General features: G+C 65.9%; 97 protein-coding genes (1 of these 97 running past the window's edge). 44 read left to right on the top strand and 53 right to left on the bottom strand.

The features are described 5' to 3' along the window. Positions 1-586, bottom strand: partial view of a leucine--tRNA ligase gene (leuS, locus tag AB5S17_RS07005; RefSeq protein WP_369237610.1) — the 5' end (the start) only. The gene continues 2,033 nt to the left of window position 1, outside the view; only the first 586 of its 2,619 coding nucleotides appear in the window; its start codon is at positions 584-586; the stop codon falls past the left edge of the window. Positions 587-991: 405 nt separating this feature from the next. On the opposite strand from leuS, the gene AB5S17_RS07000 reads away from it, so the two are divergent. The 3 genes from AB5S17_RS07000 to acs all read left to right on the top strand — a co-directional run bounded on the left by AB5S17_RS07000 (position 992) and on the right by acs (position 4,691). Further along, positions 992-1,675 carry a YggS family pyridoxal phosphate-dependent enzyme gene (locus tag AB5S17_RS07000; protein ID WP_369237608.1) on the top strand — a complete coding sequence of 228 codons (684 nt, stop codon included), beginning with the start codon at positions 992-994 and terminating at the stop codon, positions 1,673-1,675. Positions 1,676-2,107: 432 nt separating this feature from the next. Continuing rightward, positions 2,108-2,242 (top strand): hypothetical protein, encoded by a 135-nt coding sequence (locus AB5S17_RS06995; RefSeq protein ID WP_369237606.1) that lies wholly within the window; start codon positions 2,108-2,110, stop codon positions 2,240-2,242. 499 nt (positions 2,243-2,741) lie between these two features. Beyond that, the gene (gene acs, locus AB5S17_RS06990; protein WP_369237604.1) at positions 2,742-4,691 is read left to right on the top strand and encodes an acetate--CoA ligase; all 1,950 of its coding nucleotides are present in this window, start codon (positions 2,742-2,744) and stop codon (positions 4,689-4,691) included. A gap of 501 nt (positions 4,692-5,192) precedes the next feature. Here the strand turns inward: acs and AB5S17_RS06985 are convergent. The 3 genes from AB5S17_RS06985 to AB5S17_RS06975 all read right to left on the bottom strand — a co-directional run bounded on the left by AB5S17_RS06985 (position 5,193) and on the right by AB5S17_RS06975 (position 7,741). Then, a complete protein-coding gene (locus AB5S17_RS06985) occupies positions 5,193-6,014 on the bottom strand; it encodes an MBL fold metallo-hydrolase (protein ID WP_369237602.1) in 822 nt (273 codons plus the stop codon). Between the two features lie 14 nt (positions 6,015-6,028). Continuing rightward, positions 6,029-6,391 carry a hypothetical protein gene (locus AB5S17_RS06980; protein WP_369237600.1) on the bottom strand — a complete coding sequence of 121 codons (363 nt, stop codon included), beginning with the start codon at positions 6,389-6,391 and terminating at the stop codon, positions 6,029-6,031. A gap of 78 nt (positions 6,392-6,469) precedes the next feature. Continuing rightward, the gene (locus tag AB5S17_RS06975) at positions 6,470-7,741 is read right to left on the bottom strand and encodes a class I SAM-dependent methyltransferase (RefSeq protein ID WP_369237598.1); all 1,272 of its coding nucleotides are present in this window, start codon (positions 7,739-7,741) and stop codon (positions 6,470-6,472) included. Positions 7,742-7,938: 197 nt separating this feature from the next. On the opposite strand from AB5S17_RS06975, the gene AB5S17_RS06970 reads away from it, so the two are divergent. Beyond that, entirely contained in the window at positions 7,939-8,505 is a 567-nt protein-coding gene (locus AB5S17_RS06970; protein ID WP_369237596.1) for a carboxymuconolactone decarboxylase family protein, read from the top strand. A gap of 11 nt (positions 8,506-8,516) precedes the next feature. On the opposite strand, the gene AB5S17_RS06965 is transcribed toward AB5S17_RS06970, so the two are convergent. Then, positions 8,517-9,038, bottom strand: coding sequence for a thermonuclease family protein (locus tag AB5S17_RS06965; RefSeq protein ID WP_369237594.1), 522 nt, complete (start codon positions 9,036-9,038; stop codon positions 8,517-8,519). Positions 9,039-9,400: 362 nt separating this feature from the next. After that, on the bottom strand, positions 9,401-9,637 hold the full coding sequence (locus AB5S17_RS06960; protein WP_369238312.1) for a DUF1674 domain-containing protein: 237 nt from the start codon (positions 9,635-9,637) through the stop codon (positions 9,401-9,403). A 271-nt stretch (positions 9,638-9,908) separates the two neighbouring features. Between AB5S17_RS06960 and AB5S17_RS06955 the strand changes: the two genes are divergently transcribed. After that, on the top strand, positions 9,909-10,103 hold the full coding sequence (locus AB5S17_RS06955) for a hypothetical protein (protein WP_369237592.1): 195 nt from the start codon (positions 9,909-9,911) through the stop codon (positions 10,101-10,103). Positions 10,104-10,112: 9 nt separating this feature from the next. Here AB5S17_RS06955 and AB5S17_RS06950 read toward each other — a convergent pair whose 3' ends face one another. Further along, entirely contained in the window at positions 10,113-10,277 is a 165-nt protein-coding gene (locus AB5S17_RS06950; protein WP_369237590.1) for a hypothetical protein, read from the bottom strand. Positions 10,278-10,484: 207 nt separating this feature from the next. On the opposite strand from AB5S17_RS06950, the gene AB5S17_RS06945 reads away from it, so the two are divergent. Beyond that, positions 10,485-11,216, top strand: a complete 732-nt coding sequence (locus tag AB5S17_RS06945) for a Crp/Fnr family transcriptional regulator (protein ID WP_369237588.1) — start codon at positions 10,485-10,487, stop codon at positions 11,214-11,216. A gap of 38 nt (positions 11,217-11,254) precedes the next feature. On the opposite strand, the gene AB5S17_RS06940 is transcribed toward AB5S17_RS06945, so the two are convergent. After that, positions 11,255-11,530 carry a hypothetical protein gene (locus tag AB5S17_RS06940; RefSeq protein WP_369237586.1) on the bottom strand — a complete coding sequence of 92 codons (276 nt, stop codon included), beginning with the start codon at positions 11,528-11,530 and terminating at the stop codon, positions 11,255-11,257. A gap of 235 nt (positions 11,531-11,765) precedes the next feature. Between AB5S17_RS06940 and htpX the strand changes: the two genes are divergently transcribed. From htpX to AB5S17_RS06910, 6 genes are all read left to right on the top strand, one after another. Further along, the gene (gene htpX, locus AB5S17_RS06935; protein WP_369237584.1) at positions 11,766-12,851 is read left to right on the top strand and encodes a zinc metalloprotease HtpX; all 1,086 of its coding nucleotides are present in this window, start codon (positions 11,766-11,768) and stop codon (positions 12,849-12,851) included. Between the two features lie 134 nt (positions 12,852-12,985). Next, entirely contained in the window at positions 12,986-14,311 is a 1,326-nt protein-coding gene (locus AB5S17_RS06930; protein WP_369237582.1) for an RsmB/NOP family class I SAM-dependent RNA methyltransferase, read from the top strand. 197 nt (positions 14,312-14,508) lie between these two features. Further along, a complete protein-coding gene (locus tag AB5S17_RS06925; protein WP_369237580.1) occupies positions 14,509-16,224 on the top strand; it encodes a heparinase II/III family protein in 1,716 nt (571 codons plus the stop codon). A gap of 44 nt (positions 16,225-16,268) precedes the next feature. Next, positions 16,269-16,445, top strand: coding sequence for a hypothetical protein (locus AB5S17_RS06920; RefSeq protein ID WP_369237578.1), 177 nt, complete (start codon positions 16,269-16,271; stop codon positions 16,443-16,445). A 112-nt stretch (positions 16,446-16,557) separates the two neighbouring features. Next, on the top strand, positions 16,558-18,174 hold the full coding sequence (gene purH, locus AB5S17_RS06915; RefSeq protein ID WP_369237576.1) for a bifunctional phosphoribosylaminoimidazolecarboxamide formyltransferase/IMP cyclohydrolase: 1,617 nt from the start codon (positions 16,558-16,560) through the stop codon (positions 18,172-18,174). A gap of 394 nt (positions 18,175-18,568) precedes the next feature. After that, the gene (locus AB5S17_RS06910) at positions 18,569-20,815 is read left to right on the top strand and encodes a hypothetical protein (protein WP_369237574.1); all 2,247 of its coding nucleotides are present in this window, start codon (positions 18,569-18,571) and stop codon (positions 20,813-20,815) included. A 64-nt stretch (positions 20,816-20,879) separates the two neighbouring features. On the opposite strand, the gene AB5S17_RS06905 is transcribed toward AB5S17_RS06910, so the two are convergent. Continuing rightward, positions 20,880-22,838: an AAA family ATPase gene (locus AB5S17_RS06905; protein ID WP_369237572.1), complete on the bottom strand. Its 1,959-nt coding sequence runs from the start codon at positions 22,836-22,838 to the stop codon at positions 20,880-20,882. Next, positions 22,835-23,470 carry a hypothetical protein gene (locus AB5S17_RS06900; RefSeq protein WP_369237570.1) on the bottom strand — a complete coding sequence of 212 codons (636 nt, stop codon included), beginning with the start codon at positions 23,468-23,470 and terminating at the stop codon, positions 22,835-22,837. Before AB5S17_RS06900 ends, AB5S17_RS06905 begins: the two co-directional genes overlap by 4 nt. An 80-nt stretch (positions 23,471-23,550) precedes the next feature. Between AB5S17_RS06900 and AB5S17_RS06895 the strand changes: the two genes are divergently transcribed. Then, complete coding sequence (locus AB5S17_RS06895) at positions 23,551-23,871, top strand: hypothetical protein (protein ID WP_369237568.1); 321 nt, start codon at positions 23,551-23,553, stop codon at positions 23,869-23,871. A 110-nt stretch (positions 23,872-23,981) separates the two neighbouring features. Here AB5S17_RS06895 and AB5S17_RS06890 read toward each other — a convergent pair whose 3' ends face one another. Both AB5S17_RS06890 and AB5S17_RS06885 read right to left on the bottom strand, forming a co-directional pair. Further along, the gene (locus tag AB5S17_RS06890; RefSeq protein WP_369237566.1) at positions 23,982-24,596 is read right to left on the bottom strand and encodes a hypothetical protein; all 615 of its coding nucleotides are present in this window, start codon (positions 24,594-24,596) and stop codon (positions 23,982-23,984) included. Next, positions 24,583-24,960 (bottom strand): type II toxin-antitoxin system Phd/YefM family antitoxin, encoded by a 378-nt coding sequence (locus AB5S17_RS06885; protein ID WP_369237564.1) that lies wholly within the window; start codon positions 24,958-24,960, stop codon positions 24,583-24,585. The genes AB5S17_RS06890 and AB5S17_RS06885 overlap by 14 nt, the downstream gene beginning before the upstream one ends. Positions 24,961-25,375: 415 nt before the next feature. On the opposite strand from AB5S17_RS06885, the gene AB5S17_RS06880 reads away from it, so the two are divergent. Then, positions 25,376-26,152, top strand: a complete 777-nt coding sequence (locus AB5S17_RS06880; RefSeq protein WP_369237562.1) for a glutaredoxin family protein — start codon at positions 25,376-25,378, stop codon at positions 26,150-26,152. Positions 26,153-26,155: 3 nt separating this feature from the next. After that, positions 26,156-26,890 (top strand): DUF4396 domain-containing protein, encoded by a 735-nt coding sequence (locus AB5S17_RS06875; RefSeq protein WP_369237560.1) that lies wholly within the window; start codon positions 26,156-26,158, stop codon positions 26,888-26,890. 82 nt (positions 26,891-26,972) lie between these two features. Here the strand turns inward: AB5S17_RS06875 and AB5S17_RS06870 are convergent, their stop codons facing one another. The 3 genes from AB5S17_RS06870 to AB5S17_RS06860 all read right to left on the bottom strand — a co-directional run bounded on the left by AB5S17_RS06870 (position 26,973) and on the right by AB5S17_RS06860 (position 31,336). Further along, positions 26,973-28,514 carry a multicopper oxidase family protein gene (locus AB5S17_RS06870; RefSeq protein ID WP_369237558.1) on the bottom strand — a complete coding sequence of 514 codons (1,542 nt, stop codon included), beginning with the start codon at positions 28,512-28,514 and terminating at the stop codon, positions 26,973-26,975. 142 nt (positions 28,515-28,656) lie between these two features. Beyond that, complete coding sequence (locus tag AB5S17_RS06865; RefSeq protein WP_369237556.1) at positions 28,657-29,046, bottom strand: hypothetical protein; 390 nt, start codon at positions 29,044-29,046, stop codon at positions 28,657-28,659. Positions 29,047-29,053: 7 nt separating this feature from the next. Beyond that, the gene (locus tag AB5S17_RS06860) at positions 29,054-31,336 is read right to left on the bottom strand and encodes a heavy metal translocating P-type ATPase (RefSeq protein WP_369237554.1); all 2,283 of its coding nucleotides are present in this window, start codon (positions 31,334-31,336) and stop codon (positions 29,054-29,056) included. Between the two features lie 77 nt (positions 31,337-31,413). Between AB5S17_RS06860 and AB5S17_RS06855 the strand changes: the two genes are divergently transcribed. Continuing rightward, positions 31,414-31,836, top strand: coding sequence for a helix-turn-helix domain-containing protein (locus tag AB5S17_RS06855; protein WP_369237552.1), 423 nt, complete (start codon positions 31,414-31,416; stop codon positions 31,834-31,836). A gap of 146 nt (positions 31,837-31,982) precedes the next feature. Here the strand turns inward: AB5S17_RS06855 and AB5S17_RS06850 are convergent, their stop codons facing one another. The 11 genes from AB5S17_RS06850 to AB5S17_RS06800 all read right to left on the bottom strand — a co-directional run bounded on the left by AB5S17_RS06850 (position 31,983) and on the right by AB5S17_RS06800 (position 44,208). Then, on the bottom strand, positions 31,983-32,918 hold the full coding sequence (locus AB5S17_RS06850; protein ID WP_369237550.1) for a cation diffusion facilitator family transporter: 936 nt from the start codon (positions 32,916-32,918) through the stop codon (positions 31,983-31,985). Between the two features lie 213 nt (positions 32,919-33,131). Continuing rightward, the gene (locus AB5S17_RS06845; protein ID WP_369237548.1) at positions 33,132-33,338 is read right to left on the bottom strand and encodes a heavy-metal-associated domain-containing protein; all 207 of its coding nucleotides are present in this window, start codon (positions 33,336-33,338) and stop codon (positions 33,132-33,134) included. 576 nt (positions 33,339-33,914) lie between these two features. Then, entirely contained in the window at positions 33,915-35,594 is a 1,680-nt protein-coding gene (locus AB5S17_RS06840) for a hypothetical protein (RefSeq protein ID WP_369237546.1), read from the bottom strand. Next, positions 35,594-36,721, bottom strand: coding sequence for a chemotaxis response regulator protein-glutamate methylesterase (locus AB5S17_RS06835; protein WP_369237544.1), 1,128 nt, complete (start codon positions 36,719-36,721; stop codon positions 35,594-35,596). Before AB5S17_RS06835 ends, AB5S17_RS06840 begins: the two co-directional genes overlap by 1 nt. A 1-nt stretch (position 36,722) precedes the next feature. Then, entirely contained in the window at positions 36,723-37,595 is an 873-nt protein-coding gene (locus tag AB5S17_RS06830; protein WP_369237542.1) for a protein-glutamate O-methyltransferase CheR, read from the bottom strand. Between the two features lie 40 nt (positions 37,596-37,635). Next, positions 37,636-38,106, bottom strand: coding sequence for a chemotaxis protein CheW (locus tag AB5S17_RS06825; RefSeq protein WP_369237540.1), 471 nt, complete (start codon positions 38,104-38,106; stop codon positions 37,636-37,638). 9 nt (positions 38,107-38,115) lie between these two features. Beyond that, positions 38,116-39,807, bottom strand: coding sequence for a methyl-accepting chemotaxis protein (locus tag AB5S17_RS06820; RefSeq protein ID WP_369237538.1), 1,692 nt, complete (start codon positions 39,805-39,807; stop codon positions 38,116-38,118). A 1-nt stretch (position 39,808) separates the two neighbouring features. Then, entirely contained in the window at positions 39,809-40,303 is a 495-nt protein-coding gene (locus AB5S17_RS06815) for a chemotaxis protein CheW (protein ID WP_369237536.1), read from the bottom strand. Continuing rightward, the gene (locus AB5S17_RS06810; protein WP_369237534.1) at positions 40,300-42,264 is read right to left on the bottom strand and encodes a chemotaxis protein CheA; all 1,965 of its coding nucleotides are present in this window, start codon (positions 42,262-42,264) and stop codon (positions 40,300-40,302) included. The genes AB5S17_RS06815 and AB5S17_RS06810 overlap by 4 nt, the downstream gene beginning before the upstream one ends. Further along, positions 42,261-42,629 carry a response regulator gene (locus tag AB5S17_RS06805; RefSeq protein WP_369237532.1) on the bottom strand — a complete coding sequence of 123 codons (369 nt, stop codon included), beginning with the start codon at positions 42,627-42,629 and terminating at the stop codon, positions 42,261-42,263. Before AB5S17_RS06805 ends, AB5S17_RS06810 begins: the two co-directional genes overlap by 4 nt. 511 nt (positions 42,630-43,140) lie before the next feature. Continuing rightward, the gene (locus AB5S17_RS06800; RefSeq protein WP_369237530.1) at positions 43,141-44,208 is read right to left on the bottom strand and encodes a hypothetical protein; all 1,068 of its coding nucleotides are present in this window, start codon (positions 44,206-44,208) and stop codon (positions 43,141-43,143) included. A 77-nt stretch (positions 44,209-44,285) separates the two neighbouring features. Here AB5S17_RS06800 and AB5S17_RS06795 point away from each other — a divergent pair, with 77 nt between their 5' ends. Next, positions 44,286-44,549, top strand: a complete 264-nt coding sequence (locus AB5S17_RS06795) for a hypothetical protein (RefSeq protein ID WP_369237528.1) — start codon at positions 44,286-44,288, stop codon at positions 44,547-44,549. Between the two features lie 141 nt (positions 44,550-44,690). Here the strand turns inward: AB5S17_RS06795 and AB5S17_RS06790 are convergent, their stop codons facing one another. Together AB5S17_RS06790 and AB5S17_RS06785 are read right to left on the bottom strand one after the other, a co-directional pair. Then, the gene (locus AB5S17_RS06790) at positions 44,691-44,993 is read right to left on the bottom strand and encodes a DUF982 domain-containing protein (RefSeq protein ID WP_369237526.1); all 303 of its coding nucleotides are present in this window, start codon (positions 44,991-44,993) and stop codon (positions 44,691-44,693) included. A gap of 117 nt (positions 44,994-45,110) precedes the next feature. Continuing rightward, complete coding sequence (locus AB5S17_RS06785) at positions 45,111-46,052, bottom strand: hypothetical protein (protein WP_369237524.1); 942 nt, start codon at positions 46,050-46,052, stop codon at positions 45,111-45,113. A 30-nt stretch (positions 46,053-46,082) separates the two neighbouring features. Between AB5S17_RS06785 and AB5S17_RS06780 the strand changes: the two genes are divergently transcribed. Next, positions 46,083-46,349: a hypothetical protein gene (locus tag AB5S17_RS06780; protein ID WP_369237522.1), complete on the top strand. Its 267-nt coding sequence runs from the start codon at positions 46,083-46,085 to the stop codon at positions 46,347-46,349. Between the two features lie 77 nt (positions 46,350-46,426). On the opposite strand, the gene AB5S17_RS06775 is transcribed toward AB5S17_RS06780, so the two are convergent. From AB5S17_RS06775 to AB5S17_RS06745, 7 genes are all read right to left on the bottom strand, one after another. Then, positions 46,427-47,050: a c-type cytochrome gene (locus tag AB5S17_RS06775; RefSeq protein ID WP_369238310.1), complete on the bottom strand. Its 624-nt coding sequence runs from the start codon at positions 47,048-47,050 to the stop codon at positions 46,427-46,429. Next, positions 47,034-48,314, bottom strand: coding sequence for a sulfite dehydrogenase (gene soxC, locus AB5S17_RS06770; protein ID WP_369237520.1), 1,281 nt, complete (start codon positions 48,312-48,314; stop codon positions 47,034-47,036). The genes AB5S17_RS06775 and soxC overlap by 17 nt, the downstream gene beginning before the upstream one ends. Before the next feature lie 100 nt (positions 48,315-48,414). Then, the gene (locus AB5S17_RS06765) at positions 48,415-48,951 is read right to left on the bottom strand and encodes a hypothetical protein (protein ID WP_369237518.1); all 537 of its coding nucleotides are present in this window, start codon (positions 48,949-48,951) and stop codon (positions 48,415-48,417) included. Between the two features lie 35 nt (positions 48,952-48,986). Next, entirely contained in the window at positions 48,987-49,805 is an 819-nt protein-coding gene (locus AB5S17_RS06760) for a metallophosphoesterase (protein WP_369237516.1), read from the bottom strand. Positions 49,806-49,945: 140 nt separating this feature from the next. Further along, positions 49,946-50,770, bottom strand: a complete 825-nt coding sequence (locus AB5S17_RS06755) for a hypothetical protein (RefSeq protein WP_369237514.1) — start codon at positions 50,768-50,770, stop codon at positions 49,946-49,948. 52 nt (positions 50,771-50,822) lie between these two features. After that, positions 50,823-51,344 (bottom strand): hypothetical protein, encoded by a 522-nt coding sequence (locus tag AB5S17_RS06750; protein ID WP_369237512.1) that lies wholly within the window; start codon positions 51,342-51,344, stop codon positions 50,823-50,825. Between the two features lie 57 nt (positions 51,345-51,401). Then, positions 51,402-52,853 carry a DNA phosphorothioation-associated putative methyltransferase gene (locus AB5S17_RS06745; RefSeq protein WP_369237510.1) on the bottom strand — a complete coding sequence of 484 codons (1,452 nt, stop codon included), beginning with the start codon at positions 52,851-52,853 and terminating at the stop codon, positions 51,402-51,404. A 563-nt stretch (positions 52,854-53,416) separates the two neighbouring features. On the opposite strand from AB5S17_RS06745, the gene AB5S17_RS06740 reads away from it, so the two are divergent. Next, positions 53,417-53,773, top strand: coding sequence for a hypothetical protein (locus AB5S17_RS06740; RefSeq protein WP_369237508.1), 357 nt, complete (start codon positions 53,417-53,419; stop codon positions 53,771-53,773). On the opposite strand, the gene AB5S17_RS06735 is transcribed toward AB5S17_RS06740, so the two are convergent. After that, a complete protein-coding gene (locus AB5S17_RS06735) occupies positions 53,732-54,892 on the bottom strand; it encodes a cysteine desulfurase family protein (protein ID WP_369237506.1) in 1,161 nt (386 codons plus the stop codon). The genes AB5S17_RS06740 and AB5S17_RS06735 overlap by 42 nt on opposite strands. 110 nt (positions 54,893-55,002) lie before the next feature. Between AB5S17_RS06735 and AB5S17_RS06730 the strand changes: the two genes are divergently transcribed. From AB5S17_RS06730 to AB5S17_RS06720, 3 genes are read left to right on the top strand one after another with little or no spacing between them, the layout of a single operon-like run. After that, positions 55,003-55,968, top strand: a complete 966-nt coding sequence (locus AB5S17_RS06730; RefSeq protein ID WP_369237503.1) for a DUF4007 family protein — start codon at positions 55,003-55,005, stop codon at positions 55,966-55,968. Further along, the gene (locus AB5S17_RS06725; RefSeq protein ID WP_369237501.1) at positions 55,965-59,408 is read left to right on the top strand and encodes an ATP-binding protein; all 3,444 of its coding nucleotides are present in this window, start codon (positions 55,965-55,967) and stop codon (positions 59,406-59,408) included. Before AB5S17_RS06730 ends, AB5S17_RS06725 begins: the two co-directional genes overlap by 4 nt. Further along, positions 59,405-60,244, top strand: a complete 840-nt coding sequence (locus tag AB5S17_RS06720) for a phosphoadenosine phosphosulfate reductase family protein (RefSeq protein ID WP_369237499.1) — start codon at positions 59,405-59,407, stop codon at positions 60,242-60,244. The genes AB5S17_RS06725 and AB5S17_RS06720 overlap by 4 nt, the downstream gene beginning before the upstream one ends. A gap of 112 nt (positions 60,245-60,356) precedes the next feature. Here the strand turns inward: AB5S17_RS06720 and AB5S17_RS06715 are convergent, their stop codons facing one another. From AB5S17_RS06715 to AB5S17_RS06705, 3 genes are read right to left on the bottom strand one after another with little or no spacing between them, the layout of a single operon-like run. Then, entirely contained in the window at positions 60,357-65,885 is a 5,529-nt protein-coding gene (locus AB5S17_RS06715) for an FtsK/SpoIIIE domain-containing protein (protein WP_369237497.1), read from the bottom strand. Next, positions 65,875-67,431 carry a hypothetical protein gene (locus AB5S17_RS06710; protein WP_369237495.1) on the bottom strand — a complete coding sequence of 519 codons (1,557 nt, stop codon included), beginning with the start codon at positions 67,429-67,431 and terminating at the stop codon, positions 65,875-65,877. Before AB5S17_RS06710 ends, AB5S17_RS06715 begins: the two co-directional genes overlap by 11 nt. After that, on the bottom strand, positions 67,431-69,224 hold the full coding sequence (locus tag AB5S17_RS06705) for a hypothetical protein (protein ID WP_369237493.1): 1,794 nt from the start codon (positions 69,222-69,224) through the stop codon (positions 67,431-67,433). Before AB5S17_RS06705 ends, AB5S17_RS06710 begins: the two co-directional genes overlap by 1 nt. A gap of 638 nt (positions 69,225-69,862) precedes the next feature. Here AB5S17_RS06705 and AB5S17_RS06700 point away from each other — a divergent pair. From AB5S17_RS06700 to AB5S17_RS06675, 6 genes are all read left to right on the top strand, one after another. Further along, complete coding sequence (locus AB5S17_RS06700; RefSeq protein WP_369237491.1) at positions 69,863-70,075, top strand: hypothetical protein; 213 nt, start codon at positions 69,863-69,865, stop codon at positions 70,073-70,075. Positions 70,076-70,149: 74 nt separating this feature from the next. Continuing rightward, positions 70,150-70,740 (top strand): hypothetical protein, encoded by a 591-nt coding sequence (locus AB5S17_RS06695; protein ID WP_369237489.1) that lies wholly within the window; start codon positions 70,150-70,152, stop codon positions 70,738-70,740. Between the two features lie 47 nt (positions 70,741-70,787). Then, positions 70,788-73,061, top strand: coding sequence for a hypothetical protein (locus tag AB5S17_RS06690; protein WP_369237487.1), 2,274 nt, complete (start codon positions 70,788-70,790; stop codon positions 73,059-73,061). Between the two features lie 3 nt (positions 73,062-73,064). Continuing rightward, positions 73,065-74,165 (top strand): ATP-binding protein, encoded by a 1,101-nt coding sequence (locus AB5S17_RS06685; RefSeq protein ID WP_369237485.1) that lies wholly within the window; start codon positions 73,065-73,067, stop codon positions 74,163-74,165. Continuing rightward, positions 74,165-76,291 (top strand): TniQ family protein, encoded by a 2,127-nt coding sequence (locus AB5S17_RS06680; RefSeq protein ID WP_369237483.1) that lies wholly within the window; start codon positions 74,165-74,167, stop codon positions 76,289-76,291. Before AB5S17_RS06685 ends, AB5S17_RS06680 begins: the two co-directional genes overlap by 1 nt. A gap of 229 nt (positions 76,292-76,520) precedes the next feature. After that, the gene (locus tag AB5S17_RS06675; protein ID WP_369237481.1) at positions 76,521-77,204 is read left to right on the top strand and encodes a DUF4145 domain-containing protein; all 684 of its coding nucleotides are present in this window, start codon (positions 76,521-76,523) and stop codon (positions 77,202-77,204) included. Positions 77,205-77,815: 611 nt separating this feature from the next. Here AB5S17_RS06675 and AB5S17_RS06670 read toward each other — a convergent pair. The 3 genes from AB5S17_RS06670 to AB5S17_RS06660 form a co-directional block, all read right to left on the bottom strand. Continuing rightward, the gene (locus tag AB5S17_RS06670; protein WP_369237479.1) at positions 77,816-78,055 is read right to left on the bottom strand and encodes a hypothetical protein; all 240 of its coding nucleotides are present in this window, start codon (positions 78,053-78,055) and stop codon (positions 77,816-77,818) included. Positions 78,056-78,319: 264 nt separating this feature from the next. Then, complete coding sequence (locus tag AB5S17_RS06665) at positions 78,320-84,892, bottom strand: translocation/assembly module TamB domain-containing protein (protein WP_369237477.1); 6,573 nt, start codon at positions 84,890-84,892, stop codon at positions 78,320-78,322. After that, positions 84,892-86,844, bottom strand: coding sequence for an autotransporter assembly complex family protein (locus AB5S17_RS06660; RefSeq protein ID WP_369237475.1), 1,953 nt, complete (start codon positions 86,842-86,844; stop codon positions 84,892-84,894). The genes AB5S17_RS06665 and AB5S17_RS06660 overlap by 1 nt, the downstream gene beginning before the upstream one ends. A 516-nt stretch (positions 86,845-87,360) precedes the next feature. On the opposite strand from AB5S17_RS06660, the gene AB5S17_RS06655 reads away from it, so the two are divergent. From AB5S17_RS06655 to AB5S17_RS06645, 3 genes are all read left to right on the top strand, one after another. After that, on the top strand, positions 87,361-87,849 hold the full coding sequence (locus AB5S17_RS06655) for a (2Fe-2S)-binding protein (protein WP_369237473.1): 489 nt from the start codon (positions 87,361-87,363) through the stop codon (positions 87,847-87,849). 90 nt (positions 87,850-87,939) lie between these two features. After that, a complete protein-coding gene (locus AB5S17_RS06650; RefSeq protein WP_369237471.1) occupies positions 87,940-90,285 on the top strand; it encodes a xanthine dehydrogenase family protein molybdopterin-binding subunit in 2,346 nt (781 codons plus the stop codon). Positions 90,286-90,423: 138 nt separating this feature from the next. Next, positions 90,424-91,230: a xanthine dehydrogenase family protein subunit M gene (locus tag AB5S17_RS06645; protein WP_369237469.1), complete on the top strand. Its 807-nt coding sequence runs from the start codon at positions 90,424-90,426 to the stop codon at positions 91,228-91,230. A 100-nt stretch (positions 91,231-91,330) separates the two neighbouring features. Here the strand turns inward: AB5S17_RS06645 and AB5S17_RS06640 are convergent, their stop codons facing one another. Continuing rightward, the gene (locus tag AB5S17_RS06640; RefSeq protein WP_369237467.1) at positions 91,331-91,813 is read right to left on the bottom strand and encodes a BA14K family protein; all 483 of its coding nucleotides are present in this window, start codon (positions 91,811-91,813) and stop codon (positions 91,331-91,333) included. A 298-nt stretch (positions 91,814-92,111) separates the two neighbouring features. On the opposite strand from AB5S17_RS06640, the gene AB5S17_RS06635 reads away from it, so the two are divergent. The 5 genes from AB5S17_RS06635 to AB5S17_RS06615 all read left to right on the top strand — a co-directional run bounded on the left by AB5S17_RS06635 (position 92,112) and on the right by AB5S17_RS06615 (position 94,690). Next, complete coding sequence (locus AB5S17_RS06635; protein ID WP_369237465.1) at positions 92,112-93,356, top strand: putative DNA modification/repair radical SAM protein; 1,245 nt, start codon at positions 92,112-92,114, stop codon at positions 93,354-93,356. Between the two features lie 144 nt (positions 93,357-93,500). Then, positions 93,501-93,758 carry a type II toxin-antitoxin system VapB family antitoxin gene (locus tag AB5S17_RS06630; RefSeq protein WP_369237463.1) on the top strand — a complete coding sequence of 86 codons (258 nt, stop codon included), beginning with the start codon at positions 93,501-93,503 and terminating at the stop codon, positions 93,756-93,758. After that, complete coding sequence (locus AB5S17_RS06625) at positions 93,758-93,970, top strand: type II toxin-antitoxin system VapC family toxin (RefSeq protein WP_369237461.1); 213 nt, start codon at positions 93,758-93,760, stop codon at positions 93,968-93,970. The genes AB5S17_RS06630 and AB5S17_RS06625 overlap by 1 nt, the downstream gene beginning before the upstream one ends. Next, the gene (locus AB5S17_RS06620; protein ID WP_369237459.1) at positions 93,967-94,146 is read left to right on the top strand and encodes a type II toxin-antitoxin system VapC family toxin; all 180 of its coding nucleotides are present in this window, start codon (positions 93,967-93,969) and stop codon (positions 94,144-94,146) included. Before AB5S17_RS06625 ends, AB5S17_RS06620 begins: the two co-directional genes overlap by 4 nt. A 52-nt stretch (positions 94,147-94,198) precedes the next feature. Beyond that, the gene (locus tag AB5S17_RS06615; protein ID WP_369237457.1) at positions 94,199-94,690 is read left to right on the top strand and encodes a nucleoside deaminase; all 492 of its coding nucleotides are present in this window, start codon (positions 94,199-94,201) and stop codon (positions 94,688-94,690) included. Between the two features lie 18 nt (positions 94,691-94,708). On the opposite strand, the gene AB5S17_RS06610 is transcribed toward AB5S17_RS06615, so the two are convergent. Beyond that, positions 94,709-94,972: a hypothetical protein gene (locus AB5S17_RS06610; RefSeq protein WP_369237455.1), complete on the bottom strand. Its 264-nt coding sequence runs from the start codon at positions 94,970-94,972 to the stop codon at positions 94,709-94,711. Between the two features lie 109 nt (positions 94,973-95,081). Between AB5S17_RS06610 and AB5S17_RS06605 the strand changes: the two genes are divergently transcribed. Next, a complete protein-coding gene (locus tag AB5S17_RS06605; protein ID WP_369237453.1) occupies positions 95,082-96,575 on the top strand; it encodes a UdgX family uracil-DNA binding protein in 1,494 nt (497 codons plus the stop codon). 32 nt (positions 96,576-96,607) lie between these two features. On the opposite strand, the gene AB5S17_RS06600 is transcribed toward AB5S17_RS06605, so the two are convergent. After that, positions 96,608-98,560, bottom strand: a complete 1,953-nt coding sequence (locus tag AB5S17_RS06600; RefSeq protein WP_369237451.1) for a GNVR domain-containing protein — start codon at positions 98,558-98,560, stop codon at positions 96,608-96,610. Between the two features lie 282 nt (positions 98,561-98,842). Between AB5S17_RS06600 and AB5S17_RS06595 the strand changes: the two genes are divergently transcribed. After that, positions 98,843-99,823 carry a threo-3-hydroxy-L-aspartate ammonia-lyase gene (locus tag AB5S17_RS06595; protein WP_369237449.1) on the top strand — a complete coding sequence of 327 codons (981 nt, stop codon included), beginning with the start codon at positions 98,843-98,845 and terminating at the stop codon, positions 99,821-99,823. A 151-nt stretch (positions 99,824-99,974) separates the two neighbouring features. Further along, entirely contained in the window at positions 99,975-100,133 is a 159-nt protein-coding gene (locus tag AB5S17_RS06590) for a DUF3563 family protein (RefSeq protein WP_369237447.1), read from the top strand. A 139-nt stretch (positions 100,134-100,272) separates the two neighbouring features. Here the strand turns inward: AB5S17_RS06590 and AB5S17_RS06585 are convergent, their stop codons facing one another. The 6 genes from AB5S17_RS06585 to AB5S17_RS06560 form a co-directional block, all read right to left on the bottom strand. Further along, a complete protein-coding gene (locus AB5S17_RS06585; protein WP_369237445.1) occupies positions 100,273-100,593 on the bottom strand; it encodes an antibiotic biosynthesis monooxygenase in 321 nt (106 codons plus the stop codon). Positions 100,594-100,638: 45 nt separating this feature from the next. Beyond that, positions 100,639-101,538: a DMT family transporter gene (locus AB5S17_RS06580; RefSeq protein ID WP_369237443.1), complete on the bottom strand. Its 900-nt coding sequence runs from the start codon at positions 101,536-101,538 to the stop codon at positions 100,639-100,641. Between the two features lie 113 nt (positions 101,539-101,651). Continuing rightward, on the bottom strand, positions 101,652-102,854 hold the full coding sequence (gene uxuA, locus AB5S17_RS06575; protein ID WP_369237441.1) for a mannonate dehydratase: 1,203 nt from the start codon (positions 102,852-102,854) through the stop codon (positions 101,652-101,654). Positions 102,855-102,864: 10 nt separating this feature from the next. Next, positions 102,865-104,142: a TRAP transporter large permease gene (locus tag AB5S17_RS06570; protein WP_369237439.1), complete on the bottom strand. Its 1,278-nt coding sequence runs from the start codon at positions 104,140-104,142 to the stop codon at positions 102,865-102,867. Between the two features lie 6 nt (positions 104,143-104,148). Continuing rightward, complete coding sequence (locus AB5S17_RS06565) at positions 104,149-104,655, bottom strand: TRAP transporter small permease (RefSeq protein ID WP_369237438.1); 507 nt, start codon at positions 104,653-104,655, stop codon at positions 104,149-104,151. Positions 104,656-104,752: 97 nt separating this feature from the next. After that, a complete protein-coding gene (locus AB5S17_RS06560) occupies positions 104,753-105,739 on the bottom strand; it encodes a C4-dicarboxylate TRAP transporter substrate-binding protein (RefSeq protein ID WP_369237437.1) in 987 nt (328 codons plus the stop codon). Positions 105,740-105,842: 103 nt separating this feature from the next. On the opposite strand from AB5S17_RS06560, the gene AB5S17_RS06555 reads away from it, so the two are divergent. Continuing rightward, a complete protein-coding gene (locus AB5S17_RS06555; protein WP_369237435.1) occupies positions 105,843-106,592 on the top strand; it encodes a GntR family transcriptional regulator in 750 nt (249 codons plus the stop codon). Positions 106,593-106,805: 213 nt separating this feature from the next. Next, positions 106,806-107,519, top strand: coding sequence for a class I SAM-dependent methyltransferase (locus tag AB5S17_RS06550; RefSeq protein ID WP_369237433.1), 714 nt, complete (start codon positions 106,806-106,808; stop codon positions 107,517-107,519). 138 nt (positions 107,520-107,657) lie between these two features. Here AB5S17_RS06550 and AB5S17_RS06545 read toward each other — a convergent pair whose 3' ends face one another. After that, the gene (locus AB5S17_RS06545) at positions 107,658-107,906 is read right to left on the bottom strand and encodes a DUF3297 family protein (protein ID WP_369237431.1); all 249 of its coding nucleotides are present in this window, start codon (positions 107,904-107,906) and stop codon (positions 107,658-107,660) included. A 250-nt stretch (positions 107,907-108,156) separates the two neighbouring features. Between AB5S17_RS06545 and AB5S17_RS06540 the strand changes: the two genes are divergently transcribed. The 3 genes from AB5S17_RS06540 to AB5S17_RS06530 all read left to right on the top strand — a co-directional run bounded on the left by AB5S17_RS06540 (position 108,157) and on the right by AB5S17_RS06530 (position 112,420). After that, positions 108,157-109,695, top strand: coding sequence for a L,D-transpeptidase family protein (locus tag AB5S17_RS06540; protein ID WP_369237429.1), 1,539 nt, complete (start codon positions 108,157-108,159; stop codon positions 109,693-109,695). A 239-nt stretch (positions 109,696-109,934) separates the two neighbouring features. Next, positions 109,935-111,125, top strand: coding sequence for a L,D-transpeptidase family protein (locus tag AB5S17_RS06535; protein WP_369237427.1), 1,191 nt, complete (start codon positions 109,935-109,937; stop codon positions 111,123-111,125). Continuing rightward, a complete protein-coding gene (locus AB5S17_RS06530; protein WP_369237425.1) occupies positions 111,122-112,420 on the top strand; it encodes an extensin family protein in 1,299 nt (432 codons plus the stop codon). Before AB5S17_RS06535 ends, AB5S17_RS06530 begins: the two co-directional genes overlap by 4 nt. A 74-nt stretch (positions 112,421-112,494) precedes the next feature. Here AB5S17_RS06530 and AB5S17_RS06525 read toward each other — a convergent pair whose 3' ends face one another. Beyond that, entirely contained in the window at positions 112,495-114,399 is a 1,905-nt protein-coding gene (locus AB5S17_RS06525) for a M23 family metallopeptidase (protein ID WP_369238308.1), read from the bottom strand. Positions 114,400-115,343 lie beyond the last annotated feature (944 nt).

Raw genomic sequence — 115,343 nt, 5'->3', positions numbered from 1 at the left:
TCTTGAAGAACCACTGGACCAGCTCGCGCTGCTCGACCAGAGCACCGGAGCGCCAGCCGCGCCCGTCGATCACCTGCTCGTTGGCGAGCACCGTCTGGTCGACCGGGTCCCAGTTGACCTTCGACTTCTTGCGGTAGGCGAGGCCCTTGTCCAGCATGTCGAGGAAGAGCATCTGCTGGCGGTGGTAGTATTCGACGTCGCAGGTCGCGAATTCTCGGCTCCAGTCGAGCGACAGCCCCATCGACTTCAGCTGCTTGCGCATCGTGTCGATGTTCTCGTAGGTCCACTTCGCGGGATGGACCTTGTTCTGCATCGCGGCGTTCTCGGCCGGCATGCCGAAGGCGTCCCAGCCCATCGGATGCAGGACGTTGAAGCCCTTGGCCCGCTTGTAGCGCGCCACCACGTCGCCCATGGCGTAGTTGCGCACATGGCCCATGTGGATGCGGCCCGAGGGGTAGGGGAACATCTCCAGGACGTAGTATTTCTCGCCGGGATCGCTGGTGTTCGTCTCGAACAGCTTCGCTTCGGCCCATCGGGACTGCCAGCGGGGCTCTTCGGCGCGGGGATTGTAGCGTTCGGTGGTCATCCGGGATGTCTCGTCAGCGGTCGGGAAGGGCCTTGCGGCCCAATGCTTCGGCTGACGCAAGGGGTTATCCGCGCGGGCGCGAAAGCGCAATGCCGGCCTTTCCAAGCGGCCGGTGCGTCAGCATAGATAGAGGCGCGAAGGCAGAAGCAGGGGCGCTAAGGCCAGCCGGCGCCGCCGCGGAGGATGAGCCACCGCGGCCGTGGCAACGGCTTTGCCTTCGTTCGGAGTGACAACGATGTGGATGATTCCACTCTGCGTCACGCTTAGAGTGAAACGGACCCGGAGCGGCTGGCTGGTCGAACTCCGGGTCCAGATCATCACCTAAGCGACGGTCGTCGGAGTTTCGGCTCCGGCGGCCACTCCGAAAGATAAATCGGAACTCTCTTTTCGACAAGGAAATGCCGCATGGACGAGACTTCGGCAAAGCGACCCGCGGGATATGAGGATGTCTGCCGGCGGATCGCCGCGGCCGAGGAGGCCGCCGACCGTCCCGCCGGCTCGGTCACGCTCGTCGCCGTCTCCAAGACGCACGAGGCGGACGCCATCCTGCCGGTGATCGAAGCCGGTCAACGCGTCTTCGGCGAGAACAAGGTGCAGGAGAGCCAGGCCAAGTGGCCGGCGCTGAAGGAGCGCTTCCCGGACATCGAGCTTCATCTGATCGGGCCGCTGCAGTCGAACAAGGCCGGCGATGCCGTGGCGCTGTTCGACGTCATCGAGAGCGTCGACCGCGAGAAGATCGCGCGCGAGCTCGCCAAGGAGATGAAGAAGCAGGGCAGGGCGCCGCGGCTCTACGTCCAGGTGAACACCGGAGAGGAGCCGCAGAAGGCGGGGATTGCGCCGCAGGAGGCCGCCGCCTTCGTCGCCCGCTGCAGAGACGAGTACGGCCTGTCGATCGAAGGGCTGATGTGCATCCCGCCGGCCGACGAGAACCCCGGACCCCATTTCGCGCTGCTCGCCAAGATCGCGAAGGAGGCCGGTCTTGAGAAGCTCTCGATGGGCATGTCCGGTGACTTCGAGACGGCGATCGCCTTCGGTGCGACCTCCGTCCGGGTCGGCTCTGCGATCTTCGGCGCGCGCGACTACGGCTGACGTCGCCAAGACCCGGAAGCCCGTCGGTTACCGACGCCGCAGACGGAGGAAGCAGAGCCTGTCGCGCCGATCGAGCTTGGAGGCCACTCCGGGACATGCCGTCCGCCATGAGACCGGGCGCGGCCTTTCCGTGCCCGTCCAGCCTTCTTCATGGCCGGGAGGCGAGCGCTCCGACAAGCGCCGTCCCCGGCGTTTGCGTCACTCGCCGGGGTAGTCCTGCGGACCCTTGGAGAGGAACTTGTCGAGGGCCTTCTGGCCGGCCTCGGTGGTGCCCCATGTTGGGGAACTCTACGTCGGCCGCGCCCTCGGCGTCCGGCATCTCGCATTTCGGCGAAAGCGTCGTGCCCCAGGCGTTGAAGACGACGGAGTGGGGATCGCCGAGGGGTAGGGGAGCTGTTGGGCTTGCAGGTCACCGTCCGGCCGAGGACGGCCTTGACGACGACGGAGTACGGCGTGCCCTGGACCATGCCCGAAACGGGCAGGCCGATGCACCGGGTCTTGCCGATCGGGAAGCTCGACGACCAGGTGGTGCCCTCGCCGACCTTCACGCCCATCCAGGCTGCGTAGCCCGCACCGACGAGCAGGTTGACGCAGACAGCCGTCTGGGCCGAGGCGGTCGTCGCGGCGATTGCAGACAGGCTGGCCAGGGCGGCCGCCGTCATGGCGGTCGGTGCAATGTATCGGAAAGTCATGTGGTTTATCCCTTGGCCAATTAGGCGACTAGAGATTGCATTGAATCGCAGAGGACGACAACTAGTGCTTTATAACATCTCGACGGCACACGCGGGAAACCTGTCGCTCGAGATGTCAGCGAGTTCGGACCGCTTACGCCGTCCGCGCTTCGCCTGCGACTCGGAGAGGCTGCCAGCAATCAAGGCCCCGCCTCCGGTTCCGGATGTCCGGACCATCGGGGTACGATCCGGGCCCTGCGACCGGATCGGGCTCCCCGACCGCCGCTCCCTGCGCGAAAAGTATGAGCCACAAAAACTGGACCCGGACCCGGCAATTCCCCTAAGTTTGCGGCAAGGCCGGCGCTCGAAGCCGGCGGCGGATGGGAGGCGAGTGCATGACCACGATCGCGGTGAAGGATTCCTGGAAAGCCCGTGCGAAGATCGACCAGGCGACCTACGAAGCCTGGTACGCCAGGAGCGTCGAGGATCCCGATGGGTTCTGGGGTGAGCACGGCAGGCGGATCGACTGGATCAGGCCGTTCACCAAGGTCAAGAACACCTCCTACGCCCCCGGCCATGTCGACATCCGCTGGTTCGAGGACGGCACGCTGAACGTGTCGGCCAACTGCATCGACCGGCATCTCACCCAGCGCGGCGATCAGACCGCGATCCTGTGGGAGGGCGACGATCCCTCGGAGTCGCGGGCGACCAGTTACCGCCAGCTCCACGAGGAGGTCTGCCGCATGGCGAACGTCCTCAAGGCGCGCGGCGTCAGACGAGGCGACCGCGTCACGATCTACATGCCGATGATCCCCGAGGCGGCCTTCGCGATGCTCGCCTGCGCCCGCATCGGTGCCGTCCATTCCGTCGTCTTCGGCGGCTTCTCGCCGGATGCGCTGGCGGGGCGCCTGGAGGGGGCGCAGTCGGAAGTGCTGATCACCGCCGACGAGGGCCTGCGGGGCGGCCGGAAGGTGCCGCTGAAGAAGAACGCCGACCGCGCCTGTGAGATCGCCGCGAAGGCGGGACAGGCAGTCACGACGATGCTCGTCGTCCGGCGCACCGGCGGCGATGTCGGCTTCGACGCGTCGCGCGACGTCTGGTGGCACGAGGTGCGCGAGACCGTCTCGGCCGACTGCGCGCCGGAGGAGATGGGCGCCGAGGATCCGCTGTTCATCCTCTACACCTCCGGCTCGACCGGCAAGCCGAAGGGTGTTCTCCACACTTCCGGCGGCTATCTTGTCTACGCGTCGATGACGCACGAATACGTCTTCGACTACCACGAGGGCGACATCTACTGGTGCACGGCGGATGTCGGCTGGGTCACCGGCCACAGCTACATCGTCTACGGCCCGCTCGCCAACGGCGCGACGACGCTGATGTTCGAGGGCGTGCCGACCTATCCGGATGCCGGCCGCATGTGGGAGGTCGTCGACAAGCACAAGGTCAACATCTTCTACACCGCGCCGACGGCGATCCGCGCGCTGATGGGCGCCGGCGACGACAAGGTGACGCGTGCTTCACGTGAAACGCTGAAGGTGCTGGGGTCCGTCGGCGAGCCGATCAACCCGGAAGCCTGGCTCTGGTACTACCGCGTCGTCGGCGAGGAACGCTGCCCGGTCGTCGACACTTGGTGGCAGACCGAGACCGGCGGCATTCTGATTACGCCGCTGCCGGGTGCGACGGCGCTGAAGCCGGGCTCGGCGACGCGGCCGTTCTTCGGCGTGAAGCCGCAGCTGGTCGACAACGAGGGCACGGTGCTGGAGGGCGCCACCGAGGGCAACCTCTGCATCACCGACTCCTGGCCGGGCCAGATGCGCACGGTCTACGGCGACCACGAGCGCTTCGAGCAGACCTATTTTGCGACCTACCAGAACAAGTACTTCACCGGCGACGGCGCCAAGCGCGACGAGGACGGCTACTACTGGATCACCGGCCGGGTCGACGACGTCCTCAACGTCTCCGGCCACCGCATGGGCACGGCAGAAGTCGAATCCGCTTTGGTCTCGCACCCCAAGGTCTCGGAAGCGGCGGTCGTCGGCTATCCCCACGACATGAAGGGGCAGGGGATCTACTGCTACGTCACCCTCATGGAGGGCGAGGAGGAATCGGACGAGCTGCGCAAGGAGCTCGTGGCGCATGTGCGCAACGAGATCGGCCCGATCGCCTCGCCGGACAAGATCCAGTTCGCGCCCGGCCTGCCGAAGACCCGCTCCGGCAAGATCATGCGCCGCATCCTGCGGAAGATCGCCGAGGACGATTTCGGCGCCCTCGGCGACACCTCGACGCTCGCCGATCCGGGCGTCGTCGACGATCTGATCGACAACCGGCAGAACCGGAAGGGGTAGCGGCGGCGGCTGGCGTCGGTGCGCGCTTGAGCCGCCGCCATTCGGGCGCGATGGCCTCGGAGGCTCATCGAAGCTGCGGCAGGCGCCTGCCGCAGCTTTGAGCAGGTCCTGTGCGTACGTCGTCGGGCACAGCTTCCGCCTCTGCCGACTTCTCTCGCGAATCAATGTCTTGCGTGGAGCTGGCGCTTTTTTCGACAAGGGCTTGTCAGACCCGCAGATCCACCCCATACTCCCCCTCGTGTTCAACGAAGCGAAAGGAGGTGATCCAATGTCGAGTGATTATCTGATGCCGGCTGGATCTTTGATTCTCGGTGGTTCGACGGAGCAGCCTCCTCGCTTCGCCTGAGAATGTCGAAGTCCGCTAGACGGTCTTCAAAGACCGCCGGCTGACGGAAATCACGGGGCCGCTTCCGAAAGGGAGCGGCCTTTTGATTTTCGGGGGCGGCCCGCCTGCATCTGGCTCTCGCTCGCCTGTCGTAGAGACGGCGAGCGCGGCGGGCCTCAGATATCATCGTCCTCGCTGAGCCAGCGGATATGCCGCTCCACCGACTGGGCAAGCACCGCGCGCCCGTCCGCCGGCACGACGCGCCCCCAGAACGCACCGTAGACCGCGTCGAAGGTCACCCCGTCCAGCGCCCCCGCGATCCGCCGCACGGCCGTCTCGCCGAGCGGGATGTAGTTGGGGTAGCTGCGCATGAAGCCGAGCCCGTCGCAGCCGGGCGTCACCTGCAGGATGTCGCCGGAGAGCAGCGCGCCCTTGCCGTCATGAGCGTCTGCGACGTGCAGCACGGTGCCGCCGGCAAAATGCCCGCCGCAGCGGATGAGGGTCAGGCCCGGCAGGATCTCCCGCCGCTCTCCGTCCCACAGCGCGACATGGTCGCCCGGCCGCTGGATCCACGCCTTGTCCGCCGCATGGGTGAGGACGGGAATGCCGCCGAAGGCTTCCGACCACTCGGCCATGGTGGTGTAGTAGTGCGGATGCGAGATCGCGATCGCGGCAAGGCCGCCGAGCCCGTCGATGATGTCGACGATCCCCCGGTCGACGAGCGGGATCAGGTCCCAGAGGATGTTGCCGGCCGGTGTGCGCACCAGCAGCGCCCGCTGCCCGATGGCGAAATGCGGCGTCATGCCGAGCCCGAGGAATTTCCCGTCATAGGCGACGACGGCACGGTGCCCGTCCCGCATCGCCCCGAAGGACGTCCAGCCCTGGCCAGGCGGCGGAACGAACTGCCGCTCGTCCTCGCAGATGGGGCAGTGTTTCGGGCGCGCCTCGGCGGGCGGATAGCCGGTGCCGCAGGCGGTGCAGAGGAAGGATGTCGGCAAGGCGGAGGATCCGATCAGAGAATGGGCGTCTGCTGATGCTGCAGGAGGAGGAGCCCGCCGTCGCCCCGGATGTAGGTGGAGGTGCAGAGGGCGCGATAATCCGGCGAGCCAGGCCGCATCCCGCAGGCGCGATAGGCGAGAACGATGGTCGTGTCTCCGACGTTCGCCGTCAAGGTGTCGGTCATCGTCACCGCCCGCCAGCGGGGCGCGCCCTCCAGCGTGGCGATGATCGCGTCGCGGCCCTGCAGAAGACCGACCGGCTCTGCAAACGCCATCACGCAGCCCGGCGCCAGCGTCGCGCGGAAGCAACTGGCGCCCTCCGTCCAAAGCGCCCGTTCGAGCGACCAGATCGCCTCCTCGTCCACCCGTGCCTCCACTCGTCGAATTTTCTCGGATAGCTATGGCTGGAGCTCGCGGCGGAAATGGCGACCGTCAGAAGTGAGTGCGGCGCCGGCTCAGGCGTAGAGGTCCCGCCGCGTCGGCGGCAGCCCGCTCGGGCCCTTCGAGCGCTTCGACGCCAGCGTCTGGTAGATCAAGAGGCCGCCGCGTTCGAAGCCGAGGGAGACGCCGGCGAGGTAGAGCAGCCACAGCCGCGCACGCTCCCGGCCCGCCAGCGCCGAGGCTTCGTCCATGCGCGCCAGCAGCCGGTCGTGCCAGAGCCGGCAGGTGCGGGCGTAGTGCTCGCGCCAGTCCTCGACGTCGTGGACCTCGAACCGGTGCTTCTCGAGGAACTGCGCGGTATGGCCGATGTGGTCGAGTTCGGCGCCGGGGAAGATGTAGCGGATGATCGCCTGGTACTCCCGCGTCCCCTTCCGGAATTTCTTGTCCGTCTGCTTCGCCGGTCGGGTGATCGCATGGTGGAGATAGAGCCCGTTCGGCTTCAGGAGTTTTCGCACCGCCTCGAAATAGGTGTCGTGATTGTCCCAGCCGACATGCTCGAACATGCCGATCGAGGAGACCTTGTCGAAGAGGCCGCTCAGCTCCTGGAACGGCTTCAGCTCGATGGTGATCCTGTCCGACAGGCCCTTCGCCGCGACCCGCTCGCGGGCGAGGTCGAACTGCGCCTGGCTGAGCGTCACGCCGTGGCCGGTGACGCCGTAGTGCTCCGCCGCGTGGATCAGGAGCGCTCCCCAGCCGCAGCCGATGTCGAGCAGCCGCTCGCCGTCCTTCAGGCGCAGCTTGCGGCAGATCATGTCGAGCTTGTCGAACTGCGCCTTGTCGATGTCGTCGTGCCAGCCGTCGAAATAGCCGCAGGAATAGAGCATGCGGCTGTCGAGGAAGAGCCGGTAGAAGTCGTTCGAGACGTCGTAGTGGAACTGGATCGCCGACTTGGAGGAGCCGCTGGCGCCGGCGTCGGACGTCGCCGCGGGACCGGCGCCCCTGGTCTTGCGCGATAAGGCGTAGAGCGCGGGGAGGGCGCGGGCGACCCTCAGCTTGTCGATCCGCTTCAGCGCCGCCTTGGTCTTGACGTCCGAGCGCGCCGCCGCGAGATCGAAGATCGTGCCGTCCGCGATGTCGACCGCGCCGGTCATCCAAAGACCGACCGCCGTGGCGATCGACGGACGGATGGCGAGGCGGGCGATCGCGGCCGGATCGTTCAGGGTGATGGCAGGGCCCGTCGCAGGGCCGATCCGTTCGCCCGTCCACAGGCGCACCGCCACCTTCGGCTCGAAGGCGGCGACGACATGGCGCACCAGCCCCGCGAGTTTGTCTTCGGCGGTGGGCATGGGCGGTCTCCAGTTTCACGTGAAACAGATCGGGTCGTGTGCGCCGAGGCTTAGCGTTTGCGGCGGCATGCGGCAATTGCCGGCCGCGGCGGCTTTCCGCCCGCACATGAATTTTCCGACACGGCCTCGGCATCAACGGTGCGGGCGATATCTTTCGCGGCGCAGCATTCCCGCTGCCCGCAACAACGGAGGCTGTCATGCGCCTGCCCCTGATCCCGCCCGCAGAGCTGTCGGAAGAGCAGAAGCCGCTCTACGACGACATGAAGTCCGGCATCGGCGAGAAGTTCAACGCCTTCGAGGCGATCCGCGCGGACGGCGCCTTGATGGGTCCGTGGAATCCCTGGCTGCACGAGCCGCAGATCGGCGGCGCGATCTGGGACCTCACCAAGGCGATGTCAATGCAGGCGAGCCTCACGGACAATGCGCGGCAGATCGCCATCCTCGTCACCGGCGCGCATTTCAACGCGGCCTACGAGATCTATGCCCATGTGGCCGTCGCCGAAAAGGAGGGGATGAGCGAGGAGCGCCTGTCGACGCTGGTCGCCGGCGTCAAGCCGACCGGCCTCGCCGGCGGGGAGGAGGTCGCCTACGACGTCGCCCATGCGCTCGTGAACGGCGGGGTGCTGCCGCGCCCGACCTATGACATGGCGGTGACGACCTTCGGTCAGCATGGCGCCAACGAGCTGATCTATCTCGTCGGGCTCTATTGCCTCGTCTCGGTGACGCTGAACGGGTTCAACGTGCCGGTGCCCGAGAAGGAATAGGCCGGACCGGCTCAGCCGCGGCCGGGGCCTGCGACGTCGGCCGCGCTGAAGCTGTCCGGCAGCGAGCCGTCGCACCAGTTCCGACGCTTGCCGCCGGAATAGGGCGCGACCAGCCCCTCCTTCAGCAGCGTCTTCGACAGATCCTTGTCGTCCGCCGTGCCGATCCGGGCGAGGACGCGGCCGTAGTACTTGCCGCCCGAGACGTCGAACAGCGAGACCGTGCCGTCGCCGACGAGCGCGGTGAGCCGCGCCGTCGCGACGTCGGCCGCATGCTTCTCCGCCGGGCATTTGCCCCGATGCTCAGGCGCGTCGATGCCCTTGAGGCGCACGGCGACATGCACGGTCTGCATCGGCCACACGAAGGCCTCGACCTCCACCGTATCGCCGTCCCTGACCTTGGTGACGCGAGCCTCGACCGGTCCGGAGATCTGGCGCGAGTAATCCACCTCGGCCTGCGCCGCGGCGCCCATTGGCGCGAGCAGGAGCAGGGCGAAGGAAATACAACCGAAAGAGGAGATGGTGCGGTGCCGCAAGGGTGGATCATTCCGAAAGATGAGGTGGCGATTCGGAGTATATTCCTAGGACGCCGGCAAGGGAAGTCCACACGGCCTTGCCGTGAGGATCCAGCAATCACCGCAGATCCGGATGCTTAACCGAACCCTAACGCCGTCAGGTTCCCTTGGGTGAGGCCGCGCCTCCTCAGGATAGGAGCGACAACCCACAACCATCACGATTGGTCTTGTTTGAGCTATCGCGGTGTAGGCGGTGGCAACTCCGGCGCCGCAGGCAAGCGAGCGGGCGGACCGGCGGTGACGGAAACAAGAGATTCCGGACCGCGACCCGCTCGCCTCCGGCGTTATTTTGCCCGCGGCGCTCGACGCGACGACGATGCGGTTCAGAAATCCGAGATGATGCCGTTCTTCTCCCAGTCGCCGTAGCGGATCGGCTCCGGACCGTCGCGTCCGTTCACCTCCGGCGGCAGATCGGAGGGATGGACGCGTTCGGCCGCGTGGCGGGCGCGCCGCTCTTCGGCTTCGGCGAGTGCGCGCCGGGCTGCGGGCGAGAGGGCACGGGCCTGTCCTGCGGGATCGCGCGGCCCGCTCGCGGCGTCACCGCCATCAGCGGGCAGCAGATCGGCATTCGGCTTGTCGGTCACCGTCGGTCTCCAGGCTTGCTGACGGTGCAGACTAGCATCCGGTCGCAAGGCCGCACCTCTGGCGGACAGATAGGGACTTGTGCCGCCGTGCGAAAGCCGCCCGGCCGCGTGTCGAAGGCGTTTGTGCGCCGGAGCGGCCGAAAGTCACGAAGACGGGCGTCGGCATGATCCGGATCAATGCAGGCACTAGCTTCAGGCGTCATCCTCGCGTGACCATCGAACTGTCAAGTCAGGAGGATAGCGGGCCGTGGAATGGCAACCGATTTCCAGCGCCCCGTTCGACAGGGATCTCGAGCTGGCGGTGCTCGATCACGAAGGGCCGCACGCGCTCGTGTTTCCCTGCCGTCGGACCCTGCACGGCTGGCTTCGGTCCGAGGGTGGATCGAGCGTCGACGTGCGTCCGACGCACTGGCGCGAATGGCGGGAAGCAGACAAGCCGTGAGCCGGCCCGTCACGGCTTCGGGCGCAGGCGCTGCTTGTTCGCGCGGGAGGCCGCGAGCCTTTCCTCCTCCTCGGCGAGAAGGTGGCGAATCGTGGCGCGCTTGGCCGGGTCGGTCTCGCTCTCCAGCAGTTTGCGGAAATGCTGAATGTTGAGCAATGCGATGCTCTCGTCCATCGCCGATCCTCCGCGGGTCTGCGAATATCCATCCGGTCCGTCTCGACACGGACACCCTGAGAGGCGGCCAACGCCCTCGCGCATCGGCTCCGGTACTTTAACAAATTCTATAACTGCTGTGGAGACGGTCCGCACTGACAAAAGTCAGGACGCAAGTCCGACTTTCGCCCGAGAGGGCGGTCGAGCGGCGGGCCGCGGGGAGCCGGCATGAAGGCCAAGGCGATCAAAAGCCAGCACGATCTGAAGATCCGCGCGGTCGGGAGCCTTCCGCCGGCGCCGGGCCAGCGGCGCGCAGTGTTGCCGCTGTCGGGGGCGGAGCGAGCCGAACTTTCCCGGCTGGCCGAGATCGTCGAATACCGCACGCCGGGATCGCAGATCCTGGGAGAGGGGGAGCCGGGGCGATTCCTGTTCCTTCTGGCGGACGGGCTCGTGCGCACGCATGTCACGCTGAACGACGGCGAGCGGCAGATCCTCGCCTTCTACTGGCCCGGCGACCTCTTCGGCCTGGCGGAGGAGGGGACCTATGTCGCGACCGCCGAGGCGGTGACGCCGGCGACCGTCTACCGGTTCCCGTATCACGACCTGCAGCAGTTCCTGACCACCAACCCTTCCCTCCAGTACGGCTTCCTGGTGAAGGCCATGCACGAGTGGCGCAGTGCCCAGCGCCAGCTGATCGTGATGGGGCGCTTCGATGTCGCCAAACGGTTGGCGATCTTCCTCCTCGACTGCTCGGCGCACGAGCAGTTCTTCTCGGGCGAGGATGGTCTTCTGACGCTGCCGATGACCCGCTACGACATCGCCGACTATCTCGGCACCTCGGCCGAATCGGTCACGCGGGCCCTGGCGCGCCTCGAGGACGAGGGGCTGCTCAAGCGGCTTTCGGCGCGGCAGCTTCGGCTCGACCGGGAAAAGCTGCGGGCCTACGCCGATTTCACGTGAAACAGCCGAAGGCCAGGCAGGAAGATCCGGCGCGGCGTCTATTCCGCGAACTCCCCCCAGGCCGGGTTCCAGTCGACGTCGACTTCCTTCTCGACGAGCACTTCGGCGTCGCCGATCGCCTGCCGCTTGTTCTCGACCACGCGGAACGCCTCTTCCGGGTCCATTTCCTCGCTCGGATAGACCGTCGGCTCGGCCGGGTCGCCGGTGTCGTCGAGGCCGATGATGAAGGCCTTCACGCGGTCGCCCTCCTTCACGAGGCGGACGACGAGCTGGCCTTCGCGGCGCTCGCCTTCGAGGCGACGATAGCGTGCCATGGAAGTCTCCTTGGATTGGCAATGTCGGCAGTGGCGGGTGTCGGGGGCGCAGATAAGCCGGACGGGCAGGGGTGGAAGCCGCGCGATCGTCAGCCGGCCACGGATCCCGCGCGGCCGAGCCGCCGCACGCGGCCGCCCTCCAGCCAGACACATTGAACGCAACCGCCCCGATCCCCAGATTTGCGGGCGATCCGGCGGCCTTTCGCCGCCACTGACGGAGGTGCAAGACCATCTCATGAACATGATCAAGACGGCGATGCTGATCGCCTTTTTGACCGCCCTCTTCATGGGCATCGGCTATCTGATCGGCGGCACCGGCGGCATGACGATCGCCTTCGTCCTTGCCGCGGGCATGAACCTCTTTTCCTACTGGAATGCCGACAAGCTCGTCCTGTCCATGCATCACGCGCGGGAGGTGGACGCGGCGAGCGCGCCGGAATACTACCGCATCGTCGAGGGTCTGGCGGCGCGCGCCGGCCTGCCGATGCCGAAAGTCTACGTGATCGACAATCCGCAACCCAACGCCTTCGCGACCGGCCGCAATCCCGAGAACGCCGCCGTGGCAGCTTCGACCGGCCTTCTGGAGCGCCTCACGCCCGAGGAGATCGCGGGCGTCATGGCGCACGAGCTGTCGCATGTAGAGCATCGCGACACGCTGATCATGACGATCACCGCGACGCTGGCCGGCGCCATCTCGATGCTCGCCAATTTCGGCTTCTTCTTCGGCGGCAACCGCGACAACAACAACCCGTTCGGCTTCGTCGGCGTGCTGCTCGCGATCATCGTCGCGCCGCTGGCGGCGATGCTGGTGCAGATGGCGATCAGCCGCACGCGGGAATATTCGGCCGACCGGCGCGGCGCAGAGATCTGCGGCAATCCGCTCTGGCTCGCCTTGGCGCTCGGCAAGATCGCCCGCACGGCGCGCCAGATCCCGAACATCGACGCCGAACGCCATCCGGCGACGGCGCACATGTTCATCGTCAATCCCTTGAGCGGACAGCGCATGGACAATCTCTTCTCCACCCATCCGGACACGGAGAACCGCATCGCGGCGCTGCAGGCGATGGCGAACGACATCGGCGCCGGCACGCTCGGCGGCCTCGGGGCTGCCCGAGCGGACCGCCTGCGCCACGACACGCCCCGTGCGGACGGCTATGATCGCAACGCTGCCGGTCCCTGGGGTGACGGTGGCTATCCGGTGCGGCGGGGTCCGAAGCCCGGCGCGTGGAGCGAGCGCGGTCGGCCGGTTCGGAGCGAGGACACCGATCGACGCTCCAATCCCTGGGGTCGTGGCCCTTGGGGCAGGGGCCGCCAGCGTTGACCGGGCCCGCAGGCAAGAATCGTCCCGCCGCCAAGGGTGAGGGAAGGTCGCGCTCGGCCCGGAGCGGCAAGCCGCGCCGTGCCGCTGCCGGCGTCGGCTCCGGCGCTCCGGCAGGCGAAGCCGGAACGGACCCGGTGGACGCCGCGGATCGCCCGGGCCTTGCCGCGCGGCAGGTGGCGGCGCGGCTGCTCGGCGCCGTCGTCGACGCCCGAACGTCGCTCGACGGGCTGACCGATCCGGCTCACGGTCATCCGCATTTCCGCAAGCTCGAGCCGCGCGACCAGGCGCTGGTGCGGGCGATCCTGCAGACGGCGCTGCGCTTCCGCGGCACGCTGGAGCAGGCGATCGCCTCGCGCATCGAGCGGCCGCTGCCCCCGAACGCCACGTCGCTGCGGCACATCCTCCACGTCGGCGCGGCGCAGATCCTGTTTCTCGACGTGCCGGATTCCGCCGCGGTCGATCTCGCGGTCGCCTCGGCTGCCGCCGATCCGCGCAGCGCCCGTTTCAAGAGTCTCGTTAACGCGGTCCTGCGCCGAATCGGGCGGGAGATGACCGGCGGCGCCCCGGGCGGCGACCCCCGGCTCGACTGCCCGCCCTGGCTGCTGCAGCGGATCGAGGCGCAGTACGGGGACGAACGGGCGAGCGCGATCGCGGCCGCGCATCGCAAGCCGGCGCCGGTCGACATCACGGTGAAATCCGATCCCGCGCTCTGGGCCGAGCGCCTGGAGGGCCGGGTCGTTGCCGGCGGCACAGTGCGGCTGGAGCGGCTCGGTGGCCCGGTCTCCGGGCTTCCCGGTTTTGCCGCGGGGGCTTGGTGGGTCCAGGACCTCGCGGCCTCGATCCCCGCCCGGCTATTCGGCGATGTCGCGGGTCTGCGCGTTGCCGACCTCTGCGCTGCGCCCGGCGGCAAGACCGCGCAGCTCGCCAGTGCCGGCGCGGCGGTGACGGCCCTCGACATCTCGGCGTCGCGGATGAAGCGGCTGCAGGAGAATCTCGCCCGCCTCGAACTCGATGCCGAGACCGTCGTCGGGAGCCTCTCGGAGTTCTCGCCGGCCGCGCCGTTCGACGCCGTGTTGCTCGACGCGCCCTGTTCCTCGACCGGGACGATCCGCCGCCATCCCGATGTCGCCTATACCAAGGACGCGGCCGAAATCGACAAGCTCGCCGACGTGCAGGCGCGGCTTCTGGCCGATGCGGCGCGTCTGGTGAAGCCCGGCGGCATCCTCGTCTTCTCCAACTGTTCGCTCGACCGTGCCGAGGGGGAAGAGGTCGTGGCAAAGTATCTGGCGGCGCATCAAGACTTCAGCCGCGTGCCGGTGACGCCGGACGAGCTGCCGGACTTCGCTTTCGCAATCACCGCCGACGGCGATGTCCGCACGGCGCCGGACATGCTGCCGGCGCAGGACGGTCAACTCGGCGGACTCGACGGGTTTTTCGCGGCGCGGCTGCGGCGAAACTGACACAGACGCCGCGAACGTTTCGGAACGTGTCGCAGCGTCATATTTTTCGACTCCTCGGCTCGGTAGGAAAGCGTTTACCTTATCGGCGGAAACTTGGCGCTGGAAACCTGCCGCTGATCTTCGGCCAATCGGCCCTGACCATGCCTGCGGCAGAGTGAGAGGACCCGAAGGTCCGCTGGCCGCTGGTGGGATCGGACGTGTCGCAGATCGTGATGGACAAGCCGCTTCTGGCGGCCCTGACCTTGCAGGAAGCCTGGCGCCGGGTGCGCCGGCGCCTGCGCACGGGGCCGATCCATCGCTGGCGCTTTGCCGGCGCCGTTCCGGCGCAGCTGTTGGTGATCCCGCCGAGCCTGAGGCACGGCGATCCGCTGATCGCCGAGGCGATCTACGGCGGCCGCTTCTACTTCGCGGGCCGGCTCGTCGAGCTCAGCGAGGGCTCGATCTTCCAGGTGCCGACCCCCTCGGAGGGGTTTGCCGCCAAGCTCCACGGCTTCTCCTGGCTGCGGCACCACGCGGCGGCCGGCGACGCGCTCGCGGCGCACAATGCCCGCGCGCTCCTTGGCGACTGGATGCGGCTCAGCGGCGCCAAGCTGTCCGGCCCGGCCTTCGAGCCGGAGGTCACGGCGCGCCGGCTGATCGCCTGGATGAGCTATGCCGATCTCCTGCTCGGCGATGCCGACCATCGCTTCTACCGGCGCTTCATGAAGAGCCTTTCGGCGCAGGCGCGCTTCCTGCGCCTCGTGGCCGCCGAGGCTCCGGACGGCACGCCGCGGCTGATGGTGCGCATGGCCTTGGCCCTCGCCTCGCTCTGCCTGCCGACGTCGAGTGGCCGCATCAGGGCCGCCGCGCAGAACCTTGCCGACGAACTCGACCGGCAGATCTTTCCCGATGGCGGCCATGTCTCGCGCGATCCGTCGGCGCTCGTCGCCATCCTCGCCGAGCTTCTGCCGCTGCGCGAGACCTATCTCGGCCAGGGCCAGCCGATCCCGAAGGGCATCTATTCGGCGATCGACCGGATGCTTCCGGCCCTGCGCTTCTTCCGCCATGGCGATGGCTCGCTGGCGCTGTTCAATGGCGCCGGCGTCTCCGACCTGCAGCTGATGACGGCGCTCCTGCGCTTCGACGAGACGCTGGGCGAGCCGCTCTCCAACGCGCGGCAGTCCGGCTATCACCGGCTCGCGGCCGGCGGGACCGTGGTGATCGCTGACACCGGCCGGCCGCCGCCGGCGCCGGTCTCCCACAATGCCTGCGCCGGAACGCTGGCCTTCGAACTGTCGAGCGGATCCTGCCGAATCGTCGTCAATTGCGGCCGCCCCGTCGCCGACCGGACCGAATGGCGGCGGCTGTCGCGGGCGACGGCGGCGCATTCGACGGTCGTCCTCGACGACCATTCCTCCTCGCGCTTCGCCCCGTCGAAGAGCCTCGACCGCTTCCTCGGCAATCCGCTGGTCCCCGGACCGACCCGAATCGACATCACCGAGCCGCAGGCGACGGACGGCTCGGCGGGGGAGGGCGAGGGGCCGCAGATCGGCTTTACCGCCACCCATGACGGCTATGAGCGCGAATTCGGCCTGACGCACAGCCGCACGATCGCGCTCTCGCCCGACGGGACATGCGTCAGCGGCGAGGACCGCTTGATCCGCACCAGGCGTGGGCGCCTGCACGGCCATCCGCTGCATGCCGCGGCGCGGTTCCATCTGCATCCCGGCGTCTCCGTCGAGCAGTTCGGGCGCGAGGCGCGGCTGACGATGCGCGGCCAGGTCTGGCGGTTCACCGCCGACCTGCCGTTCAGCGTGGAGGATTCGATCCTGTTTGCCGATTCCGCCGGCGCAAGGCGCACGCTGCAGATCGTCATCCCCTTCGAAGCGTCGGAAGGTGAGGAGATCGCCTGGCGGTTTTCGCGCGAGCGCTGACGAGACCGGCGCTGGACCGGTCGCTCAAGGCGGATAGATGAGCCATGATGCGCCGACTCCTCATCCTCTCCGTCCTCCCGCTCGCCCTCTCCGGCTGCGCCGGCATGAATCGCGCGGTCGGCGTCCTGCCGAACACGGCGGACGACATCGCCGCCACGACGCAAGGCCGGCCCGCGGTGGTCGATGGACAGGATCGGCGCCGGCCGGACCCGCAGGAGTGACGGCCGCCTGCGGGATCGGCGGTCTCGCCGAACGGCCTTCGCCATTGTTCCGGCCGGGATGGGGCTCTATCAGGGCGATGCAACGCGCCATCCCCGCAAGGAGTCCCCGTTCATGTCCGTCAAGGCCAATGCCACGCCCGTTCCCGACCGCGTCAAGGTGCGCCGCGCGCTCCTCTCCGTGTTCGACAAGACCGGCCTGACGGAGTTCGCCGCAGGCCTCGCGAAGCTCGGCGTCGAACTCGTATCGACGGGCGGCACGCTGAAGGCGCTGCAGGCGGCGGACCTGACGGTTCGCGACGTCGCCGAACTGACCGGCTTTCCCGAGATCATGGACGGGCGGGTGAAGACGCTGCATCCCGGCGTCCACGGCGGCCTCCTCGGCATTCGCGACGACGCCGGCCATGCCGCCGCGATGCGCGAGCACGGGATCGCGGGCATCGACCTTCTTGTGTCAAATCTCTACCCGTTCGAGGAGACGCTCGCCTCCGGCGCGGACGAGGCCACCATCGTCGAGAACATCGACATCGGCGGCCCGGCGATGATCCGGGCGGGCGCCAAGAACCACGGCTATGTCACGGTCGTCACCGACCCCGCCGACTACGGGGATGTCCTCGCAGCGCTGCAGGAGGGCGGCGGCGAGACCGCGCTCTCGCTCCGCCGGCGGCTGGCGGCCCGCGCCTTCGCCCGCACCGCCTCCTATGACGCGGCGGTCTCCGGCTGGTTCGCCGGAGCCGTGGGAGACGACATGCCGCGCCGCATCGCGATCGCCGGCGAACTCGCCGAATCCCTGCGCTACGGCGAGAACCCGCACCAGTCGGCGGGCTTCTACCGCACCGGCGAGGCGCGGCCGGGCGTCGCCACCGCGCGCCAGCTGCAGGGCAAGGCGCTCTCCTACAACAACATCAACGACACCGACGCCGCCTTCGAACTGGTCGCAGAATTTGATCCGGGCCGCACGGCTGCCGTCGCGATCATCAAGCACGCCAATCCCTGCGGCGTCGCGGAAGGGACCGACCTCGTCGACGCCTACAAGAAGGCGCTCGCCTGCGACCCGGTCTCGGCCTTCGGCGGCATCGTCGCGCTCAACCGCCGACTCGACGCCGCCGCGGCCGAGGCGATCGTGAAGGTCTTCACCGAGGTGATCATCGCGCCGGAGGCGGACGAGGAGGCCGTTGCGATCGTCGGGGCGAAGAAGAACCTGCGCCTGCTCCTGACCGGCGGCCTGCCCGATCCGCGCGCTGCCGGCCGGTTCGTGAAGTCGGTCGCAGGCGGTCTGCTCGTCCAGTCGCGCGACGCGGGCGTGGTCGACGATCTCGATCTCAAGGTGGTGACGAAGCGGGCTCCGAGCGACGCCGAACTCGCCGACCTTAAGTTCGCCTTCCGGGTCGCCAAGCATGTGAAGTCGAATGCCATCGTCTACGCCAGGGATCTTGCGACCGTCGGTGTCGGCGCCGGCCAGATGAGCCGGGTGGACTCGGCCGTCATCGCCGCGCGCAAGGCTGCCGATGCGGCAAAGGCGGCCGGGCTCTCGGAGCCGTTGACGCGGGGCTCGGTCGTCGCCTCCGACGCCTTCTTCCCCTTCGCCGACGGCCTCCTCTCGGCGATCGAGGCCGGGGCGACGGCGGTGATCCAGCCGGGCGGGTCGGTGCGGGACGACGAGGTGATCGCGGCGGCCGATGCGGCCGGCATCGCCATGGTCTTCACCGGCATGCGGCATTTCCGGCACTGACGCCGACAGGAGGGCGGCCGCAGGGGAGTTCGCGGCTGTTGTCAAGACCACCAAAGTTTTGCAAAAGTACACCAATGTCTTGAATTGGCACAGCGATAGACGGCTTTTCGCTCAATTCCTGCCGAAGGCGTTCAGAGGTGTTACTGAAGTCTTAAGCGCAAAACAGGCCGAGCGCAAATCCTTGCGGTCGGCCTGTTTTTCCTTGCGGTGAGGGTCGAAGGCCCGGCGAGAAATCCTTCTGGTGGACTTCTCCCGACCCCGTTGCATCGGCCGGGCGATCGTCTCGCCGACCGGGTCGCAGTTCGCGACTGATCGTCAACCGTTCGGTGGCTGGCAGTCGCCCGGCGGCTTCGGGATGAGGGTCCACGTTCAACATTCTTGGACGTGGACCCTCATGAAACCCAGACTGAACCCGACCACGATTGCAGCCTACTGCCAGCGCCGCCTGGCGCCGTACTTCTCGCGCAGCGAGATGATGGCGATCGAACGCTACCTCCTCGACCTCCTCGCGACACGGAGCTTCCCGCCATACCGAAGGCAATGGATCGATCACTCGCTCCTGGCTAATGCGACTGGCGTGAAGGCGCAGGCGATCCGGACGAACCGCAATCACCTGCAGCCGATATTCGACGCGTTGTGCCGGGCACTCGCCGCGGAAGATCGAGCGCCTGCCGTCCCCCTGCGATCGCCATCGTCGCCACCGTCGCCGTCGACTCCGCCGGCCGGCCGAGCATCCGGAGAGAAGCCGAAACAAAAGCGGGGTCGGAAGCCTCGTCCGATCCTCGATCGTCCGCCGGCGCTGTGGGAAGCCGCGGTTCCGGACGGAACGTTCGCCGAGGCGCTTCGCCGGGAGATCGAGAGGCATGGCGAGACGATGTACCATCTATCCCGGGCGATCGAGGCTTCCGGCCTTCCGTGCAATCCGAAGACGCTCTCCGACTGGTGCAGCGCGAGCGCCAGTCCGCGGACGATCAGAAGTCTCCGGACCGTCGCCTTCATCGAGAAGCGCTACGGCCTACCGGACGGGGCACTGAAGGCCCTCTTGCCGAAGCAGAACGCGGCGCCGAGGGGGCACCTCCTCGCGGACATCACGCCGTCGGAACGGCGGCGGCTCGTCTGGCATCTGCCGGACGATTTCGCCTCCCGGCCGGCCGCCGAACAGGCCGAGATCCTGGAATGGGTCCGCACGGTGGTGATCAGCGGCTCGACCGACTATCGCCGCTATCAGGCCGCGGCGACGCAGCAGCGCTATGCCCTCCGCTTCCGGCACATCGACGGATCCCGTCGCCGGCCCGGTTCCCGCGCCCTCCCGTCGGGCGACGGAGGCGTCGTGGACGCGCCGCCCCGGCTGCAGAAGGAGATGGACGATCTCCTCCGCTTCAAGACCTCGACGCTGACGGCATACGGCTTCCAGCGGAACGGTGTCTGGAACGCCGAGACGGCCGACCAGAAGATCGAGCATCTGGGGCTGATGTTCGGCGCGCTCGTCTCCTCGCCGGACAGCGAGGTCCAGGGCTTCGGGGCCGATCTCGCCGCTCTCTCCTTCGGCCACCTCGTCTTCCCCGCCGTCTGGGACTGGTACCTTCAGTGGCGCGAGCGCCGGCGCGGCTTCTATACGCAGTGGGAAGTCGACATGCTGGCCATCGTGCTCGCGATGGTCAGGGCGGACACCGGGTGGCTCCGGCAGAACCCGCGGCTCGCTCTGCATCTCGCGCCGATACCCGGCATGGTCTCGGAAGATGACGTGGAGAGGGCTCGAGGAGACTGGGCGGCGGCGTGCGACGCGATGTATCGGCACGGCCGGAACCGGATCAAGGAGATCGACCGGGTGGCCCGCATCCATCGGGATCCCTTCGAGCCGATCCTGCCCATCCTGGAGGCCGACAGCTCGGTCGGGGAGTACCGCAAGATCACCGAGGAGATCCTGCGGCTCATGCCGGACGAGAGGCTCTATCCGAAGTCGGCGGCCGAGGCCGTCCGGTCCTTTCTCCTGCTGCGGTTCGGCCTTCATCTCGGCCTTCGCCAGAAGAACCTGCGCGAACTCCTGCTCTGTCCGCGGGACCGTGTTCCGACCTCCGAGCGGGCTCTCGAGGACGCCCGGCGCGGCGAGATCCGGTGGAGCATCCGCGAAGCCGGGTGGGAGGTCCTGATCCCCGCCATCGCGTTCAAGAACGCCACCTCGACGTTCTTCGCCGACAAGCCCTTCAGGTTGGTGCTGCCCGACATCGGCGGGCTCTACCCGATGATCGACGCCTATGTGAGCCGGCACAGGGCTCGGCTGCTCGGTCCGGCGCGGGATCCCGGCACCTTCTTCGTCAAGACCGCCAAGAGGCCGTCTGCCGACGCCGCCTACAATCAGACGACCTTCTACGAGGCGTGGCGGCTGACCGTGCAGCGGTACGGCATCCACAATCCCTATACGGGACGGGGCGCCATACCCGGGCTCCTGCCTCACGGACCGCACAACGTCCGGGACGTGCTCGCGACGCACATCCTGAAGCAGACCGGATCCTACGAGCAGGCAAGCTACGCGATCCAGGACACCCCGGAGATGGTCGCCCAGCACTACGGCCGGTTTCTCCCGCAGGACAAGGCGACGATCGCGGCGCGGATCCTGAACAAGGTATGGGAAGCGGCCTGACAAAGACGAGGGGCCTCGGCGGACGCATATCCGCCGAGGCCCCTCTGAGAGCGAAGTCGTCGCCTCATCCGGCGCGGCCGAGACCGCGCCGCACGGCGAACTCCGCGAGAAGCGACCGGCCGAGGACCCGCTTCTCGATCGCGAGCGATGCCAGCGCCTCGACTTCGGCACGGTGCCGGCGGACGAGCATGATCGCTTCCGCGTAGAGCCTCGCGAGCCGCGCACGGACGCGCCGCCCGTCGACCTCCAGCCCGTGAGCCAGCGTGTCGCCGAAGCCGTAGACACCCTCTGCAGCAGCGACGAGCCGCGTCGCGTGCCCCAAGTCCGAGTCCCGCGGGCCGCCGGCGCCGGCCGACGCGACACCGAGCATGACTTCCTCGGCCGCCCTGCCGGCGAGCATCGCGATGACGTCTCTAGCGATTTCCGAGCCGAGCCCTTCGACGGTCGCGACGTCGACGTCGTGCGACACGAAGCCACCGAGATCGCCGCTCTCGATGATGGAAAGCGACCTCGGCACCTGACCGAACAGCATCCGAACGACGGCATGTCCCGCCTCGTGGATCGCGACGCGCCTGATGACCGCGGGCGAGCGCCGGTCTTCCGGAACGGCCGCCGAGACCAGATCCTCGGCAGCGAGCGGCCGCTTCGCCAGGCGCGCGATGCGGCGAGCGTCGCGCGCGATCCGCACGACGTCCGCCCCCGACATCGTGCCCGCGAACAGCGTCGCGACCCTCTCGATGACGTTCTGGTCGATCCCGTCGCCGAGATGGTACCGGAAAATTCCCCCCAGCGCCGCCTCGTCCGGGAGGCCGATGAAGAAGCGGCGGTCGAGCCTTCCCGATCGAACGAGCGCAGGATCCAGGCTGCTGTCGTCGTTGCAGGCAGCGATCACGATGACCCCCTCCCGCCGACCGATCCCATCGAGACATTCGAGCAGGCACGTCGTGATCGCGGTGAACCAGCCGTCGTTCCTGTCCGTGCTGCCGCGGCCGCGGACCGTGTCGATCTCGTCGATGAAGACGAGGGCCGGGATGTTCGCCGCCGCCTCGCTGAAGACGGCGCGCATCGCCTTCAAGACATCGCCGAGGTAGCCGCCCCTGTTCGTCTGCCAATCGCTGTAGCTGGTCGGCACGAAATGTACGCACGCGCTGTTGGCGAGCGCCTCGGCAAACGTCGTCTTGCCGGTGCCTGGAGGGCCCACGAGGAGCGCGCCCGCGTCGACGTCGCGCCACTCGATCTCGCCTGCCGCGAACGCCCGCAGGTCCTCGACAAGCCGGAGTCCCCACTCCTTTGCCGTGCCGAAGCCGTCGAGATTCTCGAGCCGCGGACCGTCGTCAGGATCCGGTTGCGGATCCGCACGTTCGCGCTCCGGCGGGTCCCGCCGTGCAAGCGTCACGAGCAGCGAGAAGCGCTCCGCCGGCGTCCGGCCGCGCGACAGCGCGAAGTCGAACTGATCAGGCGCGAAGTCCCGGAAGCCGAGCGGGTGAGGTAGGTCCGATGCGTCCCCGAAGCCGATCTCTTCCGCGAGCATATCCTGCGAGGGCTCCCGCACGTCGATGATCGCGTCGGCGAACGTCCGGAGCAGGTCCGGGATGGCATCGTCCTCGCCGAAGAGGCAGATGAGCGAGTTCTCGGCAAGGAATGCAGGAACGCGATCGATGTCGAACGAGCCGAACGACTGCCCGGAAGCCTTGCTGTTCGGAGCCGCGAGCACGACCGGGTCGTACGTCACGTCGCAATAGGCCTCGCGCGCTGCCACCTTGATCGCAGTCGCAGCCGGGCCGCCCCATCGGCCGTCGAACACGACCGCGGCGATCAGCAGGCTCCGATCCGGTCGCGCTTCCGCGGCGGCAGCGACGCCGGCGCTGACGGCGTCGAAGATCACGCGTTCCGAAGCGCCGAGACGCTCGATCTGCCGCAGCACTTGCTGCCGGGAGAACTCGCGCTCCGCCTCGTCTTCTTCATTCTCCTGTGCCGCTGCGCGCCGCGCAGCCGACGGGATGCCCCGATATTGTCTTCTCATCTCGCCCTCACGGGTGTCTCAGGTCCGATCTGGGCGTCTTCCCAGTCGATGCGGACGATCCTTCTCAGCGCAAGCGCGATGACCGCGCCGACGGGCTCGCTGCTCTCGCGCATCGCCGAGGCGGCCTCGACGAGCGTGATCGGCGACATCTCGGCCAGGTACGCGAGCAGCCGTACCCGGTCGCCGAGCGGCACCACGCGTTTCGCGTAGCGCATTGCGTCGCGAGCGTTCGAAAGGAGCGGTTCCAAGCGGATCTCGTCTTCGGGGACCGCTCGATAAGCGACCGAGGGATCGGCGGGCGTCAGGCCTGTCTCGCCGGCGTCGAGAAAGCGTTCGCGGCCGTCTTCCTCCCGAACGAGGAAGTCGGGCACGCGGTCAAGGACCTCGCCGTCACGGTTCGCGAGTTCCAGCACGGCCGGCAGGCAGGACCACTCGGAAACGTCGGGGTCGAGATCGAGCAGTAGGCCGAGATCGCGCGCCAGTGCCGACCGGAACGCCGGGCGCCCGGTGCAGCGGACCGTTCCCGTCGGGCCGAAGCGGCGGCCTGACGCGCGACGCCGCGTCTCGGTCAGAAGGCGGGAGGCGCCGGCAGCAGAATTGTCGAGAAGAGAATGATCGAGGCGGAGGCTCATGGTCGTCGTCCGGAGATGCCGTGGGCGATCGCCAGTGGACGAGGGAGCTTCGTCAGCCGGCGGTGCGGGAGGTCGGGCGCTTGGCCACGACTACGGTCATCTTCGTGCGCTTGATCATGGATGAGAACGTAATAAGAACATCGGTGGTCGGTCAACCCCGATTCTGCTCGGGGGTTCGCACGGAGGTCGTCATGGCGAAGGCGGAGAAGTCGACGGTCCATCTTCCAAACGTCCCGGACGACGTGGTCGAGGCCGCGATCGCGGAGGCCGGCGGCGACCCGCGCGAGGCGGTCCGCGGCCTGATCCGCGGGCAGCACGAGATCGAGGAGCGGCTGTCACGGCAGATCTCTGCAGGCTACTGCCTCTGTGCGTTACAGTGGAGCGGAGGGGTCAAATTTTGAAGCTGACGGAAAAATGCAACCCGGGCGGTACGACCGCCCGGGTTTTCATCCCAGTGGATCCCTATCTGCGTACGCCGCCGTTGCTGCAGTTTCGACTGTAGATGACCGTTTCAGACTCGGAATGTGGAAACCGGTTCGTCGTCAGATTCCTTGAGTTGGGGAATCGCTTTCCCCATGATCAAGGCTATCGTTTGCCAGGCAGATTCAGCCTCCCGGATATTGAATCGCTCTGTCATCCATATGACGAATGACTCGGTGCTCATGATATCCAGGTCGTGATTGAGTGTCCTCAAGGCGGCTCGCCCTTTGCGGTCGTCCATGATGACGAGGACGGCCTCCCCGTCCTTGAGGACGTTCTCGATGCCATCGAGGACCTGAATTATGCTCTCTTCACCGCGGTCGGCCCAGGAGGGCTTCAGCTCCGGCGGGCTACCAGCCAGTTCCCAGGCCTTCATCGCTTTACGGTATTCGTTTCCCGCCCTTGTTTCCTGAACTCGAATGCGGTCGGCATTGTGTTCGAACCAGTTCCGAAGATCGCGGCGCTGCTCCGTCCGATTATCAGATCCCGGATCCGGATCGCGGACGGCTTCTTCCCGAACCATATCGGTAACCCAGACTTCGACATCCGGTTTGAAAAGCCAGTTCAGCGCATCTTCTCCAAGAAGGGAGAGAACGGACAGCGGAGTGTTGTCTGGAATGAGTAGCCGAGACTTACGGTCGAACATGATCTTTTCGACCGCCCTTTTTCCCGGTGAGCCGCCGTTCTGCCGCAGCAATCTCCTCTGAAATCTCCTCACGGTCCCGTCCCGACAAGGCATGTTCGGCGACATCGACGACGAATGCTTCGAAATCGCTGGTGTCACGACCCAGAGGATCGCGGGGCAAGCGGCGCTGGACGGTGGGGGTTCGCCTCGATAACGCCGCCGGGATCTCTTCACCGGCCGCTGCCTTCAGCCGGCGAAATTCCTGTGCGCTCATCAGGACATAACGAGGATTTCCGTGGTGGGTGATTGCGACCGGACTTGCGGATGCCGTCCGTTGCAGGTCCCCGCTGCGCTGTTGAAGATCGAGTGCCGTGAACAGTTCCAACTTCGCCTCCGCCATTTATTACACGTAATATACGTGTTTTACGTAGGTAGCAATTGAGGCGTCGTCGATTTCGTCAGTCTCCGAATTAAGTGCGCATCGCGCCACGGATCGGTGCATACCGGATCGTCCGACCGGAGGACGGAAGCGATATCAGCGCCTTGGACAAGCCTTCCGCAGGACCTCAGTACCCATAGACAGCAGCTTCGTGCGGCGGAAGCGATGAGCGGGCGCTTCTGAACGAACTTTCTTCGGACCGGACCGGTCGATGCCCAGCAACGATTCCTTCGAACCCGCCGACCATAGGGCCGGACGGAACCCGGAGCGCGCCATTGACCTTCCCGTAGCTGGAAACCCAACTTTCTGCCGAAGCCCGGCTCGCGCAGACAACGTGGAGAGCCACAACGGAGTAATCTAGATGAGCACTACGAGTGTCGTGTCCGAACGGGACAGGAAGGCCGTCCTCTACCGGATGGTCATGGAGAAGCACGTCTGCCCTTATGGCCTGAAATCCAAGGATCTGCTTGAGCGGCAGGGCTTCGAGGTCGAGGACCATCACCTGACGACCCGCGCCAAGACCGACGCGTTCAAGGAAGAGCACGGCGTCGAGACGACGCCGCAGACATTCATCGGCGGCGAGCGCGTCGGAGGCTACACCGAACTGCGCGAGCATTTCGGCAAGCACGTCAAGTCGAAGGACGAGACCACCTACCAGCCGGTGATCGCGATCTTCTCGGTCGCCTTCCTGATGGGCCTCGCGGTGTCATGGGCGGTCTACGACACCGTCTTCACGGTGCGGGCGATCGAGTGGTTCTTCGCGATTTCCATGTGCCTTCTCGGGATCCAGAAGCTTCAGGACGTCGAGAGCTTCTCCACGATGTTCCTCAACTACGATCTCCTCGCCAAGCGCTGGGTCCGGTACGGCAAGATCTATCCCTTCGGCGAGACCATGTCGGGCCTGCTGATGATCGCCGGCACGCTGACCTGGATCTCGGCGCCGATCGCCCTCTTCATCGGCACGGTCGGAGCGATCTCGGTCTTCTACGCGGTCTACGTCCAGAAGCGCGAATTGAAGTGCGCCTGCGTCGGCGGTGGGTCCAACGTGCCGCTCGGCTTCGTCTCGCTGACCGAGAACCTCGTCATGATCGGCATGGGCCTCTGGATGCCGATCCGCATGCTCGTCTGGGGAGCGTAAGCGATGATCCCCGAATGGCTCCACATCGTCGCGATCGCGATGCTGCTTGTCGGCTTCGCCTCTGCCGCGGTGATCCTCACCGACATCGTTCGCCATCCCCAGCACATGTCGATCATGAACGTCGTCTGGCCGGTCACCGGTCTTTATGCCGGGCCGCTCGCGGTCTGGGCATACTGGACCTACGGTCGGCTCGCCCGTCACGAGGTGGCGCATGCGGCGATGCAGCGCGACGAGGAGATGCCGCACAAGAAGCTAACGCCATTTCCGGCCAAGGTCGGCAAGGGCGCAACGCACTGCGGCGCCGGCTGCACGCTTGGCGACATCGTCGCCGAATGGCTGGTCTTCATCGTCCCGGCGATCGCGGTCTGGTTTGGGTACCAGAGCATCTTCCCCGACAAGATCTTCGCCGTGTGGATCGTCGATTACATCCTCGCCTTCCTCCTCGGCGTCGGCTTTCAGTACGCGACCATCGTGCCGATGCGCGGCCTGTCGCCCGGCAAGGGCATCATTGAGGCGGTGAAGGCCGACACGCTGTCCCTCACCTCCTGGCAGATCGGCATGTACGGCTTCATGGCGATCATGCACTTCTGGATCTTCGGCGCGATCCTCGGCGTGAAGCTCGAGGTGAACATGGTCGAGTTCTGGGCGTCCATGCAGATCGCGATGATCTGCGGCTTCCTCACCGCCTATCCGGTCAACTGGTGGCTGATCCGGAAGGGGATCAAGGAGGCGATGTAGTCCGTTCCCCAGCCTGTATCGGCAGACCAAGCCGCGTGACAGGACGAGGCCGGAAAGGCGATCTCCGGCCCCGTCAGTCGCCTCAGGATGCCCGCGGACCGTAGGCCACTTCCGTCATCATGCCGGTCGCCATGTGGTAGAGGTTGTGGCAGTGGAACAGCCAACGCCCCGGATTGACCGCGTCGAAGGCGACTGAGACGGTTCCCCTCGCAGGCACCATGACGGTGTCACGCACGGCGCCCCCCAGAGGCCGACCCTCCAGTTCGACGACCTGGAAATGATGCCCATGCAGATGCATCGGATGCGCCATCGCGGTCCGATTGACGAGCTTCAGCAGGGCGCGGTCTCCCTTCGAAACCTGCAGCGGTTGGTGGTTCGCCCAGGTTCGACCGTCGAGGGCCCAGGCGTAGGGCATCATCGAGCCGTTAAGACTGACCTCGTGCACCACGTCCGGCCGCTTTTCCGAGAGCGGCCGCAATGCCCGCAGGCGATGTTCCAGCGAGAGATCGACGGGACCGGCCATGTCGTCCGCTTCGTCGGGAACGCGGCGAACGGCGGCATCCGGGGTCGCCAGGATGATCCCTGTCCTCGAGCGACCACCCTCGCGCTGGGCGATCACGGGCACGACGCCCTGCTTCGGCATCTGCACGAGGATGTCCAGTCGCTGGGCCTGGGCGAGAGGAAAGCGGCTGCCCCGTACGGGAGTGACGGGATTGCCATCCGCCGCGACGACTTCACCCACCGCGTTGCCGAGGTCGATCCAGAACGCCGTCGACGTCGCGCCGTTGATCAGGCGGAGCCGAACCCGTCCGCCGCCCTCGGTCCGAACGACGAGCGGGTCCCGCAGGGTCCGTTCATTGGCGAGGAAGGCATCGTACTCGACGTCGTTGAGGTCCATCATGCCGGCGCCCTGCATCATCGACATCGCCGACGACGCGCCATTTCCCGGCGCCGCGTGCCGCATCGGCATGCCGGGCATCGACCCGTTCATGCCTTCCATTTCGTGGTCCATGGCCGGCGGCGGAGTCATGACCATGCTGCCATGGTTCATGCCCTGGTGCACGGTCGCGGTATCGGCTGTCTCCCCCGTCAGGCCGGCCAGGATCTCCGTCGGGCCACGGAAGCTGAAGTCCTGCAGAAGGACCGTCACCTCCTGGCGATCGTCCAGCGCCTCCTCCGGCGTTCGGACCACCAGGGGGGCGGCGAGCAGAAGCTGCTCCTGCAGTCCCTGATGGGAATGCATCCAATGCGTTCCCGGCCTGGCAGCGAAGTCGTAGGCGCGGCTCTCTCCAGGAGCGAGAGGCGACACGTAGCCGGTGTCGGCCACGCCGTCCTCGGACGGCGGCGGCGTCTGTCCGTGCCAGTGCACGATCGTCTGTTCGTCGAGCCGGTTCTCCAGCCGGACACGGAACGCCTCCCCCGGGTCGAGGACGAGGCCGGGCGTGCCGTTCGGCTGGCGTACGCCGAGGACGGAGGCCGGCCGGCCGTTCACCTCGATCGTCCGGCGTTCGACGACGAGACGCGTTGATGCGGGCTTCGCCAGAGACGGCATCGGCCGAAATGCGGTGGCGGCAGCAGCGGCTGCCGAGGACGCCAGGAAGCGTCGGCGGGTCAAAAGTGTCATGTCTGGTTCTCGAATGTCTGCGAGCGCGCACGCGGCCGCACCATCTTCGTGGCGGCACCTCTGGGCGGGCTCGTTCCGGTTTGCTCTTCGCGATCTTCCCGATCGCGAACCCTCACGACGGCCGGCACCGGCCGCCTCGCGATCAGGCGCGTGGAGGGCGCTCGACGGCAGGCCCGTTCAGCCCGTCGGCTTCGTCCGCGGTGATCGAGAAGGCGATGTCGCGGCTCAACGGGACGAATCCCATCCGCAGATCCGCGGCGGGGACGGCCGTCAGGCAATGGGCGGCGCAGCTTTGGTCCATCGTTCCATGGCCGGCAAGTCCGGTGTGGCGCCGAGGATGACCGGTCAAATGCCGCATGGCCGCCATCCCGCCATGATCCGCTCCCGTCGTGGCGCAATGCCGGCCGACGTGTCCGGAGCCCGACCCGTCGGCGGTTGCCGTGCCTACCGATGAGATAAAAAGGGCGAGCAGGATCGCGACCGCGGCGAGCGATCGGCATAGGAGCCGAAAATGCTTCCCTGTCGAATCCATAGCGGCCTCAATACCGCTCGCGAGCGGCCCCGTCCAATGCGGGATCGCCTCGCCAGGAGAGAAGTCGCATGGCGTTCGCGGTCACGAGGACGGTGGCCCCGGTATCGGCAAGGATCGCGGGCCAGAGCCCGGTGACCCCTGCAACCGTCGTGACCAGGAACACCGCCTTGAGGCCGAGCGCGATGCCGATATTCTGGCGGATGTTCCCCATCACTGTCCGCGATAGCGCGATCATGTCGGGGATGTCCGTCACCCGCGCATGAAGGGACGCGGCGTCTGCCGTCTCGAGCGCCACGTCGGCTCCGCCCCCCATGGCGATGCCGACATCTGCCGTCGCGAGCGCAGGCGCGTCGTTGATGCCGTCGCCGACCTTGGCCACCCTTCGGCCCTCCGCCTGAAGCTCTCGAACGATCCGCGCCTTGTCCTGCGGCAGGAGTTCCGACCGCGCCTCGACGCCGAGATCGGCGCCGAGCGCCTCGGCCGTCCGCGCGTTGTCGCCTGTCAGCATCAGCGTCCGGAGCCCGCGCTCGCGCAGACGAGAGAGAGCCGCCGCCGCGTCCGGCCGGGGCTGGTCGCGGAGGGCGATCAGCCCCGCGACGGTCCCTCCTGCGACGAGCACCGAGACCGTCTTCCCCTGGGCGTGCAGGCGATCGATCTCGGCCCGCTGCTCATCCAGGCAAGCGAGGCGCTGCGCACCATGCGCCGAGCCGAGGAACAGGTTCTCGCCACCGAGCTTGCCCGAGACCCCTTCGCCGGGAACGACCGTGCCGCCGAGCAGTGGTGGGACCGGCGCTCTCGCGTTCTGCGCAAGCTTCAGGATCGCCCTTGCCAGCGGATGGCTCGATGTCTGCTCGAGGGCGGCCGCCATCGAGATCACTTCGCGCTGTGACCGTCCCACCGCGATGAGGTCTGTCACCTCCGGCTCGCCTGCCGTCAAGGTGCCCGTCTTGTCGAGCGCGACCACGTCCACCCGGCCCAGCATCTCAAGAACGGCACCCCCCCTCATCAGGAGGCCTCGACGGGCGCCGGCGGACAGGCCCGCCGCGATCGCCGCGGGCGTGGAGATCACGAGCGCGCAGGGGCAGCCGATGAGAAGGATCGCAAGCCCCTTGTAGACCCAAGCGCTCCAGGCGAACCCGAATCCGAGAGGCGGAACGACCGCGACGAGAGTCGCCGCGGCGACGACGCATGGCGTGTAGGTTCGCGAAAAGCGCTCGATGAAGCGCTCCGTGGGCGACTTCGCCTCCTGCGCCTCCTCGACCATCCAGACGACCTTGGCGATCGTGTTGTCCTGCGCCGCAGCCGTGACCTCTACCCTAAGCACGCCGTCGTGGTTCACCGTGCCCGCAAAGACCTGATCCCCGACGGCCTTGCTCTTCGGCACGCTCTCCCCCGTGATCGACGACTCGTCGACAGAACTCGCTCCGTCACTGACCCGCCCGTCGGCCGGCAGCCGGTCTCCCGGCCTGACCAACACGACGTCCCCTGGCTGCAGGGCGTCCGCAGAAACCTTCTGCACGACGTCACCCCGCTCCAGGAGCGCCGTCTCCGGGACCAGCGTCACAAGCCCCTCGATGCTCCTGCGGGCACGACCGGCTGCGACTCCCTCCAGCATCTCTCCCACCAGGAAGAGCAGGACGACGATCGCAGCTTCCGACACCGCACCGAGGATGACGGCCCCTACGGCTGCCACTGTCATCAGCATCTCGATGGAAAAGGGCGTGCCGAAGCGGGCGGCCATGACGGCCCGCCGCGAGACCGGGACGAGCCCGACGGCGAGCGCGGCGACGAGCGCCGGAGCCTCGGCTTGCGGCCATACAGCCCCGATCGCGTAGGCGGCGAGAATCGCGATCCCGTAGCCGACCGCCATCCGCACCTTGACGGTGCGCCACCATGCCGGGCCAGAACCCTGCGCCGAATTCGGCGCGTGTCGATGGAGCGCGGCCTCGGCAGCGTCATGACGGTGCTCGATCGTGTCCGCCTCATCGCCGTTGGAATGGCCACAGCACGCCGAACCGCATTGATCGCTGACAACCGGGCCCTCCGCGCCGCCCTGATCCGGCTTTTCGGGGAAAGGCTCGATCCCGTAGCCGAGCTTGCGGACACGCTTCATCAGGGACTCGTCTGAAAACCCGACCCTATGCCCGATTGTCAGGCTGCCGGCTACAACGGAGACCGAAACGTCCTCCACCCCTTTGATGCCCTTCACCGCCGCGTCGATCTTGGCGGCGCAGGAGGGGCAGTCCATCCCGCTTACTCGGTAGCGGCTTTCGAGTTCAGTCTGGCTCATGATGAATTCCTTGCCTCCGATCGGGGGCGACGCTACCTCCTCCAGCGGCTAGAGGAGCAAGAGGCATAGGGCAGAAGATGCAGAGGGCGGTTGCCATCGGCGGCGCATCGAGGGCGAGCGGCATCAAGATTCCGACGATCCGCTACTACGAACAGATCGGGCTGCTGCCGTCGCCGCCTCGCACGGAGGGCAACCGGCGCCTCTACGACGAGGAGGATCTCAGCCGCCTCCGGTTCATACGCCATGCTCGGGAACTCGGCTTCGAGGTGGACGCGATCCGGCAGCTTCTCGACCTCGCAGGTCATCCATCCCGTCCCTGCCGCGACGCGGACGAGATCGCCCGTACGCACCTCGCCGAGATCGATCGGAAGATCGCCAGGCTGAGCGCCCTGCGTGAGGAAGTGGAGCGGATGACCCGCTGCCGAAACGAGACGGTCGCGAACTGCCGCGTCATCGAGGTTCTCGGGGACCACTGTGAGTGCATCCATGATCAGCATTAGAAGCCGCGACCGCGGAAGCGAACGGCGACGAGCGGCCGACATTTGCGATCCCGTCGACATCCCGGGCATGCGCGCAGATCCCCATGGAGTCTGCCGGTCGTCCTCCTTGGGGGCTGAAGGCGTTCCCGTCGCGGCGGTCGCCCTCCTTAGACGACATGAGCGGGCCGGAGCCGGCAGGACCGCGCGACCTCCGGCGTTTCGACCTGCACCGTGCAGTGCTCGATTCCGAACTTGTCGTGCATTTCGCCCGGAAGCCGCGACATCATAGCGTCGGTCGCCTCCCGGTCCGCGCAGACGAGGTGGACGGTCATCGCGGTCTCGGTGGTGCTCATCCCCCAGACATGAAGGTCGTGTACCTCCTCGACGCAATCCGCCGCCGCCAGGTGCTCGCGAACCGCGTCGAGGTCTATCCCCGGCGGGACCGCGTCGACGGCGAGCCTTAGGGAATCCTTCAGGAGGCTCCAGGTGCCGACCAGGATGACCGCCGCGATGACCAGACTGACCACGGGGTCGAGCCAGGTCCAGCCCGTCCACATGATCAGCAGCGCGGCGACGATGACGCCGACCGTCACTGCCGTGTCGGCCGCCATGTGCAGAAAGGCGCCGCGGATGTTGAGGTCGCCCTTTCGGCCGGACATGAACAGCCAGGCCGTGATGCCGTTGACGAACACGCCGACCACCGCCACCCAGAGGACGGTCGAGGTGGCGACCGGCTCGGGCTCGATCAGGCGACGGATCGCCTCCCACCCGATCACGCCGACGGCGACCAGCAGGATCATGGCGTTCGCCAGCGAGGCGAGGATCGGCGTGCGCTTGTACCCGTAGGTCCTGTCGCCGTTCGGCGGCTTGCGGGAAAGCCACGCAGCGGCCCAAGCCAGCACCAGTCCGAGCACGTCGGAGAGGTTATGCCCCGCATCGGAAAGAAGCGCGAGCGAGCCAGAGAACAGGCCGAACGTTGCCTCGAGCGCAACGTAGACGACGTTCAGCGTGATGCCGATGGCGAAGGCCCGGCCGAAGCTTGCAGGCGCGTGGCTGTGCCCGCCTCCTCCGTGGCTTTGTGAATGGTCGTGGTTGGGCGGCATCGGCGAGAACCTCTTGTAGGGCCGGCCGGAGCCTGCCTATTCCTGTTCTTGCGACGCTACGATCTATAGCGGCTAAAGGAGCAAGCCGGGATTTCAGATAAGGCTGTCAAGGACACTGCCCAGGAATCAAAGGCATGGCGAGACGACGGCACCTGATATGCCGCCGGTAGATCTCGCCGGCTGGACCGGGACGAGCGATGTCCGCTAGATCGACTATTCAAGAACGCGGTCGACCGGATAGCCCGCCCCGTCGAGAAGGAACATCACGACCTGCGGGTCGGCGGAATCCGCCACGCGCACTTCCCTGGCGGCCACGTCGGTCTCCATTTCGACCTCCTCGCCCATATGCTGCCTGAGGGCCCGCGTGACCGTCTTCGCGCATCCGCCGCAGTGCAGACCCGGCACCTTGTATCTTCGCATCCAGACATCCTCCGGTTCGCCGCCGACCGGAAATGGTCGAGCCGCGGTGAAACGCATGGTGACGCGATGCGTTCGGAATCCATGCGGAAGAGAGCGGAATGAAGCACGGAAGAACGCGCGACGAACGGCCTGGGTCGGAGACGGAAGAAAACGAGTTCGACCCCGATGCGCCGATCGACACGGCGGCCGACGCCTCGAGCGAGGGGCCGCCGCAACGTCCCGATGTCGGACCGCGCAGGACCTGACATCCCGAGATTGTCAGGGTCTTTGTGGCGGGGAACTCGGGAAATCGTGCTGCTTGCCTCGTAGGATATCCCGCCGGACCTGCGCGCCCGGATCGCGATCGCCCGCCCGCGCGTAGACTGGCAGGCCTACGACGACGCCCGCCGTCTCGTCGCCGAGCATCTCGTCGTGCGGATCCGGGAACTCGTCGAGTGCAGCCGGCGCGGCAGCGCAGCCCGCGGCGGGCATGGATAAGCCTGGTTTCTAGAGGCAGCGGCTGTGGAAGCGCGGATCATGCAGGACTGCATCCCGGCGAGCGCCGCTGCCGTCTTCGGGGCGAGCAGCCTTGTCGGATCAGAACAAGACGTTCGCCAGATCTACGGCGTCACGAGCTACGTCACGAGGTGGCTGGAATGGCGCCCGGCCCAAGAATCGGTCATGCACGTCGCGCTCTGCATCCATGGTGTAGGTCGCCTGCAATAGCGCCTCGATCTCCGGTGACAAATCATGCTGGGCCTCTGCGGATGCGTCCGGGATCCAGACCTGTATGGCGTCCGCGCAATCCTCGATCCGACTGACGAGGACCGCCTGCCGACCGAGCGCCGCATCCGCGTCCTGGAGCAATCCGTCCACCTTGCGGGATACCCGGAGAACCGCAGCGAAGCCGCCGCGATGGTCTTCGAGAGCCTGCTTGAGACGGTCCAGACTTCCGGTCGCCTCGCGGCCGATCGCCGCCACCTCGTTCGCATCCTGAAGGCCGGCGCCGATAGCCGCACATGCCGATCCGAGCGCTTCAGACATATCGCTGGCGTCGTCGGAACGGGTCAGCATCTCGCCGACGAGTTCGCGCAATTGGAGCGAGATGACGCTTAACGCCCGCCCACGGCTGCCCAGGTTCGAGCAGCTTATCGCCGTGTTCAGGCTGACCATCCGCATCGAGAATTCGAGATCCCGCATCGTCGCGGTATGGTTGCCTATCCGGCCGACGGCAGCCTCGATCGCCTCTTTGAGTACGCGATTGCGCTGATGTTCGTGCGCCGCCTCGTGAAGATTTTCGACGAGCCGTCCGACGACATCCGCGAGGAAGCGCACCGCGTCGTCGTCATCCTTCTTCACGAACAGCCGAAAGGTTTCGGCGGCCTGCTCCAGAACAGGCGACAGGCGGCCCTCGATCGCGTGGACGTCGTCGAACAGGTCCGCCCCCGCCGCCTCGACCTGGCGCTGTTGGAGAGCCAGAAGGGCCGGCGTTGCAATGTCCAGGCGAACCGCCGAGGCGACGTGTTCGAGCCGTTGGCGGGTGGCGTCTCCGACCTGAAGCGCGGGAACGATACCTGCGAATGCGGCGGACCGGGAGCCGATCGCATGGCCGGCCTCTTCGGCCCGCTGCCTCTCGGTGACCGCGTGACCTTCGAACCGCTCCAGCGCGGCGTGCAGCGACGTCGCCGCGCCTAGGCTCAGGATGTCGAAGGTCTGTCGGAACCGCTTCGAGCGCTGCTGTGCCTCACGGACGAGACCACCCAGCGCCTCCTCCTCGCCGCGCAGCGATTTCACTGTCGCGACGGCTTTCCGCGCCAGTTCGAGCACGTCATCCGAGAACACGGCGAGATCCGTGGCACCAAGATCCGGGACGCCCGCGGAGACGATGCGGGCATTCATGGCGACCGCCTCGATGATCTGCGTCGAGGAGGCCAGTGACGAGAAGGGTCGGTCAAGAGCTTTGACCGCTTGAGCGACCCTCACGATGACGGCGTCCTCCTCCTCCAGGCGAAGGGAGACGTCGCGCATCCGTTCGGGCAGAGACGCGATGACCGTCGTGGCGACGGCGAGGTCGTCGCCGTCCAATCGCGCGGCCGAGCCTTCGATGGTGCGGCGCATCTCGTCGAACAGGCCGATCGCGCCGATGAGGCAGTCGCCGACCGCCAGGAAATCCTTTTCGATGTCGGCCGCGACAGCGTCGATCTCCTGCGCGATCTCCGGGAGACCGCCGGATGGGTCCGCCTCTTCCGTCAGTGTCAGCGCTTGAACGGCCTTCATCACGCCACCTTCGTCCGTGCCGGCTTCGTCGGCGACAGGAGTTCCCCCCCGATCCTGCCGAGAGGCAGGATCGTCTCCGCCCCGCCGCGGTCGATCGCCTCCTTCGGCATGCCGAAGACGACGCAGGTCTCCTCGTTCTGGGCGATCGTTCGCCCACCCGTCTGGCGGATTTCGAGGAGGCCGCGGGCGCCGTCGTCGCCCATGCCGGTCAGGATCGCGGCGACGACGTTCGGGCCCGCGGCCTGGGCGGCCGATCGGAACAGGACGTCGACCGAGGGACGGTGCCGGCAGACCGGCGGGCCCGCGGCAACGGTGACGGTGTAGCGGCTACCCGCCCGGCGGAGCATCATGTGATGATTACCCGGAGCGATCAGAACCTGCCCCGGCCGGACGAGATCGCCGTCGCGGGCCTCCGCGACCCGCGGCGCGCAGAGGCCGTCGAGGCGGCGGGCGAAGGCCGCGGTGAAGCCTTCCGGCATGTGCTGGACGACGAGCATCGCGGGGCAGTCGGCCGGCAGCGTCGCCAGGACCGCCGCCAGCGCCTCGGTGCCGCCGGTCGAGGCGCCGATGCAGAGGACCGGCTCGGTGGCGGGAATCGAGAGCTTCAGCTTCTCCGCCCGCTCCGGCGAAATCGACGGGATCATCACGTCCGCAAGGTTCTTCGCCTCCACCGTCGCCTTCATCGCCCGCGGTTTGCGGGACCGGACGCGGGCATGGGCGGCGGCCTTTGCGACGTCGCAGATCGTCATCGCGGATTCGCGCAGGTGCTGGGCGGTGTGGACCTTCGGCTTGGTGACGACGTCCACGGCGCCGGCGGCCAGCGCCTGCATCATCATGTCCGATCCCTCCTCGGTCAGGCTCGAGCAGATGACCACCGGGATCGGCCGCTGCGCCATGATCTTCTTCAGGAAGGTCAGGCCGTCCATCCTCGGCATCTCGATGTCGAGAAACATCACGTCGGGGACCTCGCCGCGGATAATCTCGGCGGCGGCGTAGGCATCGGCTGCCGCCCCCATGACCTCGATCTCCGGATCGCCGTTCAGGATGGTGCTGAGGACCGACCGGACCGACGCGGAGTCGTCGACGATCAGGGCGCGGATCTTGGCGTCGCCGTGGCTGTCGGTCATGTCAGTTCCCCCCTTGGACCTTGCGGTAGACGCCTGGTGCGACCTGCTGCACCGGCCCTTCCCGGACGATCATGGATTCGGAGTGTCCGACGATCAGGAACCCGCCCGGCCGGACATGGCCAAGGAGGCGGTCGACGACGGCCTCCTGGTCGGTCTTGTCGAAGTAGATCAAGACGTTGCGCAGGAAGACGATGTCGACGTCGCGGTCGTAGGGATAGGTCGCGTCCATCAGGTTCATGCGCTCGAAGAGCACGCGCCTGCGGATCGCCGGGGCGATCCGGACCTGGTCGCCGCGCTCGGGGCTGCGGCCTCTGAGGACATAGCGCTCGGCGAGGTGCCGCGGGACCGGAGCGATCGCGTCCGCCGGATAGATCGCCTGGCGGGCCGCCTCGAGCACCGCCGTCGAGATGTCGGTGCCAAGGAGCGCATAGCGGAACGGGCGGCCTGCATCGATCATGTCCTGCAGGATCATCGCGATCGAGTAGGCTTCCGCGCCGTTCGAACTCGCCGCGCTCCAGACCTTCACCACAGGACGCGGCTCGCGGCGGCGCTGCAGCAGTTCGGGCACGATCTGCCGCTCCATGAGGTGGAGGTGCTCGGCCTCGCGGAAGAAGTCCGTCTTGTTCGTGGTGATGGCATCGACCAGATGCACCATCTCCGTTTCGAGCCCGCCCTCGTCGAAGAGGAAGCGGCAGTAGTCGGCAAATCCCGCCCGCTCCGTGTGCCGGAACCGCTTGCGCAGCCGGCTCTCGACCATCAGGCGCTTCTGGGGCGTGAGCCGGATGCCGATGGTCTCCCCGACGAGCGCGGAGATCCGCTCGAAGTCGGCGGCCGGAAGGTGGTCATGGCCTGTACGAGACGCGAGGGCGCTCATTGTGTTCGCTTTCGGTGTCGGGGGAAAGAAGCGGCCGCCGTCAGGCGGCGACCGCCCGCTGCGTGAGATCGACGTCGGCGAAGAGGCGGTCGACGTCGATGACGGTGACGAAGGCGCCGTTGCGGCGACCGAGGCCGGTGATCGCGCCGTCGTTCCAGTCGCGAGCGCCGATCTCCGGAGGAGCCTCGAGCGTTTCCTCGTCGAGGTTGGTGACTTCGAGCACGCGGTCGGTCTTCAGGCCAACCACCGTCTCACGACCGCCGCGCATCATGGTCAGGACGACGATGCGGGTGCTGGCCGTGTCGTCCGCGTCGCCGAGGCCGAGGAGCCGCCTCGCGTCGATGACCGGGACGCTCGCGCCCCGGACGTCGATCATGCCGAGGAATTCGGCCGGGCTGCGCGGGAGCCGCGAGACCGGGGCGAGATCCAGGATCTCGCGAACCCGCCCGACCGGTGCGGCGAAGAGGTGCTCCGCCACACCGAAGGTCAGATACTGGACGATCTGGTTCATGACCCTGCCTCAGGCGGCCGAGCGCTGGGAGAATTCCCGGTCGAGATCGTCGCTGGCCTCGTCCATGTCGAGGTCGAAGCCGCCGCCCTTGCCATGCATGCGGTCGGACATCTTGCGCAGCGCCCGCTCGGCTTCCGGCGTGACCTTGGACCTGCCGCGGGCGGCCGGCTTGCTCGCTTGGGCGGTCCGGACGGTCTCGCGACCGGCGCCGTCGTCGAGCTTGAAGTAGCTGATCGCGGAAGCGAGATGCTCGGCCTGGCTCGCCAGTTCCTCGGCGGTCGAGGACATTTCCTCGGCGGCCGCGGTGTTCTGCTGGGTCACCTTGTCGAGTTGCTGGATCGCCGTGTTGACCTGCCCGGCGCCGGCCGTCTGCTCGCGGCTGGCGGTGGAGATCTCCTCGACGAGCTTCGCGGTCCTCTGGATGTCCGGGACAAGCTTGGAGAGCATGTCGCCTGCCTGCTGCGCGGTCTTCAGCGTGTTGCCGGAGAGCCCGGAGATCTCCGTCGCCGCCGCCTGGCTGCGCTCGGCAAGCTTGCGGACCTCCGAAGCGACCACCGCGAAGCCGCGGCCGTGTTCGCCGGCCCGGGCCGCCTCGACCGCCGCGTTGAGAGCAAGAAGATCGGTCTGACGGGCGATCTCCTGGACGACGAGGATCTTCTCCGCGATCGTCTGCATGGCGTTCACCGCACCGGTCACGGCTTCGCCCGAGGCGATGGCGTCCGCCGCCGACTTCTTGGCGATGTCCTCGGTCTGGGTGGCGTTGTCGGCGCTCTGCTTGATGTTGGCCGCCATCTGCTCCATCGAAGCCGAGGCCTCCTCGGTCGAGGCGGCCTGCTCGGTCGCGCCCTGTGAAAGCTGCTCGGCCGTCGCCGACATCTCCTCCGAGCCGGCGGCGACGTTGCGGGCCGCGCCGGAGACGTCGCCGACGACGTCGCGAAGCTTGCCGACCATGCGGTTCAGCGTGTTGAGGACGTCGCCGATCTCGTCGTCGGAACGCACGTCGGCGGTGGTGCGAAGGTCGCCGTCGGCGACCATGTCCGCCAGATGCTGCGCGTTCCTCAGCCCCCGCGAGATCGACATCACGATCCAGAAGGCCGCTGCCGCGGCGACCAGTACCGACGCGATCAGAATGCCGAAGACCAGGTTGCGGGCGAAGAGATAGAGGTCGGTGGTCTCCTGGTTCGCATCGTTAAGCTGGCCGTTGTTGAGGTCGACCACCTTCTGCAGGGTCGCGGCCGCATTCTGGCGGGCCGCGAGAGCATCGCCGCTCGCCACGCGGTAGGCTTCCTCGTTCTGGTTCTGGAGCGCGAGCCGCTGGATGTCGGCATGCTTGCCGAGATAGGCCTCGAAGGCGCTGACGAATTCCTCCACGACCGGCTTGCCCTTGTCGGAAGACATGTCGTGCAGGCGCTTCGCCTTGTCGCGGATGTCCGCGATCTCCTTGTCCATCGTCGCGACGAGATCGGCCATGCCTTGCTGGCTCGTCGTCAGGATGAGATCGTTCTCCTCGCGCCCGAGGCGGGCGTTCTGCAGGTTGATTTCGTCGGCAAGCTGAATGCGGGCGACGTTGCCGTTGACGGCCTGATCGAAGGCGTCGTTCAGGGTCCCCAGCTTCTCGGTCGCGATCAGCATGCCCGCGGCGGACATCGCGATGACGACGACGAAGGTCGTGGCCAGCTTGAGCTTCAGAGTGATGCGCATGTCAGTGTCTTTCCTCGTTCTGGCCCGATGCGGCTTCCATGCCGCCGGTGCGAAAGATGCGTTGCATGTCGGGGATGATGATGAAGCAGTCGTCGCGCTTGCCGATGCCGCGGACGAAGGCCTGCGGCCAGCGCATGCCGACGGTCGGCACGGCCGTGGTCGCGGAAGCCTCGATGTCGGTGACCTCGTCCACCCTGTCGGCGAGAATGCCCGCCACCATCGGCTCGCCGTCGAGGTCGAACTCGACGACGACGATGCGTGTGTCATGGTCGGCCGGTGGCCGGTCCATGCCGAAGACGACCCGAAGGTCGGCGAGCGGCACGATGGTGCCGCGCACGTTGATCAGCCCGCCGACGAAGTCCGGGGCGTTCGGCACCCGCGTGATCGGCACCGGGTCCAGGATCTCGCGGACGCTCGTCGCGTCGAGCGCGAAGATCTCGTCCTGCAGCCGGATGGTCAGCGCCTGCATGGCAGATACTCCCTGAGCCTCGCTCATGCGGCCCTCCCGAGGGTGCTGTCGCGTCGGCGCTCCTCGAGCTTCTGCCCGAAGCCGACGAGGTTCATGACGTCCAGGATGAGGGCGACGGTGCCGTCGCCGAGGATGGTGGCGCCGGAGAAGGTCTTGATCCCGGAGTGAAGCCGCGAAAGCTGCTTGATGACGGTCTGGTTGTTGCCGATGATCTGGTCGACGACGAGCCCGATGCGCATCTGGCCGGACGAGACGACGACCACCTTCTGGTAGGCATCGGCTTCCCCGTCGGCGTGGAAGAGATCGCGCAGCCGCATGAACGGGACGAGGTCGCCGCGCACGTCAAGGAAGGAGCGTCCGCGCATGGCGTCGGCGTCCTTCGGCAGTTCGATGCACTCCTCGACTGCGGCGAGCGGGATCGTGTAGCGGCCGGAGCCGACCCGCACGAGCAGCCCGTCGATGATGGCGAGCGTCAGGGGCAGGCGCAGCGTGACCTCCGTGCCGTGCCCGGGCTCGCTGGCGACGTCGATCGAGCCGCGCAGGCTCTCGATCGTCCGCTTGACGACGTCCATGCCGACGCCGCGCCCGGAGAGCGAGGTCACCGCGTCCGCCGTGGAGAAGCCCGGCTCGAAGATCAGGCGATGGACCTCGCCCTCGGTGAGCGGGGCGCCCTGGGCGATCAGCCCGTTCGCCTCCGCCTTGGCACGGATGCGGGCGGTGTCGAGGCCGGCGCCGTCGTCGGCGATGGTGATGGCGACCTCGGCGCCGCGATGCGCCGCCGAGAGCCGGAGCGTCGCCGTACCGCCCTTTCCCCGGGCCTGCCGCGTCTCGCTGCGCTCGATGCCGTGGTCCATCGAATTCCGGATAAGATGGACGAGCGGGTCGGCCAGTTGCTCGATGACGGTCTTGTCGAGTTCCGTCTCCTCGCCCACCGTGACCAGCGCCACCTCCTTGCCGAGATCGTCGGCGAGGTCATGGACAAGCCGCCGGAAGCGACCGAACAGCGTGCCGATCGGGACCATGCGGGTCCCCATGGTGGTATCGCGCAGGCTGGCGGTCAGCCGCTCGATGTCTTCGGCGACGCCGACGAGCGCCGGATCGTGGCGGCTTGCGGCGATCTGGCTGAGACGGGCCTGGGCGATGACGAGTTCGCCGACCCGGTCCATGAGTTCGTCCAGCCGCTCGGCGGGAACGCGCAGGGTGGCCGCCTTTTCCTTCGGCCCGGCCGGCGCGTTACCCGCCTCCGGAACCGGCCGACCGATGGAAGCGGTGACCTCCTGAGCGTTCGCGACCGGGGCGCCCTCCGGTGCGACCTCAGTGGTGGCCGTCGTCGTGTCATCGCCGATCCGCTCGATCGAGAGCGTCATGTCGTCCCGGATAAACAGGAAGACGTCCTCGATCGCCGCCTGGTCGACCGCACCGCCCAGCCGGACGGTCCAGGCAAGGTAGAGGAACTCAGGATCGATATCGCCGACCCGGGCCGTCGGCTCGGACCGTTCGAGAATCTCGCAGGCGCCGAGGGACTGCATCTCGTCGAGAAGCAGCTTCGGATTGGTGCCGAGAAGCAGCGCGTTCTCCGGCAGCCGGAACGTCACCAGCCAGCCGGCTTCGCCAGACCCGGTAATGGCCTTGGCAAGGGCGTCGAGGATCGCGGCTCCCGCCGCGGCGGCGACGGACGCTTCGTCCGCGATCAGCGCCGCCACATGGTCCTTGGCCTGGAGCGCGGCGGCGATCAGCGCGGGGCTGGCGGTCGCCTCCCCCTTGCGGACCTGATCGAAAGCCGTCTCGAACTCGTGGATGAAGGTGGACACCGCCGTGAAGCCGAACATCGCGCCCGAGCCCTTCAGGGTGTGCAGGGCGCGGAAGGCGGACGAGACGAGGTCGCCGTCCTCGGGGCGCTTCTCCAGATCGAGCAGCGACTGCTCGAGCACCTCCAGGAGGTCCGCCGCCTCCTGGCGGAACATCTCGGCCGGATCGATCGCACTCATGCGCCTGCCACCTTTCGGACCACGGCAAGAAGCTGGTCCGGCTGGAACGGCTTGACCATCCAGCCGGTCGCGCCGGCCTGCTTGGCCTGCTCCTTGATTGCCTGGCTCGACTCGGTCGTCAGGAAGACGATCGGCACGCCGCTGCTCGCCGGCGCGGCCCGGTACTTCCGGATGAAGGTCAGCCCGTCCATCACCGGCATGTTGAGGTCGGTGACGACGGCATGGACCTTGTTCGCCAGCGCCTTGGTCAGCGCCTCGGCGCCGTCGGCCGCCTCGAGGACGTGGTAGCCGGCGCTCTTCAGCGTCAGCCCGACGACCTGCCGGACGGACGGCGAATCGTCGACCATGAGAATGGTCTTGGTCATGCGAGACCTTTCGATGAGGGATCCGGGGATGTCGGGATTGAAGAGCCGACTGCTCGGCGCGGCCGGTCCCTGATGTTCGGAGATGGGAAGCTAGGCGAATAGTCAGTGAGCAGGGATACATCCACCTGAGTGAATTATCGTGTGCCCCGGGGCTATAAGACGTCAAAAGTTAACGCGTCATGAATCTGCGTTAACTCGCCAAGTATGCATGCGGCTTGGAATACGATCCGTCTTCGCGTTACTTATAAAAGTATAAATAAGAGACGCTTGGCATACGGTATGTTTTGCTGACGATGCTGACCCGGCACTCCCATGTCGGAGCATCATTCAGGACGCCTGGCACGATCGGCTCCGGGCAGAGCCGATTCCGCCGCCACGGAAGAAGAACGTGCGGCCGGTTCCGTGGATCGCCCGAACTCGCGGGCTCTGCAGCGGTTCGCGGCGCCCTTCGGTCACGATCGTATCCGTGGCGGCAGTTCCGCGGTCAGGGCGTCCGCGACGGCGGCCGTATTCAGTGCAGCATCGGAGCGGGACGGAACTCGTCGTCCTCGATCACCTCTTCGGTGAATTGCGGCGCGGCCTTGCTGCCCACGAGGTCCTGTCCAAGCGAGACCTCGAGGGCCCGCCGGACCTGTTCGGTCAATTCGTCGACCTCGCCGTGCCGGAGCGCGACCACCGTATCGTCCGGGCCGCGGCCCACGATGAACGCGACACGCGTCACACCGTTCTGGGCGACGAGCGGCACCATGACGAGGCCGGCATCGAGGTAGCGGCGATGGATCTGCAGTGTCTTGGCGTCGACCTTCCCGTAGAACGGGTCATGGAACCATTCCGAGCCGTCCGGCAGCAGGAGGCGGCCCTCGCCGTAGATGGGCGAATAGACGTCGCTGAAATCGAACGTCCGCTCCGGATCGATCCCGCCGGGGACGGAAGCGGCCTGCTCGATGATCTTCTTCGTGTCCTTCATGTACGCTTCGAGCCGGTCTATGAGCCAGTCGTCCCGGAGGCCCGTCAGGGGGCGGAGCATGTCGGCGGGCACGACGCGCTCCTCTCCCTCGGGCAGTCCGTCCTTGTCCACCCGCACGACGGTGACGTCCGATCCCTCGACCTTCCGGCAGAGAAGGCGGGGGATGCCCTTCTCCAAGCCGAAGCCCGTGAAGGAGTTGACGATCGTCAGCGTATCGCCCGGCTTCGGCGCCAGGACCGGCAGGGGGCGTGCCGCCTCGATCCTCTGCCGGCACAGAGCCCGCCATTCGGCCGCGTAGGCGTCATCCGTCTTCGTCAGGCGGTCGAGCAGGTCCTCCGGCATCTCGAACATGTACGGCATCGACCAGTCGGGCATGTGCTTCGCTATCCAGACGTCGGCCCCGGGGTGCCAGTCATAGGGCTCCTCCTTCTGGGCCTTGCAGACCCAGGCCGCGCGCCGGCCGCAATTCTCGGAGACGACATAGATGTGGATCAGGTCGTCGCTCTTGCGCATCAGCCTGTGCGCGACGACCTTGCCGCAGTGGTTCTCGAGATCGTCGATCAGCGACTTCTCGATGTCGTCGGACTTCTCGTAGTCGTAGGCTACCGACATGATCGCAATCTCCCGAGCCGTTTCGTCGGCAGCATCGCGCGGAACATGGAAAGTCGAAAGTCGGGAGGAGGCGGAGCGTGATCTACATCGTCGAGCACAAGGGCAGGGCGAAGCCTCTGGACGAGGTTACGGCGCCGGAATTTCGTAAGGCCTGCGAACCCATCGTCCGGATGATCGAGGACCGGCTCGGAGACGACGCCGACTTCGACGCGCTGCAGGTCGTCTTCTCCGTGGATCCGGAAACCGGTCTTCGCTTCGACCTGCGCGGCGACCCGGTTCTCGTCAACGCCGCGATCGACCGCATCGGCCCGCAGGCCGAGATCTCGCCGCGTCACTCCTAGCTACCGTGAGGAGTCATATATGACCGAAAAGACAGCTAAAGGGTCATATATGGCCCTTTAAGGTGGGACTCGCCACGATCGAGGCGACCGCACCGCCAGTCATCCGCGCCTCTTCATCGTTCAAGCGGGCCTTCCCGTCCATCAGGCGGGGACATGTCCGCCGCCGCGTCGCCCGGCCGTCATCCACGGGATCGCGGCCAGCGGATCTTCCAGGACGCCGGCGCGTCGGGCGAAGTGCTCGAACCCTCGTTCCACAGTCGCGACCGGCTTTCGGCCGCCCTGGACGTCGTAGCAGGCGCGCAGCAGCGTCTCGGCAAGGATGTCGTGCCGGGTCTCGGTCCAGTCGAGCAGGAAATCGATCGCGTCTCCCGTCGACGCGACCTCCTGGACGAGGTTCCTCCCGGTGCGCACGAACAGCGGCGAAGCGAAATCAACGGAGCCCATGGTCCCTCCTCGAATGAACGACATCGATTCCACGGCGACCGGATGCAGGACCGGCCAGCCGCTATGCAATATGATTCCGGCCGGGTGCGGTTCAAGATTCGGGCCGCCGGAGCGGGCTCAGTTCATGGGCGTCGGCGCGAAATTCTCCTCCTGATCCGGCCCGTCGGCGCTGTTCGGCTCCGACGGGCTCATCGGGAAGTCCCATCCTTGCACGAGAGGGCGACGGGCCAGCCAGGCTTCCACCGCGAACCGTACCGCATCACAGTCGGGACCCGCCCGCGTGTCGCCCAAGGCGACGATCTCGCCGTCCGGGGATCTCCCGACCACGAAATCCATGGAATACCTTCCGTCCGGCGACAGCAACGAAACCAGAGCGAACCCCTTCTTTTGCCACCGCGCGACGATCTCGACTTCCCATGGCGTCATATCCGCGCGGATGGGATCCAGCCACCAGATCTCTTCGCCAGCGGTGACGACAACGCCGGCACCGCAGGCCGGCCAGAGAAGGGCATTTTCGTCGAGAGGACCTTTCCGGTTTCCATGGATCGCCTCCAAAGTCTTCCCCGAGTGGGCGAGCAGGTAGTCCAGCCGGTCTGGTCTCGCCTCGTGGCGCGGCCGGCGGACGGAGCGGACCATGTCCGGCTTCAGTCGGAATGTCTGTCCTCCTGGATCTCCTGCCCCGTCCAGCAGCACCATTTCGACCTCGTGGGCATTGGCGGACGTGCAGAGAAGGCGAGGCATGCCGTCGTCGAAGGAGATCGGGTGGTCCACGCAGGAAACCGTCAGCACGTCGCCGCGCTTCGGAGGCTTTCCCGGAACGCGAGCACGGAGGTCCGCCCTCAGGCGGCACAGATCCCGCCATTCGGCCGAGCCCGCACCGCCCGCCTCGCTCAGCATGTCGAGGAGGTGGGTCGGCATGTCGAAGTGATGGGGGACATCCCATTCCGGCAGGACTTCGGCACTTCGCAGGTCGAACCTTGCCCCGCCGCCACCCGACCGGGAGAGGACGCAGACCCAGGCGTCTCTGAAGCCGCCGCGCTCCGCCACCGTATAGATCACCCGCAGATCCTTGCTCTTGCGGACTGCGTGATGGGCGACGAGATCCCCAGCCCCATTCCGTTCGAGGAGCCCTCGAAGGACATCCTGGAGATTCCCGTTCCTCCCGAACTGATCGATGATCGTCATTGCAATGCCCCCGGTGATCTCTCCGAGGATCGCCTTGAGCGGCGAAAGTCAGAAGCGTCGCGCTTCCTGCGGGGCATGAGAAGACCGCCGGCGCCCTCGGCGGTGACGCCGGTCTCCGCCCCCGGCCATCTCATCCGCGCCTCCGCAGGCGCCTTCAGCCTCTGGAGTTGAAGTCCGGCGACCGGCCGTCGAGATGCGCGGCCGGTCAATCTGCCGAGGACTTGCCGGCCTGCGGCAGGGTCAGGGCACTATGGCCGCCCGACGAGCGGCTTGCAGTCCTTCATGCAGGCCGTCGTCTTCGCCAGCGTCTTCGTGTCCATCTGCACGAAGCCGTCGCGGTTAGGCATCTCGACCTTCGGCAGCGTGTTCCTGTCCATCACTGCGTCGTCCGGGACGATCCCGTTGAGGTTTAGGACGTATGCCGAGACCGCGTAGACCTGGTCCGGCGTCAGCGACTGCGGCGCGTTGAACGGCATGGCGCGGTGGACGTAGTCGTAGAGCGTCGTGGCGTAGGGCCAGTAACTTCCGACGGTCTTGACCGGCTTGTCCGTCGCGAGCGTGCCCTTGCCGCCCACGAGGCGGCCGCCGATCATTCCTTCGCCGCCCTGTCCCTTCTCGCCGTGACAGGCTGCGCAGGTGCCCGCGAAGATCTTCTGTCCCTGAGACACCGAGCCGCTTCCGTCGGGCAGGTTCTTGCCGTCCGGCGCGATGTCGATGTTCCACGCCTTCACGAGCGCGTCGGACGGCTTCGTGCCGATCCCGAGTGGTTCGGCGGGAGAGCCCTTGCCGGCCGGCTGAGCAAAGCCGGCGACGGTGGAGGCGGCGAGGAAGACGGCAGCCAGCGCCGCGGCGGTCTTATGCTCCGGCAGCATAGGCATTGGTCACCTCCCCGTTCCGGCCGATCTTCCACGGCGCGATGGCGTTGTAGTGATAGGTGTAGGCGTTGCCGCGCTCGGAGATGAGGTCCTCCCGCGTCGGCTGAACGTAGCCCGTCTCGTCGGTCACCCGGCTCGCGATGACCGTCGGCGAGCCGTCCCAGCGCCATGGCAGCCGGAACCGTGTCAGGGCCTTCGGCAGCGGCTCGCCGTCGAGCGTCGCCTCGGTCCAGGAGCGGCCGCCGTCGACGGAGACGTCGACCTTCTTCACGCGGCCGGCGCCCGACCAGGCGATGCCGGTGATCTGGACGGGGCCGGGGCCGCCCTCGATCATGCCGCCGGCGGCGGGGCTGGTGATCACGGACTTCGCCTGCATCGTCCAGGTGAACTGCCGCGCCTTTCCGTCCGGCATCAGGTCGGTGTACTTCGAGGTCTCCTCGCGGGTCATGAAGGGCTGGTCGCCGACCTTGAGCCGCCGCAGCCACTTGATGCTCATGTTGCCCTCGAAGCCCGGCAGCAGCAGGCGCACCGGATAGCCCTGCTCCGGCCGCAGCGCCTCGCCGTTCTGGCCGAAGGCGATGAGGGCGTCGTCGAGCGCCTTCTCCATCGGGATCGAGCGCGTCATCGCCGCGGCGTCGGCGCCCTCCGCGAGAATCCACTTGCCCTCCGGCTTCACGCCCACCTCGTCGAGCAGCGTCGACAGGCGCACCCCGGTCCACTCGACGCAGGAGAGAAGGCCATGCGTCGTCTGCACCGAGGCGGCCGGCTTGGTGTATTCCGAAAGCGAGTTGCCGGAGCATTCGAGGAAGTGGATCACCGAAACCGCCGGGAACCGCATCAAGTCGTTCATGGTGAAGACCAGCGGGCGTTCGACGAGGCCGTGGATCATCAGCTTGTGCTGGTCCGGGTCGATCGTCGGGACGCCGTTGTGATGGCGCTCGTAGAACAGCCCATTCGGGGTGATGATGCCGTGAAGGTCCTGCAGTGGCGTGAAGCTCCAGGACGAGAGGTCGGTCGGGGTCCCGTCCGTCGGGCGCCGCACCACGTCCTTCTCGAACTTCGAAGGCACGCCGTAGGGCGGCGTAACGATCGGCTGCCCCTGCTCGAGCATCGACCGCGGGACGAGCGGGCCGGCCGCCTGCGCCATCGCCGATCGCGCGCCGAGCATCCCGGCGCCGCCCAGAGCCGCGCCTCCGAGGGCGGCCGTCGTCAGTACGCGCCGCCTCCCGGGATCGAACCTTTCCATGCTGTCCCTGGCCATCTGCTCCTCCCTGATGTTCGATAGAACAACTAGGCAGGGATCACCGGGCGTCACGCGCCTTCGGGCGGTCTTCGGCTGTCGGACGGGAGGAGGTGATGGGCTAGATGAGGCCCAGGTCGCTCAGCACGGGCAACACCTCAGGACGCAGCGTGTAGCGCACGCTCCCCTGACCGCGCTCCTTCTGGATCAGGACGGACGACTGGTCCTCATGGTCTTTCACGAACCGGCGGAAGCAGCCGAACCTGTCGTAGACCAGGTGCCCGATCGCAAGTGAGAGATCGCCCTTCCCGTAGGCTTTCAGTGCATCAGCATAGGAGCCGCCCGGGTTGGCGGCGATCCAGGCGAGGATCCGGCGCTCCTCCTCGGATGCCTGCAGGACCTGCGAGAAGGCGTAGCGGGTCGCCGAAGCGAGGTCGAAGTTCTCGACGACGCCTTCGGCCACGAGCATTCGTGCCGCCGTATCGCCGTCGTACTCGATCGGGCGCTTTGCCAGTTCGGCGTCGCATGCATCGATCAGATCCGGGAGCCGATTGGCCTCGCCCCGGCGACGCATCTCCTTCACGTCCTTCGTAGACTGGACAGGAAGACGCTCGATGGCCTTGCGGACGGCGTCGGGCGAGAACGCGGCTTTGGGCATGACGGTGCTCCGGGGTCGATCGACCCCGGAGCGTCTCATGCGGCGGTTTCGGCCACGTTGAGCGAAACGATCGAATCTGCCCGGAAGGCGCTGTTCTCGCCGGCCCGGCCGAGCGGGTTCGCCAAGACCCGTGTTTCGGCAATCCTGAAGTCGCTGGCGGCGTGGATGTGCCCATGGACCCACAGGGCCGGCCGCCACTCCGCGATCTCCGGCTCGAGGTCGCTGGCGTAGCAGTGGTTCAGGGTGTCGTTCGGCAACGAGAGCGACCGCAGGCTGGGCGCATGGTGCGTGACGACGACCGTGCGGCGCGGATCGCCGCCGTCGAAGGCCTCGGCGAGGAAGCGTCGAGAGGTGCGGTGCCAGGCGAGCGTGTCGTCGGGCGTGATCCGGCGTGACCGGCGCGTCGAGGAGGCGCGGTGGATGCAGTGGTAATCGTTCATCCACCTGTTCGCTTCGGCGAACGCGTGACGCCGGCTCGCATGGATGCGCGAGCGCAGGTCGGTCCAGAGCGTCGCGCCAAGGAAGCGGATTCCCGCAATCTCGAAGGCGTCGTCGGACAGCAGCGTGACGCCGAGCCCCGCAGCCAGATCGCGGCCGGCGGCAAACTCGTCGTCGATCGTGAAGCCGAACGGGCCGCCGTTTCTGTAAAAGTCGTGGTTTCCCGGGACGTAGATGGTCGGCGTGCCGGCGAAGCGCTCGCCCAGCCATGTGATGGAGTCCGTCAGCCGGCCGGCGCAGTCGCCCGCGACGATCGCGACGTCGAATGGCGCAGTGATCTCGGTGGCCGGGTCGAACGGCCGGCCGCCGTCGTTCTGATGGAGATCTGACAGGATGAGAAGGCGCGTCGTGTTCATGGCGCCGGACCTCGAGACTGGCCGGTGCAGGAAGCCCGGCTGAGATGGAAAGCCGCCCCTCTGGGCGCGTGATGGCGATCGCCGGCAGCGTCAGCGCTGCGGCGTCTTCTTCATCACGACGGGCTTCCTCGTCTCGTAGGTCATGGTCTCGCTTCCAACCCCACCGACATAGTCGCTTCTTCGCCGGGAATCCAGAATGGCTCGAGCCCCGCCATCGCTCGGAACGTGTTCGTCAGCCTGAGTTGGTTAATGTCCTCAAGGCTTGGGACCTTGTATTCCCTCGCCCGGCGATCAGAGGCTTCCCGGTCGCGGCCAAGGTTCCCGAAGAGGTGGGTCGCGGCCATAAGATCGTCGTCCGAACCTATCTTCAGCCGGCCCGCTTCGGGAAAATATCGTGAGGAGACGGAGAACGACCCGCGCCGCCCGACGCGCCATTGCAGATCTACCGGATGACCGGTCTGCTCCCGGACAGCGTCCTCCAGCCGACGGTTTAGGCGGCCCAGCGAGATCAGCGTTTCGTCGTCGAGGGCCGCCGCACGCTCGATCGGGATGCTGTCGCAGTAGAGCATCCGATAGACCTCGAAGGACGGCAGGCGTCCCTGCTCGTCGATGTAGCGCTGTAGCTCCTCGCTCAGCATCAGATCGCCCTGCCCGGGATCCTCATGGCTCAGGCCGCGGAAGCTGTCCGGCACGTCGCCGCAGAGGCTCGGCGCAAGAACGAAGGCGGTGCCTCTCAGGATCTCGTCGTGAAGGCCCGTCTCGATGAGGCTGACTGGGGCATGGCCCCATTCGGCACCGAGAAGGCAAAGTTCTTCGCCGGCCAGTCCGCCTCTGATTTTCTTCAGAGACCCGTTCTCCCAATACCGGATTTCGAGCAGGCGCCGCGGATGGTCCTCGTATCCGCACATTTCGAGCGCGCGGATAGGGACGTTTGTCTTGGCGCAGGTGTAGGAGATGATGGACATGAAGCCTCCGACGTTGCCGGGAGAGTAGCCGGCGATTCCGCAAGTCGCGATCTCAGGGCGCCGGCGACGCTTCCGATCTCGAGGCCACCATCTGCTCCAGTTCCGCCACCGGATCGTTCATCCACGACCAGTAGGAGCGGATGTCGTCGTAGAGGCGCCTCTTGTCGGCCGGGTCGAGGTCGCTGTCCGACGGCATGGCAAGGACCTCGTCGGGGCGAAGCCGGTCCAGCCAGTAGGCCATCTTCTCGCGACACAGGTCCGCTTCGGAGCCGACGATCCGCCACTTGAACGGCTCCGCGCCCTCCTCGTCGGCGTACTCGAATTCGTCCGGCGTCACCGATCCGGACCTCTCTCCGCCATCGCCGATGGCGTACATGAAGTCGTCTGAGGCCCAAGAGCAGCGTTCGGACGCCTCGACGATATGATTGGGCGCTCTGTTCAGGCTGTGGGCGTATTCGCCGTTCGTGCAATATCCGCCGTCAAGTTCGATCGGGTAATGTTCGACGTCGCCGTTGGCATAGGTCACCTCGACGTAGAGCGATTCGACCGTGCGGGGATAGCGATCCATGGGCACCTCCGTTGTTATGCTGCCATTCGAGGTGCAAACGGAGAAAGTCGCGAGATCCTTCGGCTACCCTGTCTCCGCGACGTCCGCGAAGACTGCGGCCTCTTCGAGCGCGAGGGCGGCTCGAAGTGCCGCCTCCTTGGTCCTCTGCTTCGAGCGCGGCGACATCCCGAAGAGGTCGGCCTTCCGCAGGATCTTGCGAGAGCGGTTCTGCTCGAACACCTGCTGCCGTCGGAGGTCGACCACGATCTGTTGCTCGGTCACGGGGCATGGCGCCGAGGGATTCTGGATCAGGAAGAACTTCACGCGCTTCCGGGCCGCGTCGATGCGAGCCAGGAACTCGCCTTCCGGCTCGCCGAGGATCGAGGCGCATGACACGTAGGTCCGCAGGTCCGGGGACAGTTCATCCAGCCGCCGGCCGGCGACGATCAGCCTGTTCTCGTCGTCCATGACGCCCAGTCCCGAGGCATTTGCGGCGTTCATGCTTGCAGTCACGGCTTCCGAGTCGGACAGGCCGAAGAGGAAGCTGCGGGTTCGGTCCTCGAAGGCGGTCAGGCTTCCGAAATGACTACGTATATCCCTTCCGATCGAAGATCCCGATGACGCCTCGACCTTGCGCGCCCGCAGCAGCGTCGCCGCGGCATGGACGAGAAGATCCTCCTGCCTGCGTTTGCCGGCCTCTTGCAGTCGCTCCGCTGAAACCACCGTTGAGACCGCGAGGTCGGACGCCCGTTGAAGCGAGACCCTCTCCGATTGCAGTAGCGAACCCGATGCCGGACTTAGCTCGTCGGGATAGGGCAGCCGGCCGCGGGAAAGCAGCAAGTCGGCTATCTCCTGCAGCGCCGGCGCGATGCGTTCGGCGGCCGGGAGGCGCTGGAACGGCTGCTTTCGCTCGCGGCGCGAGACGATGCCGGAAATGTCTCGGCGGCGGCTCGCGTGCCGCTCAAACAGATACTCGTCTTCGGCGGCTTCATCTCGAAACACGAAGACGATGCCTTGAGCGACCGACAGAGGGGTCTCCCCGGTGACCCGGGAAACGAGATCTCTCAGTTCGGCTCGGCCGTAGTATTTCTGGAAAGTGCCTCTGGAGGTAAGCACACCGTCCCCGTAAGGCCGCTGCCCCGCCGTTTGCTGACCCGTGCTCAGCATGACTGAAACGGCCAAGGCGCATCTGGTCAGGCTCCAAGCCTTTGCCAGGGCTTCGGCGCGCTCGGCAGGATCCTCGATCACGTTCAGGACGAAGCCGAGATTCACGACGTCCGCCGCTTGCAGCGGGGCGTCGGCGCGGAAGAACGGATCCCAGCCCGCTACGTCGTACCCCGCGGCCTGAAGACCCGAGACGTCATCGCCTTGGCCGCATCCGTAGTCGAGGATGGTCCTGCCGTGCCGGATCACTCCGTAGGAGGTCAGCAGGGCCATCGGCTGCGAGAGCCGGCTCCTGTTCAGTGCGGTCCTATACCGGAATACCTCGAGGTCCTGGCTGCTGTCCGGTGTTATCGTTGGATCGAAACTAGACATGGCCCCTCCACCCTGAAGCCCATTTCGCGAAGCCGGCCTATCCATTGGTTACGGCGGCCGATGAGGTGAGGTTTCTCGAATGCTCCGGCATCTTCGAGAGCCCTGGTCATTCTTTCCCATTCCGCGACGTCCGGATGAGCCGGGTCCACCAGAAGTTCCTTGCGATGCAGAATGAGGGGATTCCGCGAGTTTGCGAAGCTCCGGCACGTCGCCGTTCCTTTCGACACGTCTACTCGACAGGAATGGAGAAGCGCCGGAAAGGCATGGTTCTCGAATGTTTCGTATGTCAGCAAGGCTATGATCGGGGATGCATCGATCCTCAGAACGTTCCAGTCCGCTATTCCGGCGGCTATCTCCTCGGCTCTCAGCGCCTTTGTGATTTCGCAACCAGTAAGGCTGCCCATCGAAGTTCTATGGACGTATGTGGCACCGCGGATCCGCTTTCCGATTTTCCTCAAGGGACTTCCTCGTTGCAACGCTAGACCCGGCCTTGTGCCTTTCCGATGCACCCGCGAAGACGTATCCTAGATGGAATCGCTTTATCCGGCAGGTAGGTAGGTCAAATGCGTCGATACATTTTGGAATCCCCGAGCGCAAAGGCCGTCAACGCCATCTACGGCGCGACCCCGGAAGAGGCCGTTCGCGAATACTTCGACGAAGTCGACCTGTGGTGTCCGCCGCCTTCTTTTGAGGCCGAGCACACGGCACATCGCATTTTCGACGTCACCGATCTTTTTGACGACGAGCAGTTCGACGAACTCAGGGATCTCGACAGCATCGATCTTGAGGCGCGGCTGCGGGAGATTAGGTCGCGTCATAGCGGGATCGAGATGCTCGACGTGTGCGTTTCGCATCTCGGAGATGGCGGCAAACAGGTGCTACGCGTCAGCCAGCCCATCCAAGAGGGCGGTAGCTGCTGACAATGCTTCGACCGTGGCGTCGATGTCTTCGGCGGTGGTAAATCGCCCGAAGCTGAATCGGATTGACTCATTTGCCTCGCGGGACGTCCTGCCGAGCGCGATCAATACATGCGACGGCTCCGGTATGCCCGATGTGCAGGCCGATCCCGTCGCTGCTGCGACCCGGCCTTCGCACATCGCGAGCATCTGATCGGCTTCGATGCCGGGAAACCTGATGTTCAGGTTGGCGGGATGCCGTCCCGTCAGCGTTCCATTGATTTCGTAGGCGGGGATGCGCTCGCGCAACTTCGACAGAAAGCGATCCCGTAGGCCTACGAGCCTGACGATCTCGTCCGAACGTTCGGATGCAAGGATGTTGCACGCCTCGCCGAATCCAGTGCAAAGGTTCGGCGCCAACGTCCCCGGCCTGAGCCCGTCTTCTTGATCGCCACCGAACATGATCGACCGGATGTGTCGGCGAGCGTCTCGCGCGACGAAAAGAGCACCAATTCCCTTTGGGCCGTACACCTTGTGCGATGACAAGCTGAGGAAGTCCGCTCCCCACTCATAGGCGTCGACCGCGAACGTTCCGAGAGCCTGCGCGGCATCGACGTGGAAGAGGCACCCGGCATTCCTGCAGAGCGCGGCGATAGGTGCGATATCCTGCTCCACGCCGATCTCGTTGTTCGTCGCCATGACTGAGACGAGCCGCGTGCTGCTGCCGATCAGGTCATGCAAGTGGTCCATGTCGACCCTGCCGGCCGCATCCACGTGCGCCTTCCGCACGACGAATCCTTTGCTCTCCAAGTGCCTTGCGGCTGCCAGGACGGACTTGTGCTCGATCGCCGACACGACGATCTCGTTTCTGTCGGTCAGGTCGTGACAGGTGCCTAGGATAGCGAGATTGTTCGCTTCGGTTGCACCTGACGTGAACACGATCTCATCGTCGTCTGCGCCGATCAGGGTCGCAACGCTGCGGCGAGAAGCGGCGACTTCCGCCGCAGCCGATCGCCCGAGGTCGTGGCTGACGGAATGCGGGTTCGCGAACCCCTGTCCACTTTCATGCCCGTCGCGCATCCTTTCGACGACCCGCGGATCCGGGGGTGTGGTCGCCTGATAATCCATGTAGATGGCCGGCATTTCGTTCACCGTCAGTGTTCGGATCGGTCGGTCACTGGTTGTCGGCACCAGCGAGCAGATGCTACGCCTCGTTTTACGAGACGGTTGGAGATTCGTAAATGCGAAGCCTTTTGAGCGACGATCAGTTTCGCCTTCAGTTTGCAGGGCACGAAACCTTCCCGCTTCGCTACGGATGGTTGAAGAAATCTTATGATTCGATCAAGAGGGCAAATGCCCGCGGCGTAGAGGATGCGCGAGCCGTGTTCGCCGACGATGCTGCGATTTCCGCGTTCGGCGTCGGGAAGAACATGGTGACGTCGATGCGTCACTGGATGCAGGCTGTCGGGATCCTCAAGATCGAAGCCGACTCGAACGGAGCGCTGTCGGTGACCGAAGTCGGCGACCTGCTACTGGGCGACGAGGGCGATCCGTATCTCGAACTTCCTTCGAGCCTTTGGCTTCTCCACTGGAACATCGTCTCGAACCCCGCACGCGCGACGACATGGTACTGGGTGTTCAACGAGTGCAACGAGGCGAGTTTCACGCGCGATACGCTCCGGCTTCGCCTTGCGCGACGGTGCGCGGAGCTTGCCGAAGAGTCGGGTGGCAAGGTCGGTCGTGTCAGCGATTCCACCCTCAAGGGCGACGTGCTGTGCTTCATTCGAACCTATGCGCAGAAGGCTGCGAACGGCAGACAGTCGCAGGAAGACAGCCTTGAGTGTCCTCTGACGGAGCTTGGGCTCGTTCAGTCGGTGGATGTGGGCAACGCCTTTCAGCTTCGCCGCGGGCCGAAGCCGTCCCTTCCCGACGAAGTCTTCCTGTATGCGCTGATTCAGTTCTGGCAGCAGCTTTACCCGACCCGTCGCGAGTTCACCGTCGAGGCCATTACGCACGAACCGGGTTCGCCGGGGCGCGCCTTCGTTCTCGACGAGGATTCCGTGGCCGAGCGTCTGGAGCGGTTGGCGCCTTTGACCGGCGGAGCGGTCCGCTGGGACGAGTCGACTGGCATGAGGCAAGTCTATTGCCCTTCGATCGGCGACCTCGAGCCCATCGATTTCATCATCCCTCTCTACGCATCAAAGGAGATGGCGGCGTGACCAAGATGCTCAGCGACGTCGTGGACGTCCGCCGTCGTTTTCAGCGTTCTATCCGGATCGATGCCGACATCCATGCCGGCGCCATCGAAGGGTTCGTCTGTCCTCGCAGCACCGCCGACGCCGTCCGGGGCATGGCGCGGCAGATCGCCGAGACCGGACAGGGGGCTTTTACCTGGACCGGGCCGTACGGATGCGGCAAGTCGAGCCTGGCGGTCGCGCTTGCCGGACTTCTGTCCGGGGGTGACGTGGCCACCGGCGCTCGGAGAGCTATCGGCGACGATCGCTCGGATGAGATCCTGAATCTGCTTGGCTCGAAGTCGAAGCCGTGGGCCGTCTTGCCCGTGGTCGGCCGCCGGGCAGATCCCGCCACGGCGGTCCGCGACGCGATGGCGTCCGCTTTCCCCAAGTCCAAGGCGAAGAGCGGCAAATTCGATCCGGCGGAGGAACTGCTTCGGGTGTCGAAATCGTCGGCTCATGCCGGTGTGTTCGTTTTCATCGACGAAATGGGGAAGTTCCTTGAGGAAGCTGCATCTGGGAAGGACGTCGACGTCTACTTCTTCCAGCAGTTGGCCGAGGCCGCGAATCGGAGCAAGGGACGGCTTGTCGTCGTCGGCATCCTCCATCAGTCCTTCGACGACTATGCGCATCGGCTGAACCGCGAGGCTCGCGATGAATGGCTGAAGATCCAGGGGCGCTTTTCGGACATACCGATCAATGTCGCCGGCGAGGAACAGATCGAACTCGTCGCTAGGGCCATCGAGACGGCTGCGGCTCCGGCTGCCAATCGGCCGCTGGCCGAAACGATCGCGGCCGCGGTCGCGTCGAACAGACCCGGGACAGGAGCGGATCTCGGCGCCCGCCTCCACGAATGCTGGCCGTTGCATCCCATCGTGGCGTGTCTCCTGGGGCCGCTCTCGCGCCGGCGTTTCGGTCAGAACCAGAGGAGCGTCTTCGGCTTCCTCAATTCGGCCGAGCCGTTTGCGTTTCAGCAGTTCCTCGAGGCGACGTCCAAGAAGAGCGGCTCGACCTATGGGGCGCCGCTTCTGTGGGAGTATCTTAGAGCCAATCTCGAGCCGTCGATCCTCGCATCGCCCGATGGGCACAGGTGGTCGCTGGCCGTCGACGCGGTAGAGCGCTGCGACGCCAAGGGCGCGACCGACATCCACCTCGATCTCGTGAAGTCGATCGCCTTGATCGACCTGTTCAAGGATCGCTCCGGGCTGGCTCCGAGTGAAGCCGTCCTTCGAACAGTACTGTCCTCCGTCGATCCGGCGAAGCTGGAGCGTGCTCTTGAGGATCTCAAGGCGTGGTCGACGATCATCTACCGGCGGCACACCAATTCGTTTTCGATCTACGCCGGAAGCGATTTCGACATTGATGCTGCGGTCGACGAGGCTATCGCGCGAATCCCGGCCGTCGATCTGTCCCGACTCCGTACCCTGGCTCCTCTGCAGCCGGTTCTCGCGAAGCGGCACCACCATGAAACCGGGACTCTTCGCTGGTTCGAAGTCGACATCGCGTCGCTGGCGGATGGCGCCGATCGGGTGAAGTCATTCCGTCCCAAGCAGGGTGCCACGGGTCTGTTTCTGCTTCTGATGAACTCGGATGGCGATAACGACGAGCAGGCGCGACGGCTTTGGCGCGGGGCAGCGAAGGCGGCGAGCGATTATCCCGTGGCGGTGGGGCGGATCCGGGAGAATTTTCTCCTGCGAGAGCAGGCGAGGGAACTCATCGCCCTGGAGACCGTGCGCACCGAGCGCTCGGAGCTTCAGGGCGATGCCGTCGCTCGACGGGAGATATCCGCACGTATCGCTCGTCTGACGGGTGAACTCGAAACCCGGCTTATCGAAGTCTTCGGTATGGCCGAATGGACGTGGAAAGATGAAGCACGCCGGAAGGCGACTGCCAATTCGGCAAAGGGGGCCGGCCTCGTTCTGAGCAGGATCGCGTCGGATCTCTGCGACGAGCGCTATGATCAAGCGCCGGTCATTCGCAACGAACTGCTCAATCGCATCAAGCCGTCCAGCAACGCAATGGGAGCCCGCAAGGAACTGCTCCGGGCGATGGTGGACAACCGGCAGAACAAGCGGCTTGGCTTCGTGGGATATCCCGCTGCTGCCGGCCTTTACGACTCGCTCCTTTCCGAGAATCTGCATGTCCGGCGCTCTGGCAAATCGGCAGCCTGGGAGTTCGTCAATCCGGCAGATTCGGACAATCATCCCTATGGTCCGATGTGGCGTCGCGCCGAAAAGATCTTCATGGATGCCGGTCCCTCGGGTGCCGATCTCGGTGTCCTTTACGACGCATGGAAACGAAATCCCTTCGGCGTGCGTGATGGACTTCTGCCAGTCTTCGCTGTGGCTTACCTGCTCTCAAGAGCGGAGCGATTGGCCATATATCTTGATGGCGTGTTCCAAACCCGGATCACTCCGCTTCTCATCGATCGTCTGACGCAGGATCCCACCAGCGTGCGCCTTCGCTGGGTCGAGACCTCGCCGTTCCATGCGAAGGTCCTTTCGGGCGTTGCCGACCTCGTCGATGAATTCGGCGACGCCTGCCGGCCGCTAGAGAGCAAGGAGACGATCGACATCGCGAAGCGCCTCGTCGGGATCGTCCTGGGTCAGCCGGCCTGGGTGCTGCGGACGAACCGCCTGTCTGGCGGCGCCGCCCGCGTTCGCAATCTGGCGAAGCTCGCAAGCGATCCGAACAAGTTCCTGCTCGACGATCTTCCGACCGTCTTCGCCGACGGAGCCGACCTCGGCGAGAAAGATGCGGATCGCATCGTGTCCTCGATCCGGGAGGGCTTGACCGAAATCGTCGGCATCTACCCGGATATGCTCGAAAACCTCGAAGGAATCCTTTTGCGCGAATTGCGGGTCAAAGGACGTTCACGATCGGCCATGAACGCCCTGCACGAGCGTGCGGTCGTGGTGAAAGGCCTTACGGGCAACTTCCGGCTGGACGCTCTCGCCACCCGGCTTGCCGCCTACACCGGCGCAGTCGACGAGATCGAAGGGATCGCAAGCCTGGCAGCGAACAAGCCGCCGAAGGACTGGGTCGATCGTGACGTAGATAACGCCGGAATTGAACTGGCGGCCCTCGCTCAGGAGTTCGTGCGCGCCGAGGCCTTCGCGCACGTGAAGAATCGCGAAGACGGGCGGATCCGAATGGCATTCTTCATCGGCGATCCGGATCGACCAACACCGGTCATGCCCGACTTCGACATCGGCACGGGGGATCGAGCGAAGGTGGGCGAGATCGTCAACCGCCTCAAGGAGACGTTCAATGATGCCGGCGTTGCGACGAATGTCGCGTTGGCCGCTCTGGCCGAATTTGCCTCGTCGCTTGCGGAAGGCGGCGATATCGGATCAGTCGATTTCGATCACGTGCCCGAGAAGGCGAAGGATGTCACAAGGCTGAACGGAGGAGCGGATCGATGAGCAAGGTTGCCGAACGTCATGTGCTTGGCCTCTCAGGCGGGCGCGACAGCGCGGCCCTCGCTGTCTATATGGCGCAGAATCATCCGGAGATCGACCTTGAGTATTTCTTCACCGATACCGGGAAAGAACTGCCGGAGGTCTACAAGTTTCTTGTTCGACTAGAAGGCTTCATTGGCAAGCAGATCCATCGTCTGAACCCGGATCGGACGTTCGACTTCTGGCTCGCCCAGTACAACAACTTCCTCCCTTCGCCGATGACGCGCTGGTGCACCCGGAAGCTGAAGATAGCGCCGTTTGAAGAGTGGATCCGGCCTTCTCTGGACGAGGGTACGAAGGTCTTCTCTTATGTCGCCATCCGGGGAGACGAGGATTATCGCGAGGGGTATTCCTCAAGCCATAAGAACCTGGCGGTCAGGCTTCCATTCCGCGAGCACGGGATCGACAAGGCCGGCGTCATCGAGCTTCTAGAGGCTTCCGGGGTTGGGCTCCCCGACTATTACCGCTGGCGGTCGCGGAGCGGCTGCACGTTCTGCTTCTACCAGCAGAAGATCGAGTGGGTTCGGTTGATGGAGGAGCATCCTGAAGCATTCGAAGATGCCAAGACCTACGAAAAGAACGCTGTCGATCATGGCTCCCCTTTCACCTGGAGTCAGGGGGAGAGCCTCGATGAGCTTTCACGACCCGAGCGGATTGCTCAGATACGCCAGGAACACGCGACGCGGGTGGCTCGGGCTCAAAGCAAGCAGGTGGCAAATCCCCTTCGAGAGACCGATGAGCCGATGGATATCGACGTGATTTACGGGTCCGCCAAAGGCTGCCTAAGTTGTCATAAGTAGCCAAAAAAAAGACGGACTTAAGAAACAACACATCCATAGCACCTTAGCATACGTGCGCGGCTAAAACTCGAAAAGCCGCGCACAAAACCAATTGGACGGATGCTTCTTGCCCCTAAGTCACCGCCTCCAACGTTGAGATTTGAGCGGAGGCGGGAATCCGGCTTCTCCAGTAGTCGATAGCGGCCTTGGCCAAGTCGTTGATCGCTTCGATCTTTGCAAACGGGACTTGGACGATGAAAAATTTCTGGCCCGAAGGCGGTGCCTGGTTGTTGAGGACGCATGCCATATGGCCTCTACCGAGAAGTTTTTCGGCTCCGGCCTCGTTGAGAACCATACGGGATCCCGTCGCGTTCTGAACTTTCAGGCAAAGTCGGTTGCCCATATTGTCGCGCAGCTTGGGAGGAACGGCGTCGGCGTCGGCTCTCTGTGTAATCAGGATGAGGTGAATCCCCGCGGCTCTCGCTTTCATGCCCAAGTTCGATACGCTTGAGAGCACGACCTCCCTGTACTCCTTCAAATCTGCCATCCACGCACCCAGTTCGTCATGGACAAGGAAAATGCGGGAAAGGCGCTCTGATTTTCCGACTTTCGCGTTGTATTGATCTATGTTCTGAGCACCGACCTTCGAGAGAAGGTCGTATCTGTGATCCATAAGTTCCACCATAGACCTCATTTTGTCGGCAGCGACTTCCGGGTCGACGATGATGCTCTCCCGCATATGGGGGGTTCCGCTCAGCCAGCCGAAATCGACCCCCTTTTTTGGATCCACGAGTATCAGTTCCGCATACCGCGGGTCGTTGAATGCAATGATCTGGAGAAGAAGGTTCTGAACCAGAACGCCTTTACCGCTCTTGGTTTCCCCGCCGATGAGAGTGTGCGGTCCATGTTCGTCGTAGCCGGCGAACTCGCCCGCCAGGTTGAGATACAGAAGCCGGTCGTCATCCTCACGCGCACCGAGAAGAAAACTGGTCCTCACCTCGGAGGATCCGTCAGGCCACTCTGCGGCAAGCCAAGTTTTTGCGAGCGGTACCTCCGCACGGTTCTCTCGCTGAATGAAGATCGAGATTTTCCCCTTACCCGGCCTTACGTCGATCGCGTCAATGCCGTAGGTGGTCAGTAGCTCACCCAGCTTTTTCTCGATCTTCTCCACGGTGAGTGTGTGGTGCCCTTTGAAGGATATGAGGACGCCGTTCGGCGTGAGGCGGAATTTGGGCTCCACAAAATGCGCCTGCATGCCGAAGTGGCTTAGTGCCCGTTGCGTATCCTCCGAAATGGCTTCCGCCCATTTGATCGACTTCTCGTCGGACACGGATCGCGTCTCAGTAGCCGCTATGCGCTCCAGAATTCGGTGAAACGCTGGGGACCCGATCATGGTCCTTCCCGGCTCACCCGAGATCGCCTCTTCGGCCTCGATCGCTTGGATCACGGCTTGTGCCGTCTCAGGCGCCGACTCCCTGTCATGTTCCTCTTCAACTTCGGTGGGCGCCGCCGTTCGGGTATTGTCCTCACCATCCCTACTCGATGCGCCGGACGGACTGGGCTGCTCATTTGTTGGGCCGAGGCTGCCTTCACCACGGTCCTGGATAGGCGTCGGATCGTGGGCTTGTTCGTCTGCAGATTCATCCCCCGGGTACCAGTTGCCGGAACTCGGAAATTCGATCGATGTTTTTTGTCCTGCCGCAGCAAGTAGGACATTCTTTATCGTTCCGGATGAAAGGACATGACTGCGCAGGTACGGGCTTTCTTCGTCGACGGTCGACCGGATTGGTTCGCCGTGGTAGTCATGGAGGCAGATGATTGCTTCGCCACTCACCCGGAACTTTACCTTTCCCATTGCGAGATCGCGCAACAGGGCTCTTCTCCTCACCTGGCTCGGGATACGCGTCGCCAGTTGATCGCGATTGACCAGCAGATCAGCCAGTCGCCGGCACCAAGCGACCCGGGATACGCCGTCGCCGTTGTCGATAAAGAGGCTTCTTATCCTAGCGACTGTCTGCCAAACCTGACGGCAAGCATCCTGCTTCTCAGCTTGTTCGCTCGCTGCCGTCACGAGTTTGGCTTCTCCGACGTGGAAGAGGATCTCGAACTCGCGGTCCGCGTCGATGATCGTCAGCCCGACGGCGTCGGCGACCTTGCCCTTTTGGGCGGTGAACCATCCACGATAGTCGTCAAGCGAGATCCATATTGGAGAAGAAGTTCGCCGATTCTCCGACGAATGTTGACCTTCCATGAGATGACGCATCACGCTAAGACCGATCATCTCTTTGGAGGCATTGGGAACCCGTGCAGCGGAGAGGATTTTTTGTCCTGACACCTGCAGCACGTCCTCTAGTACGGATTCCGAGAGGGGGCCCACACACTCGGATTGTACTCCAAGTCCTACAAGATCCTTGCGAACGTTGGCTCTGAGGCGGGCATCAAGACCGCCCGATGAAATCGTGATCCGTTCGCCCAATCCGGGTGCAGTAGCGTCAAGAATGATCTTGATACCGCATTTCTCAAGTATAGCTCTGCTAGAAACGGTGTCATGACAGACGACCCACTCTCCAAGGTCATGGGACCTTTGCACGATATCCTTCAGTCTGGGATCGTCGAACTTGACGGTTCTCAATAGAACGCCGTGCCGATTCTCAGGTAATACCGCCTTCGTGCCGATTTCATAGAGGAGGTCGTAGAACTGCAATAGCGGCCGAGGGCCTTCTGGCAGAGTAAGGTAGAGGGTAGCGCCCGGCGCCTGCACTTCGCTGATTTTCTTGCGTGGGAGATCCATCACGGCGAGATCGTAAGAGCTTCCCATTTCCTCGCTACTACCCGTCTCAAGTTCCCACTCGAGATTGGCTAGGCGACTGATTGAGTCATGGAGACAGACGATGTCTGTTTCCTTGATCGACGACTGGTCGGTCTCCGCAGCCGCGTTCGATCTGACGTCAATTCGAAGTTTGCCGAGAAAGCCTTCGCCTATGTCCGTTGGTTCGTCCTGAGTGAGAATCTGGTTCTGCGAACGGTAGATCGACCTCATCCGGGACTGGTCCCGATGCGTGATGGATAGTTCGCATCGAAGGTCCTCCCTATCCTGCAGTAGCTGCGCTAAGCGATCTGCGAGGCGGGACGGAAGCTCTCGGCTTTCAGCGTCGTATATGGCCATCGAAAGATTGGACGCTTCATGTGGATGCGTATCGAGATAAGCTTCGACGGCATCCATGAACTTCTTGGACGCCCGATCAGCAGACGCTTCGGTAGCCTCTTGACTACGGATCCTGCAGTCCGCGGCCGACAGAAGGCTATAGCCGCCTGCGTTCTCTACGACCGTCATGACCGTCTCGTCCGCGATCACGATCTCCGGCGATATCCATCTCTGATTTCGTGCACGTCGGGCCTCGAAGGCGATCGTCAGATCGGCCCTTCCCTTCAGGCTAGCGGCCAGCGCATCGGTGACAAATACGGAGAGATCCTCGATCCTCGCCTTCATCTCCGCCAAACGAAGCGGATGCCAACCAGCCAATATGGCAAGCGGTTCTGCCCCGGTGGAAACAACGACGCCGATTTCCGCGATACGCGGCCGGATCTCGGCCTTTGCCCGTTCACTGCGTGCGTGGAGTCTACAAGCGCGACAAAGCTGACCAAACGCCTCGACCTGGGCCTCGATGCATCTGCCTCGGAACGCCGCCTCGACGTCGACCGACAGATCGCGCAGCGCCCTACGAGAAGCGGTGTCGAAGCCCTCTAACGCTTCGATTAAGGCCGCGGCGTCTTCATCGCTCAGACTTCCGGTAGAAGCAAGTTCGTCGACAACGGATCTAACCTTCTTCAGTAGGTCTTCATCAGCAGTCTTGGTTGGATCAAATAGCCGACCGTCCTGGCCGCCTGACGCGCCGTTGAAGGAATTTATAGATCCGAGAGTGACTCTTGTCTCTAACCCTTTTTTGCTCTGGGTACGCGGAGAAAAATTCTGTCGCTTGAATAAGGGCTCGTCATCCTTCCGATTGCCTAAGGCAGAAATATCTTCCGGCAGGGCCAACGTGATGGGATCGCCTGCGTATCCATGCGAAGGATCCCAAATTACCTTAATCCGAGGAGTTCCGGGGCCTAGCTTCCTAACGTCGGAAATATCATCGTCAAGAATTCTCTTGTCGATAAGGAAAAATGCTAGCTCAACCTTCTTTTTATCTTTTGCCGTCGCATTTGGCTCTCCGTCTGTTGAGAAGCACTGATCCAAGTCCCAGACGACACTATCGCCGATGCAGCCTTTCATCGAGCGAAGCTCGAACTTGAAGAGGCGCAGCGTCTCGCTGTCCCTGCTTTTCCAATAGGCCATTTTTTCGTGCTGGAAAGCTCGGACAAGAATGCGCGGATCCTCGATTGAGGATGATGAATTAGTGTCTGCTCCTATTAGAAGTGCTTCAAGGCCTTCCTGCAGCGTGTCGCAAAGGCTTGACCCGATCACTTCCTTGTTAAACAGCCATTTCTGCCAGGCCCTGAATATATGGACAGACTCCGGGCTGTTGAGTTGATCCTTCCATTTCTCGAAGAAAGAAACCTCGTCTGCAGACGGCTCACTGCCGACAGCTTCGACCATCTTGTCGAATTTTTTTACCTCGTTGGCATCAAACTTTGCGCCGAAGTTGCCGATCAGGTAGTCGCGTGTATCTTGCCACATGCTCTTCGCCGGAGCCTTGCGCTTGGCTGAGAAGAGCTTGGAGCCGATGGAGTCCCACCGGACCGCTTCGCAAAAGTACCGTTGTGCTTCCGTCCACTCCCCGGGCCGGATGTTCCTTTCGTCCGCTATCAGCCTCTCCACCGCCTCTAGGGCCGTCTTGGCATCGGGCTCGCTATCCACCGGGAAGCTCTCGACCGCTTCCTGGAGGGCTATCAGATCGACCCGCTCCTGCTTCGGCGTGTCCAGCCCTGCGTAGACGCCGACTTCATTTCGCGCCTGTAGAAACGCGCTCTTGAAGACCTGCTTCTTCGCACGCGGATTGCCGCTGGGGTGATAGTTCGGGAGCTTGGTCGCGCCATAGATCGGGATCTGAAGGGCCGGCAGCGCCAGTTGCACCCGCATATGCGCGTCGGAAGAGAAGCCCTGCTTCTTCAGGAGATAGATGAAGTCTACCCACATCTGCAGATCAATGCAGATACCAGAGTCCTGCAACCCGAGAAGCATTTCGCGTGTAAATGCCTCCGCAACGCCACTATCGTCGAGAACTCGCAGCCATAGATCGGTCTGCTCAATAATGAGTGCTTCATCAATTCGAGCTACGGGCCCGAGTCCCGCCCCTACGATTTCGCGGTCCTCGTCGGATGGGGCGAACACGACGATGTCAGCGCCTTGGAAGCCCCGGAAATAAATCGGAGTTTCGTTCGAAAGCAATTCGGGAGGAATATTGAGATCGGGTGCCGCGGCAGGGTTGATCCGGACATGCATGGACCGCCCATGAATGGTGTCAGGCATCTTGCGGATAATTCCTTCAAGGAAGCCTGCTGAAAGACCCGCGAGCATGAAAAGCATGCGGTTGCCGGGTTTGGCAATGTCCGAAGCCGCGGAAATGAAGTCCCAAACGATCCTTCCGACAAGATCCCCTTTCTCTTCGGCGGGGTCCGCCGCAGTTTTTGAACTGGCCTGGGGGAGAAGATCAAGAGGCATGTGGGGCCTGTCTGTAGGGGTTCGTGACGAATGCGCAGTCGTCGGACAGGCGCTGCGTCAGGGACATGCGAGTCATCCGGTGCTCGAGAGCGGCGAGATTTCTCTCGAAACTTGCGACGCCGACCGGCGGGCGTTCGAACTCTTTTCGAGCCTCTTCAGGGCCGATCACGATGCCGTAGCGGTCATGAAGGCGCGAAACAAAGTCGCGAAGTTCCACTGTCCCTGCCACGTTTGAAAGGACCATAGCGAAGATCATGGCATCGCTTGCGGCAAACCAGGTGCCGACCCTTCTACGTGCCGCGACCAGACCAGAATTCTTCGTCAGCGGAAGGATGTAAGTAAAAGCGTTATTCTTGTCTCGAGAGATGGCGTTATCGACGAATTCCCTCTTGACTTTGGAAGGATCGCCGATCGTAGGGTAGTTTATAATATAATCGAAGCATTCTTCAAAAGCCTTCCTGATGGAGCCGCTATCTCCTTTTTTGACGCCGTGAATCCAATGGACGTTCTCAGACAAGCATCGATCAACGTAGGATTGAACCGCACGATTCGCAGCGGCGCGATGCCGATTTAGGTGAGCCCTGCAGCATTGCAGCAATTGTTTGTCACGTCCGTCCGTCATGTCGAGAACGATAGGTTCTCTTGCGGGGTCCCCCGTTTCGGACGCCTCGCGTTCTGAAAGGTAGACTAGCAAATTCAGTGCAGTGATACGAAAGAGGGGTTCGAACAAGTGGCCATTCGGAAGTCGTTCCGTTCCGAGGACTCCGAGCCAGTCTTGCGCCATGCGGTCATAGGATGGTTGCATCAGATACGGCAGGTATCCTAGCTTCGTCCTCGATGAAAAGGTTTCGGATGGATCGCAAAGAGCTTTCGCTACCCGGTTGACCGGGTCGTCCGGGTTCAGGAGCCGAGCATCGACTTTCGCACGGACCTCCGGAGCATGCTTGGATCGGTTGAGCATCAGATATACGAGTTCGCCGCCTCTGCCGAAAAAGCGACGATCTGGAGACCATGACCCGGAAGCATCTTCTTTCAAATCGTTGCATATGAGGTCCGGACCGGTCACCGCCAGGAATCTTGATGTCCAACGACGACTATTGTCGGGGTCGACCTCCATGGACCTGAGAACGCGCACGGCCTGAAGAAGCTTTTCGATCTGACTGCCGAACACGACGTCCAGGTAGTCGAATGCGCCGACGTGCCCATACGCCTTTTCGGCGTGCGACTTCCAGGACCTCCATTTTTCTTCGTCCGCGATCCTTTCGTCCGCGGCGATACGCTCGAGCGCATTATCTTGGAATACGAGATGCCGCATCTTCTTACGGTGCTTCAGTTCGTACTCGATACTCTCGTGAAGGTTTTCGGTTGCGGTGAACGTACCGATCGGAATGCCGGTGCAGATCGACAGCGTCTCGAGGACGATCATGAACGGTTCTTGCTCGGGGATGAAACGGTGACCGTGAATCATCTCCTGTACGCGCATGTCCGTCTTGTCGAGCAAGCCCGGCGGAATCGGCAGCAGATGTTCTTCATTTGCAGTGATCATCACCAATCCCTTTCGGACGCCATGACCTCTATGGAACGCCCTTGCAAGAGGCCGCCATTGAGTTCGATCTGCTGGAGATCAGGAGATGCGCCGCCCATGCTCTCACGCAGCGCGGCGGCGGCCCTCAACTGGAATCGCTCGATCTCAAGCCGGCACTCCGACGAGAAGCTAGCCAGGATGGCACCGTCCGCGATCCTGAGAAGGCACTCAAGGAGCGTCGGGCGCAGCGGCAAATCAACCGCTAATCGCTCGTCGGCGCCCGGAATGAAACGCAGTATGGGGGCTCGAGTCAGGGGAACGGAGCCGGGGAAAGTCAAATAGCCCGCCGGGGTCTTTGACTTCGACCCGGCCTGGATCACAAGCAATGCCATCTCATGACCCTTGAAGACACCCGACGGGGCTGTGAACCAGATCATGTCATCCGTCTTCGTCATCTCGCCGGTCATGACCCGGTTGATGCCTTGGAAGAGCCTTCTACGTATGTCGTCCGGAACGGAGGGCTTCTCCTCCTTCAGAGCGTCGGACATCCGCACGTAGTCCTTACCGTGGTGGAAAACCGATAGAGCCCATGGATCCTTGGGTGTTCCAGCGTGTGCCTCGGGCGAGATGCTGAAGAACAGGCGGCGCCGTTGGTTCACTATGGCGTCGTGAAAATCGGATGCATTTTCGGTCGGGTTCGCAAGGTACCGTTCGCGCACAGAGTCAAAAATACCACTCCCATAGTACTGGTCCCTGGGGAGATCGCTATCGTCGCCGAGGAGGCCGCGATCGAAGTGGTTGTTCGTCTCGTGCCCGATCCCATACCGCCGCATGACGGAGAATGCGCTATACCGGACGCGCTCTCGTTCCTTCAGGTTCTCGCCGAAAGCGTTCAGGTATGGGTTTGTGTACCGATACTCGAATGCTTGGGCTAGTTTGCGCGCTTTGTCGCAGTCTAGCAGGACATTCCCGTCCTTTGATGCGCCGAGTAGAACGTTGACGCAGAGCAGGATCAACTGTCTGATCGATACGTGCTGGCCGTCCGCGGCCGCCATGCGTACGAGATCTTTGAGCCTCCCCCGTAGCGACCCGGCTTCAACCCTGCTCAGAACGTCGAGGTTAACTCTGATCGGGCAGCGGTTATTGATCGAATGCAGTGCAGGGCATCCGTTGCACGCTGCCCATTTCGGATGCTCTGCAATGGCATCGATCGTCCGATCGACGATGGTGAAGACCGTTGTTCTCGACATGTTCAATAGCAGGAGGTTCATGCCCTCGACGGATTCTTCGTCCCTCTGCAGCATCGTCGCGATTCGATCGTGAATAGGCTTTCGTCCGCCTTCCCTCTTCCGAAAGAATTGAAGGAGGTGTCCGTCGTTAACGCAAATCACGAACGTGTCGGCGCCTTCCCCTTTGATCGCCGCGATGACGGCATCGAATAGACCGTCCTTCTCCGTGTCGGTGATTTCGCTGAGATCCTTGATGAACCTTACGCGGCTACCTTCGTGGTCCAGCTTCGGAAAGTCGTAAATCTTGTCGGCATTGCTCCAGGATTTCCCCCCCGACAATCGCTCCAGGACCTGCCGGGCGGTGTAAGTCTTTCCGTCGCCCGCAGTGCCTGTCAGGATAACGCACTTCGCGCCCTTCTTCTGTAACTCGGCCAAAAGCGAGTCGATCAAGGGCTGATCGATCTCAAGGGGCTCGCAGCCCGTTTTCGTGGCCTCAGAGACCACGAACTCGTCGTACAAGCTGTTCGATGATGGCTGGGGACCGTAGGAGGCAAGGAATTCGACTAGAGGATTCTGAACCTGCAATTTTGCCTCTCTCACTCGCGTCCTAGGAGTACGACCACGAATCACTGCCTCCTAATAAACGCCGCATTGGCCCACGCATCAAGGTTGTGACCCGCAGGGGATTGCGGCGCTGTACCTACTTGACCCTGCTTTCTCTTGTTCCTATTCTGTTCCTGCGGCGACAGTAGTGAACTGCCGATGCACGACGCGGGTTCGAGGCCGCGTTAACCCGAAAATCGCCCTCGTTAACGGAATCGCAGCATTCCGGAGGTAGCTTCGGAGCCGTTCCATGCAGACCCCGTGTCAAGGAGCACTTCCTTCAATGACCCGCCTCGGTAGCCATCGACTCCTCAAGCGCATGCGGCTCGTCCGCGTCGCGAAGAGTTACGGCCAGGCGGTCGAAGTGCGCCGGGTCTAAGGACTCTCCCTCAACCGCGACGATGACGGACCGCAGCCGGCGCCGGGCATGACGCCCGACGTGCGCACCGCGTCTCCGCCGTCGTCCTTCATCTCACGCGACGCCCGGATTCCGTCCTGAGGCCACGGCTTATGCCGTGCCCACGACCTTCTACGCGCTCCGCGTCCCGCTCGTGCCGACGCCGGCCTCTCAACCGGCGAACGCCCCCGCTTGCCTGCAACGTCCCTGAAGGAGAGCGCCCATGTGCGCGGACAACATCGGCTTCCACAATACCTCCGATCGCCTGGGGTACCCCGCCGGACTGCCACGCTCGCCGTTCGCGCCTGTCCGCCCGTTCCGCGCCGGTCGTCGCGCCGGCAACGCCGGCGAGGGCGCGGGCGTATCGGCAGGCAAATTGGCCGAGTCGGACATGACGACGTTCATCGCCAACGCGGAGCGGGCCAGATGCCACTGACTTCCGAGGCCCGCCACGCCGCTCCGAGACAGAGCGGCTCCCAGGTCGGTTTCCGCATCGACCACCGGGGGAACGTGCAGATCCGCTTCATGAGCCGGCTCGAATCCGAGCAGATTGTGTCGCTGTCCGTTCGAGCCGAGATCGAACGGCTCAAGGAGCAGGTGCCGTCCGTCTGGTACGATGCCGACGGGCGGAGCCGGACGCACTGGTTCGACCTGGTGACCGAGACGCGCGACGGCATCCGGATCGCGCAGGCGGTGAAGTACGAGGTCGACATCCTCCGGTCCGGTCTCGAGGCCGTGCTGCTTCGGTTGTCCCGTGCGGCGTCGGATCCGGCCAACCTCGGTGCCGCCGGCCGGCCTTTCGCGGACGAGTACCGTATCCTCGACGAGCACTCGGTCTGCGGCGTCGTGGTCGACAACGCGGAACTCATCCAGCGCTTCCTGGGCGACCGGGACCACGAGGCCGTCGCGGCCGTCCGGGCGTGGCTGAGCGAGGCGCCGGCCGAATTTCCGCTGCACGCGGCGAAGAAGGCGGCCGAACTGGGCTTCCGCGGAATGCGGGCTCTCGTGGCGCTTCTGGCGTCGGGGGAGGTCGTCCTGCGCGAGCATGAGCGTATCGAACCGGTCACCATCTTCGTCAATCGCCTGTTCAATCCTCGGTAGATAGCGTGAGGCGTGTCCCGCCTCACGCTCCTCCCTCGGAGATCGTCATGAGTCAGATCGTCCCCGTCCGCCGCTGGCGTTTCGGCCGCGCCGACCGGATCGTCTTCCAGGACAACGCCTATCGCTACGTCGGGAAGAAGAAGGGAACGCACATCCTCCAGCGGGTCGAGGGCGACTTCATGGAGGACGACTACCTGCTCCTGTCCGACCGGCAGGTGTCGGCGGCCATCGAAAGGAACCGTCTGCGCTACGACACCGACCACTTCTCCCGACAGGTGCGCATGCTGCGTGCCCGCTTCGACACGAGCCGGATCGACGATCTCGATACGGCCGCCCGGATTCAGCTTCTCTGGCGCTACGAGTGGGTGCGCGAGGCGCGGAACCTGATCGCCATGAAGGGCAACGGCGCCCCCAAGATCGCGCGCTCCGGCAGAGGGCTCGATCTAGCCGTCGCGCACCTGCACGACCGGATGGAGAACTGGTTCGAAGACGCCTTCCGGGACCTGATTCCCGGTCTGCAGACGAAGGACTATCCTGCCGTGCCCGCGGGCTCGACGCTATACGCGTGGATCCGCCGCTACGAGGAGGCGGGGCTGCGTATCGAGGGCCTGCGCGATGCCCGTGAGCATTGCGGCCGCGGCGGGCAACTCCACGAGGATGTCCTCGAGATCATCAGGCGGCGAGTCGAGGAATATCGCTCGGCGCTGAACCCGCGCAAGGCCGAGATCATCCGCCGTGTGCATGACGACATCTGGGAACTCAACCGGACGACCGGGAGCACCCACGCGATGACCTCGCCGCGGATCGTCCGCGAACACATCGAGCGGCTCGATCCGTTCCTCGTCGATGCGGCGCGCAAGGGATGCGACGCGGCGATCAACCAGCACGCCGGCGTCGGCCGCGGCGTCGTCGTGGACCGGCTGCTCCAGCGCATCGAGATGGACGACTGGGAATTCGATCTGCAGGTCCTTCTCTGCACCGCGGAGGAGTACGAGAACGCCACCCCGGCGGAGCGGCGGCGGATCGGGCGTGTGCGTCCCACCGCGAGCGTGGCCATCGACGCCTATTCGCGCACCATCGTCGGCTTCCATCTGTCGCCCTATCCGCCGTCGAGCGCCGGCAGCATCGCGTGCCTGCGCTCCGTGATGGTCGACAAGACTCCCCTCGCGGAACTGGCCGGCTGTGGGCGCCGCGACGGCCGCGACCCGGTCTGGAGGATGTTCGGTCGTCCGGAGACGATCGTCACCGACGGCGGGCCCGCCTTCGACTCGACCTTCGACGACGTCGCCCGGGCCTGCGGGTCCAACCGCTCCGTTCCGGAGAAGGACCCGCGGATGCGCGGACGGATCGAGCGCTGGTTCCATACTCTCCAGGACGGCCTGCTGCACAATTTCTCGGGGCGGACCTTCGCCAACTCCGTCGAGCGGGGCGACTACGACTCCGAGAAGCAGGCCAGCCTGACCTTCGAGGAACTCTACATCGCCTGCGTCCGCTACATCGTCGACGACTACCATCGCGCCGGCCACTCCGGCCTGATGGGGCGCAGTCCCGCGACCTTCTGGCAGGACGCGCTCGAGAACGACTGGAAGGGCGTCACGGCCTTCGCGACGCCGGAGGAGATGCGCTACGCCTTCACCGTGCGCCATCCCCGTCGCCCGTCGACCGAAGGCGTCCGGATTCTGAACCTGCAGTACTGGTCGGAAGAATTCGACATCGTCCGCCCGGCGTTCGAGGGCGGTCTCGCCGTCTGCCGTGTCGATCCGCATGATCTGACGTCGATCCTGATCGATCTGCCGGATCGGCTGCGGAAGGATCCGCGCTACGAGAAGGGGCCCGGCTTTCTCGTCGTCCCGCACAAGGGTCCGTTGCCGGAGCCGATCCGAGAGAATCCGACGCTCGAGAACTGGGTGGAGGCGAATGCGAGGCTCCGGGAGATCGTCGCCGAGGAAGCCGAGGAGCAGCGACCGATCCGCATCGGCGCCCGCAGGGACCTCTGGAGCACCGGACGGCACGCGATGGAGCGGGCAGGGGTTCTGCGGACCCACGACCTGACCGCCGAGATGCTGAAGCGGTTTCAGGACCGGCTTGACCGCAAGCGCCGGAACGCCGCCCGAAATCCCGCCGACCGGGAGGAGACCGGTGCCTCGCCCGACGGGCGACTGGTCGCGGCAGTCGGGCGGGGCCGGCCGGCATCCGATGCGCCCGGCCCAGCAAAGCCGGCGAAGACTGCCGGTCCGCGCAAGGCGGCCGGCAAGGCCCGTCACCGCCCGATGTTCTCGCCCGACGGCGAGAACGACCCCGACGACATCAAGGTGGAATGATCCATGGCCAGAAGGACCTCTCATCTCGACGACATTCCGGATCAGTTCGCCGGGATCGACGTCGACGCCATCATCTCGCGCCGGCGCGGCGAGCGCCGGCGCGAGATCTCCGAGATCCTGTCCAGGGTGAAGTTCTCCTGCGTCGAGTCGACGCGGGACGTCCGCTTCGCCGAGGCCTTCGACGAGGCGGTTGACGAGATGCTCATCCGCCCGGGGGCGCGGCCGGACGATGCGGACTTCGAGGAGCCTCGCGACGGCCGCCCCGTCTGGGCGAAGCCCGAAGGGTTCATCTTCTTCGTCACCGGGGAGAGCGGCGCCGGGAAGACCTTCATGATCCGCCGGTATCTCGAGCGATCGGAGGTGTTCCAGCCGATCGTCCTGAAGGAGGGCACGATCGACCCGGTGGTCTCCGTCCGGGCGCCGAGCCCGTGTACCCTGCAGCGGCTCGGGCTGCGGATCCTGCGCGCGATGGGCGACAACCCGAAGGTCGACCTTGCCGAGAACCGGGTCTGGGAACGGATCACGCGGCTCGCCCGCGCCCGACGGGTGAAGCTCGTCCACATCGACGAGGCGCAGCATCTCGCCCGGACGCTGAAGAGCGTCAACGAGCAGCAGGCTGTCGCGAACGCGCTGAAGGACCTCGCCGAGCAGGACGGCTGGCCGGTCAGCTTCGTCCTGTCCGGCATCCCGCTGACGAACGTCATCTCGCAGGTGGATCCGCAGATCGAGCGCCGGAGCTTCTACTTCACCATGCCGTCGCTGGTCATGGACAGGCGGGGCGACCGCCGGATCGTCGAGACGGTTCTGCAGGCGCTTGCCGTCGGCAAGGCCGGCCTCGAACTCGACGGCTCGCTCGGAGCCGACTTCGTCGACCGCATCGCGCATGCCGCGAACTACCAGGTCGGCCGCTGCGCGCAGATCGTCCGGTTCGCGATCCACGCCGGGCTCAAGCGCGACCACGGCGTCCTGGCGCGGCAGGATTTCGTGGAAGCCTACCGGCAGCATTCGCAGGCCCGCGGGCTCGACCGGTTCAACGTCTTCGATGCCGAGCACTGGCAGATGCTCGAGCCCGGAACCTTCATCATCCCCGAGGAGGACGAGTGATGGCCAACCGAAGCGCCAGGAACCGCAGGGAGCGCCGTGGCCGGACGTTCGGCATCCGGCCCGACCTGATGCCGCGGGAGACCGCCTCCAGCTATCTCTCGCGGCTGGCCTATCTCACCGGCCGGTCGGTGCCGGACATGAAGACCGAGGTCGGCCTCGACGTCCGCTCGATCGATCTCGGCGACGAGGCGGCGATCAGGCTTCTGGCGGCCAAGGCCGGAATGGGCCATGGCGCTCTCGCCAGGTGGTCGCCGCGCCGGCACGCCGGAAAGAACTGGCGGCTGCACGGCCAGGAACTGGGGACGGAGATGGTGGACCGCACCTTCTTCCGGTTCTGCCCGGCCTGCGTCGCCGCCGATCTCGATCGCGGCGGTCGCGCCGGGTCGTGGATGCGCGCCGAGTGGACCGTGGCGCCGCTGCGGACCTGCCCGGAGCACGGCCTCGTCCTCGTCGCCACGACGCCCGACCGCATCCCGTTCGCGCCATACGACTACTGCCGCACGATCGCGTTCCTCGAGGACGACGTTCACCGCCTCGCCGGCGAGGCGGTCCGGCAGGCCCCGTCGCCCCTCGAGACGTATCTGCGCGATCGCCTGTTCACCGGCACCAAGGACGCGATCTGGCCGGACGGCCTCGCCTTTCATGCTGCCGCCGATCTGGCGGAGGTCTTCGGCGCCGTCGCCTTGCACGGCAAGGCGGTCCGCCTGACGCACCTCACGCCGGCGGAGCGCATCGCCGCCGGCGCCGCCGGCCATGCCGTCCTTGCCGAAGGGCGGGCCGGGATCCGGCGCTTCCTCGAAAGCCTGATCCGGGAGACGCGGGCCGGCAAGGGCGTCTGGGGGCCGCAACTGGCGATCGGGCGCATCAACGACTTCCTCGACGCCCGCCGTGAAGACCCCGGCTACGCGCCGGCGGTGGACTACGTCCGCGAGGTCCTCATGGACGAGGTGCCGCTCGATCCGGACGACGTCGTCCTCGGCGTTCCGGTCGGCGAACGCCGCGTCTGGAACCTGCGGTCGCTCGCCCGCGAGGTCGGGACCACCGTGCCGCTCCTGAAGACGATCCTGCAGCGCAACGGCCTGATGTCGAAGAAGGCGGAGTTCCGCGCCAGCCGCTCGACGCTCGACGTCGACAGGGTCCGTGAACTGGTCGCACTGCTTGACGACGAGATCCTCACCCTGCCGGGCGTCATGCGCCGGACCGGCCTGACGCGGCGCCACATCGAGGCGATCGCCGAGGCTGGCGGCTTCGTCAGCATCACCGGCGCGGGCAAGGTCTACAACGCGCAGCACCGCTTCGGGGCCCGCAACGTCGATGAGACCATGCGCCGGTTACTCGGCGGCGAGCCCGTGGATGAAGTCCCGGCCGGCATGGTGCCGCTCGGCGAGGCCCGGCACGCCGCGATCTGCACGTTCCCCGAGGTCTTGAGACTTGTCCTCGAGGGTCGGCTGTCGCGCGTTGCGCGCCTGGTCGGCACCGAAGGTCTCGATGCCGTTCTGGTTCCGAAGGACGAGGTCGTTCGCCTGACGGTGCCGTCCGCGCCGACGCGGGGGCTGACCCGGATCGAGGTCCAGCACCGCACCCGGCTGACCCAGAGACCCGTTCAGAAGCTCTTCGAGCACCGCATCTTCGACCTCGAGGTCGTCCGGAATCCGGTGAAGCGCAGCGAGCAGGTCGTCGCGACCGAGGAGAGCGTCGAGCGGTTCATGCGCGACGTCGTCGGACTGCACCCGCTCGCGAAGCATCACGGGGTGCATTTCCGGCGGATGAAGGCGATCATGGAGGCCGCCGGAATCGAGCCGCTGCTCGACCCCGTGGAGTTCCACGGGACCTTCTATCCGCGGCAGATCGCCGAGGGGCTGAACCTCGACGACGTCGATCCGGACGATGTCGTCGTGACGCGGCGGACGCGGTCGGAGTCGATCGAGCACGGCAACCAGGTGCGCAAGGCGACGGCGCGGCCGGCGGCGGAGGTGCTGCGGGAGGTCGCGGCCGGGGCCAAGGATGGTGCCGATGAGCAGGCCGGCCGGAAGTGGACGCGGCTCGGTCGCTCGCGGCGGATCAAGGGCACGATCGGGCGGAAGAGGGTGCCGTCGAGGCGGTGGACGGCGGAGCGGCAGGTCTAGAGCCTGTTAGCGTGCGATTTTGTAACCGGTGGGAACTTGAAACGCCATCATGTGCGTCTTTCGACGTGCTTTCTGCGAATCAGCTATCTTCGATTTGGAATGGCTTGCGGCTTTTAAGTCTGTTGGAAAGAGGTGTTATGAGATGCCGATTGATCGAGGGAGATGGAGCGGATGTTACACAACAGATGATCCAATGGAATTCTCATGTGCAAGGTGCAAGCGCGGCACATTGAGGACGAGTAAAGCAGATATTAAGATTAAAGAGCCGAGATATTCAAAAGAAAATCATAACCATAAAGATTTTAGCTTAGAGAACACAATTGAAAGGTTCATTGGATTTTTGGTATGCGATAATTTGGCATGCGGAGAAGTAGTGTCTGTTTCTGGAATCGTAGAAACCGCCATAACTCCGGATTTTGATGATAATGGGCTTTACTTTGAAAGCCCTTACCCTGTTTTTTCGCCAAAAAGTATGTTCCCAGCGCCTCATATATTCGAAATCCGAGACACCTTTCCGCCCTTGGTCCGCGAAGAACTTAAATTGGCTTTTCAGTGTTTTTGGGTTGATTTGTCGATATCGGTTTCGCGACTAAGAACCAGCATTGAGAGGCTTCTTGATCATCAGGGGGTTCCAAGGATAGGATTAGACAAGAAGAAAAATCATCGACGGCTAGATCTATACGCTCGGATTAAATTATATGAAGATACTTCAGGAGATAAGGAAAGCAGCGATACAATGAATGCATTGAGAGTGGTCGGTAACTTAGGGACTCATGGTAAGAGCGTAGAACTTAACGATTACATAATTGCTGTAGAAATTTACGAAATCGCACTTCTAGAAATTTTTGAGAAAACGAGTGAAAAAATAAAAGAAATGAAGCAGCGACTGATGTCGCTTGGGGACGCAAATTAGATTCATATGATTGGTCTATAGTATCTACATCTGCAGGCACCCTGCATCGTCATCTGAGAGTAGTTTCCTCCAAATCCGGCGGCCACGCTGCAGTAGGCATTCACGTCGAACCGGGGAAGGGACTGTGCCATCGACGGTCTAGGGAGGATCGCCGCGGCGATGGCTCCTCCCATTGCCACCGTAAGGAATGCGCGCCGTTTTAACATGCCCATGGAGCACCTCCTGTCGGTCCTTTCAGACTCTACCGAGAGTAAGTGATTCGGATCATGATTGTCTGCGGAGAGGTTTCTCAGTCCTCCTTCTGAGCTAGCCCTACCCGAGTCGACCGAATTCAAATTTTTGGTGTCCGAATTCGCATCTTCAGGTGACCGGCAGAAAGCGTGCCAGAACAGGACGGCCATGGGGCGTACTGAAAGCCTTGTGTCATAAGGTGTGGAGGGTGGTGAGTGCCAAAGCGGGATCGACGGCCGATTTAAGGCTTTGGTGATCTCGACAGCTGTCAGAGACACTCCGCGTCCAGCGTCGCGCGCCTCGGTTTCGAGGCCGCGGCCGGCTGGCGAAAAGGCAAGGCCCGCGCCGCAGGGCGGCCCGGGCCTCGAAGGGGATAGCCGTCAGATCCGGCCGGCGGCGAGCTTTTCCATCGCGTCGTCGAGCGAGCGGTGGGTGTCCTTCACGCCCGTCGCATGCGGGTCGTTCCTCAAGACGTGCGTCAGCGACGACTGCCACTCCTTCAGGATGTCCTGCTTCTCGTCGTCCGACAGCTTGTCGCTCTTCAGGACCGCTTCCGGATTGTCGAACCTGCCGTGCTTAGGATGCGAGAAATCTGCGTACTTCATCGGTTCGGTGACCATGGGTGAATTGCCTCCTTCAATTGCCGCGGGCGTTCTCCGGCCATAGCGGCCGCAAGCGCACCCTCTGCCGGACGCGCGCCATCCCGTTCGAATCGGGCGTGCGGGCGGGCCGGCGTGTGGTCGGGCAACGCCTCAGGAGCGGGAAGGTTCAGCCGAAACCATTGCGGGGCGGGGCCTTGAGCGGGAACGTCCCGACAAAACCAGAGGCCGGGCGCGACGCCTTCGCCGCGGGCAGTTGGACCGGCCGCCCGCCCGCAGCCGCCGTCAGAACTCGCCCTCGTAGAACACGCCGACTTCGCCGCCGCCCTGCGAGGTGACGGCGCCCTTGGCCTTCAGGCCGCCGCCGAGCTTCAGGTCGAGCGACACCCGGCCGGTCGAGTCGACGCCGAGATAGGTGTTCTTGTTGAGGTACTTGCCGACGCCGACCGCGGTCTGCCCGTCGGCGGTCGTCTTGATGTCGATGTCGTCGACGCCGATCTTCGAGCGCAGCGTGTCGAGGATGCTGGTCGAGCCGCCGACGCCGGCGAGCGTTGCGGCCGCGTCGGCGAGCTGGGCGATCTGCAGCGGCGACAGGTCCGACGTGCCCTGGCCGAAGATCAGCCGCGCCAGCACCTCGTCCTGCGGCAGCGGCGGGCTGGACGAGAAGGTGAAGCTCGGATCGGTCGCCGGACCGGTGACGGCGACGGTGATCGTCGTGTCGCCCACCGTCGAGGTCGCGATGAGGTTGAGGGTCGGGATCAGCGCGCCGGTGAAGGACAGCCGGCCGCTGGTGAAGTCGAGCCGCTGGGCGAGGATCTGGAAGCGGCCGCGCAGGAGGTTGAAGCCGCCGACGATGTTCGGCGAGGACGAGGAACCGGTGATCCGGATCCGGCCGCCGAGCTCGATGTCGAGGCCGCGGCCGCGCACGAACACCTGGTTCGGGGCGTTGAAGGTGAGGTCGAGATTGATGCCCGAGGTGGCGGACTTGGCGCCCCCCTGGTTCGGGCTGATCTCACGCTGCTGCTTGAGGACGGCGGGCCGGGCGTGACGATGGGTGACGTCGATCCGCGCCAGCGTGGTCGGCAGGTTTTCCGGTACGATGACGTCGATCTCCTGCGCGTTGATCGCGCCGGCCAGCGTCGGGTTGGCGAGCAGCGGCCCGGTGATCGTCAGGTCGGCGCCGAGCTTCGCGGCGATCAGCTGGCCGTCGTTGTAGCGGCCGTTGACGAGCCGGATCGACAGGTTCGCCGGGAACTGGCCATTGAGCCCGACCGTGCCGCCGACCGTCAGCGTTCCGCCGGAGGAGAGCTTCGCGCTGAAGGCGGTGATCGTCGCCGTCTGGCCGTTCAGCGCGACGGTGGTGGTGATGTCGTTGAGCGCGATGTTGAAGTTGGTGTCGATGAGCTGCGCACCGGCCGTCGAGATGGTGCCGGTCACGTTCGGCTGCGACAGCGGGCCGGTCGCGCGCGCGTCGATCCGCACCGTGCCGTTGATCGAGCGACCGCCCTCGGCGAGGATGCGGTTGGCGATCGAGAGCGGCGCGGTGCCGTTCACCGCGATGTCGAGGGTCGGCGGCGTGCCGGCGAGGTTCACCGAGCCGTTGGCCGTCAGCGCGATGCCGCCGGAGCCGCTGAGCCGCGTGTTCGTCGTCACCCGCTTATTGGCGTACTGGCCGCTGGTGGTGATCGACAGCGGACCGACGCCGGCGTCGCGCGTCTGCTGGATCGAGACGCCGTTCGCGGTCACGTCGTAGGTGACGGACGGATTGCTCGGCGAGCCGGTGGCGCGCACCGTGCCGTTGATCGTGCCTTGCGGCGCGAGGCCGCCGGCCGCCGAGCCGGCGATCGAGGCCGGCAGGCCGTTGATCCTGGCGGTGATGTCGATGGCGTTCGCCCCCGCCGTGCCGGAGGCGACGATCGTGCCGCCGCCGACCGAGACGTTGGCATTGGCGAGCGTCAGTGTCTTGTTCTGGTAGCGCCCGGAGGCCTTGGCATTGATCGGCGGGGCGCCGGCGGCACGGCCCTTGGCGACGGAAACGTTGGACGCCGAGATGTCGAAGCTGGCGTTCGGGTCGGAGAGCGAGCCGGTCGCCTGCGCGGTGCCGGACAGGGTGCCCTGAGCGCCCAGCCCGTCGACGAAGCCGTTCGCGAGACCGACCGGGAGCTGGTTCAGCGCCAGCCTGACGTCCAGCGTCTCACCGACGGTGCCGGACGCCTTCAGCGAGCCCTTGCCGACGGCGGCTTCGGCGTTTGCGATCGTGGCTGTGCCGTTGGCGTAGGAGCCGGCGATGTCGAGCGAGATCGGCGGTGTTCCGGACTGGGCGATCTGCCGCGTGGTGATGCCGGTTCCGCTGAGGGTGAACTCCGCCTGCGGGTCGGACAGCGAGCCGGTGGCGTGGCCGCTGCCGGAGATCGTGCCGGAAGCGTTGAGGTTCGGCACGAAGCCGTTGGCGACGCCGACCGGCAGCTGGTCGAGATGAACGTCGACGTTCAGCGTCTGCCCGACGGTTCCGGAGGCCGAGAGCGAGCCTTTGCCGACCTGGACGTTCGCCTTCCGGATCGTCGCGGTCTGGTTCGCGTAGGACCCCGCGACGTCGAGCGAGAGTGGCGCGATGCCGGACTTTGCGATCGCCTTCGTCGTGATGCCCGAGCCGGTGAGGGTGAAGGTCGCCTGCGGATCGGAGAGCGACCCGGTCGCCTTGCCCTGGCCGGAGATCGTGCCCGTCGCGCCGAGGTTCGGCAGATAGCCGTTGACGAGGCCGACCGGCAGATCCTGCAGCTCGGCCGAGATGTCGAGCGTCTGGCCGACCGTGCCGGACGCCGACAGCGAGCCGTCGCCGACCGTGAGGTTGGCCGTCTGGATCGTCGCGGTCTGATTGGCGTAGGAGCCGGCGACGTCGAGCGACAGAGGTTGGATGCCCGACTGGGCGATCTGCTTCGTCGTGATGCCGGTGCCGGAAAGGGTGAAGGTCGCCTGCGGGTCCGACAGCGAGCCCGTGGCCTTGCCCTTGCCGGAGATCGTGCCTGTGGCGCCGAGGTTCGGCAGGTAGCCGTTGGCAAGGCCGACGGGGAGCTGGTCGAGCGCGACGGTGAGGTCGAGCGTCTGGCCGACCGTGCCCGAGGCCGACAGCGAGCCGTCGCCGACGGTGACCCTGGCGGTCTGCAGCGTCAGCGTCTTGTCGGCGAGGCGGCCATTGGCGGTGAGGTCGAGCGGCTTGACCCCGCTCTTGGCGATGGCCGTCGTGGTGATCCCCGAGCCGGTGAGGTCGAAGCTGGCGTTCGGATTGTCGAGCGTGCCCGTCGCCTTCGCCGTGCCGGAGATCGTTCCGGTGGCGCCGAGGTTCGGGATGAAGCCGTTGGCGAGGCCGACGGGGATGTTGCTCATCCTCGCCGAGACGTCGAGCGTCTTGCCGACTTGTCCCGACGCCGTCAGCGAGCCGTCGCCGACATTGACGACCGCCGTCTGCAGGTTCGCGGTGCCGTTCTGATAGGTGCCCGCCAGCCGCAGATCGACCGGCTTCGTCCCGGACTGGGCGATCTGCCGCGTGGTGATGCCGGTGCCGGAGATGTCGAAGGTGGCGTCGGGGTTGGTCAGCGAGCCGGTGGCGCTGGCCGTGCCGGACAGCGTGCCGGATGCGCTGAGATCCGGCACGAAGCCGTTGGCGAGGCCGACCGGCAGGAGGTTCGCTTTCACGTCGACGTTCAGCGTCCGGCCGATCGTGCCCGAGGCCGAGAGCGAGCCGTCGCCGACGGCTAGGTTGGCCTGGCGGAGCGTGACGGTCTGGTTCGCATAGGAGCCGGCGACGTCGAGGGTCAGCGGCTTGATGCCGGCCTTCCCGATCTTCTGCGCGGTGATCTGGCGCCCCGCGACGTCGAACGTCGCGTTGGGATCGTCGCGCGGACCGGCGACGGTCGCCTTGCCCGAGAGGGTGCCGGAGGCGTCGAGGCCGGAGACGAAGCCGTTGGCGAGCGCCACCGGCACGTCGTTGAGGCTGGCGGTGAGGTCGTAGGTGTCGCCGATCGAGCCGGAAGCGGTCAGCGAGCCCGAGCCGAGGTCGAGCCGCGCCGTCTGGAGCGTCAGCGTCTTGTTCCGGTAGCCGCCGGCGAGCCTGCCGTTGATCGGCGGCACCTTGGCGCTGCGCGACTGCGCGACGGCGAGGCTGTCGGCGGTGATGGCGAAGGTCGCGTCGGGGCTCGATGCGGGGCCTGAGATGCTGGCCGTGCCGCTGACGGTGCCGGTCGCGGCGAGGCTCGGCACGAAGGGATTGGCGACGGCGGCCGGCACCGAGGCGAGCTTCAGGGCGAGATCGAGCGTCTGTCCCGCGCTCCCCGCCAGCTGCACCGAGCCCTTGCCGACCGTCAGCGTCACGCCGGACAGCGTCGTCGTGCCGTTCTTCAGCGTGATCGTCGCCGGGCTCGGCAGGGCGATCGCAGCGTTCGGGATGTCGGCCGTGAGGCGGGAGAGGGTGATCTCCGTCGCCTGGTCCGGGAAGGTGACCGTGCCGGCGAGCGCGGTCGGGACGTTGTTGACGCCGGCGGTCACGGTGATGCCGATGCCCGGCGCGGCGTTCGCGAGCGCGATCTTCAGGTTGCGCACGGCGACGCTGGAGGCGTCGATGGCGGCGGCGGTGATCGTGCCGGTCGGCTGCGGCGTGCCGAGATAGTCGGCAACGGTGACGTCGACCTTCGCGCCGGTCAGCGAGTTGCCCGAGACGCTGATCTGGTGGCCGGTGAGGTTCACCGCGGCATTCGCCGAACCGCTTTGCGCGACGTCGAGCTTGACGGTGCCGTTGACGTCGCCGGACGCCTGCAGCCCGGCAAGGGCCGCGAGCGACTTCAGGTTCGGGATCGCGACGCTCAGCGTTCCCGCCGGCCGGAAGGCCTGCGTGAGCGTCAGATCGCCGGTGATGGCGTTCGGGCCCTGTTTGACCGCGAGATCGGTGATCCGGTGCTCGCCGTTGTCGAGCGTCGTCAGCTTCGCCGTCGCATTCAGCGGCTGGCCGTTCAGCGAGCCGGAGACGTCGAGCGAGCCGGAGGGGGAGGCGGGGTTCAGCGCGCCGCTCGCATGGATCGTCAGGCCGGCGAGCTGCTGGCCGTTTACGGCGAGGCCGTCGCCGTTGACCGTCGCATCGACATTCGGCTGCGCGAGCGGGCCGCTGGCGGTCAGCTTGAAGGTCGCGGCGCCGGTCAGCGAGGAGGTGGCGCGGCTCGCATCGGCGAGGCGGCCGGAGATGTCGGCACTCACCGTCTGGTCCGGCGCGAGCTTGGCGCTGCCCTTGATCGACAGGTTCGGCGCGCTGACGGAGAGCGTCTGCGCGGTGATCGTCCCGTCCTGCGCCCGCGCCACCTGAGCGGACGCCTTCAGGCTGTCGCCGGCGATCGGAACCAGCGCTTGCGACAGGGTCGCGGTCTGCGTCGCGGCGTTCAAGGCGAGGTCGAAGGTCGAGAAGTTCAGCGCGGCGGTGCCGTTGGCGCTCGCCGTCGCGGTGTCCGTCTTCACCTGGCTGGAGTTGATGGTCAGGCCGTTGCCGGTCAGCGCGCCGTCGAGCGCGATCGTCACCGGCCCCGTCAGGACGTTGGCGACGACACCCTGCGGCGCCGAGGCCGAGGCAGCCTTGGCCGAGACCGTGAACGGCCCCTGCAGCGACGAGACGTCGAAGCCGCCGCTCTTTACGGTGGCATCGAGATTGCTGGCGGCATAGGCGCCGAACTGGGCGCTCGGGACGGATGCGGTCAGGTTCAGGTTCGCGTTGGCGAGCGCGCCCTTGAGCGTCGCCTGGAGGCTCGTCAGCGAGACGGAGCCGCCGTTCGGCGCCGCGTCGAAGTCGTACTGGATGGGAGAGCCGTCGCGGGAGGTGAGCTTGACCGAGACGTCGTTGCCGCTGCCATTGGGATCCACCGTCCCCTGCGCGCTGAGCGACAGGACGTCGGAGGTGAGCATGCCCTGCTCGATCTTGTAGGTGCCGTCATTGCCGACCAGCACCTGGGCATCGAGATTGGTGCCGCCGGCGAGGTATTGCCGGTACTGTTCGGGCACGAAGCGCGCCGCCTGAACGCTGAGCGAGGCCGCGACCTGGCGGCCCTGGTCGACCTGGTTGACCCGCGCCGTCAGGCTGGCCGCCTGCTCGCCGCCGACGGTCAGCGCGCCGTTCGCCATGAAGTTCGACAGCGGGCCGGAGCCGTTGACGGTGAGGTTCACCGCCGGCGTTCCCGGCAGCTTCAGCAGGGCCGCGATCAGCCCGCCCTGCGGCTCGTCAACGTTGACGTCCACCTTCAGCTGGTTCTGCGCCGGTGCGAAGGCGAGATTCAGCGCCACCTGGCCCGGCTGGTCCAGCCGGTCGATATTGGCGTTCACCGAGAGGTTGGTCGGCCCGGTGGAGAGATTGAGGCTGGCATTGACCTTCAGCCGCGCGGCAACGCCCGCGACCGCCTGCCGGATCACCGCCTCGTCGATCGCGAAGTTGCCGACATGGGCGGTGAACCCGCCGCCGCTGCTCGAGCTCTTGGACGTCGTCTGGGCGATCGGCATGCGCTCGAAGGTCACCTGGCCGACGGTCAGGCTGTCGATCGACAGGTTCGAGCGCACCAGCTGGAAGGGCGACCAGGACATCGACAGGTTGCTCGCGGTCAGGAAGGTACCCTGCACGTCCGTGACCGTCACCTTGTCGATATGCGTGTTGCCGGTGATCAGCCCCGACAGGCCCTGGATGTGGACCTTGTAGTTGTCGGTCGACAGGATCTTCTCGACCTGCCCGGCCAGGAACTGCTGCGCCTCGGCCGGCTTCGTCGGCAAAAGCCCCGCCAGAAAGACGAGGCTAAGGAGCGCGACGAGGGTCGAGAGGGAGAAGGTCCGTCGCATCAAAAGGCTTGTCCGATTCCGGCGTAGATCTGATAGCCCGCATCGCGCGGACCCGGGTCGAGCGGGATCGCGACATCGAGGCGGATGGGGCCGAAGCTCGTCAGGTACCGCGCGCCGACGCCGGCACCGAGCTTGAAGTTGGAAAAGTCCGGCACGAGCTTGGTCGAGGCCGTACCCGCGTCGAGGAAGGGCACGATCTGGATGTTGTCGGTGATGCCGATCCGGGCCTCGACCGAAGCCTCGAACAGCGACAGGCCGCCCGTCGGCGTGTTTTCGAAGTCGGAATTGTAGCCGGAGCCGGGCGGCACGTTGTCGGGATAATAGGGGCCGATCGACTGGTACTCGTAGCCGCGCACCGAGCCGCCGCCGCCGGCATAGAAGCGCCGGTCGTTCGGAATGTCGTTGAGGTTGGCGCCGAAGATCGTGCCGTAGGCGAGCCGGCCGGCGAGGACGAAGCGGCCGGAATCGGTCAGCGAGAGGTAGCTGCGCCCGTCGAGCCGCGTCTTGACGAAGGGCGTTCCCGTGTTGAAGCCGTAGGTCGGCTCCGCCAGTGCCTGGAAGTAGAAGCCGCTGGTTGGGTTCAACTCCTTGTCGCGACTGTCATAGGTGTAGGTGACCGGCAGCGAGCCCAGCACGTAGTCGCGCTTGCCGAGATAGTCGGTGATCTCCTCGTACTCGCCGCGCAGCGTCGCATCGACCTTCTGCTGCGTATCGATCTGGTATTCGACGCCGCTGGTCGCGGCGTAATATTGGCGGTCGTAGGCGAGCGGCTGTTGCCGACCGACTTCCAGCGAGCCGATATAGACGGAGTCGGGGCCGAGCACTCCCGGCTTCTTGAACACCAGAGAGCCGGAATAGTCCGGCCCGTCGATCGGCCGCGGCGTAGTGGCGAGGCTCGACGCGCCGATGCGCGAGATCGAGGCGTCGAGGCGGATCGATTCCGCCCGGCCGAACAGGTTGCGGTAGCCGACATAGCCGGTCGCGCCGGCGCCTTCGGTGTTGGAGTAGGTCGCGCCGACGCCGTAGAAGCCGAACTTGCGCTCGGCGACCTGGATCTGGACCGGCAGCGTGCCGTCGGGGGCCTGGGCCTTGGCCTCCTGGACGCCGACGGAGGAGAATACGCCGAGCTTCAGCAGTCGCTGGCGGGCCTTGTCGAGTTCCTCCGGCGAGAACACCTCGCCGGCCTTCACCCCTGCCATGTAGGCGACGAAGCCGGGGTCGACGTCCTTCGTGCCGTCGACATAGGTCTGACCGAACGGCACCGGGTCGCCGGGTGCGATATCGGCCGTGTAGTCGAGCCGGTCGGTCCGGGCGTCGGCAACGATGTCGCGGTTGGTGACGGCGACGAAGGGGCGGCCTTCGTTGCGAAGGTCCTGGAACATCTTGCCTTCGGCCTTCAGCACCGCCGCCGAGCCGGCATCGCCGCCGGGCTTCAGCCCGTACGTGTCCGGATGCACCGGCACGCCGCGCGCCGAGACCGCGACGCGGCCGAGCGTGTATTTCGGGCCCGGCGTGATGCGGATCGACACCGGCACCGGCCGGGCCGAGAAGGTCGCGTCGGGCGGCAGGTCGGCAATGTTCTGGCCCTGGATGAAGATCTCGACCAGCCCGTCATAGCGGGCGTTCTCGAACAGCGCCGCGACGAGCCGCTTGCGGTCGTTCTTCGCCTTCGACAGGAGGCCCAGCGAGCCGGACACCGGCTTGTCCTTGTCGGCGACGAGAGTGGAGGCCGACTTCAGCGCCTTGGCGAGGCCCGCGTCGTCCGGCGCCGGCAGGACGGTGACGCTGACGGTGTAGTTCAACGGGTCGATGACGTCGGCGGTCTCGTCGTCCGCCTCGAAGAACTTCATCCCGAACAGTTCGAACGCCGCCGCAGGAACGGCCGGCGCGAGCGCAGAGGCCACCGCGGCGACGAGGACGAGCTTGACGACTGGTCGGGCTCTTAACGGCAAACGCTTCACTTCCCATGGCCGTGCGAACACGCGGGAGGCGGAATGCGCATCGTCTCGGCAGACGGTGCGGCGGGCGATCATCGCGCCCCGTTGGTCCCCCCTCGCAGGTCGGCCGTAGCATGCCGCTAAAAAGCTGAATGACAACTGTACGAGCCATGGATTCCGTGAGCGAATGCCGGCAAGCCGTCACAAAGATTGAACATTGTGCCGATGGGGACACAGGCTTGCGGCCTCGCTGGGACATCCCGTCGCAGGCGGGCAGTGTGACCGTCGGGCTCGTCCGAAGGTCCAATATCCGCGCGGCTGGAAGCTTTCCAATATGCCGGTGGCGGCGACGGCCGGGCGTGTTCAGCCCTCGGCGGATCTGGAAGAATTCTGAAAAGCGCTTGAAGGCCGCCGCGCGGGCGGGCAATCTCGCGCCGGCAACGAGCGTGGGCGGCGACAGGCCCGCGATGGACATTTCGGATCCCGCAGCCAGCGACGGGATCGACAACGGTGACAGTCCGGGAGGATTCGATGAGCGAAGTGACGATCAAGGTGAACGGCCGCGAGATGAAGGGCGAGGTCGAGGACCGCACCCTGCTCGTGCAGTTCCTGCGCGACAATCTCGGCCTGACCGGCACCCATGTCGGCTGCGACACCTCGCAGTGCGGCGCCTGCGTCGTGCATGTCGACGGCAAGGCGGTGAAGTCCTGCACCATGCTCGCCGTCCAGGCCTCGGGGTCCGAGGTCACGACGATCGAGGGTCTCGCGAAGGGGAACGAACTGCATCCGGTGCAGGCGGCCTTCCGCGAGCATCACGGCCTGCAGTGCGGCTACTGCACGCCCGGCATGATCATGACCGCGGTCGACATGATCAACCGGCACGGCTCCTCGCTCGACGAGACCATGGTCCGCGAGCAGCTCGACGGCAACATCTGCCGCTGCACGGGCTACCACAACATCGTCAAGGCGATCCTCGCGGCGGCCGGCGCATCGGCTCCTCTCGGGGTCGCGGCCGAATAGGCCGGTTCCACCGTCACCGAAGCGCTGCCGCAGCCGCGCGGGGAGCAGCAAGACGCGGCAGCCCGATCCGAAAACTGGGAGGTTTCGACTATGGGTGTTGAAGGCATCGGCGCAAAGGTCCTGCGCAAGGAAGATCGACGGTTCATCACCGGCCGCGGCCGCTACGTCGACGACATGAGCGTGCCCGGCATGAAGTATGCGGCCTTCGTCCGCTCGCCGCATGCGCATGCGAAGATCACGAGCATCGACGCCAGCACCGCGGAGGGCATGCCCGGCGTCATCGCGGTCCTGAACGGCAGAGAGCTGCAGGGCGACGGCATCGGCAACCTGATCTGCGGCTGGGCGGTCTCCTCCAAGGACGGCACGCCGATGAAGATGGGCGCCTATCCCGCGCTCGCCTCCGACATCGTGCGCTATGTCGGCCAGCCGCTGGCGGTCGTCGTCGCCGAGACCAAGGCGCAGGCGCGAGACGCGGCCGAGGCCGTGATGGTCGAATACGAGGAGCTGCCGGCCGTCATCCATGCGGTGGACGCGCTCAAGGAGGGCGCGCCGCAGCTGCACCCGGAAGCGCCCGGCAATCTCGTCTTCGACTGGGAGATCGGCGATCGGCAGGCGGTGGACGAGGCCTTCGCCAAGGCCGCCCACGTCACCAAGATCCACATCCACAACAACCGGCTCGTGCCGAACCCGATGGAGCCGCGCGCCGCCCTCGGCCATTACGACCCGGCCGAAGACCACTACACCTGCTGGACGACGTCGCAGAACCCGCATGTCGCCCGGCTGGTGATGAGCGCCTTCTACAACGTCGCGCCGGAGCACAAGCTCCGGGTCATCGCACCCGACGTCGGCGGCGGCTTCGGCTCGAAGATCTACATCTATCCCGAAGAGATCGTCTGTCTCTGGGCATCGAAGCGCGCCGGCGTCCCGGTCAAGTGGACGAGCGACCGCACCGAGGCCTTCCTCACCGACGCGCACGGCCGCGACCATGAGAGCGACGTCGAGCTGGCGCTCGACGCCGACAACAAGATACTTGCCCTGAAGGTCGACACGATCGCCAATCTCGGCGCCTACATGTCGCTCTTCTCGTCCTCGGTGCCGACCTATCTCTACGCGACGCTGCTGTCCGGCCAGTACGACATTCCGGCGATCCACGCGAACGTGCGGACGGTCTACACCAACACCGTGCCGGTCGACGCCTATCGCGGCGCCGGTCGTCCCGAGGCGACCTACGTCCTGGAGCGCACGATGGAGACGGCGGCGCGCGAGCTCGGCATCTCGCCGGCCGAATTCCGCCGCAAGAACTTCATCCGCTCCTTCCCGCACCAGACGCCGGTCATCATGTGCTACGACGCCGGCGACTTCGAGGCCTCGCTGAACGCCGGCATGCAGGCGGCGGACGTCGCCGGCTTCGAGGCGCGCCGCACCGAGGCCAAGGCCCGCGGCAAGCTGCGCGGCCTCGGCATGAGCTGCTACATCGAAGCCTGCGGCATCGCGCCGTCGAAGGCGGTCGGTTCGCTCGGCGCCGGCGTCGGCCTCTGGGAATCCGCCGAAGTGCGGGTCAATCCGGTCGGCACGATCGAGATCCTCACCGGCTCGCACAGCCACGGCCAGGGCCACGAGACGACCTTCGCGCAGCTAGTCGCGGAGCGCTTCGGCCTGCCGGTCGACAACGTCCAGGTCATCCATGGCGACACCGACAAGGTGCAGTTCGGCATGGGCACCTACGGCTCGCGCTCCGGGGCCGTCGGCATGTCGGCGATCTCCCGGGCGCTCGACAAGGTGGAGGCCAAGGCGAAGAAGATCGCCGCACACCTGCTGGAGGCCGACGAAGGCGACATCGTCATCGAGAACGGCGAGGTGAAGGTCGCCGGCACCGACAAGAAGCTCGGCTGGCACGAGGTCTGCCTCGGCGCCTATACCGGCCACAACCTGCCGGACGGCATGGAGCCGGGACTGAAGGAGGGGGCGTTCTACGACCCGACCAACTTCACCTTCCCGGCCGGCTGCTACATCTGCGAAGTCGAGGTCGACCCCGACACCGGCAAGACCGAGATCGTCCAGTTCGTCGCCGCCGACGACTTCGGCCGGGTGATCAACCCGATGATCGTCGAGGGCCAGGTGCATGGCGGGCTGGCGCAGGGCATCGGCCAGGCGATCCTCGAGGGCACCTATTACGACGAGACCGGCCAGCTGGTGACGGCGTCCTACATGGACTACGCCATGCCGCGCGCCTGGGACCTGCCGATGTTCAAGGTCTCGACCACCGAGACCGTGTGCCCCGGCAACCCGCTCGGCATGAAGGGCTGCGGCGAGGCCGGCGCGATCGGCTCGCCGCCGGCCGTGATGAACGCCATCACCGACGCGATCGGCAACAACGACCTGACCATGCCGGCGACCCCGGAAAAGGTCTGGAAGGCGATCCACGCCGTCGCCTGAGGCGCCAGTTCGCACGGCGCTCCGGCCTTACGGCCGGGGCGTCGCCGGCCGTCCGGCCGGCGCAAGACCATGATATCACCCCGCGCGGTTCGGGATCGCTGGCATCAGCCGATCCGGCGCATGAGGAGGCAAGACGAGATGTACCAGACGACCTACCACCGTCCGACCTCGGTCGACGAGGCGGCGCAACTGATGGGCGGCACCGACGGCGAGGGCAAGTTTCTCTCCGGCGGCATGACGCTGATTCCGACGATGAAGCAGCGGCTGGCCGCGCCGACCGACCTGATCGACCTGCGCCACGTCGAGGCCCTGAAGGGCATTTCCGTGAACGGGCGCCAGGTGACCATCGGCGCCGGCACGACCCATGCCGAGGTCGCCCAGAGCGACGCGATCAAGGCGGTGTGCCCGGGGATCACCGAACTCGCCGGCCTGATCGGCGATCCGGCCGTGCGCCACATGGGCACGATCGGCGGCTCGATCGCCAACAACGATCCTGCGGCCGACTATCCCGCGGCGTTGCGCGCGCTCGGCGCGACGATCCACACCAACAAGCGCGAGATTCCCGCCGACGACTTCTTCACCGGCCTCTTCGAGACCGCGCTGGAGGAGGGCGAGATCGTCACCGCAGTGTCCTTCGAGGCGCCGGATTCCAGCGCCTACGAGAAGTTCCGCAACCCGGCCTCGCGCTACGCCATGTGCGGCGTCTATGTCGCCCGTTCGGCAAACGGCGTGAAGATTGCCGTGACCGGCGCAGGGTCGGACGGCGTATTCCGCTGGGAGGCGGCCGAGCAGGCGCTGTCGCAGAACTTCGACCCGTCGGCGGTCGACGGCCTGTCGGTCGACGAAGGCATGATGCTCTCCGACCTCCACGGCTCGTCGGCCTACCGTGCGAACCTCGTGAAGGTCGTCACCAAGCGGGCGGCGAAGAAGGCCGCCGGGCACTGACGCGTCCGGCCTCCTAAGCAAACGAAAACGGCCGGGGCGATCCCGGCCGGTTTCGCCTCTGGCGCTCCCGTGCGACCGGAGCAGCCGGTGAGCCGCCGCGTCAGTAGCGGCAGTAGTGGGCGCGGTGATCGTTGCCGATGAAGGTGTCCGTGCGCGGATTGTAGGTGCGGTAGTGCCGCGCACAGGCGGCGATATGCTCGGCGCTGGCGGAGCGATAGACGCGCACTGCGCGCCGCGCCGGATAGACCCGGTAGAGCGGAACCGGTCGCTCGTAGTAGTAGCCCGGTTCCTCATAGTAGGTCGGACCCGAAGCCAGAGCGCCGCCGACGATGGCGCCAAGCGCCAGTCCGCCTATGCCGGCTGCAATTGCCGCGCCGTTGTCGTGATGGTGCCAGCCACCGCCGTAAGAGCGATTGTGCCAGCCGCCGCCATGATACCAGGGGCCGCCACCGCCCCAGCCGCCGTGATGCCAGCCGCCGCCGTGATGCCAGTAGGTCTGCGCCGAGGCCGAGGCGGTGCTCGCGCCGAAGGCGCCCAGCACGACGGCCGTCGCGAGGGCGCAGGAAGTCAGAAGCTTTCGCATTGGATCGAACTCCAAGAAGGTGCGTCCCTTCTCTTCCTGTCGCCTCGCCTCGTGTCGATTTGGAGGCGGCAGTACCGCGGACGCGATCAAGCTCTCAAACGCGTTCTTCCGCCCGCCGGTTGCACCGTCCGATCAGGAAAGTCCGTTCAGAGCGAGAGACTTACGGAGATTGAGCGATCCCGGACGTCTCAGGCGATCCGTGCGGCCCAGGCTGGGCCCGAAGGCCGCGACGATCCGCCTCAGAAGTGAGGAGCGACCGGCTCTGGCGCGAACAATCCGGGAACGTTATCTCCGCCGCATGGCGAAGCTCTCTCTGCGCGACAAGCTCGCGATCCTGTCGGATGCGGCAAAGTACGATGCATCCTGCGCGTCTTCCGGCGCCGCGGGGCGCGACTCCTCCAAGTCCAGGGGCATCGGCTCCACGGAGGGCTCCGGCATCTGCCATGCCTATGCGCCGGACGGGCGGTGCATCTCGCTGCTCAAGATCCTGATGACGAACTTCTGCGTCTACGACTGCGCCTATTGCGTCAACCGGTCGTCGTCGAACGTTCCGCGCGCCCGCTTCAGCGTCGATGAAGTCGTCGCGCTGACGATGAACTTCTACCGGCGCAACTACATCGAAGGCCTTTTCCTCTCCTCCGGCATCATCCGGAACTCGGACTATACGATGGAGGAGATGGTGCGGATCGCGCGCAAGCTGCGGCTGGAGGAAAACTTCGCCGGCTATATCCATCTGAAGACGATTCCGGACGCCTCGCCGGCGCTGATCGAGGAGGCGGGGCTCTTTGCCGACCGCCTGTCCGTGAATATCGAGCTGCCGACGGACCTGTCGCTGGAGGCGTTCGCGCCGGAGAAGAAGCCGCGCGACATCCGCCGATCGATGGGGCATCTGCGCGCCAAGATCGAGGAGCATCAGGGCGAGAGGCGCGAGCGGGCGAAGCCGAAGCGCTTCGCGCCCGGCGGTCAGTCGACGCAGATGATCGTCGGCGCCGACGGCACGGACGACGACGCCATCCTCGGCCGGTCCGAAAACCTCTACGGGAACTATCGGCTGAAGCGGGTCTACTATTCCGCCTTCTCGCCGATCCCCGACGCCTCGGCCAAACTGCCGCTCTCGAAGCCGCCGCTGATGCGCGAGCACCGGCTCTACCAGGCGGACTGGCTGATGCGCTTCTATGGCTTCGACCGTCAGGAGATCGTGTCGGGCGGGGAGGGCGGCATGCTGGATCTCGCCATCGATCCGAAGCTCGCCTGGGCGCTGAAGCACCGCGAACGCTTCCCCGTCGACGTCAACCGCGCCGACCGCGAGATGCTCCTGCGCGTGCCCGGCCTCGGCACGCGGGCGGTGAAGCGCATCCTGTCGACCCGGATCCACAAGCGCCTGCGGCTGGAGGACGTCGCGCGGCTCTGCCAGTCGATCGACAAGGTGCGGCCGTTCATCACTGCCGAGGGCTGGTCGCCGGGCGCGGCGACCGATGCGGCAGGCCTGCGCCAGGCGCTGTTGCCGAAGGCGCGGCAGCCGGCGCAGCTGGAGCTGTTCTGAGAGATCACGCGGTGCCGCGATCGACGATTGTCAGCGCTCGGTTCCGGCCGGGTCGTTGTTTCTCTGCTCTTGCTTAGGGTGTGCTCGACCCGCCGTCTCACATGATATAGAAAATGATGTGCTTTCTGTACGGGAGTGCGGAGCATGGCGCTGAGCCTGAAAGATCCGGAAACCGATCGTCTCGCGCGGCAGGTCGCGGCGCTGACCGGGGAGACTTTGACCGAGGCAGTCCGTCGTTCGCTCGAAGAGCGGCTGAAGATCGAACGGATCCGACGCGGGCAGCCGGCGATCGACCGTGATGTCGTCAATGCCCTGCTGGCGCGCTTCGATGCGCTGCCTGTGAGCGACGACCGAAGTGCGGACGAGATCATCGGCTACGATGAGAACGGCGCGCCTTCCTAATGGTCGTCGACACATCGGCACTCGTCGCCATTCTACAGCGCGAGCCGGAGCGCGAAGCCTTCCTCTGCGCCATGGCGACGGCGAGCGTGCGGGTCATTTCCACGGCATCCGCCGTCGAGACGTCCATGGTTGTTCTGTCGCGCAGCAAGGAGGAGGGCCTTCATCTCCTCGGGGCTTGTTTCGCGAGCTTCAGATCGAGAAAGTGCCGGTGACGGACGACCATGTGGAACTGGCGGTCGATGCCTTCCGGCGCTTTGGCAAGGGCCGCCACGAGGCCGCCCTCAATTTCGGCGACTGTTTCGCCTACGCTCTCGCCAAGGCCGCTGGCGAACCCCTGCTCTTCAAGGGTGATGACTTCTCGCGAACTGACATCCGGCAGGCGGTATGATTCCGTCCTCTATCCCGAGGCACCACTGCACTCCGATCAAAGAGCGATTGCTATGCGCCAGAACGATCCGCTGACGGAGACCGACCGCATCCATCTCGCCCGCTGCGTCGAGCTGGCACGGCAGGCTGTGGAGGGCGGCAACCGGCCGTTCGGCTCGGTGCTGGTCGGAGCGGACGGCGCAGTGCTGAAGGAGGACTTCAACCGCACCGGTTCGGGCGACCCGACGCGGCATCCCGAATTCGCCCTTGCGCGCTGGGCGGCGGAAAGCTTCTCGCCGGACGAGCGGCGGCAGATGACCGTCTACACCTCCGGCGAACATTGTCCGATGTGCGCCGCCGCCCATGCCTGGGTCGGGCTCGGTCGCATCGTCTACGCCACGACGACCGAACAGCTGGTCGGCTGGCTGGACGAATTCGGCGCGAGACCGCTGCCCTATCGGCCGGTTTCGGCGCGATACCTCATGCCCGACCTGCCGATGTCCGGGCCGGCGCCGGAGTTCACGGACGAGATCAAGGCGCTGCACGAGCGGGTGCATCGCAGGTGAGGCGGATCGAGCGCAGGTTCAGTCCCACGGGTTGAGGAGGCGGAGGCCGTCGATGCCTTCAAAGTCTGCCGCGTTCCGGGTGACGAGCGTCAGGTTGTGCGCCACGGCGGTCGCCGCGATGAGCGCGTCCGGGTGCGGCCGACGATATGGTACGTGGAGTCGGGAGCACGCATAGCTGATCGGCACACGCGTCAAGCGACCGTGATCGGTGACGACCACGGGAGCATCTTCCGCCGCGCGCTTTGCCGCGGAGAGCGTCCGGTTGAACATGCGCGCGTTCATCTTACGTTCGCGAACGGACATCGGCGCGCCATGGGGTGATATCAAGCTGCGGATTGGTACTGCCAAGCTCGCCGGGGACAACCGATCTGCTTCAAGAGGTGGCCTCGCTATGTACAACGCCCGCCTCGCCTTTCCCGCCGACTTCGCGGGCTGGCGCAGGGCCGCCCGGATCGCGCTGGAACTGGGCGTGCCGCCGGACGCGATGAGCTTCACCGTCGGTGAGGAGGCGCCGGGGCTCTTCGCCGAGCCTTTGCCCGAGGCGCCGCCGCCGGATGCGCCGCAGCCGACCGTGGCGAAGGCGTTTCCGGATCTCGCCCGGCGGATCGTCTGCCATGCCGATCCCGATCGCTTCGCCTTCGCCTACCGCCTCCTGTTCCGGCTGCAGCGCGAGAAGAAGCTCCTGGAGATCGCCTCGGATCCGGACGTCATCCGCGCTACGGAGATGGTCAAGGCGGTCGACCGCGACAGCCACAAGATGAAGGCCTTCGTGCGCTTCCGCGAGATCGACGACGCCGAGGTCGGTCGGCACTACGTCGCCTGGTTCGAGCCCGTCCACCACATCGTCGAGCTGACCGCGCCGTTCTTCGCCCGGCGCTTCACCGGGATGGTCTGGACGATCCTGACGCCGGAGCGCTCGGCGCACTGGGACGGGGCGGAACTCGCTTATCTGCCGGGCGCCACCCGCGACATGGCGCCGGCCGGCGACGACATGGAGGCGCTGTGGCTGACCTACTACGCCTCGATCTTCAATCCGGCGCGGCTGAAGGTGAAGGCGATGCAGGCGGAGATGCCGAAGAAGTACTGGGCGAACATGCCGGAGACGGCGCTGATCCGCCCGCTCGTCGCCGGCGCCGAGGCGGCCCAGCGCCGCATGCTCGAAACCCAGCCGACCCTGCCGAGTTTCCGTCACGAGAAACAGGAGGAGCGGCGCGCCATGACCCTGCCCCGGATGGACAAGACGCCCGAGATCGGCCCGCAGTTCGGCTACAACAAGGTCCCCGACTCGATCGAGGAGGCGCGCGAGCAGGCAAGGCACTGCAAGGCCTGTCCGCTCTGGGAGCCGGCGACGCAGACGGTGTTCGGCAAAGGCCCGGACGATGCGCCGGTGATCTTCGTCGGCGAGCAGCCGGGCGACCAGGAGGACATCGCCGGGGAGCCCTTCATCGGACCGGCCGGCAAGGTCTTCGACCAGGCGCTCGCCGCGGCCGGCATCGACCGGACCCAGGCCTATGTCACCAATGCGGTCAAGCACTTCAAGTTCGAGCCGCGGGGCAAGCGGCGCATCCACGCCAAGCCGAACATGAGTGAGATCAAGGTCTGCCGCTGGTGGTTGGATCTCGAACGCGATCTGGTCAAGCCGAAGCTGATCGTGGCGCTGGGCGCGACCGCGGCGCAGGCGGTGCTCGGCAAGACCGTGACGATCCGTGACACGCGCTCGAAGCTGATCGATCTCGACGAGGCGACGAGGCTGCTCGTCACCGTCCATCCGTCCTACATCCTGCGCCTGCCGGACGCCGCGGCCAAGGCGCGGGAGACGGAAGCCTTCGAGGCCGACATGGCGCTGGTGCTGAAGACGGTGCCGGAACTCGCCGTGGCGGCCTGAGGAGCGGACGCCCGGCGGCGCCCTCCGGCGCTTCAGCCCCGCGCGCCGCCGCGCAGGGTCTGCTTGCGGCTGCGGATGCCGGCGATCTGCTCCTTCACCGACCGAAGGTCGTTTGCCAGGCGCGCGACTTCCGCATCGTCCGGTTCCGCCGGACCGGGCCGTCCGTCCGGTGCCGCCCGGTTGACGATCGCCCTGAGATGGGCGCGGAGTTCCTCTCGCGCCAGCGGCCGTCCGGGAGTGGCGTCCTCGCGGACGGAAGCCTCCGAGCGTTGCTCCATCTCGGGGCCGAGGAGGCCCCCAGTGTGCGGCACCGGCTCATGCACGCCAGGAATGTCGTCGTCGAGCGGCGGCGTGTCCTCGGGCGGCAGCGCATGCATGTGGTCCGGATGCGGCCGGTCGTAATCGAGGACAGGCTCCTCGTCCGCCCAATCATCGAGTTCCGGCTCTTCCGGGCGACGCAGTTCGGACGTGCGGGCATGGATCGCGGGCCGGATCCCGGCGAGCTGAAGCGTCTCTCCCGCCGCCGATGCAGGCACCGGCCGCTGCAGCCCGCGCCCCCGCCCCGCGCCCGGGTCCATCGGGTCGAAACGGCCGCGGAACAGCCGGATCAGGGCGGTCAGGACCGCGATCCCAACGCCCGCCAGGAAACCAAGGAAGACGCCCGCAAGGACAACCACCCGCCGCGAGGTGCTCGACGGATCGAGCGGCGGCGTCGCCGGCGAGATGACGCGGACGTTCGCCGTGTTGATCGTCTCCTGTTCGCCGGTCTCGCGGGCGCGCAACAGGAAGGATTCGTACACGGCGCGCGAAGCGTCGACCTCGCGTTCCAGTTCGCGCAGCTTGACGAAGGCCTCGCCGGTCTGAAGCTGCTTGCTCTTCAGTGTGTCGAGCTCTCGCGTCAGCTCGCGATTGGTCTCCTGGGCCCGCGCGAGTTCCGTCTGCGCGGCCGAGACGATGCGGTTCAGCTCCGCCGAAATGGCCGACCGGACGGAAGCCAGCGCCTGCTCGATCGCGATCCGCCGGGGATGCTTCGGCCCGAGCGTCGAGCGCAGCGAGGCCGCCTGCTGCTGGAGGTCGGAATAGGTGTTGCGCAGCTTGCTCAGCGCTTCCGACGTCAGCTCTTCGGGCAGGGTGCCCTTGATGACGTCGTCGACGCTGGCCTTCTTCATCTGGTCGGCCTTGACCTTCAGCGCCGTCGTGTCGGCCTTCGACCGGCCGAGCTGGTCGCTGATCCGGGTGATGTAGTCGTCGTCGACGAGCTTGCCGCCGACGCCGACGAGGTCATGCTGGCTCTTGTAGTCCTCCACCGCCTGCTCGGCGTTCACGACGCTCTTCCTCAGCTCGGCCAGACGGCCCGACAGCGCGTCGCTGGCGGTGCGGGCGGTCTGCGCCTGCACCTTGCCGAGCTGCTGGATGAAGGAATCGGCGATGAGGTTGGCGAGCCGGGCCGACTTGTCGGCGTCGCGCGTCGTGACGGCGACGTTCAGGACGAAGCTCTTCTGGTCGCGATCGACCTTCATGGCCCGGCGCAGATGATCGAGGGTCAGGAGGCGGCGGCGCTCGGCGTCCCTGGCGCTCTCCTGGGGCGGGCCGAAGAGGTTCGACAGCGGCGTCAGGAGGGGGGCGAGCGCGCCCTTGGCCTGGCCGTTGAACTCCGGGTCGTCGGCGAGCTTGGCCTCGGCGACCACACGCCCGAGCACGTCGTCGGAATAGATGACCTGAATCTGGCTCTGGATCAGCGCCAGCGTCGCGTCGCTCGGCAGGCCGTTCGGCGTCACCTCGTTCTGCACGACCTTGATGTCGCGCGGATCCATCAGGATTTGGCTGTCGGCAGTGTAGAGCTTCGGCGTCGACAGCGCGTAGATGACCGCCAGTGCGAACCCCAGCAGCGTCGCCAGCAGGATCATGCGGCGCTGGGTCCAGACCGAGCCGATGATGTAGAGTGGATCGACCAGGGAATCCGTCGGGCCGGTCGTCGTCGCCACGGATGCCGGCCGTCCCGAACGCGGTCCAGCCGGTCCGCCGGCGGATGTTGGGCGCGCGCTTTCGAACATGTTCCTCCACCCCGTGCGAGAGCCCGGTCCAATGCCGGTCACCGGCCGCTCCCTTTAGCTTCGCGCATCGTGGTGAATGAAGCGTTAATCCCATCGACTGAGCGACAACTGCCCGGCTGTCGGTCGCAAGGGGCACGGCGGACGGTTCCGGGCTTGCCAAGGCGCCGGTTCCGTCGCATGCCGAAGCGGTGATCTCCCGGACTTGGAACCGCCATGGTCGATGCCGCACTGCCATCCGCCCTCCCGACCTTTGCCGACGTCGCCGCGGCGCGGCAGCGCTTGGGCGGCGTCGCCCACCGCACGCCGGTGATGACCTCGCGCTTTGCGAACCAGGCGAGCGGCGGCGAGCTCTTCTTCAAGTGCGAGAACCTGCAGCGGGCGGGCGCCTTCAAGTTCCGCGGCGCCTACAACGCCATCGCCTCGCTGACGCCCGAGGAGCGCGGCCGCGGCGTCGCCGCCTTCTCCTCGGGCAACCACGCCCAGGCGATGGCGCTGGCGAGCCGCCTGCAAGGGGTGTCCGCGACGATCCTGATGCCCGAGGATTCGCCGGCGATGAAGCTCGCCGCGACCAGGGGCTACGGCGCCGAGGTGATCACCTACGACCGCTACACCGAGGACCGCGAGGCGCTGGGGCGGAAGCTCGCCGACGAGCGCGGGCTGACGCTGATCCCGCCCTACGACCACCCGGCGGTCATCGCGGGGCAGGGCACGGCGGCGGCCGAACTCTTCGAGGAGGCCGGCCCCCTCGACATGCTGCTCGTCTGCCTCGGCGGCGGCGGGCTGCTCTCGGGCTCGGCGCTGTCGGCTGCCGAGCTGTCGCCGGGATGCACGGTGATCGGGGTCGAGCCAGAGGCGGGCGACGACGGCCGACAGTCCTTCCTCTCCGGCCGGATCGTCGACATCCCCGTTCCGCAGACGATCGCCGACGGCGCGCAGACGACGCATCTGGGGCAGCTGACCTTCCCGCTGATCCGCAGCCTCGCGCGGGATATCGTGACCGTCTCGGACGCGGCGCTGGTGAAGACGATGCGGTTCTTCCTGGAGCGGATGAAGCTGGTGGTCGAGCCGACGGGGTGCCTCGCGGCCGCGTCCGCGCTCGAAGGCGCGGTCGACTGCCGCGGCAAACGCGTCGGCGTCATCATCTCCGGCGGCAATGTGGACGTCCAGCGCCTGGCGGCGCTGCTGGCGGCCTGACCCGGCGTTCGGTGCACGGAAAACAACAGGTCGAAGATTTCGTTAAAAATCTTCCTGGCCGCTCTGCACCAGCCGGATGGCTGCCTTGCGCCAGACCCGATTGCTGCGTTGCAGCATGGCTCCTACCTTCGCGTCAGCAAAGGAGAAAGCCATGAAGTTCACCGACATCATCCGCAGCGCCGTCAGCGGCACCAGCGAGCAGGAACGGGTTCGGCGCTATCTCGATCGCTCCGTCTCGATGGCGGATCTCGAGCGCCGTCAGCGCGAAGTCGACGCCGGCCGGTTCCGCACCGAGCGCTTCCCCTACTGACCGCCGGCCTCGGCGGACGGCGGTGGAAGCCGGGTGGCGGGGCTCGTCTCGGCGCGTCGCCCGAGACCGCTGTTCGCAATCTCCCTGATGACCGGCCGCCGGCGGTTCACCCGCCGGGCGGCCGTTGTCGTTTCCGGGCCTACCGGTCCTCTGTGTGGACCACCTCGTAGAGGCAGGGCTCGGCGGCCTGCGCGCGTTCGCCGACCTCCGGCCAGCGCTCGCGGAATTCCGGCGCGCGGTGCGCCTCTTCCAGAAGCTCCCGGCTCGTCCACTGCACGTAGTTGACGATCTTCCTGCCGTCGACGCTCTTGTGCAGACTGATCGACTGGAAGCCCGGTTGCCCCGCCATGAAACGGGCGCGCTCGGTCAGGATCCGCACCAGCTCGTCCTGGCGCCCGGGCTCGGTCTCGATCGTGGTGATCTGGGTGACGAACCCGCCTTCGGTGGTGATGACGGCCATGTCACGTCCTCCTTTCGAGGGAGAACGGCCGGCCGGGCCGCCGGTTCACCCCGCCTTCGTCAGGTCCGACCGAGCGGCAGCCGCGAAGGAGCGGTTCTCCCGCCACCAGATGTAGAGCCCGCTCGCGACGAGGATCGCGGTGCCGACGAGCATCGTCGGCTTCAGCGGGTCGCCGAACAGGGCGACGCTGAGCAGGCTCGCCATCAGCACTTGGGCGTAGAGGAAGGGCGAGAGCAGCGAGGCAGGCGCGTTGGAGAAGGCGTTGACCAGGGTGAAGTGGCCGAGCGAGCCGACCGTGCCGATCGCCACCATCAGGCCGAGCGTCGGCAGATCCGGCCACTGCCAGAACGGGATCACGAAGATTGTGAGCAGCACCGCCCCGGTCGCGGTGGTGTTGAACTGCGTCGCCGCGGCATCCGCCTCGCCGGAGAGATGCCGGGTCAGCATCAGGTAGCCGGCGTTGAAGACCGAGGCCGCGAGCGCCAGGAACAGCGCCGGGTCGATATCGGCAAAGCCCGGCCGCAGGATCAGGAGCATGCCGAGGAAGCCGGCGATCACCGCCGCGATGCGGTGGATGCCGATCGTCTCCTTCAGCACCACCACCGACAGGATGGTGACGACGATCGGCCCGAAGAACATCACCGCCGTCGCATCCGCCAAGGGCACGCGCGACAGGGCGAAATACATCGTCGTCGTCGCGGCGAGCAGCATCGCGCCGCGGGCCACCTGCAGATAGGGATGGCGCGCCTTCAGGAAGCGCGTCCCGGTCGTCGCCGACAGGTAGGTCGTCATGATCAGCGTCTGGAAGAAATAGCGGCCCCAGATCACCTGCACGACCGGGATCAGCGTCGTCAGGTGCTTGCCGAGCGCGTCCTGGCTGGAGAAGATGCTGCCGGCAAGGACCGTCAGGACGATGCCGGTGAGCAGGGAGGGCGTGGATTTCATAAGGGAGGCCGCCTTTCCAGAAGGCCGTAGCGCATTGCCGGATCGGAGGAAACGAGAAAAGCCGCGGCCTCTTGCGACCGCGGCTTTCGTCTGGCGGGCCCTCTCGCGCGGAATCAGGCTGCCCGGTCGAGCGTCTCGATGGCGCGAATCGCGCCGCGCAGCTCGGCAAGGCCACGCATGCGCCCGATCAGCGGGTAGCCCGGATGGGTGCCGCGGCCGAGATCGGCGAGGAGCTCGTGGCCGTGGTCGGGGCGCATCGGCATCTCGAAGTCCGCTCGTCCCTCCGCCCTGCGGCGCCGCTCCTCGCCGAGGAGCACGCGCAGCAGCGCGACCATGTCGGTGTCGCCGTCGAGATGGTTCGCCTCCTCGAAGGAGCCGTCGGCGTCCTTGGCGACGTTTCTCAGATGCGCGAAGTGGATCTTCTCGGCGAAGCGCCGGGCGATCGCGACGACGTCGTTCGCGGGGCCCGCGCCGAGCGAACCCGAGCACAGCGTCAGCCCGTTGGCGAGCGAGGGCACGGCGTCGAGGATGAAGGCGATGTCGTCTTCATTGGAGACGACGCGCGGCAGGCCGAAGACAGGCCGCGGCGGATCGTCCGGATGGACGCAGAGCCGCACGCCCGCCTCTTCCGCCGTCGGCACGACCGCCTCCAGGAAGCGCTTGTAGTTCGCCCGGATGTCGTCCTTGGTAATGCCTTCGTAGCGCGCCAGCACGGCGCGCAGGCCTGGCACGTCGTAGCGTTCGTAGGCGCCCGGCAGGCCCGCCATGATCGCCGCCAGCAGCCGCTCGCGGTCCTCGGGGCGCGACGCGTCGATCCAGGCCTTGGCGCGCTGCAGCACGTCGGCGGAGAAATCCGCCTCGGCGCCCGGCCGCTCCAGCATGTAGACGTCGAAGGCCGCGAAATCCTGCATGTTGAAGCGCAGCGACGTGCCGCCGCCGGCGAGCGGATGGGCGAGCTCGGTGCGCGTCCAGTCGAGCAGCGGCATGAAGTTGTAGCAGACGGTCGAAATGCCGCAGGCCGCGAGGTTCTTCAGCGAGATCCGGTAGTTCTCGTAGAGCGTCTCCAGCTCGTCGCCGCCGCCGGACGCCAGCTTGATCGCCTCGTGGACCGGCAGGCTCTCCACCACCGTCCATTCCAGCCGTTCGCCGGAGGCCTCGCGCACGAGCGCCTGCCGCTCGGCGATCGCCTCTTTCGTCCAGACGACGCCATAGGGAATCTCGTGCAGCGCGGTGACGATGCCGGTGGCGCCGGTCTGGACGATCTCCGGAAGGGTGATGCGGTCCGGCGGACCGAACCAGCGGAATGATTCTCGCAACGCGAAGTCCTCACATCAAGAGGTTGGGCAGGAAGAGGACGAGCCCCGGCGTGAAGGCCAGGAACACGATGACGAGGAGGATCGCCGCGATGAACGGGATCGCCTCCACGACATATTCCTCGATCGGGCAGTCGAGAATGCTGCACACGGCATACATGGCGACGCCGACCGGCGGCGTCATGCCGCCGAGCGTGACGACGCTCATCATCAGGATGCCGAAGTGCACGGGGTCGATGCCGAGCGGCGTGATGATCGGAATGAAGATCGGCGTCAACAGGAGGACGAGCACGGTCGCCTCGATGAACAGGCCGCAGATGAACACGAAGATCAGGATCAGGAAGACGACGAGGATCGGCTGGTGGGTGATGCCGAGCATGCCCTGCGCGATCGTCTGCGGCGCCTGCTCGAAGACGATGGCATAGCCGACCATGCCGGAGAACAGGATGATCAGCGTGATGACGCCGATGTCCTGGACGCTTTCGGACAGCGCCTCCTGCAGCGTTTTCCAGGTCAGCTCCCGGTGGACGAAGGCGCCGATGACGACGGCGTAGACGACGGCGAAGGCGCCGACCTCGGAGGCGGTGAAGACGCCGGAGCGGATCCCGACGAGGAGCGCGACCGGGAAGATCAGCGCCCATTTCGCCCGCCACAAGGCCTTGGAGACCTTCGACCATTTCGGCCGCTCCTTGGTGACGACGCCGTAGCCCTTCTTCTTGGCGAGCAGCCAGACGGTCGTCATCAGCGCGACCATCATGATGAAGCCGGGGATGACGCCGGCGAGAAACAGCCGGCCGATCGAGACGTTGCCGACGAAGCCGTAGAGGATGAGGCCGAGGCTCGGCGGGATGGTCGCGGTGATCAGCGAGCCGACCGCGATGGCCGCGCCCGTGAATCCCTTGGAATAGCCGCTGGCGATCATGCCGGGGCCGAGCACGCGCGCCTCCATCGCGGCATCGGCGACGGCCGAGCCGGAGACCCCGCCCATGAAGGTCGACAGCAGGATGCAGACCTGGGCGAGGCCGCCCGCCATCCAGGAGACCAGCGAGTTCGAGCAGTCGATCAGCCGCTCGGTGATGCCGGTCTTGTTCATCATGTGGCCGGCGAGAACGAACAGCGGCACGGCGAGCAGCGGGAAGCTCTGCGAGGCCGAGGCGACCTGCTGCACGCCGATCGAGACCGGGATGAACTGGCTGGTGAGGAAGAAGGAGAAGCCCGCAATGCCGATGGCGAAGGCGATCGGCATGCCGGCGAGCATCAGGGCGAAGAAGATGACGGTCAGGAGCAGCATGGTGCGTCAGATCTCCTGGTGCTCGGCGAGCGCCTCGTCCCGGTCGGGCGAGAAGACGAGCTTGCCGGCCCGGATGGCGATGGCGATCTGGGCGAGAAGGATGAGGCCGAGCAGGGCGCAGCCGATCGGCACGGCGATGGTGACCCAGGCATAGGAGATGCCGCTGTCGCCGAAGGTGCGCTGCCAGTTGAGCAGCGTCAGCTTGATGCCGAACCAGGCCATGGTGGCGAGGAAGGCGAGGGCGATCACCGCGAGCAAGAGGTCAAGGCCCCGGCGCAGCGGCACCGGCAGCTTCTGGACGAAGTAGTCGACGCCGATATGGGCGCGCTTCCTGAGGCCCTTCAGGGCGCCGAAGAAGCAGAGCCAGATGAACAGCGCCTGGGCGAGGTCCACCGACCAGACGATCGGATAGTCGAAGAACCGCGTGATGGCGGCTACGAAGACCAGGATGACGATCGCGGCGAGCAGGGCGCGGCCGATCGCCTCCTCTATGCGGACGAGGACGGACAGCATGGGGGCGAACTCAGGGTGCGGACGGACACGGGGGCCGGACGCCTTGGAGCGCCGGAGGCGGGGCGGCTCGCGGCCGCCCCGCAGCTCGCATTAGGAGCTACTTGGCGAGGATGTCGTCGACCTGCTTCTTCAGGTCGGTGTAGCCGAGCTTGGCGTAGACGCCCTCGGTCGCCTTCTTGAACGGCGTCGTGTCGATCGTGTCGATCTTCAGGCCGGCCTTCTCCATCTCGGCATCGACCTTCGAGACGGCGTCCTCGGTGGCCTTGGAGGCGAAGTCGCCGGCGGCCAGCGCCTCTTCCTTCAGGATCTTCTGGTCCTTCGGCGGCAGAGAATCGAACCACTGCGCGCTGGTCACGAGGCCGGTGATCAGGCCGATATGGCCGGTCTTGGTGTAGTACTTCGCGACTTCGTAGAGCTTGGCGCCGTAGACGGCGGTGTCCTGCGCCTCGGCGGCGTCGATCGCGTTCTGCTGCAGGGCCGGATAGACCTCGCCCCAGCCCATCGGCGTCGGCGTCGCGCCCATCGCCTTGATCGTCTCCATCCACACCGGCGCGCCGGGGGTGCGCATGCGCACGCCGTTGAGGTCGGCCGGCTTCGACACCGGCTTCTCGGTCAAGACGTTGCGCTGGCCCTGCCACCAGTTGAACGACAGGATCTCGTGGCCGGAGGTGTCGTGCAGCTCCTTGGCCCATTTGGCGAAGAGCGGCGAGGTCACGATCTTGCGATAGCCGGCATAGCTGTCGGCGAGATAGGGGCCGCCGAGGACGCCGAAGTCCTTGACGAAGACGGCGAGGCGGCCGGGATCGACCACCACGGCGACCGGGGCGCCGGCACGCGCCTGCTCCAGCACGTCCTCGTCCTTGCCGAGCTGCGAGCTCGGGAAGATGCGGATCTGCACCTCGCCGTCCGTGCGCTTGGCGACATTGTCGCGGAACTGCTCGAGGCCCTTGTAGATCGGGTCCTCCTGCGTCAGCGCGGTCGAGACGTTGAGCTGGTATTGCTGGGCTGCGGCCTGGCTCGTCGCGATGCCGGCCATGACGCCCGCCGCCAACACGCAGCCGAGCCCCTTCGAGAATATCGACATGAAACCTCCCGTTCCGTTCCAGCGGCTCCCACCGCCGAGCTTGTCTCTAGCAGCTTGTATGGTAGTATGAAAGCAGATGAATGCAAGCGGTTTGTGGACGATGATGAAACTCGACGAAAAGGCGCCGATCGCTCCACAGATCTACGCGCAGCTGCGGGAGGCGATCATCCGGATGCGGCTCCTGCCGGGCCAGCCGCTGTCGGAGAAGGACATCGCGACGATGTTCGGCTCGAGCCGCCAGCCGGCACGCGAGGCGCTCATCAAGCTGGCGGAAGCGGGTCTCGTCCGCATCCTGCCACAGCGCGGCACCTTCGTGATGAAGGTGTCGACGAGGGCCGTCGGCGACGTGCGCTTCGTGCGGGAGGCGGTGGAGGTGGCGGTCGCGCGCACCTGCTGCCGGATCGCGCCGGGCGAGGCGCTCGACCGGCTCCACGGTCTGATCGAACGGCAGAAGCAGGCCGCGGCCGCCGGCGATCAGGACGGCTTCCTCACCCTCGACGAGGCGTTTCACCGGGGGCTTGCGGAGGCGATCGACTGCGCCGAGGCCTGGCGGGTGGTGGAGAACGGCAAGGCGCAGATGGACCGGGTGCGCTATCTCAGCCTGCCTGAGGCGTCGCCGATGACGCTGCTGATCGAGCAGCACGAGGACATCCTCGCCGCGATCCGGGCGAAGGACGAGGAGGCGGCGACCGCGGCCATGCGCGTCCATCTGCGCGAGATCCTGCTGGCGCTGCCGCGGCTGGCGGCGCAGCGGCCGGAACTCTTCGACGATGAGCCACTGCCCGCGCATGCCGAGGACCTTCGCGCGGCGCAGCACGCCGGGACGCCGCCCCGGATCATCACCCGAACGTGAAAGGGAGGTGGCGCAGGCGCGGAGCGGCAGGATTCGGGCGCATCCTCGAAAAAGGCGGCCCGGATATGCCGAAACGGCGTGTCTGCAGGTACATCAAATTCTATTCAAATTGTCAGCATTAACCATGAATGAAGATGGTTAACGGCGGCAGATAGACTTTACCGACATTTAATCATTTGTCTTTCGTCGGATGCGACACCGATGAGGACCGCCATGAGCGCAGTAGAGACTCTTGATGATCACTGGGTCAAACCCGACCCGCTTTCCAATCCCCTCAGTATCGAGCGACGGTTTCGGGCGCGTCGCTTCGAACATGTCCGCAGCCTGATCGAGGAATGCCTGCAGCAGAAGGAGCGGGTGGAGATCGTCGACCTCGGCGGGACCGAAAAATACTGGCTCATCGCCGAGGACTTCCTCCGCGAGCAGAGCGGCCGGGTCGCGATCACGCTGGTCAACAACGAGCCGATCGACCCGCCGAAGAGCAACATCTTCACGAGCCTTCTCGGCGATGCCTGCGATCCGGCACTGTTCGGCGATCGCCGGTTCGACCTCGTCCATTCGAACTCGGTCATCGAGCATGTCGGCGAGCGCGAGCGAATGGCCGCTTTCGCACGGAACGTCCGGCGCATGTCGGACCGATACTACGTTCAGACGCCGAACTTCTGGTTTCCGCTGGAGCCGCATTTCCGCGTCGTCGGCTTCCAATGGCTGCCGCTGCCGCTGCGGGCCATGCTGATGCGGCAGTTCAACCTCGGCTTCTTCCCGCGCGCGAGGACCGTGGAAGAGGCCTGGAACAATGTCCGGGAGATCCGGCTGCTGGACCGCCGGGCGGTCGCCGAACTCTTCCCGTCGGCGGAGATCCGGATCGAGCGGGTGGCGGGACTGGCCAAGTCGGTGATGGCGATCGGACGGCCAGCGGCCGGATGAGGCGAGGCGGCGGCGGAAGCGCGCGAGCGACCGCCGCTGTTCCCCGCCCGGCCGCTCCGCTGACGGCGGCCGGGGCCAAAGCGGCTTCAAGCCTGCGCGAAGCCGGTCGCGGTGCCGACAGCGCCGGCGGGGCTGCCGCTACTCCGTCGGATCGTCCCGCAGATACACTTCGACCGGCCCCTTCAGCTTGATCGTCAGCGGGTTGCCCTTGCGGTCCTTGGCCTTGCCGGCCTGGACGCGGATCCAGCCCTCGCTGACGCAGTATTCCTCGACATTGGTCTTCTCCTCGCCCTTGAACCTGACGCCGACGCCGCGCGCCAGCAGCGCCTCGTCGTAGAACGGGCTGGCGGGATCGGAGGACAGGCGATCGGGCAGGTCTTCGGCCATGAGGAGAAACTTCTCTCGACTGTTGAGGCGGCGCCCGACATAGAGGGGCGGAAGCGATCTGCCAAGGGCGCCGTCCGCCGCTCCGGTGATCGCGACGAGCCGCAGCCCACGGCGGCGCCTCGGTCATTTTCATGTCCGGTTCCTGTGCCACTCCCCAGATCATGGGCTGGCCGAGCGGATTTTCCGACACATTGTGATGTGGCGGAGAAGCCGATCTTCGTGCGCGACCGGAGCGGGAAAAGGCATGACGATGATGAAGACACCTCTCGCGGGGTTGATCCTGGGAATGCTGATGCTGCCGGCGCCGCTCGCATCCGCTCAAACGGCTCCGGCGTCGGGCGACGCGCCGGTGCGCCTGGCGCAGTACATCGACCGTTCCGGTGCGCCGGACGGGGCCGTCGAAGTCTTCACCGACGGCTACGGCCAGCGCGTCTATCTCGATTCCTTCGGCCGCGTCGTCGGCGTCGAACGATCGCGCCGGCAGGAGTTTCAGGATCGGCGCCAGCGCTTTCGCGAGCGCCGCGGCCGGATCATCGATGGCCCGCCCCCGCCGGGAGTGACGGTGGAGGGGCCGGCCTATCTGGATTCGCGGGGCGCGCCGGGAGACGCCAACACCGGCGACATGCCGCCCCCCCGCTCGGCCGATCCGTTCGGCGACTACAACGGACCCGTGGAGGCCGCGCCGCTGCCGGCGGCGCCCTCGGCCGGCCGCTCGCAGGAGGCGGAACTGCCGGGCCGGCCGTCATCCGCCCAGCCGCCATCGCTCCGGCAGTCCGCCGTGGAACCGCCATCCGGTCCGTCGACGCCGGCGGGCGGCGATCTGCCTCCGGCCGGAGCCGATGCGGCGCTGCCCGCGCCGGGTGCCCCGATCGTCCAGAGCGACGAAGGCCGGGACATCAAGGAGAGCAATCCCGCGCCGACCGTCTCTCTCGCCAAGGGCAAGAACGCCAAAGCGGAGGTCGCCGCCCTGCAGATCCTCCTCGACCGCGAGGGCATGTCTCCGGGCGTCATCGACGGCCGCATGGGCGGCAACGTCAACAAGGCCGTCGCTGCCTATCGCGAGAAGTTCGGCAAGGATCTGCCGACCGGCAATCCGCAGGCGCTCGCCGACGATCTCGACGCCACCGGCGGCCCGCCGATCGTCCAGTACGAGATCACCTCTGCCGACGTCGCCGGTCCGTATGTCGCCTCGATCCCCTCCGACTACGGCGAGAAGGCGCAGCTGCCGGCGATGTCCTACGAGCGGGTGTCGGAGAAGCTCGCCGAGAAGTTCCACATGGACGAGGACTATCTCAAGGCGATCAATCCGGGCGCCGACTTCAACAAGGCGGGGACGCTGATCAAGGTCGCGAATGTCGGCCCGGACGTCACCGGCGAGGTGGCGAGGATCATCGCCGACAAGGGCCGCGAGCAGGTCCGCGCCTATGATGCGAGCGGGACCCTGCTCGCCGCCTATCCCGCCACGATCGGGTCGACCGAGACGCCGTCACCGTCCGGCACGGTGCAGGTGAGCCGGATCGCCTTCAATCCGAGCTACACCTACAATCCGAAGATCAACTTCAAGCAGGGCTCGAACGACAAGATCCTGACCATTCCCCCGGGCCCGAACGGACCGGTGGGCTCGATCTGGATCGCGCTGTCGAAGCCGACCTACGGCATTCACGGCACGCCGGAGCCTTCCAAGATCGGCAAGACCAACAGCCATGGCTGCGTCCGTCTGACCAACTGGGACGCCACCGAGCTCGCCAAGATGGTCAAGGCCGGCGTGACGGTGGAGTTCACGGAATAGCAGCGGCGGCGGCCACGCATGAAGGCGTCATTCGGTAAAGGCCCGGCCGCGGTTCGCAGCCGGGCCTTTACCGTTTGTTGACGCTGTTTGCGGGTCGCCCGGGAGCCAAGCGCCGCTTGCGGCCGTTTCATCAACCTCGTCTTTCGAAATCGGGGCATTTGATGAAAGTTGTTCTTGTCGCCGCCGCGGGGATCTTGTGCCCGCTCACTATCGCATCGGCCGTCGCGGCACCTTCTCCCTTGTCGGAATCGACGATCGACACCGCGACGTTCCAGGAGTGGCAGGCGCGGCAGAAGGAAGCCGCCGAGGTCGCCGCGACCGCCAAGGCGAACCCGACGGTGCCTCCGACGCAATCCGTGCCGAAGGGCAGCGCGACGGCGCCGGGCACGACGGCCGGCTCCGAAGCCGGCCCGCAGACCGTCCAAACGAGCAGCCCGGACGCTGAACAATCGGCCGGCCAGGATGCGGCCAACGCCCCGAAGGTGCAGGTGGCCGGCGAACCGGGCAAGGCCGTCGCGACGCCGGACAACAGCACCGATCTGCCGGAACAGGCGGGCCTCGAGACCGCCGACGAGCCGAAGGCGCCGGATCCCTTCCTGATCCGCCTGCAGGTGCTGCTCGACCGCGCCGATGCCTCGCCCGGCGTCATCGACGGCTTTCTCGGCGAAAACACCCGCAAGGCGATCCGAGCCTATGAGGCGATGCGCAAGCTCCCGGTCGACGGCAAGCCGAACGCCGACCTCTGGAATGTCCTTGTGGTCGACCAGGGCAAGGCGATGAAGACCTACACGATCACGAAGGACGACGTCTCCGGCCGCTATGTGCAGGACATCCCCTCCGATTACGCCAAGCTCGCAGAGATGAAATGGCTCGGCTATCGCGGCCCGGCGGAGAAGCTCGCCGAGAAGTTCCACATGGACGAGGACCTTCTGAAGGCGCTCAACCCGCAGACCGACTTCTCCCATGCGGGCGATGCCATCCTCGTCGCCGACACCGGCGCGCCGCCGTCGACCAAGGTCATGCGGATCACGGTCGACAAGGAGAAGGGCGAACTGACCGTCTTCGACGGCGCCGGCAACATCGTCATGTCGGCACCCGCGACGATCGGCTCGCAGGATACGCCCTCTCCCTCGGGCAAGGTGACGGTCGTCGCCGTCGCGCAGGACCCGACCTACGAATACGATCCGCACAAGAACTTCACGCAGGGCGACAACCACCACGACCTCACCATTCCCCCGGGACCGAACGGCCCGGTCGGCCTGGTCTGGATCGCGCTGTCGAAGCCGACCTACGGCATTCACGGCACGCCCAACCCCTCGCTGATCGACAAGGACGCGAGCCATGGCTGCGTGCGGCTGACGAACTGGGACGCCGAGGCGCTCTCGAAGCTGGTCCAGCCGAAGGAGACGCGGGTGGAGTTCACCGGGTGAGGTCGGCCTTCCTCACCGGCGCGATCGTCCTCGCCGGCCTGCAGCTCGCGCCGGGATCCGGGGGCGAGGCGGCGGCGGCCTCGCTGCTGGAGCGGATCTTTCCCGGGATCGGGCACGCGCGGGCGGCGTCGCGCCATCACCGCCGCGCCGTGCACCACGTCCGTCATGCCACGCCGAAGAAGGCTGCGACTGCGGCCGCATCGGCTCCCGAGGACCCGCCGGTGCCGACGCCGCGATCGGCGGCCGTGCCGGAGGAGGCGAAGAATCCGCCGAAAGGCGATCGCCAGGCGGACGAGAGAGCGCCCGTTCCGCGATCGAAGCCCGGCGAGGAGAGCCCTTCGAAGAATTCCGGCGAAGCGGCCGCCGGCGAGACACATGCGGGCGCGTCGCCGCAGAATGCGCGCCACGAAGGCGGATCGCCCAAGGCGGAACAGAACGGAGCCGAGGCTTCCAGCGCCGCCGCCAAGCCGTCGGCGGCATCCGGAGCAGCGACACCGGACACCGCCGTAGCGGAGCCATCGACGAAGGCCGAGGCAACGGCTGTCGAGGCCGGTCCGGTGAAGGACGGGCTACCGGCCATCGGCCCGATCCCCGAGACGCGGCCCGATCATGGCAAGTATCCCGAGGACACGGCCAAGCCGAGGGACGGGAGCCCGCCGACGCACGGGGAGGACACCGTGACGTCGCCCAAATCTCTCAAGGCGGCCGAGACACCGATCACCCCCGCCCTGGCCGTCGAGGCGGCGGCCGCGATCGAGGACGCGAAGGCCTGCGAGGCCGAACTGACGAAGCGCGGCGTCACCTTCACCGTCGGCCCGTCGATCAGCGAAGGCTCCTGCGGCGTTCTGCGCCCGGTCGCCATTCGGACGCTGAGTTCCGGCATCGCCGTCGAGCCGGCGACCACCATCCTCTGCCGCACCGCGCTCGCCCTAGACGAGTGGGCGAGCGACGTTGTCGTGCCGGCAGCCAAGGGAAGCTTTCCCGATGCCCACGTCGAAAGCATCCGGCAGGAGGGCACCTATGTCTGCCGGCCCCGCTCGTCGGAGGACAAGATCTCCGAGCATGCGCGCGGCAGCGCGATCGACATCGGAACCATCCGCCTTTCCGACGGCCGCGACATCGGCATCGTCGGCCGTGACGACGATTCGCCCGAGGCCCGCTTTCAGCATGCGGTGCGCGCGGGGGCGTGCGGGCCGTTCAGGACGGTGCTGGGGCCCGGCACCGACAGCGATCACGCGACGCATTTCCATCTCGACATCGACGCGCGCCGAAACGGCGCGACCTATTGCAAGTGACGTCGGCGCGCGGGACCCGCGGCCGCGATCGGTGTCGCGGCGTTTCCCGGACCGGAAGGTCGCGGCAGCGATGATCAGCGGTCGGCGACCAGCGGGCTGTCCACCCGCTCCTGCAGCAGCTTGTCGATGCGGTCCCGCTCGCGCTTGAACTTCGACAGGTCGGCGCCGGCGAGGACGATGCCCGACGGCAGCTTGATCCGCATCGGGTCGACGTGCTGGCCGTTCACGTGGATCTCGAAATGCAGGTGGTTGCCGGTGGAGAGGCCCGTCGAGCCGACATAGCCGATCACCTGGCCCTGGCGCACGTGCTCGCCCGGCCTCAGCCCCTTGGCGAAGCCGCTCTGGTGGCCGTAGACGGTCTCGTAGCCATTGGCATGCTTCAGCACGGTCTCGCGGCCGTAGCCGTTGACCCAGCCGGCGCGCTCCACGACGCCGTCGCCGGCGGCGAGGATCGGCGTGCCCCGTGGCGCCGCCCAGTCGACGCCCCAGTGCGGGCGGACATAGCCGAGCACCGGATGCCGCCGTCCCGTGGAATAGCCGGAGGAAAAGCGGGCATCGGGAACCGGCTTGCGCATCAGGAACTGCTTGGCGCTCTTGCCGTCCTCGTCGAAATAGTCGGCGGTCTCCGAGCCGCTCGGCCGATAGCGGTAGAAGCGCTTGACGCTGTTGCCGAACTTGATCTCGGCGAAGAGGATCTCGGAACTGTCGGTCGCCTCTTCCTCGCCCTTCTCCATCGTATAGAAGACGGCGAGGCGGTCCGTGGGGCTCAGCCGCGCCTGCAGGTCGACGTCGCTCGCCAGCATGCGGACCAGCTGCTGGCACAGGCGGTCGTTGAGACCGTAGGCGAGGCCCGCCTGATAGATGCCGTCGTAGACCGTCGGCATGTCGGCCCGGATCGGCGCCTCGTCCTGCTTGTCCCCGAAGGCCTCGGCGACCGAATCGGCCATCTCCGGCGCGGCCGCGGGCTGGAACGGCCCGTCCTGCGTCGCCGAGACGGTCCCGAGGTGCTTCGCCCCCTGATAGGCCGAAAGCCGGACGATCTCGTCCTTGCCGTCCTTGGTCTCGATCCCGATCCGCAGGGCGTCGCCGGCCTCGAGCGTGTCCTTGCCGATGAGGTCGGCGAGCGCCGCGACGGCGTCGTCGTGGCCATTGATGTCATGCCCGGACCGGGTCATCATCTCGGCGATCGGCATCGCCTCGCGGAACGGCACGATCTCCTCGTGGAACCGGGGAAGCTTGTCGCCGTCGGGATCCGACACGGCGACCGAGACGTTTTCCTCGATCACCCGGAAGGCCGAGCCCGGCTCGTATTCGGTGGCGTCGCTGGTCAGGTTGAAGCGCGAGGGGTCGACCGTCGTCAGCGAGGCGACCTGCACCGGCTTGTTGGCGAGTTGCGGAATGACGGTGCGCACCAGGCTTTCCGCCTGGGCGGTGTCGAGCGGCACGGACTTGTCGTAGGTCGAGGGGTCGAAGGCGAAGGGCTCGACCTTGAGCTGCACCTCCGATTCCACCCGCGCGCCGTAGATCTGCGCCGGCTCGCTGGAACCCGCGTCACTGTCCTTGTCGTCGCCGTCGCTCTTCGGATTGCCGAAGATCGTCATCGGATCGAAGGCGGGGTAGTCGACATTGGTGGGGTAGCGGGCGGCGAGCAGCATGTTGACGTAGCCGAAGGGCAGGGTGCGGATCATCTCCCGGTCGCCGTCGCGCGTCATGGTGGAGAGTTCGACCACCTGGCGGCTGCGGGCGACAGGCAGGGCCGTGGCGACGACGCGCTGCCCCTTCACCGGGGCGTCCGATCCGTCCTCGGTGTCGAAGACGAGAGCGAGGCCTGCCGGATCGACCGCACCCTGGTGCCCCTCGAGCGCGGCCGACAGCGCGATTCCCATCAGCGCCGTCGAGGTGATGCCGGTCAGGAGCGTTCCCGCCAGCCACCGCGCCGACACCTGCCGGCGATCCGGCTTGCGCCGGCCATCCGCCACCAATGGCGGCTCGTCCCCAAAAGCCGGCTTTTCCTGCGGCAAGCGGTCTATCCCTCTCCTGATCCGGCCCCCCTGTCCCCCGACAAGGTGGCAAAATCCCGACCAAGTGACGGGACCTTAACCCAAGCATGCCGCGATCCATAGGGGTCGACGGCAGGTTGCCCGCTTTTGGCCGACCGATCCGTCGGACAGCAAGCCGTTCGGCGCACCGCGGCGGCGCCGAGCCCCTCTGTCCTGAAGCGGTATCGCACGACGCGCGCGACGCGCGAGCGCGAAATATCCGATCCCTCGCGAAAATCCGGCCGGGGGGCTCGACACGCCTTGCGCGGCGGCCGAGAGGCCGGTCCCCGAACCTGCCGCTCGCCGGGAACGTCAGCCGGAGAACAGGCTTCGGCCGGAGTTCTCGGCACGGCGCGGCCGCCGGAATTTCTGCCGCCTTGCCAGGGCCGGAAGCGACGCTTCGGCCGCGACGCCGGCGCATCGGGGCCGGCAGGGCCGTCCGCCGCAAGCCACGAAGCCACCGCCCAACTCATTGATTGATCTTGAACTTATCCCGCATCTCCAGCCGTCCGCAGAGGCCCGGCGGCGCTGCCTGCCGAGGTTTTTGAAGTTTTTGCGAACAAGGCCGTTGACAGGCGATCCGGCTTCCCCCTATATGCCGCTCATCGACGACGGCGGTGGCGCCGGGGCGCTCCGGACGGAGCGCCAAACGAACCGGATCGAACTGAAAAGATCGACCGGTTCGGCTTCGCGCCGCCTTTGTCTGTATCATTCGAGTGCCGCTGTGAAGCGACCCACTCTCGGGTAACGACAGGCTTTTGCCTGATGAAACCCACCGCCGACTGATGTCGGCGTGTTATTTGACATTGTGATATGAGAGAAGAAAGAGAAGCGTGGGCGGCGGTAAGTCTGCGGCTCTGCTGGACCGGTATCCTTTCCGGATT

It is taken from the genome of Jiella sp. M17.18 (genome assembly GCF_041027365.1).
Lineage (GTDB): Bacteria > Pseudomonadota > Alphaproteobacteria > Rhizobiales > Rhizobiaceae > VKMB-3413.
The sequence above is the reverse complement of the archived record's forward strand: the minus strand, read 5'-3'. Positions and strand labels throughout refer to the sequence as shown.

Bases quoted from the DNA above. Each gene is read 5' to 3' on its own strand.
- AB5S17_RS07000 (WP_369237608.1), top strand. From the start codon at position 992: ATGGACGAGACTTCGGCAAAGCGACCCGCGGGATATGAGGATGTCTGC.
- acs (WP_369237604.1), top strand. From the start codon at position 2,742: ATGACCACGATCGCGGTGAAGGATTCCTGGAAAGCCCGTGCGAAGATC.
- AB5S17_RS06975 (WP_369237598.1), bottom strand. From the start codon at position 7,741: ATGCCCACCGCCGAAGACAAACTCGCGGGGCTGGTGCGCCATGTCGTC.
- AB5S17_RS06970 (WP_369237596.1), top strand. From the start codon at position 7,939: ATGCGCCTGCCCCTGATCCCGCCCGCAGAGCTGTCGGAAGAGCAGAAG.
- AB5S17_RS06950 (WP_369237590.1), bottom strand. From the start codon at position 10,277: ATGGACGAGAGCATCGCATTGCTCAACATTCAGCATTTCCGCAAACTG.
- AB5S17_RS06945 (WP_369237588.1), top strand. From the start codon at position 10,485: ATGAAGGCCAAGGCGATCAAAAGCCAGCACGATCTGAAGATCCGCGCG.
- AB5S17_RS06940 (WP_369237586.1), bottom strand. From the start codon at position 11,530: ATGGCACGCTATCGTCGCCTCGAAGGCGAGCGCCGCGAAGGCCAGCTC.
- htpX (WP_369237584.1), top strand. From the start codon at position 11,766: ATGAACATGATCAAGACGGCGATGCTGATCGCCTTTTTGACCGCCCTC.
- AB5S17_RS06920 (WP_369237578.1), top strand. From the start codon at position 16,269: ATGATGCGCCGACTCCTCATCCTCTCCGTCCTCCCGCTCGCCCTCTCC.
- purH (WP_369237576.1), top strand. From the start codon at position 16,558: ATGTCCGTCAAGGCCAATGCCACGCCCGTTCCCGACCGCGTCAAGGTG.
- AB5S17_RS06910 (WP_369237574.1), top strand. From the start codon at position 18,569: ATGAAACCCAGACTGAACCCGACCACGATTGCAGCCTACTGCCAGCGC.
- AB5S17_RS06905 (WP_369237572.1), bottom strand. From the start codon at position 22,838: ATGAGAAGACAATATCGGGGCATCCCGTCGGCTGCGCGGCGCGCAGCG.
- AB5S17_RS06900 (WP_369237570.1), bottom strand. From the start codon at position 23,470: ATGAGCCTCCGCCTCGATCATTCTCTTCTCGACAATTCTGCTGCCGGC.
- AB5S17_RS06890 (WP_369237566.1), bottom strand. From the start codon at position 24,596: ATGTTCGACCGTAAGTCTCGGCTACTCATTCCAGACAACACTCCGCTG.
- AB5S17_RS06880 (WP_369237562.1), top strand. From the start codon at position 25,376: ATGAGCACTACGAGTGTCGTGTCCGAACGGGACAGGAAGGCCGTCCTC.
- AB5S17_RS06875 (WP_369237560.1), top strand. From the start codon at position 26,156: ATGATCCCCGAATGGCTCCACATCGTCGCGATCGCGATGCTGCTTGTC.
- AB5S17_RS06870 (WP_369237558.1), bottom strand. From the start codon at position 28,514: ATGACACTTTTGACCCGCCGACGCTTCCTGGCGTCCTCGGCAGCCGCT.
- AB5S17_RS06865 (WP_369237556.1), bottom strand. From the start codon at position 29,046: ATGGATTCGACAGGGAAGCATTTTCGGCTCCTATGCCGATCGCTCGCC.
- AB5S17_RS06860 (WP_369237554.1), bottom strand. From the start codon at position 31,336: ATGAGCCAGACTGAACTCGAAAGCCGCTACCGAGTAAGCGGGATGGAC.
- AB5S17_RS06855 (WP_369237552.1), top strand. From the start codon at position 31,414: ATGCAGAGGGCGGTTGCCATCGGCGGCGCATCGAGGGCGAGCGGCATC.
- AB5S17_RS06850 (WP_369237550.1), bottom strand. From the start codon at position 32,918: ATGCCGCCCAACCACGACCATTCACAAAGCCACGGAGGAGGCGGGCAC.
- AB5S17_RS06845 (WP_369237548.1), bottom strand. From the start codon at position 33,338: ATGCGAAGATACAAGGTGCCGGGTCTGCACTGCGGCGGATGCGCGAAG.
- AB5S17_RS06840 (WP_369237546.1), bottom strand. From the start codon at position 35,594: ATGAAGGCCGTTCAAGCGCTGACACTGACGGAAGAGGCGGACCCATCC.
- AB5S17_RS06835 (WP_369237544.1), bottom strand. From the start codon at position 36,721: ATGACCGACAGCCACGGCGACGCCAAGATCCGCGCCCTGATCGTCGAC.
- AB5S17_RS06830 (WP_369237542.1), bottom strand. From the start codon at position 37,595: ATGAGCGCCCTCGCGTCTCGTACAGGCCATGACCACCTTCCGGCCGCC.
- AB5S17_RS06825 (WP_369237540.1), bottom strand. From the start codon at position 38,106: ATGAACCAGATCGTCCAGTATCTGACCTTCGGTGTGGCGGAGCACCTC.
- AB5S17_RS06820 (WP_369237538.1), bottom strand. From the start codon at position 39,807: ATGCGCATCACTCTGAAGCTCAAGCTGGCCACGACCTTCGTCGTCGTC.
- AB5S17_RS06815 (WP_369237536.1), bottom strand. From the start codon at position 40,303: ATGAGCGAGGCTCAGGGAGTATCTGCCATGCAGGCGCTGACCATCCGG.
- AB5S17_RS06810 (WP_369237534.1), bottom strand. From the start codon at position 42,264: ATGAGTGCGATCGATCCGGCCGAGATGTTCCGCCAGGAGGCGGCGGAC.
- AB5S17_RS06805 (WP_369237532.1), bottom strand. From the start codon at position 42,629: ATGACCAAGACCATTCTCATGGTCGACGATTCGCCGTCCGTCCGGCAG.
- AB5S17_RS06800 (WP_369237530.1), bottom strand. From the start codon at position 44,208: ATGTCGGTAGCCTACGACTACGAGAAGTCCGACGACATCGAGAAGTCG.
- AB5S17_RS06790 (WP_369237526.1), bottom strand. From the start codon at position 44,993: ATGGGCTCCGTTGATTTCGCTTCGCCGCTGTTCGTGCGCACCGGGAGG.
- AB5S17_RS06780 (WP_369237522.1), top strand. From the start codon at position 46,083: ATGGGCGACGAGATCCCCAGCCCCATTCCGTTCGAGGAGCCCTCGAAG.
- AB5S17_RS06775 (WP_369238310.1), bottom strand. From the start codon at position 47,050: ATGCTGCCGGAGCATAAGACCGCCGCGGCGCTGGCTGCCGTCTTCCTC.
- soxC (WP_369237520.1), bottom strand. From the start codon at position 48,314: ATGGCCAGGGACAGCATGGAAAGGTTCGATCCCGGGAGGCGGCGCGTA.
- AB5S17_RS06765 (WP_369237518.1), bottom strand. From the start codon at position 48,951: ATGCCCAAAGCCGCGTTCTCGCCCGACGCCGTCCGCAAGGCCATCGAG.
- AB5S17_RS06760 (WP_369237516.1), bottom strand. From the start codon at position 49,805: ATGAACACGACGCGCCTTCTCATCCTGTCAGATCTCCATCAGAACGAC.
- AB5S17_RS06755 (WP_369237514.1), bottom strand. From the start codon at position 50,770: ATGTCCATCATCTCCTACACCTGCGCCAAGACAAACGTCCCTATCCGC.
- AB5S17_RS06745 (WP_369237510.1), bottom strand. From the start codon at position 52,853: ATGTCTAGTTTCGATCCAACGATAACACCGGACAGCAGCCAGGACCTC.
- AB5S17_RS06740 (WP_369237508.1), top strand. From the start codon at position 53,417: ATGCGTCGATACATTTTGGAATCCCCGAGCGCAAAGGCCGTCAACGCC.
- AB5S17_RS06735 (WP_369237506.1), bottom strand. From the start codon at position 54,892: ATGCCGGCCATCTACATGGATTATCAGGCGACCACACCCCCGGATCCG.
- AB5S17_RS06720 (WP_369237499.1), top strand. From the start codon at position 59,405: ATGAGCAAGGTTGCCGAACGTCATGTGCTTGGCCTCTCAGGCGGGCGC.
- AB5S17_RS06715 (WP_369237497.1), bottom strand. From the start codon at position 65,885: ATGCCTCTTGATCTTCTCCCCCAGGCCAGTTCAAAAACTGCGGCGGAC.
- AB5S17_RS06710 (WP_369237495.1), bottom strand. From the start codon at position 67,431: ATGATCACTGCAAATGAAGAACATCTGCTGCCGATTCCGCCGGGCTTG.
- AB5S17_RS06700 (WP_369237491.1), top strand. From the start codon at position 69,863: ATGTGCGCGGACAACATCGGCTTCCACAATACCTCCGATCGCCTGGGG.
- AB5S17_RS06690 (WP_369237487.1), top strand. From the start codon at position 70,788: ATGAGTCAGATCGTCCCCGTCCGCCGCTGGCGTTTCGGCCGCGCCGAC.
- AB5S17_RS06685 (WP_369237485.1), top strand. From the start codon at position 73,065: ATGGCCAGAAGGACCTCTCATCTCGACGACATTCCGGATCAGTTCGCC.
- AB5S17_RS06680 (WP_369237483.1), top strand. From the start codon at position 74,165: ATGGCCAACCGAAGCGCCAGGAACCGCAGGGAGCGCCGTGGCCGGACG.
- AB5S17_RS06670 (WP_369237479.1), bottom strand. From the start codon at position 78,055: ATGGTCACCGAACCGATGAAGTACGCAGATTTCTCGCATCCTAAGCAC.
- AB5S17_RS06665 (WP_369237477.1), bottom strand. From the start codon at position 84,892: ATGCGACGGACCTTCTCCCTCTCGACCCTCGTCGCGCTCCTTAGCCTC.
- AB5S17_RS06655 (WP_369237473.1), top strand. From the start codon at position 87,361: ATGAGCGAAGTGACGATCAAGGTGAACGGCCGCGAGATGAAGGGCGAG.
- AB5S17_RS06650 (WP_369237471.1), top strand. From the start codon at position 87,940: ATGGGTGTTGAAGGCATCGGCGCAAAGGTCCTGCGCAAGGAAGATCGA.
- AB5S17_RS06645 (WP_369237469.1), top strand. From the start codon at position 90,424: ATGTACCAGACGACCTACCACCGTCCGACCTCGGTCGACGAGGCGGCG.
- AB5S17_RS06640 (WP_369237467.1), bottom strand. From the start codon at position 91,813: ATGCGAAAGCTTCTGACTTCCTGCGCCCTCGCGACGGCCGTCGTGCTG.
- AB5S17_RS06635 (WP_369237465.1), top strand. From the start codon at position 92,112: ATGGCGAAGCTCTCTCTGCGCGACAAGCTCGCGATCCTGTCGGATGCG.
- AB5S17_RS06630 (WP_369237463.1), top strand. From the start codon at position 93,501: ATGGCGCTGAGCCTGAAAGATCCGGAAACCGATCGTCTCGCGCGGCAG.
- AB5S17_RS06625 (WP_369237461.1), top strand. From the start codon at position 93,758: ATGGTCGTCGACACATCGGCACTCGTCGCCATTCTACAGCGCGAGCCG.
- AB5S17_RS06615 (WP_369237457.1), top strand. From the start codon at position 94,199: ATGCGCCAGAACGATCCGCTGACGGAGACCGACCGCATCCATCTCGCC.
- AB5S17_RS06610 (WP_369237455.1), bottom strand. From the start codon at position 94,972: ATGAACGCGCGCATGTTCAACCGGACGCTCTCCGCGGCAAAGCGCGCG.
- AB5S17_RS06605 (WP_369237453.1), top strand. From the start codon at position 95,082: ATGTACAACGCCCGCCTCGCCTTTCCCGCCGACTTCGCGGGCTGGCGC.
- AB5S17_RS06595 (WP_369237449.1), top strand. From the start codon at position 98,843: ATGGTCGATGCCGCACTGCCATCCGCCCTCCCGACCTTTGCCGACGTC.
- AB5S17_RS06590 (WP_369237447.1), top strand. From the start codon at position 99,975: ATGAAGTTCACCGACATCATCCGCAGCGCCGTCAGCGGCACCAGCGAG.
- AB5S17_RS06585 (WP_369237445.1), bottom strand. From the start codon at position 100,593: ATGGCCGTCATCACCACCGAAGGCGGGTTCGTCACCCAGATCACCACG.
- AB5S17_RS06580 (WP_369237443.1), bottom strand. From the start codon at position 101,538: ATGAAATCCACGCCCTCCCTGCTCACCGGCATCGTCCTGACGGTCCTT.
- AB5S17_RS06570 (WP_369237439.1), bottom strand. From the start codon at position 104,142: ATGCTGCTCCTGACCGTCATCTTCTTCGCCCTGATGCTCGCCGGCATG.
- AB5S17_RS06565 (WP_369237438.1), bottom strand. From the start codon at position 104,655: ATGCTGTCCGTCCTCGTCCGCATAGAGGAGGCGATCGGCCGCGCCCTG.
- AB5S17_RS06560 (WP_369237437.1), bottom strand. From the start codon at position 105,739: ATGTCGATATTCTCGAAGGGGCTCGGCTGCGTGTTGGCGGCGGGCGTC.
- AB5S17_RS06555 (WP_369237435.1), top strand. From the start codon at position 105,843: ATGAAACTCGACGAAAAGGCGCCGATCGCTCCACAGATCTACGCGCAG.
- AB5S17_RS06550 (WP_369237433.1), top strand. From the start codon at position 106,806: ATGAGCGCAGTAGAGACTCTTGATGATCACTGGGTCAAACCCGACCCG.
- AB5S17_RS06545 (WP_369237431.1), bottom strand. From the start codon at position 107,906: ATGGCCGAAGACCTGCCCGATCGCCTGTCCTCCGATCCCGCCAGCCCG.
- AB5S17_RS06540 (WP_369237429.1), top strand. From the start codon at position 108,157: ATGATGAAGACACCTCTCGCGGGGTTGATCCTGGGAATGCTGATGCTG.